Annotated in this window: 87 protein-coding genes and 9 tRNA genes (2 of these 96 running past the window's edge); 73 read left to right on the plus strand and 23 right to left on the minus strand. The window is 54.5% G+C overall.

Annotated features, from left to right (window positions below; all coding sequences use genetic code 11):
* The 8 genes from Mag101_RS06385 to queF all read left to right on the plus strand — a co-directional run.
* Nucleotides 1–378: the final stretch of a DUF1499 domain-containing protein gene (locus Mag101_RS06385; RefSeq protein ID WP_077402372.1), read on the plus strand. 501 nt of this gene lie to the left of the window's left edge; only the last 378 of its 879 coding nucleotides appear in the window; its start codon lies beyond the left edge, outside the window; the stop codon is at nucleotides 376–378.
* A 197-nt stretch (nucleotides 379–575) separates the two neighbouring features.
* Nucleotides 576–651: transfer RNA gene (locus Mag101_RS06390), tRNA-Glu, on the plus strand.
* Nucleotide 652: 1 nt separating this feature from the next.
* Nucleotides 653–728 (plus strand) — tRNA-Gly (locus Mag101_RS06395).
* Nucleotides 729–832: 104 nt separating this feature from the next.
* Nucleotides 833–908: transfer RNA gene (locus Mag101_RS06400), tRNA-Glu, on the plus strand.
* Nucleotides 909–946: 38 nt separating this feature from the next.
* Nucleotides 947–1,022, plus strand: a tRNA-Gly gene (locus Mag101_RS06405).
* A gap of 149 nt (nucleotides 1,023–1,171) precedes the next feature.
* Nucleotides 1,172–2,113 (plus strand): ABC transporter ATP-binding protein, encoded by a 942-nt coding sequence (locus Mag101_RS06410; RefSeq protein ID WP_077402375.1) that lies wholly within the window; start codon nucleotides 1,172–1,174, stop codon nucleotides 2,111–2,113.
* The gene (locus tag Mag101_RS06415; protein WP_198040115.1) at nucleotides 2,110–2,889 is read left to right on the plus strand and encodes an ABC transporter permease; all 780 of its coding nucleotides are present in this window, start codon (nucleotides 2,110–2,112) and stop codon (nucleotides 2,887–2,889) included. The genes Mag101_RS06410 and Mag101_RS06415 overlap by 4 nt, the downstream gene beginning before the upstream one ends.
* A gap of 32 nt (nucleotides 2,890–2,921) precedes the next feature.
* Entirely contained in the window at nucleotides 2,922–3,752 is an 831-nt protein-coding gene (queF, locus tag Mag101_RS06420; RefSeq protein ID WP_077402378.1) for an NADPH-dependent 7-cyano-7-deazaguanine reductase QueF, read from the plus strand.
* 67 nt (nucleotides 3,753–3,819) lie between these two features.
* Here queF and Mag101_RS06425 read toward each other — a convergent pair whose 3' ends face one another.
* Nucleotides 3,820–5,214: an adenylate/guanylate cyclase domain-containing protein gene (locus Mag101_RS06425; protein ID WP_077402381.1), complete on the minus strand. Its 1,395-nt coding sequence runs from the start codon at nucleotides 5,212–5,214 to the stop codon at nucleotides 3,820–3,822.
* Between the two features lie 436 nt (nucleotides 5,215–5,650).
* Between Mag101_RS06425 and Mag101_RS06430 the strand changes: the two genes are divergently transcribed.
* Nucleotides 5,651–6,211, plus strand: a complete 561-nt coding sequence (locus Mag101_RS06430; RefSeq protein WP_077402384.1) for a nitroreductase family protein — start codon at nucleotides 5,651–5,653, stop codon at nucleotides 6,209–6,211.
* Between the two features lie 186 nt (nucleotides 6,212–6,397).
* A tRNA-Ser gene (locus tag Mag101_RS06435) sits at nucleotides 6,398–6,485 on the plus strand.
* A 214-nt stretch (nucleotides 6,486–6,699) separates the two neighbouring features.
* Here the strand turns inward: Mag101_RS06435 and Mag101_RS06440 are convergent.
* Nucleotides 6,700–7,176, minus strand: coding sequence for a hypothetical protein (locus tag Mag101_RS06440; protein WP_077402386.1), 477 nt, complete (start codon nucleotides 7,174–7,176; stop codon nucleotides 6,700–6,702).
* Nucleotides 7,177–7,325: 149 nt separating this feature from the next.
* Between Mag101_RS06440 and Mag101_RS06445 the strand changes: the two genes are divergently transcribed.
* Complete coding sequence (locus tag Mag101_RS06445) at nucleotides 7,326–8,468, plus strand: PQQ-dependent sugar dehydrogenase (protein ID WP_232325165.1); 1,143 nt, start codon at nucleotides 7,326–7,328, stop codon at nucleotides 8,466–8,468.
* A gap of 51 nt (nucleotides 8,469–8,519) precedes the next feature.
* Nucleotides 8,520–9,797, plus strand: coding sequence for a metal-dependent hydrolase family protein (locus tag Mag101_RS06450; protein WP_077402392.1), 1,278 nt, complete (start codon nucleotides 8,520–8,522; stop codon nucleotides 9,795–9,797).
* Between the two features lie 103 nt (nucleotides 9,798–9,900).
* On the opposite strand, the gene Mag101_RS06455 is transcribed toward Mag101_RS06450, so the two are convergent.
* The 5 genes from Mag101_RS06455 to Mag101_RS06475 form a co-directional block, all read right to left on the minus strand.
* On the minus strand, nucleotides 9,901–11,583 hold the full coding sequence (locus Mag101_RS06455; RefSeq protein WP_232325166.1) for a sulfatase-like hydrolase/transferase: 1,683 nt from the start codon (nucleotides 11,581–11,583) through the stop codon (nucleotides 9,901–9,903).
* Between the two features lie 299 nt (nucleotides 11,584–11,882).
* The gene (locus tag Mag101_RS06460) at nucleotides 11,883–15,014 is read right to left on the minus strand and encodes an efflux RND transporter permease subunit (RefSeq protein ID WP_077402397.1); all 3,132 of its coding nucleotides are present in this window, start codon (nucleotides 15,012–15,014) and stop codon (nucleotides 11,883–11,885) included.
* Between the two features lie 12 nt (nucleotides 15,015–15,026).
* Nucleotides 15,027–16,202: an efflux RND transporter periplasmic adaptor subunit gene (locus Mag101_RS06465; protein ID WP_077402400.1), complete on the minus strand. Its 1,176-nt coding sequence runs from the start codon at nucleotides 16,200–16,202 to the stop codon at nucleotides 15,027–15,029.
* A 284-nt stretch (nucleotides 16,203–16,486) separates the two neighbouring features.
* The gene (gene rrtA / locus Mag101_RS06470; protein ID WP_077402403.1) at nucleotides 16,487–17,095 is read right to left on the minus strand and encodes a rhombosortase; all 609 of its coding nucleotides are present in this window, start codon (nucleotides 17,093–17,095) and stop codon (nucleotides 16,487–16,489) included.
* Nucleotides 17,096–17,141: 46 nt separating this feature from the next.
* Nucleotides 17,142–17,217: transfer RNA gene (locus tag Mag101_RS06475), tRNA-Arg, on the minus strand.
* Nucleotides 17,218–17,601: 384 nt separating this feature from the next.
* Here Mag101_RS06475 and Mag101_RS06480 point away from each other — a divergent pair.
* From Mag101_RS06480 to Mag101_RS06530, 11 genes are all read left to right on the plus strand, one after another.
* Nucleotides 17,602–17,883, plus strand: coding sequence for a PA3496 family putative envelope integrity protein (locus Mag101_RS06480; protein ID WP_077402406.1), 282 nt, complete (start codon nucleotides 17,602–17,604; stop codon nucleotides 17,881–17,883).
* Nucleotides 17,884–18,331: 448 nt separating this feature from the next.
* A complete protein-coding gene (locus tag Mag101_RS06485; RefSeq protein WP_198040116.1) occupies nucleotides 18,332–18,646 on the plus strand; it encodes an STAS domain-containing protein in 315 nt (104 codons plus the stop codon).
* A 16-nt stretch (nucleotides 18,647–18,662) separates the two neighbouring features.
* Complete coding sequence (locus Mag101_RS06490; protein ID WP_077402411.1) at nucleotides 18,663–20,462, plus strand: ATP-binding SpoIIE family protein phosphatase; 1,800 nt, start codon at nucleotides 18,663–18,665, stop codon at nucleotides 20,460–20,462.
* A 126-nt stretch (nucleotides 20,463–20,588) separates the two neighbouring features.
* Nucleotides 20,589–21,209, plus strand: coding sequence for a cytochrome c biogenesis heme-transporting ATPase CcmA (ccmA, locus tag Mag101_RS06495; protein WP_418287764.1), 621 nt, complete (start codon nucleotides 20,589–20,591; stop codon nucleotides 21,207–21,209).
* Between the two features lie 109 nt (nucleotides 21,210–21,318).
* Nucleotides 21,319–21,954 carry a heme exporter protein CcmB gene (gene ccmB / locus Mag101_RS06500; RefSeq protein WP_232325197.1) on the plus strand — a complete coding sequence of 212 codons (636 nt, stop codon included), beginning with the start codon at nucleotides 21,319–21,321 and terminating at the stop codon, nucleotides 21,952–21,954.
* Between the two features lie 63 nt (nucleotides 21,955–22,017).
* On the plus strand, nucleotides 22,018–22,773 hold the full coding sequence (locus Mag101_RS06505) for a heme ABC transporter permease (protein ID WP_077402416.1): 756 nt from the start codon (nucleotides 22,018–22,020) through the stop codon (nucleotides 22,771–22,773).
* A gap of 22 nt (nucleotides 22,774–22,795) precedes the next feature.
* Nucleotides 22,796–23,032 (plus strand): heme exporter protein CcmD, encoded by a 237-nt coding sequence (gene ccmD, locus Mag101_RS06510; protein WP_077402419.1) that lies wholly within the window; start codon nucleotides 22,796–22,798, stop codon nucleotides 23,030–23,032.
* A 68-nt stretch (nucleotides 23,033–23,100) separates the two neighbouring features.
* On the plus strand, nucleotides 23,101–23,550 hold the full coding sequence (locus tag Mag101_RS06515; protein ID WP_077402421.1) for a cytochrome c maturation protein CcmE: 450 nt from the start codon (nucleotides 23,101–23,103) through the stop codon (nucleotides 23,548–23,550).
* Complete coding sequence (locus tag Mag101_RS06520) at nucleotides 23,547–25,547, plus strand: heme lyase CcmF/NrfE family subunit (RefSeq protein ID WP_077402424.1); 2,001 nt, start codon at nucleotides 23,547–23,549, stop codon at nucleotides 25,545–25,547. The genes Mag101_RS06515 and Mag101_RS06520 overlap by 4 nt, the downstream gene beginning before the upstream one ends.
* A gap of 69 nt (nucleotides 25,548–25,616) precedes the next feature.
* On the plus strand, nucleotides 25,617–26,198 hold the full coding sequence (locus tag Mag101_RS06525; RefSeq protein ID WP_077402427.1) for a DsbE family thiol:disulfide interchange protein: 582 nt from the start codon (nucleotides 25,617–25,619) through the stop codon (nucleotides 26,196–26,198).
* Nucleotides 26,182–26,754: an IMPACT family protein gene (locus Mag101_RS06530; protein ID WP_077402430.1), complete on the plus strand. Its 573-nt coding sequence runs from the start codon at nucleotides 26,182–26,184 to the stop codon at nucleotides 26,752–26,754. Before Mag101_RS06525 ends, Mag101_RS06530 begins: the two co-directional genes overlap by 17 nt.
* Before the next feature lie 93 nt (nucleotides 26,755–26,847).
* On the opposite strand, the gene Mag101_RS06535 is transcribed toward Mag101_RS06530, so the two are convergent.
* The gene (locus tag Mag101_RS06535; RefSeq protein ID WP_077402433.1) at nucleotides 26,848–27,573 is read right to left on the minus strand and encodes a TetR/AcrR family transcriptional regulator; all 726 of its coding nucleotides are present in this window, start codon (nucleotides 27,571–27,573) and stop codon (nucleotides 26,848–26,850) included.
* A gap of 337 nt (nucleotides 27,574–27,910) precedes the next feature.
* On the opposite strand from Mag101_RS06535, the gene Mag101_RS06540 reads away from it, so the two are divergent.
* The 16 genes from Mag101_RS06540 (at nucleotide 27,911) to Mag101_RS17805 (ending at nucleotide 59,361) form a co-directional block, all read left to right on the plus strand.
* Nucleotides 27,911–29,065 (plus strand): efflux RND transporter periplasmic adaptor subunit, encoded by a 1,155-nt coding sequence (locus tag Mag101_RS06540; protein ID WP_077402436.1) that lies wholly within the window; start codon nucleotides 27,911–27,913, stop codon nucleotides 29,063–29,065.
* Between the two features lie 20 nt (nucleotides 29,066–29,085).
* Nucleotides 29,086–32,148, plus strand: a complete 3,063-nt coding sequence (locus Mag101_RS06545) for an efflux RND transporter permease subunit (protein WP_077408122.1) — start codon at nucleotides 29,086–29,088, stop codon at nucleotides 32,146–32,148.
* Nucleotides 32,145–33,524: a TolC family protein gene (locus Mag101_RS06550; protein WP_077402439.1), complete on the plus strand. Its 1,380-nt coding sequence runs from the start codon at nucleotides 32,145–32,147 to the stop codon at nucleotides 33,522–33,524. Before Mag101_RS06545 ends, Mag101_RS06550 begins: the two co-directional genes overlap by 4 nt.
* A gap of 420 nt (nucleotides 33,525–33,944) precedes the next feature.
* Nucleotides 33,945–36,485 carry a glycosyl hydrolase family 18 protein gene (locus Mag101_RS06555; protein ID WP_077402442.1) on the plus strand — a complete coding sequence of 847 codons (2,541 nt, stop codon included), beginning with the start codon at nucleotides 33,945–33,947 and terminating at the stop codon, nucleotides 36,483–36,485.
* Nucleotides 36,486–37,771: 1,286 nt separating this feature from the next.
* Nucleotides 37,772–38,947, plus strand: a complete 1,176-nt coding sequence (locus Mag101_RS17990; RefSeq protein ID WP_077402446.1) for an RHS repeat protein — start codon at nucleotides 37,772–37,774, stop codon at nucleotides 38,945–38,947.
* A gap of 481 nt (nucleotides 38,948–39,428) precedes the next feature.
* Nucleotides 39,429–40,904, plus strand: coding sequence for a DUF6531 domain-containing protein (locus tag Mag101_RS06565; RefSeq protein ID WP_077402449.1), 1,476 nt, complete (start codon nucleotides 39,429–39,431; stop codon nucleotides 40,902–40,904).
* A gap of 1,095 nt (nucleotides 40,905–41,999) precedes the next feature.
* A complete protein-coding gene (locus tag Mag101_RS17995; RefSeq protein WP_198040117.1) occupies nucleotides 42,000–43,268 on the plus strand; it encodes an RHS repeat protein in 1,269 nt (422 codons plus the stop codon).
* A 131-nt stretch (nucleotides 43,269–43,399) separates the two neighbouring features.
* Nucleotides 43,400–44,857, plus strand: a complete 1,458-nt coding sequence (locus Mag101_RS17795) for a hypothetical protein (RefSeq protein ID WP_157520221.1) — start codon at nucleotides 43,400–43,402, stop codon at nucleotides 44,855–44,857.
* 58 nt (nucleotides 44,858–44,915) lie between these two features.
* A complete protein-coding gene (locus tag Mag101_RS06580; protein WP_077402458.1) occupies nucleotides 44,916–47,630 on the plus strand; it encodes an RHS repeat-associated core domain-containing protein in 2,715 nt (904 codons plus the stop codon).
* A gap of 28 nt (nucleotides 47,631–47,658) precedes the next feature.
* A complete protein-coding gene (locus tag Mag101_RS06585) occupies nucleotides 47,659–48,042 on the plus strand; it encodes a hypothetical protein (RefSeq protein WP_077402461.1) in 384 nt (127 codons plus the stop codon).
* A gap of 957 nt (nucleotides 48,043–48,999) precedes the next feature.
* Complete coding sequence (locus Mag101_RS06590) at nucleotides 49,000–50,265, plus strand: RHS repeat protein (protein ID WP_198040118.1); 1,266 nt, start codon at nucleotides 49,000–49,002, stop codon at nucleotides 50,263–50,265.
* Between the two features lie 78 nt (nucleotides 50,266–50,343).
* Nucleotides 50,344–51,927, plus strand: coding sequence for a hypothetical protein (locus Mag101_RS06595; RefSeq protein WP_157520228.1), 1,584 nt, complete (start codon nucleotides 50,344–50,346; stop codon nucleotides 51,925–51,927).
* A gap of 1,090 nt (nucleotides 51,928–53,017) precedes the next feature.
* Complete coding sequence (locus tag Mag101_RS06605) at nucleotides 53,018–54,370, plus strand: DUF6531 domain-containing protein (protein WP_232325168.1); 1,353 nt, start codon at nucleotides 53,018–53,020, stop codon at nucleotides 54,368–54,370.
* Between the two features lie 76 nt (nucleotides 54,371–54,446).
* Nucleotides 54,447–56,186, plus strand: coding sequence for a hypothetical protein (locus tag Mag101_RS17800; protein ID WP_157520234.1), 1,740 nt, complete (start codon nucleotides 54,447–54,449; stop codon nucleotides 56,184–56,186).
* A gap of 78 nt (nucleotides 56,187–56,264) precedes the next feature.
* Complete coding sequence (locus tag Mag101_RS06620) at nucleotides 56,265–58,925, plus strand: RHS repeat-associated core domain-containing protein (RefSeq protein WP_077402482.1); 2,661 nt, start codon at nucleotides 56,265–56,267, stop codon at nucleotides 58,923–58,925.
* 31 nt (nucleotides 58,926–58,956) lie between these two features.
* Nucleotides 58,957–59,361: a hypothetical protein gene (locus Mag101_RS17805; protein ID WP_157520237.1), complete on the plus strand. Its 405-nt coding sequence runs from the start codon at nucleotides 58,957–58,959 to the stop codon at nucleotides 59,359–59,361.
* A 312-nt stretch (nucleotides 59,362–59,673) separates the two neighbouring features.
* On the opposite strand, the gene Mag101_RS06630 is transcribed toward Mag101_RS17805, so the two are convergent.
* Nucleotides 59,674–59,750, minus strand: a tRNA-Asp gene (locus Mag101_RS06630).
* A 50-nt stretch (nucleotides 59,751–59,800) separates the two neighbouring features.
* Nucleotides 59,801–59,876: transfer RNA gene (locus tag Mag101_RS06635), tRNA-Val, on the minus strand.
* 196 nt (nucleotides 59,877–60,072) lie between these two features.
* Here Mag101_RS06635 and Mag101_RS06640 point away from each other — a divergent pair.
* The 7 genes from Mag101_RS06640 to Mag101_RS06670 all read left to right on the plus strand — a co-directional run bounded on the left by Mag101_RS06640 (nucleotide 60,073) and on the right by Mag101_RS06670 (nucleotide 71,610).
* Nucleotides 60,073–60,615 (plus strand): cytochrome c-type biogenesis protein, encoded by a 543-nt coding sequence (locus Mag101_RS06640; protein ID WP_077402488.1) that lies wholly within the window; start codon nucleotides 60,073–60,075, stop codon nucleotides 60,613–60,615.
* The gene (gene ccmI, locus Mag101_RS06645; RefSeq protein WP_077402491.1) at nucleotides 60,608–61,900 is read left to right on the plus strand and encodes a c-type cytochrome biogenesis protein CcmI; all 1,293 of its coding nucleotides are present in this window, start codon (nucleotides 60,608–60,610) and stop codon (nucleotides 61,898–61,900) included. Before Mag101_RS06640 ends, ccmI begins: the two co-directional genes overlap by 8 nt.
* A 274-nt stretch (nucleotides 61,901–62,174) precedes the next feature.
* A complete protein-coding gene (gene smc / locus Mag101_RS06650; protein ID WP_077402494.1) occupies nucleotides 62,175–65,678 on the plus strand; it encodes a chromosome segregation protein SMC in 3,504 nt (1,167 codons plus the stop codon).
* Nucleotides 65,679–65,813: 135 nt separating this feature from the next.
* Complete coding sequence (gene zipA / locus Mag101_RS06655; RefSeq protein ID WP_077402497.1) at nucleotides 65,814–67,265, plus strand: cell division protein ZipA; 1,452 nt, start codon at nucleotides 65,814–65,816, stop codon at nucleotides 67,263–67,265.
* Between the two features lie 121 nt (nucleotides 67,266–67,386).
* Nucleotides 67,387–69,423, plus strand: a complete 2,037-nt coding sequence (gene ligA, locus Mag101_RS06660) for an NAD-dependent DNA ligase LigA (RefSeq protein ID WP_077402500.1) — start codon at nucleotides 67,387–67,389, stop codon at nucleotides 69,421–69,423.
* 153 nt (nucleotides 69,424–69,576) lie between these two features.
* Nucleotides 69,577–70,011: a hypothetical protein gene (locus Mag101_RS06665; protein WP_077402503.1), complete on the plus strand. Its 435-nt coding sequence runs from the start codon at nucleotides 69,577–69,579 to the stop codon at nucleotides 70,009–70,011.
* A gap of 171 nt (nucleotides 70,012–70,182) precedes the next feature.
* On the plus strand, nucleotides 70,183–71,610 hold the full coding sequence (locus Mag101_RS06670) for a class II fumarate hydratase (protein ID WP_077402506.1): 1,428 nt from the start codon (nucleotides 70,183–70,185) through the stop codon (nucleotides 71,608–71,610).
* Nucleotides 71,611–71,702: 92 nt separating this feature from the next.
* On the opposite strand, the gene Mag101_RS18225 is transcribed toward Mag101_RS06670, so the two are convergent.
* Entirely contained in the window at nucleotides 71,703–71,825 is a 123-nt protein-coding gene (locus tag Mag101_RS18225; RefSeq protein WP_257787925.1) for a hypothetical protein, read from the minus strand.
* A gap of 396 nt (nucleotides 71,826–72,221) precedes the next feature.
* On the opposite strand from Mag101_RS18225, the gene Mag101_RS06675 reads away from it, so the two are divergent.
* From Mag101_RS06675 to Mag101_RS06700, 5 genes are all read left to right on the plus strand, one after another.
* A complete protein-coding gene (locus Mag101_RS06675; RefSeq protein ID WP_077402508.1) occupies nucleotides 72,222–72,449 on the plus strand; it encodes a hypothetical protein in 228 nt (75 codons plus the stop codon).
* Between the two features lie 13 nt (nucleotides 72,450–72,462).
* Complete coding sequence (locus tag Mag101_RS06680) at nucleotides 72,463–73,563, plus strand: AraC family transcriptional regulator (RefSeq protein ID WP_077402511.1); 1,101 nt, start codon at nucleotides 72,463–72,465, stop codon at nucleotides 73,561–73,563.
* 350 nt (nucleotides 73,564–73,913) lie between these two features.
* Nucleotides 73,914–75,710, plus strand: a complete 1,797-nt coding sequence (locus tag Mag101_RS06690; protein WP_077402518.1) for an acyl-CoA dehydrogenase C-terminal domain-containing protein — start codon at nucleotides 73,914–73,916, stop codon at nucleotides 75,708–75,710.
* 105 nt (nucleotides 75,711–75,815) lie between these two features.
* Nucleotides 75,816–76,163, plus strand: a complete 348-nt coding sequence (locus tag Mag101_RS06695) for an SCP2 sterol-binding domain-containing protein (RefSeq protein WP_077402521.1) — start codon at nucleotides 75,816–75,818, stop codon at nucleotides 76,161–76,163.
* A 344-nt stretch (nucleotides 76,164–76,507) separates the two neighbouring features.
* Nucleotides 76,508–78,142, plus strand: coding sequence for an AMP-binding protein (locus Mag101_RS06700; protein ID WP_077402524.1), 1,635 nt, complete (start codon nucleotides 76,508–76,510; stop codon nucleotides 78,140–78,142).
* Nucleotides 78,143–78,245: 103 nt separating this feature from the next.
* Here the strand turns inward: Mag101_RS06700 and Mag101_RS06705 are convergent, their stop codons facing one another.
* The 3 genes from Mag101_RS06705 to Mag101_RS06715 form a co-directional block, all read right to left on the minus strand.
* Nucleotides 78,246–80,054 carry a M28 family metallopeptidase gene (locus tag Mag101_RS06705; RefSeq protein ID WP_077402527.1) on the minus strand — a complete coding sequence of 603 codons (1,809 nt, stop codon included), beginning with the start codon at nucleotides 80,052–80,054 and terminating at the stop codon, nucleotides 78,246–78,248.
* A gap of 74 nt (nucleotides 80,055–80,128) precedes the next feature.
* Nucleotides 80,129–81,262: a M14 family metallopeptidase gene (locus Mag101_RS06710; RefSeq protein ID WP_077402531.1), complete on the minus strand. Its 1,134-nt coding sequence runs from the start codon at nucleotides 81,260–81,262 to the stop codon at nucleotides 80,129–80,131.
* Nucleotides 81,263–81,834: 572 nt separating this feature from the next.
* Complete coding sequence (locus Mag101_RS06715; RefSeq protein WP_077402534.1) at nucleotides 81,835–82,416, minus strand: hypothetical protein; 582 nt, start codon at nucleotides 82,414–82,416, stop codon at nucleotides 81,835–81,837.
* A gap of 266 nt (nucleotides 82,417–82,682) precedes the next feature.
* Here Mag101_RS06715 and Mag101_RS06720 point away from each other — a divergent pair, with 266 nt between their 5' ends.
* Together Mag101_RS06720 and Mag101_RS06725 are read left to right on the plus strand one after the other, a co-directional pair.
* Nucleotides 82,683–83,201 (plus strand): hypothetical protein, encoded by a 519-nt coding sequence (locus Mag101_RS06720; RefSeq protein ID WP_077402537.1) that lies wholly within the window; start codon nucleotides 82,683–82,685, stop codon nucleotides 83,199–83,201.
* 54 nt (nucleotides 83,202–83,255) lie between these two features.
* Nucleotides 83,256–84,248: a heme-dependent oxidative N-demethylase family protein gene (locus Mag101_RS06725; protein WP_232325198.1), complete on the plus strand. Its 993-nt coding sequence runs from the start codon at nucleotides 83,256–83,258 to the stop codon at nucleotides 84,246–84,248.
* A 40-nt stretch (nucleotides 84,249–84,288) separates the two neighbouring features.
* Here Mag101_RS06725 and Mag101_RS06730 read toward each other — a convergent pair whose 3' ends face one another.
* Nucleotides 84,289–85,278, minus strand: a complete 990-nt coding sequence (locus Mag101_RS06730; RefSeq protein WP_077402543.1) for an AraC family transcriptional regulator — start codon at nucleotides 85,276–85,278, stop codon at nucleotides 84,289–84,291.
* A gap of 161 nt (nucleotides 85,279–85,439) precedes the next feature.
* On the opposite strand from Mag101_RS06730, the gene Mag101_RS06735 reads away from it, so the two are divergent.
* The 3 genes from Mag101_RS06735 to Mag101_RS06745 are packed head-to-tail and all read left to right on the plus strand — an operon-like array spanning nucleotide 85,440 to nucleotide 88,699.
* On the plus strand, nucleotides 85,440–86,786 hold the full coding sequence (locus Mag101_RS06735) for a flavin-containing monooxygenase (protein WP_077402546.1): 1,347 nt from the start codon (nucleotides 85,440–85,442) through the stop codon (nucleotides 86,784–86,786).
* Nucleotides 86,787–86,795: 9 nt separating this feature from the next.
* On the plus strand, nucleotides 86,796–87,821 hold the full coding sequence (locus tag Mag101_RS06740; RefSeq protein ID WP_077402549.1) for an SDR family oxidoreductase: 1,026 nt from the start codon (nucleotides 86,796–86,798) through the stop codon (nucleotides 87,819–87,821).
* Nucleotides 87,818–88,699, plus strand: a complete 882-nt coding sequence (locus Mag101_RS06745) for an SDR family NAD(P)-dependent oxidoreductase (RefSeq protein ID WP_077402552.1) — start codon at nucleotides 87,818–87,820, stop codon at nucleotides 88,697–88,699. The genes Mag101_RS06740 and Mag101_RS06745 overlap by 4 nt, the downstream gene beginning before the upstream one ends.
* 34 nt (nucleotides 88,700–88,733) lie before the next feature.
* On the opposite strand, the gene Mag101_RS06750 is transcribed toward Mag101_RS06745, so the two are convergent.
* Nucleotides 88,734–89,333: a LysE family translocator gene (locus Mag101_RS06750; RefSeq protein WP_077402555.1), complete on the minus strand. Its 600-nt coding sequence runs from the start codon at nucleotides 89,331–89,333 to the stop codon at nucleotides 88,734–88,736.
* Nucleotides 89,334–89,570: 237 nt separating this feature from the next.
* Here Mag101_RS06750 and Mag101_RS06755 point away from each other — a divergent pair, with 237 nt between their 5' ends.
* On the plus strand, nucleotides 89,571–90,365 hold the full coding sequence (locus tag Mag101_RS06755; protein ID WP_077402558.1) for a TatD family hydrolase: 795 nt from the start codon (nucleotides 89,571–89,573) through the stop codon (nucleotides 90,363–90,365).
* A 7-nt stretch (nucleotides 90,366–90,372) separates the two neighbouring features.
* The gene (locus Mag101_RS06760) at nucleotides 90,373–92,091 is read left to right on the plus strand and encodes an aminotransferase class V-fold PLP-dependent enzyme (protein WP_077408124.1); all 1,719 of its coding nucleotides are present in this window, start codon (nucleotides 90,373–90,375) and stop codon (nucleotides 92,089–92,091) included.
* A gap of 18 nt (nucleotides 92,092–92,109) precedes the next feature.
* Here the strand turns inward: Mag101_RS06760 and tcdA are convergent, their stop codons facing one another.
* From tcdA to Mag101_RS06775, 3 genes are all read right to left on the minus strand, one after another.
* Complete coding sequence (gene tcdA / locus Mag101_RS06765) at nucleotides 92,110–92,928, minus strand: tRNA cyclic N6-threonylcarbamoyladenosine(37) synthase TcdA (protein ID WP_077402561.1); 819 nt, start codon at nucleotides 92,926–92,928, stop codon at nucleotides 92,110–92,112.
* Nucleotides 92,929–93,040: 112 nt separating this feature from the next.
* Nucleotides 93,041–93,505: an FKBP-type peptidyl-prolyl cis-trans isomerase gene (locus tag Mag101_RS06770; protein ID WP_077402564.1), complete on the minus strand. Its 465-nt coding sequence runs from the start codon at nucleotides 93,503–93,505 to the stop codon at nucleotides 93,041–93,043.
* A gap of 294 nt (nucleotides 93,506–93,799) precedes the next feature.
* Complete coding sequence (locus Mag101_RS06775; RefSeq protein ID WP_077402569.1) at nucleotides 93,800–94,270, minus strand: hypothetical protein; 471 nt, start codon at nucleotides 94,268–94,270, stop codon at nucleotides 93,800–93,802.
* Between the two features lie 474 nt (nucleotides 94,271–94,744).
* Between Mag101_RS06775 and Mag101_RS06780 the strand changes: the two genes are divergently transcribed.
* The 4 genes from Mag101_RS06780 (at nucleotide 94,745) to Mag101_RS06795 (ending at nucleotide 98,762) form a co-directional block, all read left to right on the plus strand.
* On the plus strand, nucleotides 94,745–95,164 hold the full coding sequence (locus tag Mag101_RS06780) for an HIT family protein (RefSeq protein WP_077402572.1): 420 nt from the start codon (nucleotides 94,745–94,747) through the stop codon (nucleotides 95,162–95,164).
* Between the two features lie 133 nt (nucleotides 95,165–95,297).
* Complete coding sequence (locus tag Mag101_RS06785; protein WP_077402574.1) at nucleotides 95,298–96,101, plus strand: GIN domain-containing protein; 804 nt, start codon at nucleotides 95,298–95,300, stop codon at nucleotides 96,099–96,101.
* 31 nt (nucleotides 96,102–96,132) lie between these two features.
* Complete coding sequence (locus Mag101_RS06790; RefSeq protein ID WP_077402578.1) at nucleotides 96,133–97,569, plus strand: YcjX family protein; 1,437 nt, start codon at nucleotides 96,133–96,135, stop codon at nucleotides 97,567–97,569.
* Nucleotides 97,569–98,762 (plus strand): TIGR01620 family protein, encoded by a 1,194-nt coding sequence (locus Mag101_RS06795; protein ID WP_077402581.1) that lies wholly within the window; start codon nucleotides 97,569–97,571, stop codon nucleotides 98,760–98,762. The genes Mag101_RS06790 and Mag101_RS06795 overlap by 1 nt, the downstream gene beginning before the upstream one ends.
* A gap of 47 nt (nucleotides 98,763–98,809) precedes the next feature.
* On the opposite strand, the gene Mag101_RS06800 is transcribed toward Mag101_RS06795, so the two are convergent.
* On the minus strand, nucleotides 98,810–99,376 hold the full coding sequence (locus Mag101_RS06800) for a hypothetical protein (protein WP_077402584.1): 567 nt from the start codon (nucleotides 99,374–99,376) through the stop codon (nucleotides 98,810–98,812).
* A gap of 197 nt (nucleotides 99,377–99,573) precedes the next feature.
* Here Mag101_RS06800 and gorA point away from each other — a divergent pair, with 197 nt between their 5' ends.
* Entirely contained in the window at nucleotides 99,574–100,935 is a 1,362-nt protein-coding gene (gene gorA / locus Mag101_RS06805) for a glutathione-disulfide reductase (protein WP_077402587.1), read from the plus strand.
* A gap of 121 nt (nucleotides 100,936–101,056) precedes the next feature.
* Here gorA and Mag101_RS06810 read toward each other — a convergent pair whose 3' ends face one another.
* On the minus strand, nucleotides 101,057–101,410 hold the full coding sequence (locus tag Mag101_RS06810) for an HPF/RaiA family ribosome-associated protein (RefSeq protein WP_077402590.1): 354 nt from the start codon (nucleotides 101,408–101,410) through the stop codon (nucleotides 101,057–101,059).
* A 621-nt stretch (nucleotides 101,411–102,031) separates the two neighbouring features.
* On the opposite strand from Mag101_RS06810, the gene Mag101_RS06815 reads away from it, so the two are divergent.
* Complete coding sequence (locus Mag101_RS06815; RefSeq protein ID WP_077402593.1) at nucleotides 102,032–103,096, plus strand: hypothetical protein; 1,065 nt, start codon at nucleotides 102,032–102,034, stop codon at nucleotides 103,094–103,096.
* Between the two features lie 74 nt (nucleotides 103,097–103,170).
* Here Mag101_RS06815 and thpR read toward each other — a convergent pair whose 3' ends face one another.
* Nucleotides 103,171–103,788, minus strand: a complete 618-nt coding sequence (thpR, locus tag Mag101_RS06820; RefSeq protein ID WP_198040119.1) for an RNA 2',3'-cyclic phosphodiesterase — start codon at nucleotides 103,786–103,788, stop codon at nucleotides 103,171–103,173.
* Nucleotides 103,789–104,013: 225 nt separating this feature from the next.
* Here thpR and Mag101_RS06825 point away from each other — a divergent pair, with 225 nt between their 5' ends.
* Entirely contained in the window at nucleotides 104,014–104,526 is a 513-nt protein-coding gene (locus tag Mag101_RS06825) for an Hsp20 family protein (protein ID WP_077402599.1), read from the plus strand.
* Between the two features lie 58 nt (nucleotides 104,527–104,584).
* Nucleotides 104,585–105,268, plus strand: a complete 684-nt coding sequence (locus Mag101_RS06830) for a class I SAM-dependent methyltransferase (RefSeq protein WP_077402604.1) — start codon at nucleotides 104,585–104,587, stop codon at nucleotides 105,266–105,268.
* A gap of 1 nt (nucleotide 105,269) precedes the next feature.
* Here Mag101_RS06830 and Mag101_RS06835 read toward each other — a convergent pair whose 3' ends face one another.
* On the minus strand, nucleotides 105,270–106,256 hold the full coding sequence (locus tag Mag101_RS06835) for a GlxA family transcriptional regulator (RefSeq protein WP_077402607.1): 987 nt from the start codon (nucleotides 106,254–106,256) through the stop codon (nucleotides 105,270–105,272).
* A gap of 262 nt (nucleotides 106,257–106,518) precedes the next feature.
* On the opposite strand from Mag101_RS06835, the gene Mag101_RS06840 reads away from it, so the two are divergent.
* The 7 genes from Mag101_RS06840 to clpX all read left to right on the plus strand — a co-directional run.
* Nucleotides 106,519–108,378: a beta-ketoacyl synthase N-terminal-like domain-containing protein gene (locus Mag101_RS06840; protein WP_077402610.1), complete on the plus strand. Its 1,860-nt coding sequence runs from the start codon at nucleotides 106,519–106,521 to the stop codon at nucleotides 108,376–108,378.
* 453 nt (nucleotides 108,379–108,831) lie between these two features.
* Nucleotides 108,832–110,988, plus strand: a complete 2,157-nt coding sequence (fadB, locus tag Mag101_RS06845) for a fatty acid oxidation complex subunit alpha FadB (RefSeq protein ID WP_077402613.1) — start codon at nucleotides 108,832–108,834, stop codon at nucleotides 110,986–110,988.
* A gap of 11 nt (nucleotides 110,989–110,999) precedes the next feature.
* On the plus strand, nucleotides 111,000–112,175 hold the full coding sequence (gene fadA, locus Mag101_RS06850; RefSeq protein WP_010132868.1) for an acetyl-CoA C-acyltransferase FadA: 1,176 nt from the start codon (nucleotides 111,000–111,002) through the stop codon (nucleotides 112,173–112,175).
* Nucleotides 112,176–112,350: 175 nt separating this feature from the next.
* Nucleotides 112,351–112,435: transfer RNA gene (locus tag Mag101_RS06855), tRNA-Leu, on the plus strand.
* A 197-nt stretch (nucleotides 112,436–112,632) separates the two neighbouring features.
* Complete coding sequence (gene tig, locus Mag101_RS06860; RefSeq protein ID WP_077402616.1) at nucleotides 112,633–113,946, plus strand: trigger factor; 1,314 nt, start codon at nucleotides 112,633–112,635, stop codon at nucleotides 113,944–113,946.
* Nucleotides 113,947–114,140: 194 nt separating this feature from the next.
* Nucleotides 114,141–114,785, plus strand: a complete 645-nt coding sequence (clpP, locus tag Mag101_RS06865; protein WP_077402619.1) for an ATP-dependent Clp endopeptidase proteolytic subunit ClpP — start codon at nucleotides 114,141–114,143, stop codon at nucleotides 114,783–114,785.
* Between the two features lie 226 nt (nucleotides 114,786–115,011).
* Nucleotides 115,012–115,343: the start of an ATP-dependent Clp protease ATP-binding subunit ClpX gene (clpX, locus tag Mag101_RS06870; RefSeq protein ID WP_077402622.1), read on the plus strand. The gene runs 952 nt beyond the window's last position; only the first 332 of its 1,284 coding nucleotides appear in the window; it begins with the start codon at nucleotides 115,012–115,014; its stop codon lies beyond the right edge, outside the window.

A 115,343-nucleotide genomic window follows, 5' to 3' on the forward strand; every position in this document is an offset into this window, starting at 1 on the left:
GAACATGCAGAGAAGGTTGCGCGCGAGTTGGGCTGGCGGGTGATTGCGGTCCAGCCCGCCAAGGGGCGGCTGGAATTGGTCGGGCGTACCCCGTTGCTTGGTCTGACTCAGGACATCGTGGTTCGAGTCCGCCCTCACGAACCGGAAAAGGCCGACGAGTCAGCCGCGACTGAAAAGCCGTCTGCCGAACAGACGAAACAGGCAGGTGCTACGCCAGCCAGCGCTAAGCAGGGCCCTGTGAGGGTGGATGTACGCTCAGCTTCGCGCACCGGTGCTCGCGATTTGGGTAGCAATGCTGGGAGTATTCGTCTCTTTCTTGGGCACCTGCAGCAGCGATTGGAACGCTGGGCGGGAGAGCAGCCCCCGGTGGCGCAGTAATCGCTGGTCATCCGAGCTAAGGATTTCTGCGGGTTTTGGCCGCTGGTTGTGTAAGTGTCTGTATGGAAAGGAAAAATTTCTGGAAAAGTTTTAAATCGGGTGTTGACAGCCCCCCGGCCTCTCCATAGAATGCGCCCCACTTCGACGCAGTACTGACTTACGGAAACGACGGTCAGCAACGCCAAGAAGGATTCTGGGTCCCCATCGTCTAGAGGCCTAGGACACCGCCCTTTCACGGCGGTAACAGGGGTTCGACTCCCCTTGGGGATGCCACGCGGGAATAGCTCAGTTGGTAGAGCGCAACCTTGCCAAGGTTGAGGTCGCCGGTTCGAACCCGGTTTCCCGCTCCAAGTTTTTGTTCGCCGGCGCAAGCGGGTGAGCAGGTAAATCGAAAAGCTCGCGAGAGTGTTTGGATTTGCCAGACTCAACCTCTTTGAGGTTGGGAATGTTCTATGTCCCCATCGTCTAGAGGCCTAGGACACCGCCCTTTCACGGCGGTAACAGGGGTTCGACTCCCCTTGGGGATGCCAATGCTGTGAAGCTGCATTAGCGGCTTTGCCACAGGATTGCGGGAATAGCTCAGTTGGTAGAGCGCAACCTTGCCAAGGTTGAGGTCGCCGGTTCGAACCCGGTTTCCCGCTCCAAAACGAAAAGCCGCTCTATGAGCGGCTTTTTTTTGCCTGTTTTTCGGCTAGCTTGTTTTTCAATGGGCTCTTTCGTTTCCGGTTGCGGTTGAAATGTTGCCGCTACGGGCGTTGAATAGCGTCTCCCTGCACAGGAATAGCAACGACTTATGACTGCCGCACTCTCCATTCGCGATCTTCAGAAAACCTACGATAACGGTTTCCAGGCATTAAAAGGCATCAGCTTTGAGGTGCAGCCGGGCGACTTCTTTGCACTGCTAGGCCCCAACGGGGCGGGCAAGTCCACCACGATTGGCATTCTCTGCTCTCTGGTACGCAAGACCGGTGGCAGCGTGTCCATCTTTGGGATCGACATCGACAAGGATTTCCCGGGCGCCAAGCAGCAGCTGGGCGTGGTGCCGCAGGAATTCAACTTCAGCCAGTTTGAAAAGGTGTTCGACATTGTCTGCACCCAGGGCGGTTTTTACGGTATGCCGCGCAAGCTGGCCGAAGAGCGCACCGAGAAGTACCTGCGCAAACTGGGCCTGTGGGACAAGCGCTTTACCCAGGCGCGGATGCTGTCCGGCGGTATGAAACGCCGCTTGATGATCGCGCGTGCACTGATTCACGAGCCCAAGCTGCTGATTCTGGATGAGCCCACCGCGGGTGTGGACATCGAGCTGCGCCGCTCCATGTGGGAGTTTCTGCAGGAAATCAATGCCCAGGGTACGACTATCATCCTCACCACCCACTATCTGGAAGAGGCCGAGAGTCTCTGTCGCAACATCGCGATTATCGATAAGGGTGAAATTATTGAGAACACCTCAATCAAGTCCCTGATCAAGACCCTGAGTAAGGAAGTCTTTATTTTGGATTGCCTTGAAAGGCTGAGTGACGCGCCGGACTTCGGGTCTTTCAATGGTCGCTTGTTGGATGAGCACAGCCTCGAGGTAACGGTGGAGAAGGGGCAGTCCCTGTCGGAATTGTTCGCCCACCTGAGTGCGCAGAATGTTTCCGTAACCAGTATGCGAAACCGGGCCAACCGCCTTGAGGAGCTGTTTGTTTCCCTGCTGGCGGAAAATAAGAAGCAAGAAGCGGAGATGGGAGAATGAGTGTGAGCCCGCAACTGATCTGGACTTCGTTCTCTACGATTTTCCGCCGCGAGGTACGCCGGTTTATGCGAATCTGGCCGCAGACCCTGGTGCCGCCGGTAATCACCATGTCGCTGTACTTCGTGATTTTTGGCTCGCTGATCGGCAGTCGTATCGGCGAAATGGGTGGCTACTCCTACATGGAGTTCGTGGTCCCCGGCCTGATTATGATGGCGGTAATCACTAACTCGTATTCGAACGTGGTGTCTTCTTTCTATAGTGCGAAATTCCAACGCAGTGTGGAAGAATTGCTGGTGTCGCCCACACCCAATTGGGTGGTGATGTCGGGCTATGTACTGGGCGGTGTTGCGCGCGGATTGATTGTCGGGTTTATCGTGACTGTCATCGCGCTGATTTTTACCTCGCTCACTATTCAGCACATTGGGCTCACGATTTTGATCGTGTTTATGACCTCGGTGCTGTTCGCGTTGGCGGGCTTTATCAATGCGATCTTTGCCAACAGCTTTGACGATATTTCGATTATCCCAACCTTTGTGCTGACGCCGCTGACCTACCTCGGCGGGGTGTTTTACTCCATTGAGCTGCTGTCCCCGTTCTGGCAGGCGCTGTCCAAGCTGAACCCGGTCCTCTATATGGTGAATGCGTTCCGCTACGGTGTGTTGGGTGTCTCCGATATCAATGTGGCTTGGGCGTTTGCCGGTGTGTTGCTGTTTATTGCGCTGCTGTCTGGCTGGGCCCTGCACCTGATGCGTCACGGCAAGCGGCTGCGTCACTAATCGATCGAGTAAATTCGGATTTGAGCAAAGGTATGAACCGAGAAGACTGGCAAAACCTCCCGCTGGGCCAGGAAACCCGCTACGAAAGTAAGTACAACCCCGGGTTGTTGCACCCCATCCCACGTGCGGTTTCGCGCAAGCAGTTGGGGCTGGAAGGGCAGGCGCTGCCGTTCAGTGGTGCCGATGAATGGTGGGGGTTTGAGCTGTCGTGGTTGAACCCGAAGGGTGTGCCGCAGGTGGCAGTGGCACGCTTCCGCTTTGCCGCCTCCAGTCCGTCGATGATCGAATCCAAATCGTTCAAGTTGTATCTGAACTCCCTCAACCAGAGTGAGTTCGCGTCTTCCGGTGCAGTGCGTGAGGTTTTGGAGAAAGACCTGAGCGCGGCAGCTGGCAGCGACGTTGCGGTTACCCTGTTTGGCGTGGATGACCCTGCGCTGGCGGTGCATGCGCCACAGGGTGAGTGCCTGGATGGGCTCGATATTGAAACGCGTACCTACGAGCCGGATGCGGCGCTGCTCAAACTGAAGCAGAGCGGTGAGGTCGTCGAAGAAATATTGTTCAGCCACCTGTTACGCAGTAATTGCCCGGTCACCGGTCAGCCTGATTGGGCCACGGTATCGATTCAATACCGCGGGCCGGCACTGGACCGTGCCGGTTTGCTTGCCTACATCATTTCATTCCGTGAGCATCAGGACTTCCACGAACATTGTGTAGAGCGTATCTACTGCGACCTGCAGCGCCTCGCAGCGTTTGAAGAGTTAACCGTTTGCGCGCGCTATACCCGTCGCGGTGGGCTGGATATCAATCCGCTGCGCACATCCTCGGGCAACATCGAATTTCCTCTGCGCTACGGGCGCCAGTAAGCCGCTCGGCAAAAGAGAGGAAGGTTAGGCTGGTGTCTGTAAGGTGGGGCTATCTGAGGCGGTTGCCTCAGATAATGACTTTGCTTTTCAGGCGTGCTTGCGCGTCTTTGAGAGCGCGTAACACTTTCTCTTTGTCGTAGTTGCGCACCTTGTCCAAATCCAGGTGCATGGCAAAGCCTGGTGCGTGCTCTTCCAGATAGCTCTGCTGGCCGCCCAGGTTCTTGCGCAGGTCCGTTACTGAGTAGACCTTCACTGGGGTGCTGAAGCCTTTTACAGTCACGTGCCCCTTGTCGCGGCACATTACTGTTTGTTTGATCATTGCCCAGGTCTCGTGGCTCACCAGGATTTCGCCCGGATCCGCAGCGCTCTCTAATCGCGCGGCCAGGTTCACGTGAGTGCCCATCACCGTATAGGTTTGGTGGTCGGCGGTGCCGAACACACCTACAGTGCAATAGCCGGTATTAATGCCCATGCGAATTTGCAGTGGGTGTGAGATACCCTGGTTGTACCATTCCTGCATCATTTCACTGACGCGCTTGCGCATCGCCAGCGCCATCGCCACGCAGCGCAGCGCGTCGGACTTTGGTCCCTTGCTCTGGTCATCCCCGAATACCACCATCACCGCATCGCCGATAAATTTATCGATGGTGCCGCCGTAATGCGCAACGATGCGCGACATTTCGGTGAGGTAGTTATTGAGCAGGCGGGTGAGCGTTTCCGCTTCCATCTCTTCAGTGAGCTGACTGAAATCCTTGATATCGGAAAAGAACACCGTCAGCAGTTTGCGCTCGGTGACAATCTCTTTGTCCTTGCCTGTGGTTACCGCGCGCCAAAGGCGCTTGGGCAGATAGCGGGAGAGCTTGTAGCTGGCAATATTCGCAATGCGCTGTTCTTTGCTCAGCTTTTCATTGCTGCTGCGCAACTGAGAAATCTGCTTGTGCATGTAAAACGCATAGCAGCAGAAATAGGTAAATACGCCGATCAGGCTGGCCGCGCTGATATTCAGGTCCGCGTTCACAACCAGGGCAGGGCGGTGCACGAGGTAGCCAACGCCGACCCCGAGCAGTAGTGCCGTATTGTGCTCAAACCAGCTGCGACCGCCGCCCTGGGTGAGCGCATGGAACTGCACCATGGTCAGGAACAGCAAGCTGGGCAGCAGGTTGAAGTTGGCGAGCGCCATGGCCATACCGATTAGCAGGGCATCGGTAAACGACAGCCAGCGGCGAAACTCTTCGCGTTTCTCCGGGGTGGAGCGCTGGGAGATTCGGTAGGCCGCGGGAATATAGAGCAGCAGCAGCACCGCCATGCCGAGCGGCAGTAGGGCGGACTGTGATAACAGCGAAGACCAGTTGATACTGTTAAGTAGGGTGCCCGCCGCCGCGAAGCAGATCAGTGCACGGAAATACAGCGGATACCGGGAATCCGATTTTAGGCCGTTGTTTTCTTCGGACTGGTTCTGCATGACCACTGAATCTTTTTAATTCTGTACTGCAAAAACGGAACGGATGAAGGTGGCGTTTTGCAGAGGTTCTCTGGGAGCTTGTTGTTTTCTTTTTGTCCACATTGCCGTGCGCAGTCGGGATTCCGACCATTGCTGCAGGTATGGAATTGATAGCCCTACAACACTGTGACCTGAAAATGTCTTGGGGCAGGCTCCGTGAGGTGGAGGTGGGTTCCGCAAGAATTATTGGAATTACGTGGTTCAGATCACCGACAGACGCAAAGTTTACCCTCAACTGCGAGGGAAAGCGATGTCATTTGAGAATCTTGTCCTAAAAGTGGACGGTCGTCCATAAGAAAATTGGGTGATCAATAGGGTAAAATCTCGCTCTTTCGGAGTTGGCGCGAAATTCAGCCTGCACCATCTACACAAATTATGAAGCACTCAGGAGACACAAATGGACGCGCTGGACGCATTGCATAACCGGGTTTCGGTTGGCCTACTCACCGAGCCTGCGCCGGATGCGGGTCAACGGCAGAGCATTTTCCGGGCAGCCCTGCGCGCGGCTGACCACGGTAACTTGCGCCCGTGGCGCTTCCTGGTGGTTGAGGGCCCGGCAAGGTCACGTTTAGGCGAGATCTACCTGGAGGCGACCGATAATAAAGAAGCACTAAGCGAGGCCCAACAGGAGCGCATTCTGGCCATGCCACTCCGAGCCCCGCTGGTGATTGTCGCCATTACCCAGTTGCAGGAGCACCCCAAGGTGCCGTTTAACGAGCAGCGGATGTCGACCGCCGGTGCTGTGCAGGCCATGCTGACCGCCGCCTTTGCCGAAAATGTCGGCGCTTACTGGCGAACCGGAGTTCTCGCAGAGAACCGATTGGTCGCTCGCGCCCTCGATTTGGCAGACAACGAAGAGATCAGTGGCTTCATTTATATGGGTACTCCGGTAAAGCCACCGAGATCCGCGCCAGATCTCGCCGTAGAAGACTTCTTTGCCGAGTGGGCTGGCGAATAACTAGACAGGTGGGGTGTTTGGCGGATTTTTTTCGAATTTTGCTTGCACCCTCCGCCGCCTTTTTGTAAAGTGCGCGCTCGCTGATCGGGGCGCTATGTTACTGATTAGCAAGGCAAAACAGCCACGAGCCCGCAGGCGTGCGGACGGCAAGCTCGCTAAACAAGCCGTAATCCACGCATACAATTTGGTGAGGTGTCCGAGTGGTCGAAGGAGCACGCCTGGAAAGTGTGTATATCGAAAGGTATCGAGGGTTCGAATCCCTCCCTCACCGCCATTAAACGAAAAAGCCCGGCAAATGCCGGGCTTTTTCGTTTAACGACGCCGAGGTCGGGTGAGAACCCTCCGGTTCGATTAACTCGCGTAGCGAGTTAAGACCGAGGCGCAGCCGAGCCCGCAGGGTTGAAACACGCCCAAGCGTGTTTCAAGTCCATCCCGGCCGCCCCCCGATTCTTATCGCGTGCCCCCTAAACCCAATCTGTGCTTTTTGCTCAGCTCGATTGGCCCTCTTTAACCGCCCGCCGACACCCATAAGCAAACACAAACCCAGCAACCAAGCCCGCCAAACATTGCCCCAGAAGCCCCCATGTGTCTCGCGTACTAGCGATCAGACTCACATGAAAAATCGGATGCATCGCTGCAAAGAAAGCCAAATAAGCAAGCACTCCACCAACAGGGTAAACAACCGCAGCAGGCAAGCCGGTAAAACGGCGCAGCAAGCCCATCACCAAAAAGCCGATTGCCAGCCCGACGGCAATAACCGTTCCGTAACCGGGCAGCAGCCCGGCGATATCCCGCCCAGTAGCCACCAATCGATCTTGCCAGCCAATCTGCACGCCGAGTTCAGTCAGGCCAGACAAAACCACCTGAGTATGAATGATGCTGCTTAACAGGAAGGCAACGACTACCGCCATCAGGTAAGACAGGAAGACCACCGATTTGCGGATCGCAGTTTTTTCTTTTTTCATGCTTGCGACTATGTCACAACTTTCCCGCTGCGCGAAGTGCCTGCAGCCCAGCACAGCCTTCAGTGGGGGCGCATGAGTCGCAGTTTCATCCCCTGTAGTGGTTACGGGTTCTGCGTTATAGTTTTCGGAACAATAAATGGAGTGCGCAAGTGCTAAATAGAATCCGTGTATGGGCGGGCCTTATGTCCCTCGCTCTATGTTCCGCCCTCGCAGTGGCTGCCCCCCCGCACGATGTACCGGTGCGAGAGGCGATCAACAGTGATGCCTTTACGATTACCGAGTTGAATACAGACTTGCAGCTGCCCTGGGGGCTGTCTTTCCTGCCCGATGGCCGCATGCTGGTGGCCGAGCGTGGTGGGCGCCTGGTAATGCTGGATGCGGACGGCGGTAACCTGCGTGAGATTGCCGGGCTTCCGGAGGTCTACGTAAAAGGGCAGGGCGGCCTGTTTGAAGTGCTGCCGGCTCCCGACTTTGCGCAAACCGGTGAAGTGTTTGTCTCTTATGCGCACGGCACCGACAAGGCCAACGGCACACGTATTAGTCGGGCTACCCTGCGTGACGGTCGGCTGCAGGATCTGCAGCCGATATTCACTGTCGAACCATTCAAGAATACTCCGGTGCATTTTGGTGGGCGTATGGCCTTCCTGCCCGATGGCACCTTATTGCTGACAACCGGCGACGGTTTCGATATGCGCGAGGATGCGCAAAAGTTGGATGGCCTGCTGGGTAAGGTCGTGCGAATTAATCGCGATGGCAGTGTGCCGGCGGACAACCCCTACGCGAGTAGCCAGGGTGCTGGTGCAAAGGTTTGGACCTATGGCCATCGCAACCCGCAGGGGCTGGTGTACGACGCGGCCAGCGACAGCGTAATAATGCATGAGCATGGTCCTGCCGGAGGCGACGAGGTCAATATCCTGCAGGCGGGCAAAAATTACGGCTGGCCAGTTGCCACCTACGGCAAGGATTACTCGGGTGCAATTATTTCACCGTTTACCGAGTACGAGGGTATGGAGCCGCCTCTGATGCACTGGACTCCGTCCATCGCCCCGGCAGGCCTTGCCATTTACCGCGGCGAGCTGTTTCCGCAGTGGGATGGCGATCTGCTGGTGGCGGCACTGGCTGGTCGCCATTTGCGGCTGGTGGAGATGGAAGGTGGCAAGCCTATTGCACAGCAGGAACTGATTGCGGATCTCGAAGAGCGCATTCGTGATGTACGGGTGGGGCAGGATGGTGCCATTTACCTGTTGACCGATAGCGACCAGGGCAAGTTGCTAAAGCTCCAGCCTCGTTGATCACAACAAATACCCACTGACGATAATTAAACAACGCATCCAGGGGCTTAAATGTCACTAAAAACTTACCTTCAGCGCTCTGCCATCGTGCTCGGTTTATTCAGCACCCCAGCGCTGGCGATTACTCACATTAGCGCCGACCGCATGATCGATGTGGAAACCGGCAAGGTTATCGAAGCCCCGGTGGTTACCGTGGACGGCAACCGCATCACGGCGGTGACGGCCAATGGGGAAGTGCCAGAGGGCGCGATTCGCCTGCCAGGCACTACTTTGGTGCCTGGGTTGATGGATATGCACGTACATCTCACGGGAGATGCGCATACCCATGGCTACCGACGTTTGGCGGTATCTTCTGTGCGCTCGGCGCTTACCGGGGCCAAGAATGCGCGTATCTCGCTGGACAAAGGTTTTACCACCATGCGCAACCTGGGTGCGGGTGGCTATGCGGATGTGGCACTGCGGGATGCGATTAATGATGGCGATATTCCGGGGCCGCGTCTGTTCGTTTCCGGCCCATCGATCGGCATTACCGGTGGTCACTGCGATAACAACCTGCTTCCGGTGGAATACGATGCGGTTGGCGGCGGTGTTGCCGATGGTCCCTGGGCGGTTCGTGCCAAGGTGCGTGAAAACCTGAAGTACGGAGCGGACCTGATCAAGCTCTGCGCCACCGGTGGCGTCATGTCCAAGGGCACCGAGCCGGGCGCCCAGCAGCTGGCACTTGAAGAAATGCAGGCGGCGGTGACCGAGGCGCACAACCGCGGCACTACCGTGGCGGCACATGCGCACGGCACTGCCGGTATTAAGGCTGCTATTCGTGCGGGTGTGGATTCGGTAGAGCACGCCAGCTTTCTGGATAAAGAAGCGATCCGCTTGGCGAAAAAGCACGGCACCGTATTGTCCATGGATATATACGTAACCGAGTACATTCTGTCCGAGGGCGAGAAGGCGGGTATTCTGCCGGAGAGCCTGGAGAAGGAGCGTCGTGTTGGTGGCAAGCAACGCGAGAGCTTCCGCTACGCGGTGGAAGAGGGCGTGAAAATGGTATTCGGCTCCGATGCAGCGGTATATCCGCACGGCCAGAATGCGCGCCAGTTCTCCCGTATGGTGACCTTCGGTATGACGCCGCTGCAGGCCTTACAGGCTTCTACCATCAATGCGGCTGAACTGCTTGGTAAACAGGAAGACTTGGGCAGTATCCGCGTGGGTAAGCTTGCGGACTTGGTCGCGGTATCGGGTAACCCGCTGGAAGATATTTCCGTAATGGAAAACGTGCAGTTTGTGATGAAGGATGGCAAAGTATTTAAAAATACACTGAAGAACTTCTAAGCCTTCATTAGCCAAAAAAAGGCCGGTGGGCAACTCAATTTAGAGTTGTCTCCCGGCCTTTTTTGTATGCATGACTTTTTCTTGCAGAGAAGAATAGGGAAAGTCAGTGCCCCCAATCACCTACCTTGTCTGATCCGGGCAAATAGAATTCGAGATAACTTTCTACCGAAAAAGGTAGTTCTTCGGTCACTTGCTTGACCCGCTCGGCGATCGCTTTGGTTTCCGGGCGCGCATTGGCGAGTCCGGTGTAGGGGATGCCTTTGGCGTTCGGCACATCCGGGTATTTCTTCTTCATCAGTTCGTGTCGGGCAACCATCCGGTTAAACTGACCCTGGGTATGAATTAGTGGGGTCAGCTGCGGATTTTCTTCCCGGGGGTCCATGTACAGGTCGAAATAGGCCTCGGGCATACCGGATGCGGCCACATCACCGGCACCGATCCAGTGGCGCTTATAGCGGCCCTTTACTGTGGCACCGAGTTCGTGCCCCGCGTAGATAAATACATAGTCTCGCCGGCTATGTGTGTCGCCCTTGAGCAGTAGGGCGGTTTGGTCGAGACCATCCACCACGCGGTCGGTTGGGATATTGTCCTTGGCGCCGCCAAGGCGGGCAAAGGTGGTGTAGAGGTCGGTGACGTGAATGATGTCGCCGACCGTTTGCCCCTGCTCAATCATCCCGGGCCACCAGGCAAATGCCGGCACTCGCACGCCCCCTTCTGTGAAGTCACCCTTGCCGCCGCGATACAGCATCGGCAGCATGCCCCAGCCCGTAGGTGGGCTGTGCACCATCGGGCCGTTATCCGCCATGGCGATAAACAGGGTGTTTTCTGCAATGCCCAGTGTTTTGAGCTCTTCCATCAGCTGGCCAACGAAATCGTCTACTGCGGGAAAGGCGTCGGCGACCATCAGGCCAGCAACGGAATTTTTGGGATTGTAGACGGCGAGGAAGTTGAGAAAGTTGGGCCAGTAGGCCACGAAAAAGGGTTTTTTCGCTTCTGCATTGCGCCGAATAAAGTCGATGGTGCGACGCTCTGCCTCCGGGTCAAACTTGGCAAAACATTCGTTGGATGTACCGCACCACTCTTTACCTTGTTCTCCTTTTTTACCCTCAATATTCATTACCCAGCCCTCGGGAATTAGTCCGGGGGTGTCCAGGCGATAGGGGTCGGGCGGGTAGATCTCAGGGGCGAATCCCAGTACTGCATTTACCGCGTTGGCCTGCGGGTTATACAGGGAGGTGATTTGGTTCATGGGGGTAAACAGCGCTTCATCAAAACCCTGGTTGTGCAGATAGCTTTCTTCAATGTCCCCAAGGTGCGCTTTGCCGAAGAATGCGGTGGCGTAGCCGTTTTTGGACAGTACCTCGGCGATGGTGACTTCTTCCTCGCGCATGCCGGAAAACTCATGGGGCATACCGACAACTCCCATACCGTGGCGTACCGGGTGCCGTCCGGTGAGGAAGGCGGCGCGCGTGGGTGTACAGGAGGGCTCGCTGTACATGCGCGTGAAATTGATACCCTCGGCAGCCAATTTGTTGATGTTTGGCGTGGTGTAGCCGAAGTTCTTTTGCAGGGCAGGGAAGCCCACGGCGCCAAATGCGGTGTCGTCCCACAGTAGGTAAACGATATTGGGCGGTTGCCCATATTTTTGTCGTAACTGCTGCAGTTTTTGCTCCAGTTCCTGATCTTCCTGTTTCCACTTCTCGCCGTGTTGTAGCTTCAGCACGTAGTACTCGGCGTCGTGTACGACGTCGTCGGCGAGTGCGGGGAGCGGCAAGAGCATACTCATGAGGAGAAGGGTTGTGGCGCGCATCATAGTGTTATTTCCCGTACCTGCTGGTGAATGATTGGTAGCGACTTCGCAAACAATGAAAAGGCGCACATCATCAGGCGCTTACCGAAGGAGATAACGGGTGGAGTTAACCCAACGCTAGCAGGCTAACTTTAGGAAACTGTGGGGCAGGTGAGCGGAGTCGGGCGCCAGTTGGCCGTTTGTATGCTGTAAATGCGGAATTGGAGAGATGGCAGAAAAGCAAAAGGCCCGCGGATTACCATCCGCGGGCCTTTTTTACACTGCAGTTGAACCGGTCAGACTTCGGTGGCTGGCGTCTGGGGGCTGCCCGTCAGCTTCCGCTTAACCGCATTTTTGATGCGAGATGTGAGGTTGCTGATATCAACACCAATACCGTACATGGCCGGCACCAGCAGCAGGGTGACGAAGAACGCCACGAATACACCGAATGCCAGGGCTACCACGATGGGCTGCAGGAAGGCGGCCTGAATACTGCGCTCCAGCATCATCGGCAGCAGGCCGACAATGGTGGTGACGGTGGTCAGCAGGATCGGGCGGAAACGCGCCACGCCCGCTTCGACCACCGCTTTGATGGGCTCCATGCCTTTCTCCCGCAGGCGATTACAGTGGTCCATCAATACCAGGTTGTCGTTAACCACTACCCCGGCCGCCGCGGCGATACCGAAGTAACTGAAGATGGCCATTGTCATCCCCATCACACCGTGGCCCAGGATCGCGCCGACAAATGCGAAGGGGATCGCGATCAGGATCAGGATGGGCTGGAAGTAGCTGCGGAATGCCACCGCCAGCAGGCTGTACATGGCGAAGAATGCCATGGTGTACAGGCCGAGCACTTCCTGGATAAAGCGTTTTTCGCCTTCGGCCTGACCCACCGCACCGCGCACGATACCGGGATAGCGGGCTTCCCAGTCCGGGAAAAAGTTTTCATTCAGGTCCTTCATGATGTCGCCGCGCACATCGTCTTTCAGGTCCGCCATCACACGGGCGGCACGGTTGCCGTTCCAGCGCTGAATGCGCTTGATGCCCGGTGCGTATTCCAGATCGGCGACGGCCAGCAGTGGCACTTCACGGCCATCACTGGTGCGTACACGGAAGTCCTTCAGGCTTTCAATGGAGCGGCGAGACTCCAGCGGGTAGCGCACCATGACTTTTACGTCCTGGCCACCGCGCGGCAGGCGCTGCACTTCTTCACCAAAGTACGCCTGGCGCACCTGACGATTGACTTCTGCCAGGGTCAGGCCAAGTTTGGTGGCGCCGGGCTTCAGGTCGATACGGATTTCTTCCGAGGCACCTTCCAGATTGTTGCGCACGTCGTAGAGACTTTCGTAGGTACGCAGCTGGGCTTCCAGTTCGGCGGTGGCATCGCGCAGCACGTCGAGGTCCGGGTGGCGAATGGAGAGTTCAAAGCCCGGTCCGTTGTTGTTGAACGAGTACTGTACGGATACCTCTTTCGCGTCTGGGATCTCGCCGAGCAGTTCACGCAGGCGCAGTGCGGCGTCCTTGGCGGTCATGTCGCGGGTTTCTGGCGGTGCCAGCTGCACAATGGCCATAACACTGTCGCGGCGTGAGCGGGTGTACCAGTTCTCGATCAGTGCGCCTTCGCCATTGGTGCGCTGATTGACCTCTTCTTCCAGGCGCTTTTCCGCATCCTGAAGCTGGGCGAGAATTTCCAGGGCGCGGCTGTAGGGCGCGCCCTCTGGCATGACCACGTTCACGATAATCTGGTCGGATTCGATTTCCGGCATGAAACTTTTCTTCACCCAGCCGTTACCGAATGCGCCAAAGCCGATAAACATCGCTCCTACAAAAATGCTCAAGGTGAGGTAGCGGCGTCCCACAGCCCACTGGCCAATACGGCGATAGTGGTTCTGGGCAACGTACACAATACCGTTGGCAATTTTCTGCTGCAGGCGGCCGAAGCGGCCCGGGTTTTCCCGCGGCTTCAGGTTGTTAAGGTGCGCGGGCAAGATAAACAGCGACTCGATCAGGGAGAACAGCAGGGCAAGGATTACCACCCAGGTAATATGACGGGTGAACTCACTGGTAGATCCACTGATAAAAATCCATGGAAGGAAGGCGAGGATGGTGGTCAGTACCGCGAAGATAACCGGCTTCGCCACCAACTGGGTGCCTAGGGTTGCCGCACTCAGGCTATTACCGCGGTGTTCAGGGTTGTGGGATTCCGTATGGATGCTTTCGCCCACCACAATCGCGTCGTCCACCACGATGCCGAGTACCAGCAGGAACGCGAAGGTAGACAGCATATTCAGGGAAACACCAACGCTCGGCAGCAGTACAAAGGCGCCGGCGTAGGCGGTACCAATACCCACCGATACCCAGAATGCCACCTTGGGGCGCAGGCTGAACACCAGTACCAGCAATACCAGCAGCAGACCCATAAAGGCAGAGCTACTGATGGTTTCCATACGGCCTTTAAATTCTTCTGCGTTATCGGTCCACAGTGTCAGCTCGGCACCTGCGGGCAGGGTCTTCTTCCGCTCGGCGATCCATTTGCGAATGGAGTCGGAGGCGGTAACGATATCCATGGTCTCGGTGCTCATGACCTGCAGCAGCACCGCCGGCTCACCATTCAGGGTGGCCAGGATCTCGTTGTCTTCAAAGCCGTCTACAACCGTGGCCACATCGCCCACGCGGATGGTGCCGCCATCGGCGGTCTGGCGGACGATGATGTTGGCAAACTCCTGTTCGGTGTCTGCCTGCTTGCGTACCTTTAGCTGATAGGCGCCGACTTCGGTACGCACGGTACCAGCGGACTGATTAATGGAGTTGGCGCGGATGGCATCGGCAAGTTCCTGGAAGGTCATGCCGTAGCGGCGCAGGGCCTGCTCGCTGACCTCGATGGAGACTTCTTCCATGCGCGTGCCAAACAGCTGCACGATGGAAATTGCGGGTAGGGTGGCGACTTCGCGGCGCAGTTGTTCGGCCAGGCGCTTCAGCTCGCGCTCGCTCAGGTCACCGTGTACCGCGACGCGGATAAATTCCTGGCGGTTAACCCACTGGTGTACCTGCGGTGGCTCAATACCGCGGGGGAATGAAGAAATACCGTCCACGCGGATTTTTACATCGTTCATAAAACGGGAAAAATCAACGGTGGTTTCGGCGAGGATATACACGCCGCCATACCCCTCGGCGGAGGTGGAGCGAATCCATTCAATATTGTCGAGCTCGCTCACTGCTTCTTCGATACGCGAGACGATTTGTTCTTCCACTTCCTGTGGTGCAGCGCCGGGCCAGGACACATTAATCTCAAGCCCCGGGAAGCGAACCTGTGGGTCCATTTCCCGTTCCATGCTGAAAAAGCCAATAACACCGGCGACAAGGATGCCAATCATGGCGAGGTTGGCGGCAACCCGGTTACTGGCCCACCATGCGATCAAACTATTCATGTGTGCGAGTCCTTATCGGCGAGCCAGTTGGGTGATTGGCTGAACTTCCATGCCTTCCACCGGGTTAGCAATGGTGGAGGTCACAACGCGCTCGCCATCGGCAACACCAGCGGCAAGCACTACGCGGTTTTCGGAAGTGGAAAGTACCTCGACGGTACGAATATTCAGGCGGTTATCCGCGTCAACAACGTAGACCTTGTCAGCGCTGCGCAGTGCCTCACGGGGAACCACGATGGCATTGCGTTCCGCGGTGGATGCCGCTTCTGCATTCACAAATAAACCAACCGCCAGGGGTACACCATCACTGGCGCCTTTGCCATAAGGGTCGGCAACTTCCGCCACCGCATAAATCAGGCGGGTTTGCTGATCAATCGTTGCCTGGGTGCGCACTATGCGACCGCTCCACTGCCGCTCATGGCTGCCGACCAGTGCGGAGAGTTTCACTTCCGGACCAGGATTGTTGTCGCCAGCGACGAACCCCAGTGGCAGGCCGAGTTCCTGCAGCTGGTTGTCGGTCAGGGGAAGACGAATTTCCACACGATCGGTGGCGAATACGCGGCCCAGTGAGGTGCCGGCGGTAACGTATTGGCCAACACCCACTTCGCGACTCACCACACGGCCGCGATACGGCAGGTGAATCTTGGTGCGAGCGAGGTCCATTTTTGCATCGGTCAGCGCAGCCTTGGCGGCACGCAGATTTGCTTCCGCTTCCAGTACTTGCGGTTTGTTAACCTGCAGCGGGGTGGGTTCTTTATTCGGGTTCAGGTTCAACCACTGCTGGCGTTTGATTGCGGCAGCGGCCTGCGCTTGTAGTAACAGTACTTCTGCTTGTGCTACGCGGGCCTCGGCCTGAGCAGCCTCGAGCTGGTAGTCGGCATCGTCGATTTGAATCAGGGTTTCGCCGGCTTCAAAACCTGCGCCTTCCGCAAAGCGGTCCGCGATGGCAGTGATGCGTCCGGATACTTGTGGCGTAAGGTTTATTTCAGTGTGCGCACGAACTTCCCCTTGTGTCGTTACGCTTAATTGCACCGGTTCGGCACGCGCCTCAGAAGTAACCAGCGAAATCAAACGCTGCTCTTCTTCCTTCTTTTCAGGCTCCGGTTTTGCTGCGGACATCCATTGTACGGCGCCGAACGAGGCCGCAATTACGAGAACCGGGGCCATCACATTCAAGATTTTTTTCTTCATCGTTCTATTCGCGTAGTTTCAATTTTTGTGGAATTTGGCGAATGCGACCGAGTTACCGCTGGTGCAATAACCCGATATGAGCACGAAAACCACGGGCCTTGGAATCTCCAAGGCGCCGAGGTGAGCTGAATCAGCGACCAAAATCCATTTGGGTTGCCTGATTGACGATGTGATGTCTCGAGGTGGATGCAGTGCGAGTGAAAAAAATTTTGAGCGAGCGTGCTGCTCGTTGAAAAGGGCGCCCGGGAAAGCTTCGATGCGGAATGAGTAGCTGAGGTTTTCGCTCAATCCTGTGAGTGCAAATGGCTTTGCACTGCGCGGAAACGTATTGGGTGCAACATGAGTGGAGATAGAGCCACGATCAGGCCAGCGAGTGCACCCCACAGGTGGGCATCGATGGCTACTGGAGCGTTGATCAGTGCAGCGGTCGCACTGGTGTCACCACCGAGTTGTTCCCAGGCGATTTTTGTGCAGACGCCTGCCAGTATTAGCAGTCCAAATCGATCACCATGCATCAGGTCTTTCACGCAGCCCCAAATGATCAGCGCGTGGAGAGCACCGGACAAACCCACGTAGTGCGTCAGGTGTGGTGAAAAGAAAAGGATCCCGGTTCCGGTCAGAAGGCACATCAGAGAGAGCAGCCCCGCAGCGGGGAGCGGTCGCAAGTGCGGCTTGAATAGATACCAGAGGATTGCACAGGCCCCCGTATTGGTGAGCGCGTGTACCAAGTTTGTGTGTAAAAAGTGAGCGCTCAGCAGTCGCCAATACTGGCCGGCGATGATGGCCTCGCGGTCGAAGCGCAACAGGTTCTGCACGTGCTCGGAAATCAGCTGGGCAAGACCGACCAGGAAAACTACGGCAAGAAACGTTGGGTTGAGCGCTCGGAATGCCATAGTAGGTAAGGTTGTGCTCGAGGGCGTGTGGCCGGTCTTGTGTATATGGCACCCCCGGGTGGACTCGAACCACCAGTCCGGACTTAGGAGGTCCGTGGTTTATCCTGTTAACCGACGGGGGCGTACTCTTAATCCGTCTAACTACTTGGGGCTAACGTCCCGGTGCGCTGGCGGTGTAAGAGGCTGGCCATTCTAACCACTGGGGCAGGCTCTGTCATCGAATGCTGCGCCCAGTTCCAGCCCTGTGTAATTACCTGTAATCTCGGATTGCCTTCCTGGGAATCTCCTGCTGTCACCAAGCGTAACGTTTTGCGCCATGGGGGTTACCCATTTTCTCTTTGCATGAAAATTTTCTCCTTTCAACAAATCGGCGAAAAAATTTCGCAAATTGGTAACAAATTACCGCTATTTTGGCGCGAGCTGCAGATCAGTGAGGATCGGGCTTTTGGCTTTTGCCTGACTAATGGAAGCCCCCAGTGTAACCCCCGGAAAAACCTGATCGCACCGTGCAAAAGTTGCTTGACCAGAAAAGCGGGAGCTGGCTAATCTGGATTTGCACAACAAAAATAGACAAAGAGTTTCTGCCCTGGCAGATCGAGATTGTGGAGTTTTCTATGAGCGGCAACGTTATCGAAAATGACATGGATTTTGGTGGATCTGATTCCTCTTTTGAAGGGAGTCTGCTCTATACCCCGGAGAGTCCCCGTGACGCGCGGCGCATGGTGGAGGATCGACTGGAGGAACAACGCCTCCGGCGGGAACTGATGGATTATCAATACGACTTGTGACTTCGAGTCTTTCTTCGGGTCTTTTTTCGAATGCCTCTTGGAGTCGTTTTCTCCAAGAAGCATTTCTGAAGAAATATTCTGCATAGTCCTTTTTACCGGGTACAGTTCGGTCGATCATATATGCCCCGTATTCATGCTTTGTGCAGAAAATAGCCGGGTAAGCGAAGTGGAGTGAAAGGGTGCCTGAGGCACCCTTTTTACGTTCTGGGTTTGCGCTCTCGGTTTGCGTTATGGGGCAGCTGCTTTGGGGTAGGGGATTTCCTGCTGAAGCCGGTCCGTAAATGACGAATCCGCCCCGGGCAAATATGCGAACGTTCGCCATGTGGGTTTTGCCGGTTTTCACCCCCTGCGGGTGGGTGTATATTGGCGGAAATTGGATTCGCAATGATAAGGATGAGGCAGGATATAGGGCCCGCAAATGGTGGTTTCCGAAAGGTTTGAGAGCCGTGTGAGCTCGGAAGTTTCCGCTGGAGGTGAGGAGCTGGTGATTCGTGTCGCTGGCAACTTTGATTTTAATGTTCACCGCGATTTCCAGCGCGCGTACCGCAATGTCAGTCCTGCGCCGAAGGTGTTTCTGGTGGACCTGTCCGCAACCGAACATCTGGATAGTGCAGCACTGGGGATGCTTTTGTTATTACGTGACTACTGTGCGGAGCTTAGTCACGAGGGCGAGCAGCCGCGGGTGGAGTTAATGAACGCGAACGCGCACGTTTCCCACATACTCCACGTTTCCAATTTCGATCAAATTTTCAGCATCTGCTGAACCACACCGCGCCCCGATGCCAACCTTCCGCATCCTCATTATTGAAAGCGACCAGCAAGAGTCGTCGGAGCTGCAGCAGCTGATTCAGCAGTGGGAATATAAAAGTACCTCCGAGAGTGTCTCCCCGGCTTCGACCTTGTGCGTGCCTACTGCCGAGGCCGCACTGAAGTCCTTCGAGCAGTTCCCTCCCAACCTCATGATCTTCGGCCCCGTTGCGGCACGGAAAACGCCACCTGAGTCTGTGCGCCAGTTGCGTCAGTCGATGGGGGTAGAGCCGGTGCCGATTCTTGCGGTACAGGGGGTACAGGAAAGTCCTGCGGAGCCACTGTATCTGGCAGATTGCGACGATATTCTGACCAAACCCTATAGTCGCTCGTTCGTGGAACTGAAGTTAGTCGCCATCCGGCGCTTTGGCGAGTTCAGCCGATCGCTCATGGCGCAACGTGACCGTCTGCGCCGCCACCACGCAGACTTTCTCCAGGAGCAGGCAAACGCGCGGGAAATATTTGGCAATCTGGGCAATGAGAGCTGCCTGGATGACACGCCTGCGATTCGCTATCACCTTTCTCCGCGCGCGGTGCTAAACGGCGATTTGCTGGCGGCAACCTATTCACCGGATGGCAAGCTGGTATTGATGCTGGGGGATTTCGCGGGGCACGGACTGGCCGCGGCGGTAGGGGCTGTTCCGCTTACTTCTATCTTCTATTCAATGATCCCACGGGGCTTCTCTTTTGGTCGGGTAGCGCGGGAAATTAACCGCAAGCTGCACGATATCCTGCCGCGCCAGATGTTTTGCTGCCTGGCGATTATGGAGTTCGACCCGCGGCGCCAGCACCTGCGTATGTTGAACGCGGGTATGCCCAGCCCCTGCCTGAAGCGTGCCGATGGCTCTTTGCTGATGATTGAATCCCGGCATCTACCTCTGGGGGTGCTAGCGTCTGACCATGTGGATTCCGCGATAGTGAATGTACGGGTTTCACCCGGAGATCGCCTGTTTTTGTGGAGTGACGGTATTCACGAGGCGCGAAACAGTCGCGGTGAGCATTTTGGTGAGGCGCGCCTGTTGTCGCTATTGCAAAGTGAGCGGCCGGAAGGTACACGGCAGGAAGGTGCGCAGGTATTCGAGCAGATTCTACTGGCCGTCAACGCGCATGCGGCGGAGCAGCATGATGATTTATCGCTGGTGGAGTTGGACCTGACGGATCCCGGGTTGCGTTCCGGCGGGAGCCTACCCCAAGAGGTAGCTGGGGACCGGAAGGGCACGCCTGTTGGTGACTGGTCGATTAATTTCCGTCTTTCGCACGGGGAGTTGCGGCAAGCAGATCCGCTTCCGCAATTACTGAGTGTTGTGGTGCAGATGCCCGGTGCTGCCAGATTCCAGGAGGACCTTGCGATTGCGCTGGGCGAGCTGTTCCGAAATGCACTGGAGCATGGTGTATTGGAACTGGATTCCTCAATTAAGGGGACGGATGATGGGTTTGTTCGATATTACGACCTGATGGCAGAGCGGCGTAGCCATTTGGACTCGGGTTGGGTGAGTATTTCCCTGTCTTGCCTGGAAGGCGAGGGGGGTGGAAGCCTGACTTTGGTGGTGGAAGACAGCGGTAAGGGGTTCTCCGAGGTCCGCGATGCGGGCTCGATTTACTCGGGCCGCGGGCTGGAGCTACTGCACACGGTTTGCTCTGAGCTGCACTACTCGGCGGGCAGCAGTCGCGTTGAAGCGGTCATCAGCTGGCAGGCGGAACCCGAAGCAAAACCGGGGGATGCTACGCAAGCGCAACACAATGCCATACAAAACCCCTCAGTACCGGTATAATTACGCTCAGTTTTTCATCAACACCGGTGGGCAATGTCCTCGAGCCGCTTTACATCCTCTGCCGCCTCATCCGCATCTTCAGCGCAGAATTCACCTGTCGACAGCGACCGTCTGAGCGCACGGGACTTGTCCTGTGAGCGCGATGGCCGCGTGTTGTTCGCCGGGCTCGACTTCCAGTTGCCTGCTGGTACCGCATTGCAGGTCGAGGGTGCCAATGGCGCGGGCAAGAGCACGCTGATTCGTACGCTGATTGGCAGTGCCAGTGATTATCACGGCGATATCTCCTGGCGCGGCAAGGTCTTTCCCGGGGCTCTTGCAGCCATGCGCTCGGAATTGCTCTATATCGGTCACCACGCCGGAGTACGGCGCGGCCTTTCTCCATTGGAAAACCTTGCCTGGTACGGCGCTGCTGCGGAAGATGCGATGGCCGCGCTGGATGCCGTTGGTCTGTATGGCTTCGAGGATACCCTGTGCCAGCAGTTGTCTGCGGGACAGAACCGAAGAGTCGCGCTGGCCCGCCTGTACCTGCCGGCTGCCCCACAGCTGTGGATTCTGGATGAGCCGCTCGCCGCGCTGGATGTGGTCGGGGTTGAGAGCTTGGAGTCCTGTATGCACGGTCACCTGCAACGCGGGGGCAGCGTGCTGTTGACATCGCACCAGCCGGTCAGGATCCAACCGCTAGTGAAGGTGAATCTGGCGGACTTTCAGCCCCAAGAGAGTCACCTGGAGGCTGAATATGGGGTCTGAAGCGGTGGGGGTCTCCTTGTCGAAAAAAGCGCAGTCCGCCGAAGCTAGCAGTGCAGCGTTGGATACCTATGCGCGGGTACCGGGCTTTTACACCCTGTTCCGCACCGAAATGGTGCTGGCAGCCCGCCGCCGGTCGGATATCGTGAACCCGCTGCTGTTTTTCGTTACGGTGCTGGCGATGATGCCATTGGGTATTGGCCCGGAGCCGGAGATGTTGTCGCGCATGGCGCCAGGGCTTATCTGGGTAATGGCGTTGCTCGCTACCTTGTTGTCTCAGGAGTCATTGTTCCGCGGTGACTATGAAGACGGCTCACTGGAGCAGTTGGCCCTACAGCCACAGCCTCTGTATTTCCCTGTGTTGGCAAAAGTGCTGGTGCACTGGTTGGTCACCGGGGTGCCCCTGGCCCTGTTATCTCCGCTTTTGGGGATGATGTTAAACCTGGGCGCTGAGGGCTATTGGCCGCTATTTATCTCGCTTGTATTGGGCACTGCCAGTCTCAGTTTGATCGGTGCCGTGGGTGCCGCGCTGACCGTGGCTTTGCGACGCCCCGGCCTGCTCTTGGCGTTGATCATTATGCCGTTGTATGTGCCCGTGTTAATCTTCGGCACCGGAACGGTGCAGGCAGCACTGGATGGCTATAGTTTTGGCCCGCAATTGGCGGTTCTCGGCGCGATATTGGCCGTGGCCGCGGCGCTGGCGCCCTTAGCGGCTGCGGGAGCTATCCGAATCAGTCTCGAAAACTGACCCTTTCCCAATGGTATGCGCTCAGCCGCGACCGAATGAGAGAAGGGCGTAGGAGTAAGTATTTTGTCCTGGCAATGGTTTCACAGATTGGGCTCACCCCGCTGGTTTTACCAGAAATCGAGCGCCTGGCTTCCCTGGCTCGGCGGGGCGGCGCTGTTGTTGCTTACGGTGGGTATTGTCTGGGGGCTGGCCTTTGCGCCGGAAGACTTCAAGCAGGGCAATAGCTACCGGATCATCTATATCCATGTGCCTGCGGCATTCCTCGCGCTTGCGGGCTACTACATCATGGCTATCTCCGGGGCCATCGGCCTGATCTGGAAGATGAAGCTCTCCTTTGTGGTGATGCGTGCAGCAGCGCCGATTGGCGCCGCCTTCACCTTTATTGCCCTGTTTACGGGTGCCGTGTGGGGCAAGCCCACCTGGGGTACCTACTGGGTTTGGGATGCCCGTATCACCTCTATGCTGATCCTGTTCTTCCTCTATCTGGGCGTCATGGCATTGTCCGGTGCCTTCAGTCGTGAACAGTCGGGAGACAAGGCCAGTGCCTTGCTCGCGTTGGTCGGCACGGTAAATATCCCGATTATTTATAAGTCTGTTGACTGGTGGTTTACGCTGCATCAGCCGGCCACTCTGAAGCTGACCGAAGCCAGCACTATCGACCCAAGTATGTTCTACCCGCTGATCACTATGATCGCCGGCTTTTATCTGTTTTATGCCTGGGTACTTACCTTCCACACCCGCACCATGATTCTGCAGCGCGAAGGGCGCACGCAGTGGGTACGCGAACTGCTCGGGGCGCCGGCTCCGGCCAAAGCCTGACGCACCAGCGAGGATTCGATTGATGCAATTTCAGTTTGATAGTCTGGCCAGCTTTTTCGCGATGAATGGTCACGGGCCCTTTGTGTGGGCATCTTATGGGATGGCGGTACTGGTGTTGGTTGTGCTGGCGGTCACCCCTGTTTTCCGCCAGCGTAAATTGCGCCGGGAACTCCAGCAGCAGTTGCGCCAGGAAGAGGCCCGCAGGCGTGCTGCCGCGGCGCGCTCTGCATCGCAGCGTACGGCGGAAGCGGTCGAGTAATTGCGAACAGGCTTTCACCGATATAGCGATTCAAATTTATAGCGATTTCGATTTTTAGTAGGAAGACCATGCATCCAGCTCGTAAACAACGTCTGATCCTCGTCGTACTTCTGGTGGCGCTTTCCAGTGCTGCCATTGGGTTTGTGACCTATGCCATGCGCGCAAACATGGACTACTTTTATGCACCCCGCGCCTTTGCTGCGGGCGAGGTTCCGTTTGAAAAGCGCATTCGTGCCGGTGGCTGTGTGGTGCCAGGCAGTATTGTGCGCGACAGTGATTCACTGGATGTACGTTTCGCGATTACCGATGGCGAAGCGGAACTGGAAGTGGTGTTCAATAAAATTCTGCCGGACCTGTTTGCCGAAGGCGAGGCTGCGGTAGTCACCGGCAAGCTCCAGCAGGACGGTTACGTACGTGCGGATCAGGTGCTGGCCAAGCACGACGAAACTTACACGCCGCCAGAAGTGGCGGATTCCATGGTGGGTAATGCGAGCTGTCAGGGAGATGCAAAAATATGAGTCCTGAACTCGGGCACTTTTCGTTAATTGTCGGCCTGCTGCTGTCTATTGCGCTTGCCGTTGTTCCGCTCCTTGGTACCTATGCCGGCCGTGTATTGTGGATGGATACTGCACGCCCGCTTTCTTTTGGGGTACTCGCGTTTACCGCGCTGTCATATGTCTGCTTGACGGTCGCTTTTGTTAACAGCGATTTTACCGTTGCCTACGTTGCGCAGAACTCGAATAGCATTCTGCCGATGATGTACAAGGTAACCGCGGTGTGGGGTGGCCACGAAGGTTCCATCTTGCTGTGGCTGCTGATGATGTCGGGTTGGACCGCCGCCGTTGCCACGTTTAGCAAGCAGTTGCCGGATGTGCTGGTGGCACGGGTGTTGTCGGTACTCGGCATGCTGTTGATCGGGTTTTTCCTGTTTATTCTGATGACCTCGAATCCCTTCGACCGCATCTTGCCGTTCCCGCCCAGCGACGGAAATGACTTGAATCCGCTGCTGCAGGACCCGGGCATGATTATTCACCCACCACTCCTGTATATGGGGTATGTGGGTTTCTCCGTTGCCTTTGCATTTGCAATCGCTGCGTTGCTGGAAGGACGTTTGGATAGCGCCTGGGCGCGCTGGGCTCGCCCCTGGACCGCCGTGGCCTGGTCGTTTTTGACCCTGGGTATCGCACTTGGAAGCTGGTGGGCTTATTACGAGCTCGGCTGGGGCGGCTGGTGGTTCTGGGACCCGGTAGAGAATGCTTCCTTTATGCCCTGGTTGGTGGGTACCGCGTTGCTGCATAGTCTGGCGGTAACCGAGAAACGTGGATTGTTCCGCAGTTGGACCATCCTGTTATCCATCTTCGCGTTTAGTCTGAGCCTGCTCGGTACCTTCCTGGTGCGCTCAGGGGTGCTGACTTCTGTTCACGCGTTCGCAACCGATCCGTTGCGCGGTGGCTTTATTCTGGCGTTCCTAGCCATCGTGGTGGGCGCTTCGCTGTTGCTGTTTGCTCTGCGTGCGCCAACCGTGAGTGCCGGCAGCGTATTTTCATTCCGTTCGCGGGAAACGTTTTTGCTGGGCAACAACATTGTGCTGATGCTGGTCATGGCGATGGTGTTGACAGGAACCCTGTACCCGCTGCTGGCCGATGCGCTCAACTGGGGCAAGATCAGTGTCGGGCCTCCATTTTTCAACCTGTTCTTTGTGCCGCTGATGATTGTGCTGAGTATTCTGTTGGGCATGGGTATTCATGCAAACTGGAAAGACACTCAGGGTAAGAAATTAGTCAAAGCCTGGGTGATGCCTGCGCTGATCGCTGCAGTTGCTGCACCGCTGATTGCGCTGCTGGCAGGCGACTTCCACTGGGGCGTTGTGATTGGGTTGTTTGCGGGGCTTTGGGTGGTCACCTCGAGCGGTGCCGATATTCTGGCGAAGTCGCGCAATGCGGATAGCCTCCTTGCGGGGCTGAAGCGTCAGCGAGCAAGTTATTACGGCATGCATCTGGGGCACATAGGTCTGGCTGTTTCTGTATTGGGGGTGGCGCTCACCACGGTATACAGCGTGGAGAAAGACTTGCGAATGTCTCCGGGCCAGAGTGCAGAAATGTCTGGCTACGAGTTTACCTTTGAAGGGGTGCGCCAGGTCCGTGGACCAAATTATCGCGCCTCAGAAGGTGTGATTGTCGTTCGTCAGGATGGCCGCCAGGTGGCCGAGTTGCTCCCGCAGAAGCGCAGTTATCTTTCCGGCGGCAATATCATGACCGAGGCCGCCATTGATACCGGCCTGTTCCGAGATCTGTACGTGGCACTCGGTGACCCAATGGATAAAAACCATTTGGGTGGCGATTGGGCTGTGCGTCTCCATTACAAGGCTTTTGTTGTATGGATTTGGCTGGGCTCGGTGCTGATGGCGCTCGGTGGTGCAATAGCCGTGGCCGACAAGCGCTATCGTAAAGTGCGTGCGGCGCGAGCGGCGAACGTCAAAACAGAAAGTAATACCGGCACTCTGGCTGGCGCCTGAGGTCGGGAGTCGGCGCGCCCTTTGCCGCATCGAGGGCGCGCGAATGGATAATTACGGATTGGGAAATTGATGGCGAGACTTAAGCTTTTTCTTCCGCTCATCGTATTCGCCGCACTGGCGGTACTGTTTTGGCGTGGATTGTCCCTGAACCCGCAGGATATGCCTTCAGCGCTGGTCAATAAGCCGGTGCCCGAGTTTGCCCTGTTGGATGTTGAGTCCAATCGGGAATTGAAAAAGTCCGACCTTCCCAGTCGCCCGTTGCTGTTGAATGTCTGGGCTACGTGGTGCGTTTCCTGTCGGGTTGAGCACCCATACCTGAATCAGTTGGCAGAGCAGGGTGTACCGATCGTTGGTATTAATTTGAAAGACGATAACGAAGCTGCGCAGAAGTGGTTGGAGAAATTCCAGAACCCTTATGTGTTCTCCGTTTCGGATATTGAAGGCCGTCTGTCACTGGATCTGGGCGTGTTCGGTGCGCCGGAAACCTTCCTGGTGGACGCAGGTGGCACCATCCGCTGTAAGCACGTTGGCGTGGTCGATGACAAAGTTTGGCAGACCAAGCTGCAGCCCTTGTACCAGCGATTACAGAATCAAGAGTGGGACGATTTTTCTGGTGAGCTATCAGACTCCTTGCTTGCCCGTTGTCGCTGAGACCGAAGAAAAGAAAAGCCGCTTTATCTGCTGGCTCGGGCCAGTAACCGATAAAGCGGCTTTTTTGTGTCAGCTCGAAACGGTGCGCGCCCGTTATCCGGATGCTTCTCATCACTGTACTGCGTTGGTCATAGGTAACCCCGACAATCCAGAGGTGATGCAGTTCGACGACGATGGCGAACCCGGTGGCAGTGCCGGACGGCCTATGATGGAGCTGCTTCTGAAGCAGGGTATCGGCAACGTTGGGGCTATCGTTACCCGGTATTTTGGTGGCACCAAGTTGGGTGTCGGCGGCTTGATGCGTGCATACCGCGGCTCAGTGGGTGCGGCGGTGCAGCAGGCGGAACTGAAAACCTTTGTTCCGCTGATATCAAAAGTCATTGCCTGTGATTTTGCACAGGAATCTCGCCTGCGTTTTTTGGTCGGGCAGGCCGGTGGCCAATGCTTGAATGCGGTCTATGCGGCGCGGGTTGAAGTCGAGATTGAGGTCGCTGTGGATTGCTGGGCCGGTCTGGCGGAGCAGCTCCTTTCCGAGATGTACCAGGTGATCGACTGATTACTCGCGAGCTCTTGATTGGCTTCACGAGGCTGGCTGCGAGGTTGGCTGCGAGGTTGGCTGCGAGGGTCGGCTTTGTTCCCGTTAAGGCGACTATCGGTACCCTAAGCCCTCTAGCACCTTGCAAATCTCTGTGGTTCTCTCTTCTCGATAGGGTTCACGCCACTCGTAGGTAGAGACCAACCGCACCAGCCCTTTTACGATGGGGGAATCCGGCTGCAAGGGGTACTGCGGGGGAATATCGATACCCGAAAGACGACGCGAGCAAAGCTCATAAGAAACCTGGGTAAAACCGCAATTCATTGCCCAGAGGCTGATGCCGATTTCGTCTATCAGTGCCTCGCGGGATTCGCCGCTCAATGCCAATTCCCCAGAATCGATTGCCTCTCCCAGTAGGGTGTGAAACAGCCCTTCCAGTTGGTCCTGATACTTGAATAAACGTGCAAGCCATTTTTCCGAAGCGCGAGACAGTGTGGCTTCATTACTGGCAAGCATTAGAAGGTTGGGCCCAAAGTCACACTGGTGTACGGCCTCAGGAGACATCAGGTGAATGGCCATCAGTCGCTCGGGGGTGGAGTAGGGGAGCGAAAGTACCTCGCTAAATACCTCCACCGCCTTGGCTTCTACCCGAGTGGCCAGTGCCACCAATACGTCTTCCTTGGTTTGTATGTGCTTGTACACGGACCCCATGGATATCCCCGCGCCCTTGGCAATCGCGGACATCTTAAAGTCGAGAATTGACGATTCCATAATGCAGGCCGTGGCCGCGTCCAGAATGCGCTGTTCCTGTTCTTCGATGGAGTACCTTGGTGCCGGCATAGGGGGTTCCCGTGGTTCGAATCTCGCTCGAATAGTATTTAGCGTAGAGTTTTGCGTCAACGAGCGTCAGCACTCGCACTCGCTATTTGTGACCGATAATCCCAGTTTTACCTTCAATCTTCGTTAGAACAAGTCCCTCTTTTTCTGCCGGCTGATAGGCCCTCTGTACTGGCTTCACGATGATTTGACTGCCCAAGTCACTGTTAAATTTGACCTGACACTGATCTGATAATAGTATTCGAATCATATTCGAACAAGGTTCATTTTTCTGAAGGTGTTCGTATCTTGGGTTTCGCCTTCAAACAGTGAATAGCAGAGTCAAGTTAAGGAGTGGTCTGTGAGTGATTCCCCATCAAAATTTAAGCCCTGGGCGGTTACCGTTTCGGGGCTTCTGGTGCTGATTCTTGGTCTTGCGGGTGCCAAGGCACTGGAGATTTCGCAGGCAATTGCCATGGCCGAGGCCATGCCCGAGCACTCTGAGGTGGTCGAGTTGGCCTCGGTAGAGGAGACCAACTATGTTCCACGCATCCAACTGCTGGGTACCGTGAGTGCACCGCGGCAAGTGACATTGCGCAGTGAATACCCCGGTACACTTCGCGTTGTGAATACGGCATTCGGTGCACGTTTGCAGGCGGGGGATGTGATCTTTCAGCAGGATGTCAGCGAAGAGCAGGCAAGGCTACAGGCGGCGCGGGCCCGCGAAAAACTTGCGCACGCAGCATTTAAACGAGCCGAGCAATTGCGCGCTGCCAACGCGGTGAGTGAGGAGCATCTCGATAATGCACAAGCCGAGCTCGCAGTGATTCGCGCCGACATTGGTGTGCTGGAAAGCAGCATAGCCAAGAAAACGGTGCGCGCCCCCTTTGCTGGCACCCTGGGGCTACACCCGTTTCGACCGGGTGACTTTGTCAATTCAAATGCGGCACTCGCGGACTTTGTCGGCGAGACCGACAATCTTTGGGTGGACTTTAGTGTGCCGCAAACCTACCCCGAGTTACCTGTTGGGACCACAGTGTTGATTCGTCCTGTGACTGGCGATGCGGCGGCTGAGGCAAAAGTGATCGCCATGAGTTCGGTTGTATCTTCCTCCACACGTAGTCGCCAATACCGCGCGACTCTCGCAAAGGATCAATCTTCCTTAGCTTCGCTAGCTCCAAATGGTTCGCTTGCTCCAAATGGTTCCGTTGCGGTTGACGTTCCTGTCACCAGCGATAGCACAACCATGCGCATTCCATTGTCGTCTCTCCGCCACGATGTGAACGGTAGTTATGTTTATGTGCTGGCCGAAGACGAGAGCGGCAACGGCTACCGCGCAGTTAGGCGGCCGATTGTGGTAGCGGGCGAAAAACAGAGCAGTGTGTTTGTGCGAGAAGGTCTACAAGCCGGCGAGGTGATTGCCGGAGCCGGGGCGTTCAAGTTGTATGACAACGTGCTGGTGTATGCCGGCACGCGGCACCGAGGTGTCGAACTTGCAACCAGCAGCCAGCGCTAAAGAGGTACGTGAACGTGGATATGTTTGTCAGGAAGCCAGTGCTGGCGATTGTTGTGTCTCTGGTGATATCGGTGGCGGGCCTGCTGGCTGCGGGAAAAATCCCGGTGATGCAGTTTCCCCAGGTAGAAAGCTCCTCTTTACAAATCACCACCGATTACCCGGGCGTGTCGGCAGAAGTGGTGCAGGGCTTTATTACCGAGCCCATTGAGCGCGTGGCCATGACGGTGCCGGGTGTGGACTATGTCGATTCAATGACCACACCGGGCAGAAGTACCGTAACTGCCTGGTTAAACATGAATGAAGATAGTACCGATGCGTTGGCGGAGCTCAGTTCCCGCTTGAGCCAGATCGCCTACGAGTTGCCCTCTGGCGCGCAGGATCCGGCAGTCAATGTGAAACGGGCGGACCGGGAAGGAGGCTTGTTTTACCTTACCGTCAGCAGCGATGTGTTTTCCCGCGCGGCACTGTCCGATTATCTGGAGCGTCGGGTGACCCCACTGTTGTCCTCAGTTGAGGGGGTGCAAAAGGTAGAGTTATCGGGAGGGCGTACACCCGCAATGCGTGTGTGGCTCGACCCACTAAAAATGGCCAGCCTGAATGTTGGTGCGGCGGATGTGCAGGCTGCCCTGCGCGACAACAACGTTGTTGCCTCATTAGGTCGCGCCGATAACGCGTCCCAGGATATCAGTATTCTCAGTAATGCGACTTTATCCTCTCCGGAAGACTTTCGCCGTCTGGTTGTGATGGAGAGAGACAACAGCACAATCCGTCTTGGCGATATTGCGCGCGTTGCACTGGGTGAAGATCGCGGTACGGAAAATGCCCGTATCGATCAGCAACAAACGGTATTTATCGCCATCTTCCCCGCGCCCGGCGCCAATGAGATTTCGATTGGTGACGAGGTTTACAGCCGGTTAGATAAAATCGAGCAAATCCTGCCGGACCATATGGATATCCAGATTGGTTATGACGGCACCATTTACATGCGCGATGCGTTGAAAGAGATTTTTACCACTCTGGCCGAGACGATAGTGCTGGTCGGAATTGTGGTGTTGTTGTTGATGGGTTCCTTCCGGACCGCCGTCGTACCGCTGGTGACTATTCCAATTTCGATTCTTGGCAGCATTGCGGCGATGTCCTTGCTGGGCTTTAGCGTTAATCTGTTAACGGTGCTGGCAATTGTGCTCTCGGTGGGGCTTGTGGTCGATGACGCAATTGTGGTGGTAGAAAATGTCGCGCGCCACATGCGTGAAGGTAAGACGCGGCTAGAGGCTGCCCTGCAAAGCTCCCGCGAGTTGTTGCGACCGATTGCGGCCATGACGCTGACACTTGCAGTTGTCTATGCGCCCATTGCCATGGTTTCCGGTTTAAGCGGTGCGCTGTTTCGTGAGTTCGCTTTTACCTTGGCGATTGCCGTACTGTTTTCCGGCGTTGTTGCAGTCACGCTGTCACCTGTAATGAGTGCCTTTGTGTCGCCTGAAAAGGGTAAAGAAGGGCGCTTTACCCAGAAAGTGAATGGCGTGTTCGAGCAGCTGGCGACCACCTACGGCAAGGTACTGCACTGGAGTTTTCACTACCGCGGGCAGATTCTGGCGAGTGCCGTGGTCCTGTCCTTGTTGGCGGCCCCTTTCTATCTGTTTTCCTCCAAAGAATTGGCTCCGGTGGAAGACCAGAGTTCCATGTATCTGATCTCCGAGGCGCCGGCGAGCGCATCGCTGGTGTACAGCAACGACTATATGCGCGATGCCGTGAATCATATTTATGATGGTGAGGGCGTCGACATGGTCTGGCAGGTTGTATCGGCCGGGAACGGTTTTAGTGGTATTGAGTTTGTGCCGACGAGTGAACGAGACAAATCGGTACACGAGTTATTGCCGGAAGTGTATGCAAGCCTGCAACAGATTACCGGGTTGCGTGTGCTGCCAATTCTGCCACCGGCGCTGCCTACCGCTGGTCAGTTTGATGTGGAGCTGGTGATCCAGTCTCAGGACAGCTACGAGAATATGGCGGCCTATGCCGGCCAGTTAATGGGCGCGGCCTATGGCACCGGCAAATTTATGTTTGTGGATACGGACCTCAAACTGGATGCACCGGTTGCGCGCTTGCAGCTGGATCACGCGGCCATTGCCGACCTGGGTATGACGACGGCCACGGTTTCAGACCAGATATCGGCCATGGTTGCGGAGCAGGAAATCAATCGCTTTGATGGAAATGGCAAGGCATATCGGGTGATCCCCCGTATCGAGGCCAGTGCACGGCAGACCACGGAAGACCTGCTGGACTTGTATATCCAAACGCCCTCTGGCGAACAGGTACAGCTCTCGACCATTGCCACCGTTTCCCGTGAGGTTGGCCCACGGATCATGGGCAAGTTCGACCGGCAGCGGTCTTTCAGAATCCTCGGCGGCGTTATTCCCGGCTTCACAAATGAGGATGCCTTGTCTGCATTGGAAGCGGTAGCGAAAGATATTTTGCCGGCGGACTACCAGATCAATCATGCGGGCATCAGCCGTCAGCTGCGTAAGGAAGGCAATAGCCTGGTCGGCGTACTAGGTGTCGCACTCTTCGTGGTGTACCTGGTGTTGACGGTTCAATTCAACAGCTTCCGCACGCCATTGGTGGTGTTGTTGGGTTCGGTGCCACTGGCCCTGTCCGGGTCTATGGTGTTTACCTTCCTCGGTCTATCGAGCATGAACATCTATGCGCAGATCGGCTTTATCACCCTGGTTGGCTTGATTGCCAAGAACGGTATTCTGATAACCGAATTCGCGTCTGAGCTTCAACGTCGCGGCAAGGAAAAAGTGGATGCCATTGTGCAGGCCGCGCAGACCCGTTTGCGCCCGATCCTGATGACAACCGCCGCGACGGTATTGGGGCACTTCCCATTGGTGCTGGTAACCGGTCCGGGGGCCGAAGCGCGCAACAGTATCGGCATCATTCTGGTGGCGGGCATGATGATCGGCACGTTGTTTACGCTGCTGGTACTGCCAACCGTTTATATGTTGATTGCGCGGGATACTGATCAGAAGGAATCTTCTGAAACTACTGGTGTTGCGATAAATGCAGGGGAGGTGATGGCATGAAGGAGCAAGCAATTTTAACGCGCACCAAAATGCATGGAATGCGTTTTGGCTTGGTGTTTTCTCTCGCGATCGCGCTGGGTGCCTGCGCGCAGCAGCCCGTTGAAACTCCGCCTGCGGAGCAGGCAGTAATAGCATTGGAGCCCGGGCATAACGATTGGTGGCAGCAGTTTGAAAGTCCGCAATTGCTGACTTTGCTTGCGGAAGCAACGGATTCAAATCGCGATCTGGGTATCGCGCGTGAGCGTCTTGCGCAGGCCAATGCACAATTACGTGTAAATGTCGCAGACAAGTATCCGGGCATCGGTGCGGGTATCCGCTCGTCACGCAATTCTGTAAGCACCGACGGTTCCTCGGTTGATACCAATATGAATACACTGGGGATTGATGCCTCCTACAGTGTTGACTTGTGGGGCGCACGCGCCGCCCGCGAGAAGGTCGAGGCATTTCGTCTTGCCCAGCAGCGCGAGAACCTGCGTGAAGTTTCCTTGCAATTGCAGGCAGATCTCGCCGAACGATACTTTGAAACACTTGCGCTAAGAGACCAGATTGCTCTGGCTGAAACGGCGCTGTCGGCATCTAGGGAATTGCACGAGTTACTTGTCCTGAAGGAAGAAATTGGTGTTGCTACAGAAGTCGAAGTGGCCCAGCAATGGAATCTCGTGCTCGCGCAGTCGGCCAGTCTCGAACGCTTGCAGCGCGATTTCACCGCGCGCAAGCGGGCGGTTGCATTGCTAGCGGGGCGGAGCGAACTGGATAGCCTCGAAACTGCGCAAGGGTTCTCGGCGATAGAGTTTCCCTCGGTGTCTCCCGAGCAATCTCTGGCAATGCTTGAAGGGCGTCCAGATGTACGGCTGGCGGCACATGCGGTTGAGATTGGTGAGGCGAATCTGGATCACGCCAAGGCCTTGCGCTGGCCGCAGTTGAATCTCAGTGCGGACATTACCCTGGACGACTTGAGCGGTGGGGACCTGGTTTCCAATTTGCTTGCCGGGTTAACGGCACCTGTATTCCAAGGGGGGCGTATTCAGGGGCAAATTGACGTTGCGAAAGCGGAAACCCGGATTCGCGGTATCCAGTATGAGCAGATATTTACGTTTGCCACGGAAGAGGTACTGAATGCGTTGACGGCTCAAGGTTCGCTGCAGCGGTCGTTGGAAATCAGTCGCAAGTCGCTGGCTACCAGTGATTCGCTCTTCCAAAATGCGAAAGTGCAATATGACCTGGGTGCTGCAGATTTCCTTGTTTTGCTCGACGCCCAGCGCAGTTTGGTTGATGCACGTATGCAAGAGAGCGAGGCTAGGTTGAAGTACGCACGGGCACTGTTGAATTTGTTTCGGGTGCTGGCCGCTGCGCCAGAATTTCCGCAAGTTGATTAATATGACCGGTTAACTGGCACGGACTGTTCTTCTTTCGCTTCTTTTTTACCTTTCCTTGTCTCTGGTTTGGTGCCACACCGCTTGCTGTTTGCCGCGCGAGTTTGGTGTGGTTCCGCCTCTTTGTATTACACGGTATTACGCCGCTGCTTCAGTTCGCATGTCTCTATTCTGCAAAACAGAAATATTCTGGCGTTGAAGCCCACCACTTGATTGACAGCGTTGTCAGATCGTCATTAGCTTGTTCGAGCTAGTATGACAGCGTTGTCGGCCACGAGCCTGGCAGTTTTCTCTTTGTCCCGTCTTCACGAGAGGCGGGTGTATTCCTCTAGCGTTTTCTTTCCCTGCGGTACTGATCTTTCCAAACCGGGCCGGCCTGTCCGGCCGTAACTACCGACTCTTCGACTAGGAGAAGAAGACAGAATGCAAACAACAACAATAAAAAAGATTGTAAGTACAGGTGCTGTGCTCTTTGGCTTTTGGGCCAGTGGAAGTGCGTCCGCTTACGATTGCAGTAATTCCACAGAGTTTACCGATGGCGCCACTTATACAACTGGTGCGATCGTACAAAATGAAGGTAATGCCTACCGTTGTGATGTAGGTGGTTGGTGCAGTCAGGGTGGCCCCTATGCTCCGGGCAGTGGCTGGGCCTGGGGTCATGCCTGGACCGATCTGGGTGCCTGTGAGTCGGGTGGCTCAAGCTCTGGTAGCTCGAGTTCCAGTTCTAGCTCAAGTTCGAGCAGCTCTAGCTCGAGTTCAAGCTCAAGTTCTAGTTCAAGTAGTTCAAGTTCGAGTAGCTCAAGCAGTTCGGGTAGCGGGAGTTCGAGCTCCGGCAGTTCTTCTGGTGCAGGGACTTGTCCCGCCTATGCCGCCGGTTCGACCTATGCCGCGGGCGATATCATTGCCAACAACAGCGGATACTTTGCCTGCTCGGTAGCCGGCTGGTGTTCGTCGGGTAACGAAGCCTATGAGCCTGGAGTGGGTTGGGCCTGGGAGCACGCATGGTCTGCCAGCACCGCCGAGGCCTGTGCCGGTGGTAGTAGTGGAGGCAGTAGCGGTGGCGGAAGCAGTGGCGGTGGTGTCACGATTCCAGATGAATATTTCTGCGCACCGGTGTGGAAGACCGGTACCTTGTATACCCAAGGTACTATCGTCGATTACCAAGGGATTGCATACCGCGCATTGGTCGATACCCACTCGATTACTCCGGACAATACTGCTTATCCAGACCAGTGGGAGCCCGCGGGTTATCCGGATGAGGCGCTCTGCCCAGTGCCGATTCCCAACACCATTGACTATGGTGAGCCACAGCCGGTCGGTGGCAGTGTGTCTGCAGGTGTCGTAAACGCTACCGGTAGCATTGCCTCTGCCCGCATCGCCGATGCTCAGTCCAGTATTAGTGGCAGCAAGGGCGGCGCTAATCCGGCGACGGATAACGGCGGAGACCACGGTGGTTTGGATGTCGACAATGGTGCCCGTGGTACCAAGCTGGTGCCGGGTAGCTTGCCGTTGCAGCACAACACCTACGATCTAAGCGCCGGTACGGAAATCGTGACTTACATTGGCGACTGGGCAATTTACGGTCGCCAATACGATTTCACCAAGTTGCCCGCATCCAACCTGAATCGCATTGTGTATGGCTTTGCCGGTATCTGTTACCCCGATGCGAAAAACGAGCAGGACGGCGGCTTCCCGACTTCGGCACCTGCCGCCGTAATGCGTACCTGTAACCAAAGTAATTTGCCCGATGGTGCAATGGCGGTTGCGGATTTTGAAGCGGCGTTCCTGCGTGATGTCGGTGTTGCCCCCAATGGGGTTGTTGGTACCGAGAGTATGTATGAACTGGATCGCACCAAGGTTGGCGGCGTATTCGGGGTGTTGTATCAGTTGCGCGAGCAGAATCCGCAGTTGAAACTCGATCTTTCCATTGGTGGTTGGACCCTGTCCGAAGGATTCCCATGGATGGCGCACGATCCGGTGCGGCGTAAAGTCTTCATTGATTCGGTGGTGCATTTCCTCGAGCGCTATGACTTCGACGGTGTCGATATCGACTGGGAATACCCGGGCAGTGACGGCGCGGTAGTTGGTATGGCGCGTGAGGACGATGGAGAAAACTACGCAATCCTGATTCGTGAAATGCGTGCGGCGATGGACTGGCTGACGGTCAAAACCGGCAAGCCCTATCGTTTGTCTTCTGCGATTCCGGCCGGTCTTGGTCGCTTGCAAAAAGTCGATTGGGCACAGGTGCATCCTTACATGGATCGCCTGTACGCAATGACCTATGACTTGACCGGTGCCTGGGAGCGTGAAATTTCCCATCACACGCCGTTGTACATCAACCCAATGGCGACTGGCTCTTCAGCTGGTACCTCTGCTAACTGGACGCTCACTTACCTGCAAAGTTTGGGTGTGCCAGCTAACAAGTTGATGATAGGTGCCGCCAATTACCATCGCTCGAAAGCGACCAACACTGGTGATATATCCGAGTTCACTTACGGCCTGACCGGCAGCAGTAGCTATGGTGATAGCAACTGGAGTGGGGCGGATCTGATCCTCGGTGTGGCAGGTCTTGGTTCCTGGGAGGCGGGCGTGATTGAAGGCTATGACCTGTACCAGAATTATCTGGACAGCAACATGGCCCCGCGCAATGGTTTCTGGTTGTATACCGATAAAGAGGCGAATGCAGACTATCTGTATAACGACGATATCGGTGCGTTTATCTCCGTCGAAACCCCGCGCACCGTTGCGCTAAAAACCCAGTATGCGAAAGACAATGGCCTCGCCGGTGTCTTTTTCTGGATGGCCGAGCAAGACAATGGCTACAACCTGAATGCGGTCAACCACGTATTGGGCAATGCTCAGGTTGCCAATGGTTCCGATGCGAGCCCGCAAGACCAGATTCCGGTTTGTGGCCGCAACGTGACATCTGCTGAGTGTGAAGCGTTGATTGCGCCTTTACGGTAACCCTCTGCATTATTTTTGCTCGTTTATCCAAGCGCAGTTCACAGATGTGGGCTGCGTTTGTACAAGTTTAATTGATGTACAAAAAGCTACTATACTGCGTGTTTTTCTTGTGGCGCAAAATTCATTCTTCGGGAGCTGTCTAGTTCTCAATATTATTCGATGTAATGCTCTGTAATTGCAGTAATTTGAATTGTCGTGTAAAACCACGCTGCAGTTTATATCGATATCTGGTTTTAGTGTTTTACGGGGCTATCTGCTTTACCCAACTTTTTCTAAGTCGTCTTGATTCTCTTATCAAAAATTTTGAACACCTCGGTGAAGTTGGTAGACCACTCAAGTAATCAATCTCGCTTAATACTGTTTCAGACGATTTGCCCGGTGGTCGGATATGATTGAAAAATCCTCACTGACATTGTCAATGTATATATGATGAATACGTCGCGTTTTCCGGCGAGAAAATGTACTGCTGAATTAGGTCGGATTTTGATATGTGAGACCTCGCTATTTGTTCGCTGCAATAATTTCTATCGAGAGTGATTTCCTGGGAATCATGAATTTTTCGAGGCTAACTTTAGGTTATGGGCATTTTTATGGTTATCCGTACGCTATTTGTACGTCTATTTTCTGTTCTTCTGTTTCTATGCTCGTTAAATACATATGCAGGCGATTGTTCTGTTCAAATCTTTGGTCCCTACAATAACCAGAATTATGCTGGCTATGCATGTCGCGCAGATGGTCCGGAGGGATGTTTGCATGTTACGAGGGAAGATCGCTATGTTTACTATCGCCGCGTAACAGATGTTAATGGATATGTGAGATACGCGCCGGCCGGGAATTTGTCATGTGAAGGTGTGAATACTGAGAGCTATTCATATGAGTTCTTTAATTACCTTTATACCGATGGGTGTCCCGCAGGCTCACAAGTAGATATTTATCAAGGTAACCTTTGTGTCTGTGAAGAAGGGGAGATGAACCTAGAGTCAATGTCTTGCGAGGCACCTGTCGTGCCGAACTGTGAATCTCCAACCTCTTATAATAGCGATACCGGTCTTTGTGAAAAGGAATGTCCAGCTGACAAACCTTGGTCCGAACCCGCTAGGGGCTGTACAGCTCCTCCCGAGCCATGCAATAGCTGTGAACACCTTACGTTCAACCCAATAAACTTTCTTTCCGGCCATAAGCTTCAAGAAGAGCTAGTCTTTGCTGCGAAAGGCGATTTCCCGTTAACTTTTTTCTGGCGCTACAACAGCTTTGGAAATCACCTGAAGACGGGTGCAGGCTACAGTGTGGGTTCACGGACTGCGGCCGATGGCACCTCCGAGACGTTCGGGGAAACCGTTGTGCATACCGAGCAACCATTGGCTGAAAGTGCTACTCCAATCAGTTTGCCGTTAAATACCGACTCAGCTCAAACCTATATTGGTGGTGCCACTAATAACTGGCGACACAATCACAGCTACTTTTTGGGACATTACGTACTAGCGGACGGGGTGACGGAGCGGCTGATCAGCTATCGACCTGACGGAAGTGACCTGCATTTTGTAGCTGATGACGGAAATTTTGTCGGCCAGGGCAATAGGCAGTGGCAAGTGACCAAAGATCTCAATGGGAGCCAAGAATACACCGGTTGGACATTGAAAGTCGGTGGTCGCATCGAGCGATATGATACGGCCGGTCGTATCCAGCGTATCGAAAATGAGCAGGGACAGGGCATCACCTATACCTATGATGCGAATGGTGTGCAGCAGGAATCGATTGCAGATGACAATGGCAACAGTATCACACTCGGGTATATCGAAGGTCGGTTAAGCCAGATTACCCGTAACGATGGTTCTGTTTACCAGTTTAGTTACAACGCTAGCGGCTTGCTGCAAGGCATTACCTTCCCAGGTACCACTACACCACAGCGTCAGTTCCGTTATGAAGACACCCGCTTCCCACGCTCACTGACTGGTGTTACTGATGAAGCCAGCAATGTATACAGCACTTTTGCCTATGACGACGAGGGGCGGGCGGTCAGCTCCACGCATAGTGATGGTGCAAACTCTGGCCAAGTGGAATACCTCAGTGATAACACCCGTCGCCTGACAAATGCGCTGGGCAAGCAAACTACCTATACCTTTGCTGAAGTCGACGGCAGCAAGCGCATTGTCTCAGTCCAAGGTGAAGCATCTGCGAACTGTGTAGCTGCCAACATGGCCTACACCTACGATGCCAATGGTTTTGTCGCCAGTGAAACCGGCTGGGAAGGTAATGTTACTACTTATACTCGCGATGTGATTGGCAGGGAATTGAGCCGTACCGAAGCGTCCGGTACCCCGGAAGCACGTACCATCACTACCGAATGGCATGCCACTCTAAGTCAGCCGGTGAAGGTTACTTCTCCTGAGCAAATCATAGAAAACACTTATGACGCTGGTGGGCGCCTGCTCGATCGCAAGGTAACGTCAGTCTCACCTTAGTGGTTAATAAAATATTTTTGGCTAGTACCTTGGGCGGTGTTGGGTGAAAAAAATTGAGGAATAATCAAAAATGTTTATCTACTCTTTAGCGAAAATTTCTCACGCCTTTGGTAAATGGAAATTACTTTCTATAGTCGCTTTGTTCTTTCTCTCTGGAAATGTGAATTCTTTCTCTTGTCAAGTTGTTGAACATGGTCTGTATAGGGGGACAAATACAGCTTTTAACGCGACTAAATCACATGAGTGTTATCGAGCTGGTTACATTTTTGATAACGCAAATATTCCCGCCCGTGGATGCAGCAGATTTAAATTAGAGTCTTCTGGAAGCTGGCGCTATCACCCCTATGTAGAACTCTGCTCGCATTTCTCTGGTGAAGGTAGAGAATATGAAGTACATCTCTGGCGGTATACTAATGTTTGCCCGGATGGATCAAGTCCAAACTGGGAGAAAGGCGGGATTTGTGAATGTCAGCAAGGAGAGATGAATATCGATACTTTGCAGTGCGAGCAACCCAACTGTGAGTCGCCCACAAGTTATAACAGTGATACCGGTCTCTGTGAGAAAGAATGCCCAGCTGACAAACCTTGGTCTGATTCTGCGCGTGACTGTGTAGGTGATCCGGAGCCGGAGAGCTGTGAACATAAAGCATTTAATCCTATCAATTTCCTTTCTGGCCACAAGCTTCAGAATGAGTTGGTGTTCGAGGCCAATGGGGATTTCCCGCTGACATTCTCCTGGCACTACAACAGCTTCGGAAATCATCTGAAGTCGGGCGCGGGTTACAGCGTGGGTTCACGGACTGTGGCTGATGGCACCTCCGATAAGCTTGGAGAAGCCGTTGTGCATACCGAGCAACCATTGGCTGCTGGTGCTACTCCGATCAGCCTGCCGTTAAATAGCGATCCTGCGCAAATCTATATTGGCGGCGCTACAAATAACTGGCGACACAACCACAGTTACTTTCTGGGACATTACGTACTGGCTGATGATGTGACGGAGCGAGTGATCAGCTATCGCCCGGATGGAAGTGATGTGCACTTTGTTGCGGTTGACGGAAATTTCGTTGGTCAGGGCAATAGGCAGTGGCAAGTGACCAAAGATCTCGATGGGAGCCAACAGCACACCGGTTGGACGCTGAAAGTCGATAGCCGTATCGAGCGATATGATACGGCTGGTCGTATCCTGCGTATCGAAAATGAACGGGGGCAGGGCATCACTTATACCTATGATGCTAATGGTGTTCAGCAGGAATCGATTGCAGATGACAACGGAAACAGTATCACGCTCGGGTATACCGAAGGTCGGTTGAGCCAGATTACCCGTAACGATAATTCTGTTTATCAATTTGGTTACAACGCCAACGGCTTGCTACAAGGTATTACCTTCCCGGGTGCCACTACTCCACAGCGTCAGTTCCGTTATGAAGACACCCGCTTCCCACGCGCACTGACTGGTGTTACTGATGAAGCGAGCAATGTATACAGCACTTTTGCCTATGACGACGAGGGGCGGGCGGTCAGCTCCACGCATAGTGACGGTGCAAACTCTGGCCAAGTGGAATACCTCAGTGACAACACCCGTCGCCTGACCAATGCATTGGGCAAGCAAACTACCTATACCTTTGCTGAAGTCGATGGCAGCAAGCGCATTGTCTCAGTCCAAGGTGAAGTATCTGTGAACTGTGCAGCTGCTAATATGGCCTACACCTACGATGCCAGCGGCTTTATCGCCAGTGAAACTGACTGGGAAGGTAGTGTCACCACTTATGCTCGCGACAGCTTGGGGCGTGAGTTAAGTCGTACCGAAGCTTACGGCACGCCAGAGGCTCGCACTATTACCACTGAATGGCACGTGACGTCGAACCTCCCGATGAAAGTCATTACACCTGAGCAGATTATCGAATTTTCCTATGATTCAGCAGGTAACTTGCTTGATCGAAAAATTAGCCCTCTCTAAGGGCGGGTTAATGTAATGGAAGAGTTTACGAATTGAATTGCCGAGAATTTGAGTATAAACACAGCTTAAAGTTACTGGATTTGATATTCAGTTTTGGTGTGACTCACGCGCTCGCTAGATGATCTAATGGACGATTGACCAGAAAGACGGGTTGGAACGACTACGTTGCGACAATTGTTAGGTGTGGATAGTTATGGTCGGGAAGTATCGCGAGTAGGAGCTGTGGACACGCTCGATGAAGGAGTGATTACTACAGAGTGGCACGCGATATTGAATTTGTTCGTGAGAGTTGCTATTTCCGAGCAAGTTATTGAAGCTGAGTATGACTCGAAAGGGCGCGCTATAGGTCGTAAGGCGGCATCCTTTCTAGGTCATTGATCACTGTAATCTTTCAGCCGAATCTTCGAAAAAATGTATATGCTTTATGCGTTCTGCATATGGCGAATTATTTTTAGGTATGTGGATTGTATGAAAAAATTTGTAATGGACCAAAGGTATGGTCTGCTTCAATTCATATTGGTTGTGATTGTATCGACATTCAATTTTGCACATGCAGCAACGCCTCCATTCAGTTCATGCTATGCGGTTAAATTCCTCGGTATTTATCCTGATCGGGATAGCGCGAAGGCGGCTTGCCGCAGTGCTGGAGAACCAACCTGTCTCTTTGACCATTACATCGAAAATGGGCATGGCTATGGAGGTTTGGTCAAATATGGTGATGGAACTTGGAATTCTCGTCATTGTGGTGTAAGGGGTATTCCCAGTGGTACGCCTAATTTATATGGCTATCGTGTCAATGGCGGGTGCCCTAGCGGCTCGACTCCGGCGCCGGAGCTGGATGCGAAATGTGTCTGTGAAGGAAATTATGAGATGGATTTGTCGACTAACACGTGTGTCGAGTTAGAGGCCCCTACTTGTCAGAGCCCAACAAGTTACAATGCTGATAGCGGTCTTTGTGAAAAAGAGTGTCCAGCTGATAAATCATGGTCTGAGACTGCTCGCGATTGTGTGGAGGAGCCTGAGCCTCAAAGCTGTGCGCATAAAGCATTCAATCCGATCAACTTTCTCTCCGGTCATAAGCTTCAAACAGAAGTAGTGTTTTCTGCGAATGGCGATTTCCCGCTGACTTTTTCCTGGCGCTATAACAGCTTCGGAAATCACCAGAAGACGGGTGCAGGCTACAGTGTGGGTTCACGGACTGCGGCTGATGGCACCTCCGAGACGCTCGGAGAAACCGTTGTGCATGCCGAGCAACCATTGGCTGCTGGTGCTACTCCGATCAGCCTGCCGTTAGATAGCGATCCTGCGCAAATCTATATTGGCGGCGCTACAAATAACTGGCGACACAACCACAGTTACTTTCTGGGACATTACGTACTGGCTGATGATGTGACGGAGCGAGTGATCAGCTATCGCCCGGATGGAAGTGATGTGCACTTTGTTGCGGTTGACGGAAACTTCGTCGGACAGGGCAATAGGCAGTGGCAAGTGACCAAAGATCTCGATGGGAGCCAACAGCATACCGGTTGGACGCTGAAAGTAGATGGTCGCATTGAGCGATATGATACGGCTGGTCGTATCCTGCGTATCGAAAATGAGCAGGGGCAGGGCATCACCTATACCTATGATGTGAATGGTGTCCAGCAGGAATCGATTACAGATGACAACGGCAACAGTATCACACTCGGGTATACCGAAGGTCGCTTGAGCCAGATTACCCGTAACGATGGTTCTGTTTATCAATTTAGTTACAACGCCAACGGATTGCTAGGAGGCATTACCTTCCCGGGTGCCAATACACCACAGCGCCAGTTCCGTTATGAAGACACCCGCTTCCCACGCGCACTGACTGGTGTTACTGATGAAGCGAGCAATGTATACAGCACTTTTGCCTATGACGACGAGGGGCGGGCGGTCAGCTCCACGCATAGTGACGGTGCAAACTCTGGCCAAGTGGAATACCTCAGTGACAACACCCGTCGCCTGACCAATGCATTGGGCAAGCAAACTACCTATACCTTTGCTGAAGTCGATGGCAGCAAGCGCATTGTCTCAGTCCAAGGTGAAGTATCTGTGAACTGTGCAGCTGCTAATATGGCCTACACCTACGATGCCAGCGGCTTTATCGCCAGTGAAACTGACTGGGAAGGTAGTGTCACCACTTATGCTCGCGACAGCTTGGGGCGTGAGTTAAGTCGTACCGAAGCTTACGGCACACCGGAAGCCCGCACTGTTACCACCGAGTGGCATGAAAATTTCAATGTACCGTCAAAGGTAACAACCCAGGAAACTGTGGTGGAGTTTAGTTACGACACGTCAGGTCGGCTGCTGAGCCAAAAGACCTTGCGTGAGTCGAATGATTAACCTCGGTTTGTGATTCACTGGATGTGCTTAATCTAGGTTGTAGATCGGGCAAGTATCTATTCAAGAGTTATCAAGTTTTCCCACTGGTGGTTGAATAATAAGAATTTATTTCGTGATTTTTGGAGGTGTGTGTGATTCGATTGGGAATGATTTCGATCGCGGTCTCTTTATATTTCGTGACTGTATCTAAAGTTGTTTTTGCCAACGATTGGGATTACTGGGAAATAGGAAGCCATGGGGTCTACTTCAAGGAGCCTAGTGATGCCTGTGAATATCAGTATAAAGTAATGTATTACACTATTACTGATCGATATTGTCCTGAAAGAAGTCGATTTGTAGATGTATATAACCAATCTTTTCAATGCGGTTATTGTAAGGAGGGGGATAGCAGGGAAACTTTTGGCAGCACTATCGGACGGCGGTCGTCATGTTCTGATGCTGAAAACTTTGTCTATGGTAGTGGTGGCTGCGCACCTAGAAGTGTTCGAAAAAATCTAGGTGATTCTTGCCCTAGTGCGGGTAATCCAATAACCATCGCATCTGGAAATAAGTTTCAAAAGCTCAACCTGTTCTCTGTTCAGAATTTTCGCTTTGATATTTTCTATAACTCCAAAGGCGACGGTTGGACACACTCATTAAATTGGTCCATTAGTGAGGTGGCGGGTGAGTACTATCTGTCGCGCGGTGATGGAAAGCTGATAATTTTCGCTGCTGAAGGCGGCGCATATGTCGCCGATACACCAAGTTATGGTGAGTTACTTGTCGGAGTTGACGGGTTTAGCTACCAGGATGCAATGTATATATACAATTTCGATGCTAGTGGTGCTTTGGTGTCGGTTGAGGATATTTATAATCTGGCTTTTCTCATAAACGTTGATTCTGAAAAGGCGGTAATTAATCAAGGTGGTGAGATAATTGCCCAGGTCAATTTTGGGGGCGAATCTAGAGTCGAATCTGTTAGTTACGATTCCAGAGATTTTTCTTTCTCTTATCAAGAAAATGGCATGTTAAGTCAGGTCGTTGCCGATGAGTTGCAGGTGGCTAGGTTTGTGTATGAGCTTTCTAATCTTACTGAGTACTATGCTGCAGATGATCAGTTGATTACTAAGTGGACTTACGATAGCGAATGGAGAGCTGTCTCTAGTGAGCATGCAAACGGTCAGGGTAAGGTGGTCCTCGTGTACAACGAAGATGGAACGGTTACAGAAACGAACAGCCTCGGGCGGGTAACGAAATATACGTTCCAGGATTTTGATGGCCTGAAACGACTTGTCGCGGTTGAGGGTGAACAGTCGGCAAACTGTCAGGCCTCTCATAAGTCTTACAGCTATTTTTCGAATGGAATGCTGCAATCTAAAACTGATTGGGAAGGAAATCTGACCAATTATGAATACGACGACCGTGGTTTAGAGATTAAGCGGATTGAAGCCGCTGGTACGGCTTTCGCTCGAGAGGTTACCTCAGAGTGGCATTCATCTTTTAGGGTTCCAGTAAAGATTTCCACTTCAAAAGAAATCACCGAATTTGAGTACGATGCCAATGGCCGATTACTTGCACGCAAGGTAACGCCTCTTGGTGGGTCTGAATAATAAATTTGTAGAAGTAAGTAGAACAATTAAACGAATAATTCATTTCGAAGGAATTGATATGTATTTCAGTAAGTCTCTTCTTGCGGGGGCATTGAGCTTTCTGGTTGCACATGGCACGAGTGCTGCAATTACGGAACAGAATTGGTCTTATACCTACACCGAAGGGGGCAAGTTAGAAACAGCGGACGGTCCGCGTACCGACGTGTCCGATGTCACCTCCTATACCTACGATTCCTTTAACCGGATGACAACGAGCACCAATGCACTGGGGCATGTTGACTCTATCCTGGAATACGATGCTGCGGGTCGCCCTACGAAGTCACAGGATGCAAACGGTCTGCAGACGCACTACACCTACACCGCGCGCGGTTGGCTGGAGACGGTCACCATCAAGGCGGCAGCAGGTGATTTGGTGACCACTTACACCTATGACCCGGTCGGACAGGTAATCAATGTTGCCTTTCCCGATAGTTCTACGGTTGCGTTTGAGTACGACGCTGCGCGTCGCTTGACCGCCGTTGAGAATGCCGTGGGAGAGCGTATTGAGTACAAGCTGGATGCGGCGGGTAACGTCACCGAAGAAAAGGTCTTTGCCGCGGACGGTACAACGCTGGTGCGTTCGATTAACCGCAGTTATGACGAGCTGAGCCGCTTGATCGATGTCGATGGCAATAATGGCCAGAATACGTCGATTGCCTACGATAAAAACGGTAACCGTGTTTCTGCCACCGACGGCAACCAAAACACCACTGGTGAAGCGCGCGATGCTCTGGGGCGTGTAGAGGCGGTCACCGATGCCGCCAACAACACAGTCCAGTTTACCTACGACAGTGCCGACCGTGTCACCTCGGTGACCGATCAACGTGGTAATACCACGAATTATGAATACGACTTTGCGGGCCACCTGATCAAATTGACCAGTCCCGACACGGGTATTGCCGACTACGACTATGATGAAGCTGGTAACCTCATTACCCGTACCGATGCGCGCGGTATCGTTGCGAACTACAGTTACGATGCACTTAATCGGCTAACCGGTATTGTGTACCCCGGCAATACTAGTGAAAACGCTAGCTTTACCTATGACAGCACCGAAAATGGCAATCATGGGGTAGGGCGCCTGACGGGTTACAGTAATGATTCCGGTTCTACGGCCCTCGCTTATGACGAGCTGGGGCGCGTCACCACGCAGGCCGATACCATTGCCGGTCTGAGTTTTAATACTGGTTACAGCTACGATGCCCTTGGCCGAGTAACAGAAGTTACCTACCCGTCAGGCCGCATCGTCACATACGTCCGCGACAGCCTTGGGCGCGCCACCGCCATTACCAGTAAAGATGATGCCCAAGCGACTGCCCAGACCATCGTCAGCAATATTCAATACCAGCCCTATGGCGGCATTGCTTCCATGGAGTATGGCAATGGCATTACCCAGACCTATACCTACGACTTAGACGGCCGCTTGCAGGAAGTCACAGCAGCTGGCCTGGGTAGTGTGCGTTCAGAGTTTTATACCTATGATCTGGCGAACAATATTACCGGCATTGCCGATGTCTTGGATGCAAACAAAGACCGTGTGTTCGCGTACGATACCCTGGATCGGTTGGACGACGAGGTGTATTCCGCAGGCTCTCGAGACTACCAGTACGACAGCGTAGGCAACCGTACGCAACGTATTTGGGATAAAACGGATAGCACCACCTCCACGGCGACCTATGCCTATGAAGCAGAGTCGAATCGCATGGTTCTGCGTGGTTCAAAGGCTTGGGTAAAAGATGCGGCTGGTAATACCGTTAGTCATAACGATGATGATTACCTCTATACCTACAATCATGCCAACCGTATGAGTAGCTACACCAAGTCAGGTGTTCTAAAAGGCACATACTCCTACAATGCCTTGGGGCAGCGTGTACGTACCGACAAAAGCTCTGATGTTCTGCTGCACTACAATCTGAGTGGACAGTATCTCTCCGAGACAACCTTGCGCAGCGATGGCGTGAGCCTGTCCAACCAGGTGGATTACATCTATCTGGACGGCGAACCGGTTGCGCACATCAAGACGACATACAAGTCGAGTGGTGCGGTGAACAAGAAGTTCCTGACTTACCTGCATACCGACCATCTATATACCCCGCGTGTAGGCACCAATGATGCGCAAGCGATCGTGTGGCGCTGGGACAGTGATGCGTTTGGCAATACCAATCCTTTAGCAGATGTGGATGGTGATGGTGTAAACGTTACGGTGAACCTGCGTTTCCCTGGGCAGATCAAGGGTGGTGAAGCGCCGTTCTATTACAACTATTTCCGGGATTATGACCCGAGCACTGGGCGGTATTTGCAGAGTGATCCTACTGGGTTGGACGGTGGTATAAACACATATTTATATGTACTAGCAAACCCAATGAATTTATATGATCCTGATGGGCTTAAGCCTCAGCGCAATCCTGGTAACCCGAATTCTCGAATTGCGCGTAATAATGCGCGATTGAAGGCTCAGCAGCAGTCTTTAAGAGATCGGCTAAGAAATCTTCAGAATAAAGCGAAAAAGAATAAAGTAGTTGTAGAAGGAATCGCTGAGATTCTTGAGCAGCTGAAGGAGTTGGAAAAAAACCTGCATAAAAATTATCCAATGACTTGTGAAAAGCGTGTGTGTCCGTGGGATTCAAGCGGTGTAGAGCAGTATTGCGGTGCGCCGGGCCAAAATCAAAGTATGTCACCAATGGCAACAGTCGAGAATGGCTGCGTGTGTGTGTCATATAAGCCTGCGTGGTAAACACCGTTGCGGAGAGGTGGAGGAAATTATGAAGTTGTTAGCTGATTTCGATTCGATTGAAGAGGCGATGAATTTGTGTAACTACCTTCTCGATCATGGTGTCGCTGCTACGGTTTCGGGGGTGAATGCGTTTCAGCATCGAGTCTTATCCGGATCGACTCGGGTTGGTGTTTGGGTTGTATATGAAGAGCAGTTCAATGATGCCTGTCAATTAAAAAAAGATTCTAATCATGTTGTTTCGAAGAAAATTTCTGAGCAATTGCTAAATGAATTTAAAGAGCAGTTGGATAGTGGTGGAATAGACTCTGAACTTGGCAATAAGATCTTCTTTGCCTTGTTCGTCATATTTTCTGTTCTCACTATTTTTGTTGTCGGCGCAATTCTATTGTTCAGGATTATACTAATAGAGTGAATGTTTTTTCTTATGTAAATATTCTCGGACTATTTTTGTGTTGGATTAAAGATAGAGTCGATATCGTTAAATGGAGATGTTTGTTTGTAGGATTTCATGTTTTTTATTTTAGGGTGTTCTGACTGAACTATGTGTCGGAGCCTCTCTATTTTTCTAGTGATGGATACGCTGATGCTCGCATGTAAATTTCTACAGGCAAATTTCTCATAAATAAACTGATTTTCAATATTTTGGAGCGGTTTGTGCTGGAATATTTAGGTGTGCGGTCTTGTGATGATCTCTATAGTTTGATTGATAGCTTCGACTAGTCGGTGGGCAGTCTTTGGTAAATACAGTTTTTTTAGAAATCTTGAGTATAATTTATATTCGAGTTGAGGTTGTCCGGTGAGCTCCGCAAATAAATTGCCAATCTGCAAGCTAAGTGCCCCTATCTTACTTGTTATGATATCAATAGTAGAAGGTGCGTATGCCCAGACTATTGTCGAAAAAGGGTTGTATGTATTAGATGGGGCTTATGAGGCTTGTAAGTCCGAGGCCGGGCATTGGGCATACTGCAGCAACAATTCGTGTGAGAGCAAAATTCGCGGATCTGGATCACGCTGTTATTACTCTGGCTGTGTAGATTCAGCCGGAAATTCAATGAATAGCGGCGGGCCGATTATCAATCCGAACGAGCCTTCATTGTGCTCGACGATAGAGGCATTTATTCGACTACCGAGTTGTCCTGATGGGTATGTGCTAGATCTTGAAAAAAACATGTGTGTGATAAGTCCGGCATGTCAGCCTCCAACTAAATATGATGCGAATTCTGGTGCTTGCATAAAAGAATGTCCTGTCGAAAAGCCCTGGTCTGAAGATGCTCGCGATTGTGTAGAGGGGCCTGAGCCTCAAAGCTGTGCGCACAAAGCATTCAATCCAATCAATTTCCTCTCTGGCCACAAGCTTCAGAATGAGTTGATGTTCGAGGCCAATGGGGATTTCCCGCTGACATTCTCCTGGCACTACAACAGCTTCGGAAATCATCTGAAGTCGGGAGCGGGTTACAGCGTGGGTTCACGGACTGTGGCTGATGGCACCTCCGAGAAGCTTGGAGAAACCGTTGTGCATACCGAGCAACCATTGGCTGAAAGTGCTACTCCGATCAGTCTGCCGCTAAGTAGTGACCCTACGCAAACCTATATTGGTGGTGCCACTAATAACTGGCGACACAACCACAGTTACTTTCTGGGGCATTACGTACTAGTGGACGAGGTGACGGAGCGGCTGATCAGCTATCGCCCTGACGGAAGTGATCTGCATTTTGTTGCTGATGACGGAAATTTTGTCGGCCAGGGCAATAGGCAGTGGCAAGTGACCAAAGATCTCGATGGGAGCCAAGAACACACCGGTTGGACATTGAAAGTCGGTGGTCGCATCGAGCGATATGATACGGCCGGTCGTATCCTGCGTATCGAAAATGAGCAGGGGCAGGGCATCACTTATACCTATGATGCTAATGGTGTTCAGCAGGAATCGATTGCAGATGACAACGGCAACAGTATCACACTTGGCTATGCCGAAGGTCAGTTGAGCCAGATTACCCGTAACGATGGTTCTGTTTATCAATTTAGTTACAACGCCAACGGATTGCTAGGAGGCATTACCTTCCCGGGTGCCAATACACCACAGCGCCAGTTCCGTTATGAAGACACCCGCTTCCCACGCGCACTGACAGGTGTTACTGATGAGGCGAGCAATGTATACAGTACTTTTGCCTATGACGACGAGGGGCGGGCGGTCAGCTCCACGCATAGTGATGGTGCCAACTCTGGCCAAGTGGAATACCTCAGTGATACCACCCGTCGCCTGACCAATGCACTGGGCAAGCAAACTACCTATACCTTTGCTGAAGTCGATGGCAGTAAGCGCATTGTCTCAGTTCAAGGCGAAGCATCCGCGAACTGTGCCGCGGCCAACATGGCCTACACCTACGATGACAATGGCTTTATCGCCAGTGAAGCCGACTGGGAAGGTAATGTTACTGCTTATAGTCGCGATAGCCTTGGTCGTGAACTAAGCCGCACAGAAGCCTACGGGACACCAGATGCTCGCACTATCACCACGGAATGGCATGTGACGTTGAGTGTCCCGGTGAAAATTATTGCTCCTGAGAAAGTTATTGAAAACGTTTATGACGCTAGTGGGCGCCTAATGGAACGGAAAATTATCCCTGTATCGAATTGATCGAGTTTTGGTTGTAGTTGGTCTTTAATGATTTTGTGTCTTTTTTGTTCTAATAAATATGCTCGGGAATGATAATAAGTGCTTAAAGTGATTACGTGTGTGCTGATATTGCTATCAGTGTCAGAATCAGTCTATTCGCAAGAGCTTGTGAAGGCTAAACCAAAGGCGTGGTGTACCGGTCATTCAGCCCACGGGACTTATAGGTGGGAGTGTAATGATAGCCCAGAGTATTTTGGGGATTTGATTTGCGAGTCTCTTTCGACACCGAATAGATCTTCATCATTTTTGGAATTTAGCAATAAGTATTTTGATTACCCTGAAGAGAAGTGGACCATTCGATGTTTGAGGGATGATGGAAGCTATAATCACCCAACTTCAGTGAGGCGAAAGTTTTATTGTTCATCAGGTGGTGCGAAGGTTAGGGTTGGCGATCATGTAATGTGTGCTCAAGGTGTTCGAGAAAACCCCGGTTGTAGTTGCGAAACTGCATGCACTGAAAATCCCATTATTCTGTTAACGGGTGGTAAATATAAGAATGTTAAGGATTATCGAGCAGGTAGGTTAGGTGTTGAGAGAACTTACTACTTTGATTCAAAGGGGGCTGGAGGTTGGGTCTTTGGTGTTAATAGTGAGCGGCTAGAAATTGTCTCAGATGATATCGCGTCCGACCCGAAAGGGTTTATCTACTATGATCAAAGAGGAGTCGGAATTTCTTTTCATAGGAATGGTGAAGGGTCTGAATTTTTGTCATATGAAAGGCCTTTCGACAAGATAGTTCAAATTGTTGGTGGGTATGCTTTGCTCTCAAGTGGAGATAAGTTCTCAAAGTTTGATTATCATGGAAATATTGAGCAGAGAAGCTATGGGTATGGGGATGTTGTCGAAATAGAAGTTAAATATAACTCGGATGATGATAATCTTGAATTTCTTGAGAGATTTTCAAAAGATGGTCATCGTGAAAAATATTTCTTTGACGATCGTGGTAGGGTGAATCAGATTGAAGTGCTCGGTGGTCCGACGCTGACATATGAATACACGACGTCCAGTTCAAATTTGGTGAGCTATGTATTTTCAGATGACGAGCCAATTTTTGAATATAGATATGAGAATTCTAAGTACCCCACAGCACTTACTGAGATAAGAGATGGAGGCGGTATTTTGCTGGAAAGCTATACGTACAACTCAGCCGGATTAGTGGTGTCAAGCGAGCTTGCAGGCGGCGCGGAGCGTGTTGAAGTGGATTATTCTATTGTAGGAGGTTATGTTGATTCAGCAACAATTAGAAATGCACTTGGTAGAACTTCTACATATAAGTTTGATGCGGTTGGTGTGAATAATTCGTCGGTGATAGTGAAAGTTAGTGGTCATGAATCGGCGAACTGTGCAGCCGCCAATATGGCCTACAGCTACGATGCCAATGGCTTTATCGCCAGTGAAACCGACTGGGAAGGTAATGTTACTGCTTATAGTCGCGATAGCTTGGGGCGCGAATTAAGCCGCACTGAAGCTTACGGCACACCAGAAGCTCGGACTATCACCACGGAATGGCATGTGACGTTGAACGTGCCGGTGAAGGTTACTTCTCCTGAGCAAATCATAGAAAACACTTATGACGCTGGTGGGCGCCTGCTCGATCGCAAGGTGACGCCTGTCTCTCTGTAATGACTCATTAACTTATATTGGCCAGAATTTTTGGGGCTGGCCTAAAGAATTAAAAAATAATCAACAAGGACTTTAAGCATGCGGTTAACTAAATCGGCTCTTGCGGGGGCGTTGAGTTTACTGGTTGCACATGGCACGAGTGCTGCAACTTCGGAACAGAATTGATTTTATACCTACAGGCAAAGTGGTTTGTAGGAGGTGGCGAATGATTGAGGTGACAGGCAGGCCATCTAAAGTTATTTTTAGTGTTGGTGAGGTTAAGTTTAGTGTGAGTGATTTTAATTCTTGTTCTTCGGTTTTTAGCTGGTGGGCAAAGTAGTATTCAGGGTGTTCCATGTTCTCTTTGTAAAATTGAAGCCTGGTAGGCTGTAATGTAAAAATACATTTCTGTATATATTTTATAGGTTATTTATTTTCTCTAATTGTATCCATGTTTTTCGTGTGATTATTGATTATATTTCCCTGAAAAGATTTATACGTTTTTGATGTTTCAGGTGTGTGAACCTAAAGCATGTATATTTGATGAGTAATTATGTTTCGGATATTTTTGGCTTTGACCTACTTTCTTTCCCATTCAGCCGTATCTGATGGGGTTTGCGAAGAGTTTTATATTGGGATTTTCGAGGATAAAGCTGGGGCGTGCGCAGCTGTTAATGCTGCCTCTGATCATCCTGTTTACAATGGCGATCCTGACAGTTGCCTACAGTATGGGGCAGAGATTAATTCAGAGACTGGCTTGCGCTCGGTTGATCTATATAGATCGTATTACTCTTCAAATGGTATTCCTAGAGCGAGTGAATTTGCTACCTGTTCGACTAAATTGAATGCTACCCCTGATGATGCGTATGGTTATTCATGGACAGCTCACTTTTATGATAGTGGTCTATGTCCCGAGGGTACTACTGCGTCATCAGATTTTGGTGGAGCCTGTGAGTGTGTCGGAAGTGCTTCGTACGTACCTGAAACAATGTCGTGCGAAGAGTCAGTAGTTCCCAAATGTGAAGCCCCAACTTCGTACAATGTTGATACTGGTCTCTGTGAGAATGAATGTCCAGCTGACAAACCTTGGTCCGAGTCTGCTCGCGACTGTGTGAGTGATCCTGAGCCTCAAAGTTGTGCACACAAAGCATTCAATCCGATCAATTTTCTCTCCGGACATAAGCTCCAAACAGAAGTGGTGTTTTCTGCGAATGGCGATTTCCCGCTGACTTTTTCCTGGCACTACAACAGCTTCGGAAACCACCAGAAGACGGGTGCAGGCTACAGTGTGGGTTCACGAGCTGGGGCCGATGGCACCTCCGAGACACTCGGGGAAACCGTTGTGCATACCGAGCAACCATTGGCTGCTGGTGCTACTCCGATCAGCCTGCCGTTAGATAGCGATCCTGCGCAAATCTATATTGGCGGCGCTACAAATAACTGGCGACACAACCACAGTTACTTTCTGGGACATTGCGTACTGGCTGATGATGTGACGGAGCGATTGATCAGCTATCGCCCCGATGGAAGTGATGTGCACTTTGTTGCGGTTGACGGAAATTTCGTTGGTCAGGGCAATAGGCAGTGGCAAGTGACCAAAGATCTCGATGGGAGCCAACAGCACACCGGTTGGACGCTGAAAGTCGATAGCCGTATCGAGCGATATGATACGGCTGGTCGTATCCTGCGTATCGAAAATGAACGGGGGCAGGGCATCACTTATACCTATGATGCTAATGGTGTTCAGCAGGAATCGATTGCAGATGACACCGGCAACAGTATCACGCTCGGGTATACCGAAGGTCGCTTGAGCCAGATTACCCGTAACGATGGTTCTGTTTATCAATTTAGTTACAGCGCCAGCGGCTTGCTGCAAGGTATTACCTTCCCAGGTACCACTACACCACAGCGTCAGTTCCGTTATGAAGACACCCGCTTCCCACGCGCACTGACTGGTGTTACTGATGAAGCGAGCAATGTATACAGCACTTTTGCCTATGACGACGAGGGGCGGGCGGTCAGCTCCACGCATAGTGATGGTGCAAACTCTGGCCAAGTGGAATACCTCAGTGATAACACCCGTCGCCTGACAAATGCGCTGGGCAAGCAAACTACCTATACCTTTGCTGAAGTCGACGGCAGCAAGCGTATTGTCTCAGTCCAAGGTGAAGCATCTGCGAATTGTGCCGCTGCCAACATGGCCTACACCTACGATGCCAATGGTTTTATCGCCAGTGAAACCGACTGGGAAGGTAATGTTACTGCGTATAGTCGCGATAGCTTGGGGCGCGAACTAAGCCGCACAGAAGCCTATGGCACACCAGAAGCTCGCACTATTACCACGGAATGGCATGCCACGTTGAGCGTGCCGATGAAGGTTACTTCTCCTGAGCAAATTCTAGAAAACTCCTATGACGCTGGTGGGCGCCTGCTCGATCGCAAGGTGACGCCTGTTTCTCAGTAATAAAGCATTAACTTGTATTGGCCAGAATTTTTTGGGATGCCCTAAATATAAATAATTTTAACGAAAAGAGATATGTATGTTTTTTCGGTTTTTTAGAAAAGTTGTTTGTGTATCTATCTATGCGTTTTCAGTTGCTGCATTTGCCGATGGTGCGAATGGTCTTCCTCCGGGTAATGGTTGGATTTATTTGTGGCATACATGGGGGAACTTAGAGGCGGCACAGGGTGCATGCGATGGTGCTAGAGCGAATGGAAAGCTTTGTTACATTCGGATTACTGATGTGTATGAGGTATGGGAGCATCACGGCAATCCATGTGGTGAGGGAGAGTACTGGAACACGGATACTGAATGGTGGATGCATCAATGCACTCCTTATCCGCCGGAGGAGCCTCAATGTCAAAGCCCTATGGCTTACAATGCTGACTCAGAAAGTTGTGAAATACAGTGTGCGGTGGGAAAGGATTGGAACTCTGTGGTGCGTGCTTGTACTGAATTGCCGGAGCCGCAAAGCTGTAAGAACTTTGTTGGTAACCCGATTAATTTCTTCAGTGGTCATAAGTATCAAAAGGAGAAAGTTTTTGAGGCTATTGGTGAATTTCCTCTGGCGTTTTTCTGGCTTTATAACAGTTTTGGTAATCAAAAGAAAAGTGGAGCAGGGTATAGTGTTGATGAGAATTCAACGATTGAAGTTGTAACTTTCTCCGAGTCTCCACTTTCAAGTGGTGACCAACCTATCTCCTTGCCATTAGATGCGGATCCCTCGTTAACCTACCTTGGTGGTGCGTCTAATCACTGGCGACACAATCATAGCTATTTTCTTGCTAGTTACTCTGTTCCTGGCGGAATGACAGAGCGTCTAATTGCGTATCGCCCTAATGGAAGTGATGTACATTTTAATAATGAAAGTGGAGCTTTTATCGCAGAGGCTAACCGTGATTGGAGGGTGGAGAAGGATCTGGGTGCGGGAGAGCAACATGTTGGGTGGTCGTTAAAGGTTGATGGTCGAACTGAAAAGTATGATATTGAAGGGCGCATTTTGCGCTTGGAGAATGATCTGGGTCAGGGTATTACTTATTCTTATGATGAAGCGGGAGTCTATCAAGAGTCTATTTCAGACGATAATGGCAACAGCATTTTGCTCGAATATGTTGGTGATAAATTATCAAAAATTACCCGTAATGACGGATTGATGTATCAATTTTCTTATGCGGACAGTGGGTTATTGCAGTCGATAGAATACCCTGGTGAGGGTGGCTCTATTCGCCTTTATCGTTATGAGGATAGCCGCTTTCCCAATGCATTAACGGGTATTACCGATGAGGCGGGAAATATATATAGTACGTATGATTACGATGCTCAGGGCCGGGCTATTCGTACGGAGTACAGTGATGGTGCAGAATCGATTGATGTTGAATATGTCGATGACAATACCCGTCGCCTGACTAATGCACTGGGCAAGCAAACTACCTATACCTTTGCTGAAGTTGATGGCAGCAAGCGCATTGTCTCAGTCCAAGGTGAAGCATCCGCGAACTGTGCAGCTGCCAACATGGCCTACACCTACGATGCCAATGGCTTTGTCGCCAGTGAAACCGACTGGGAAGGTAATGTTACTGCTTATAGTCGCGATAGCTTGGGGCGCGAATTAAGCCGCACAGAAGCCTACGGCACACCAGAAGCTCGCACTATTACCACAGAATGGCATGCCACGTTGAGCGTGCCGTTGAAGGTTACTTCTCCCGAGCAAATTATAGAAAACACTTATGACACTGGCGGACGGTTGCTCGATCGCAAGGTGACGCCTGTCTCTCTGTAATGACTCATTAACTTATATTGGCCAGAACTTTTGGGGCTGGCCTAAAGAATTAAAAAATAATCAATAAGGACTTTAAGCATGCGGTTAACTAAATCGGCTCTTGCCGGGGTGTTGAGTTTACTGGTTGCACATGGCACGAGTGCTGCAATTACGGAACAGAATTGGTCTTATACCTACACAGAAGGGGGTAAATTAGAAACAGCGGACGGTCCGCGTACCGACGTGTCCGATGTCACCTCCTATACCTACGATTCCTTTAACCGGATGACAACGAGCACCAATGCACTGGGGCATGTTGACTCTATCCTGGAATACGATGCTGCGGGTCGCCCTACGAAGTCACAGGATGCAAACGGTCTGCAGACGCACTACACCTACACCGCGCGCGGTTGGCTGGAGACGGTCACCATCAAGGCGGCAGCAGGTGATTTGGTGACCACTTACACCTATGACCCGGTCGGACAGGTAATCAATGTTGCCTTTCCCGATAGTTCTACGGTTGCGTTTGAGTACGACGCTGCGCGTCGCTTGACCGCCGTTGAGAATGCCGTGGGAGAGCGTATTGAGTACACGCTGGATGCGGCGGGTAACGTCACCGAAGAAAAGGTCTTTGCCGCGGACGGTACAACGCTGGTGCGTTCGATTAACCGCAGTTATGACGAGCTGAGCCGCTTGATCGATGTCGATGGCAATAATGGCCAGAATACGTCGATTGCCTACGATAAAAACGGTAACCGTGTTTCTGCCACCGACGGCAACCAAAACACCACTGGTGAAGCGCGCGATGCTCTGGGGCGTGTAGAGGCGGTCACCGATGCCGCCAACAACACAGTCCAGTTTACCTACGACAGTGCCGACCGTGTCACCTCGGTGACCGATCAACGTGGTAATACCACGAATTATGAATACGACTTTGCGGGCCACCTGATCAAATTGACCAGTCCCGACACGGGTATTGCCGACTACGACTATGATGAAGCTGGTAACCTCATTACCCGTACCGATGCGCGCGGTATCGTTGCGAACTACAGTTACGATGCACTTAATCGGCTAACCGGTATTGTGTACCCCGGCAATACTAGCGAAAACGCCAGCTTTACCTATGACAGCACCGAAAATGGCAATCATGGGGTAGGGCGCCTGACGGGTTACAGTAATGATTCCGGTTCTACGGCCCTCGCTTATGACGAGCTGGGGCGCGTCACCACGCAGGCCGATACCATTGCCGGTCTGAGTTTTAATACTGGTTACAGCTACGATGCCCTTGGCCGAGTAACAGAAGTTACCTACCCGTCAGGCCGCATCGTCACATACGTCCGCGACAGCCTTGGGCGCACCACCGCCATTACCAGTAAAGATGATGCCCAAGCGACTGCCCAGACCATCGTCAGCAATATTCAATACCAGCCCTATGGCGGCATTGCTTCCATGGAGTATGGCAATGGCATTACCCAGACCTATACCTACGACTTAGACGGCCGCTTGCAGGAAGTCACAGCAGCTGGCCTGGGTAGTGTGCGTTCAGAGTTTTATACCTATGATCTGGCGAACAATATTACCGGCATTGCCGATGTCTTGGATGCAAACAAAGACCGTGTGTTCGCGTACGATACCCTGGATCGGTTGGACGACGAGGTGTATTCCGCAGGCTCTCGAGACTACCAGTACGACAGCGTAGGCAACCGTACGCAACGTATTTGGGATAAAACGGATAGCACCACCTCCACGGCGACCTATGCCTATGAAGCAGAGTCGAATCGCATGGTTCTGCGTGGTTCAAAGGCTTGGGTAAAAGATGCGGCTGGTAATACCGTTAGTCATAACGATGATGATTACCTCTATACCTACAATCATGCCAACCGTATGAGTAGCTACACCAAGTCAGGTGTTCTAAAAGGCACATACTCCTACAATGCCTTGGGGCAGCGTGTACGTACCGACAAAAGCTCTGATGTTCTGCTGCACTACAATCTGAGTGGACAGTATCTCTCCGAGACAACCTTGCGCAGCGATGGCGTGAGCCTGTCCAACCAGGTGGATTACATCTATCTGGACGGCGAACCGGTTGCGCACATCAAGACGACATACAAGTCGAGTGGTGCGGTGAACAAGAAGTTCCTGACTTACCTGCATACCGACCATCTATATACCCCGCGTGTAGGCACCAATGATGCGCAAGCGATCGTGTGGCGCTGGGACAGTGATGCGTTTGGCAATACCAATCCTTTAGCAGATGTGGATGGTGATGGTGTAAACGTTACGGTGAACCTGCGTTTCCCTGGGCAGATCAAGGGTGGCGAGGCACCGTTCTATTACAACTATTTCCGGGATTACGATCCGGGTACCGGGCGCTATTTGCAAAGTGATCGTCTGGGTTTGATAGATGGGCCCAATACGTTTTCATATGTGAAGGCGAATCCAGTAAATATGATTGACCCCTCGGGAGAGCAGGCAGTATCCGCAAGTTTTGGTTTTTTGGAGGGGCAAATGGCGAAAGATTTAAATCTATCGAAGTCAGCATTTAGGAGGCCGGCAGCGAGTCCATTATCTTGTGCGCAAGCGTGTAACCTTAACGCAGCTAAAGAGTGGGGTTATGGATTGGGTTTGGGTGCGTTATATACCTATGTGGGGGGGCCGCCTGGGTATGCATATGCTGCTGGATCGTTGGGTTTGGTGGGGACAACAGCGGGATATGCTGCTTGTATGGAGGAGTGTAATAAAGAAGTGTGCGAAAAGTAGGTAATACTAGGCTGTCGAAAAGGTGGACTCTGTGGGTCTTAAGAATGTTTTCACTGCTGTTGCAGTTGTCTCTTTTTCTGTTTTTTTTAGCATGGGTGCTTGGGGGGGGAATGTATTTTCATTCTTATCTGAAGAGGCGCAGCGATATCTTCAGTTGTTTTGTATTTTGGTGGGTGGGGGAGCGCTCGTCCTTCGGTCTAGTGTCTGCGCCAAAAAAAATGATGTTGTAGTAATAAACGGACGAAATTATTTGCGCAGCGTTATTCGCAATCTTAAGCAGAACTCTGTTGCATTTGAAATTATTGAAACGGTAATTTCAGAGGGTGAATTTACGCCAAAGGCGGGTAAGGTTTTTTATACTTTGGTCGATGATGGTGGGCTTAAATGGGTGGTGGTTCTTGATGCGGAAGGTTGTGTGATTGATGTGGTTGTTTAGATGCAAGCTTGTTGTTGTGCGTCGATCAGGTCTTTCTGTGTGATTCTGAGGTTTTTGTGAGTCGGCTCGGGCTGTGTCCTTTTACTAGTCTTGGGTAGCGCGCTTCGAGTCTGCTCATTAGTTCCCTTTCTAAGTTACTGCTTTTGTTCCGTTTTAGGTTTGTCGTCAAAAGGGGCGCCCTATGCTTGTTTCGGTCTGTTAGTTTGAGTTGCCAGTCGCCTCTTTTCGGCTTTGCTGTTCTCTAGGGTTGGGGGGCAAATTTTTAGCACATACAAAAAAGGCCCACACTTTCGTGTGAGCCTTTTTTGTATATGGCGGACCGGACGGGACTCGAACCCGCGACCTCCGGCGTGACAGGCCGGCATTCTAACCAACTGAACTACCGGTCCGCATTCCTGACATTCCTTTGTCAAATCTGCCTGGCAGACCTAAAGGAAAGTGGTGGGTGGTACAGGGGTCGAACCTGTGACCTACGCCTTGTAAGGGCGCCGCTCTACCAACTGAGCTAACCACCCCGCGTCAGGAGCTGCGTATAGTAATGATATTTTTTGGGGCGTCAACGCTTTTTGAAAAATTTTTTCAATTCAATGAGTTATGCCCTTTTAGTGGTTTGGCGGCTGCCGATATGACTATGTTGCGGGGCCTGTTGCCATGGGTGTCTGACGGCGAAGGCGCTGCTATAATCGGGCGAATTTCCGCCGGAGAAAATCAGTGCAGAAAAAACGAATCGACGCGTCTCTTACCAAAAAGATCGCCGCTACATTGACTCTACTAGTCACAATGGTCGCGTTCTTGCCTTCCAGCTATGCCGCCGTCGAGGTGGAGAGGCTGTCGAATGCTGAGTTGCAGGTGCGCTATGAGGTTTTGATTGAGGAGCTGCGCTGTCCCAAGTGTCAGAACCAGAACCTAGCCGGCTCGGATTCCATGGTCGCGACCGATTTGCGCCGCGAGGTTCGTCGCCTGCTTGAGGAAGGTTACACCGACGAAGAGATTAATCAGTACATGGTGGCCCGTTACGGCGACTTCGTCCTGTATCGACCACCGATGCAACGCAACACCATGGTGCTGTGGGTCGCGCCGGGTGTATTTGCCGCACTGGGGCTTTTGTCGCTCATCCTGATTGTCGTTCGATCCCGCAATGGCCGCGGAAGCCGGCAAGAGGAGGAGGGCGCGGAACTGAGTGCGGAAGAATCTCAGCGGCTCGCGCAGCTGCTGAATGGTGAGCAACAGGGTGGTGGTAAGCGTAATGATTGATTTGTGGATGATGCTGGCGCTGTTACTGCTGCCTCTGGCATTGCTTATTGCCTGGCCTGTGGTTGCTAAGGTCAGGGAGCGCAAAACGCGCCGCGCAGAATTAAATGCGGACGGCCCTGAGGGTACCTCTCAGGCAGCTCTGTACCGCGAGCACCTGGCAGAAATTGAGCAGTCGTGTGCAGATGGTGCAATCGACGAGGCGCAGTATGTATCGCTAAAGACAGAGCTGGCGCGCAAGTTGCTGGCGGAAGAGCAGGGTGGCAGCTATCAGTTGGCGCAGCGCCGAGATGGTGGCCGCGGGCTGTTGTTTGCTCTGGCCTTCGCGGTGCCCCTGGTGGCGCTCGGCCTGTATTTCTATTGGGGGGCGCACGATGATGTCGCGCTGTACCGGGATATTGTGGCCAGTCAGTCCGGTGCGTCGGATATGGTGGTCGAGGCGCGTATCACTCAACAGCTGCGTAAGCGTGTTGAAAGCCATCCGGACGACCTGAATAGCCGCTACATGTTGGCTCAGCGTCTGCTGGTCAGCAATGATATCCAGGGCGCTTTGGCTCAATACCGTTACATCGTTGCCAAGGAGCCAGAAGCGGTCAATATTCGCGCGGAACTGGCTCAGGCGCTGTTTTTTGCTAATGGCTCGAAAATCACGGCCGAAGTAATCCGTGAAGTGGATCTGGTGTTGGCCACACAGCCAAGTAACACCACGGCGCTGGGGTTGGCGGGTATCGCGGCCTTTGAGCGAGAGGATTATGCGGCGGCGAAGTCTCACTGGCAGCGCGCGCTCAATCAATTGACGCCGGGTTCTAACGCAGCTCAGGCACTGGCTGCTGGGGTGCAGCGCGCGGAAGCGGCACTGGCCAAGGTTGGTGGTGAGGCGGTAGCGGAGTCCACCTCGGTAGCATCCCAGTCTGCGGACGAGGGTGCTTCCAAGGCGCAGACAGCGGATGAAAACAGTATTGCGGTCACCGTGTCACTGGGTGATGCGGTCAAATACAGCCCCTCCACACCGGTATTTGTCTACGCGCGTACCGCGGAGAGCCCAATGCCGCTGGCGATCGTGCGGCTCACTGCGGCGGACCTGCCGGCACGTGTGGTACTGGATGAATCGCGAGCAATGATGCCCGGTCGCAGCCTCAAGACGGTCGATCAGGTTCAGGTGGTTGCCCGCCTAGCGGTCGGCGGCAATGCCCGTCCGGCGCCTGGTGACTGGCAGGGCGAGGTCAAGACCCTGGCCAAGGAAGACTGGTCGAAGCCCTTGTCCATTGTGATTGACCAGCAGATCTGATTCATTATTGATCGATTTCACACCCTCGGTTGCACCTTTCGGTGCGACCGGTCCTTCCGCATTTTCGGCCGAAAATAGCGCTGAAACCCGGCTCATAGCCATGTACAATCGTCTGTTTGCAAAGACAAACTGGCGATTCGTGCGGACTGCTCAGTCAGGCCTCTGCAAACTCCCTGTTTGAACCTGCTGTTTGAACCTTTTGAAAGTACAACGAAGAGCGTCCGGCAGAGCAAAGTTGCTGCACGGTTGCCGAGTATTACCGAGTTAAAAGACCATGCGTTTGAAGTGCATTAAGTTGGCCGGATTCAAGTCGTTCGTCGACCCGACCACCGTCTACTTCCCTTCCAACCTGAGCGCCGTGGTCGGCCCAAATGGTTGTGGCAAGTCCAATACCATTGATGCGGTGCGCTGGGTAATGGGTGAGTCGTCTGCGAAGAACCTTCGCGGTGACTCCATGACTGACGTAATCTTTAACGGCTCCAGTGGCCGTAAGCCTGTAGGCCAGGCTTCCATCGAACTGGTATTTGATAACTCCGCCGGCAAGCTCACCGGGGAATATGCCGCGTTTAGCGAAATTTCCGTTAAGCGTAAGGTTACCCGCGATGGCCAGAACAACTACTACCTGAACGGGGAGAAATGTCGTCGTCGCGACGTGACGGACCTGTTCCTGGGCACCGGCCTGGGCCCGCGCAGCTATGCGATTATCGAGCAGGGCATGATCTCCAAATTGATCGAGGCCAAGCCGGAAGAGCTGCGGGTATTTATTGAGGAAGCGGCGGGTATCTCCAAGTACAAGGAGCGCCGCCGTGATACCGAAAATCGCATGCGCCGCACCAAAGAAAACCTCGAGCGCCTGACCGATATTCGCGATGAACTGGATCGTCAGCTGGCGCGTCTGGAGCGCCAGTCTGCAGCGGCCGAAAAATACAGCCGCTTCAAAGAAGAAGAGCGCACCCACAAAGCTCATTTGCAGGGCCTGAAATACAAAGACCTGGACGATCAGGCAAAAGGCAAGCAGCAGCAGATCGGCGAACTTGAGCTGACCGTGGAAGAGCTGGTCACCCGCCAGGTGGGCTTCGATACCGGTATCGAAGAACAGCGCGTGGCCTACCACGAGTTCTCCGATGCGTTTAACGAAGTGCAGGGGCGTTTCTATTCGATCGGCGCCGACATCGCGCGCCTCGAGCAAAGTATTTCCCACGCCCGCGAGCGCAATGCATCGCTACAGTCTGACTTTGCCCGTACCGAGCAGGAACACAGCGAGTCTGTGGCACTCCTCGCCGCGGATCAGGAAAAAGCTGAAGAGTTCGATGTCGAACTGGAAGTGATTACTCCGGACCTGGAAATGGTGCAGGCCGCAGAGGAAGAATCTGCGCAAACCCTGCTGACCGCCGAAGACGAAATGCGCGAATGGCAGAACGCCTGGGACCAATTTAACCAGGGCGCGTCCGGCTCCCGCCAGCGCGCGGAAGTTCAGCAGTCTCGTATTCAGCACCTGGAAACCTCGGCGCAGCGCCTGCAGGACCGTATTACCAAGCTGCAGTTAGAGCGCGAGAGCCTGTCGGTCTCCGAAGACGAGATCGAGCTCGAAGAGCAGAACGAAGAGCTGGCCGAACTGGAAATGCAGCTGGAAGAGCTGCGAGAGTCCACCGCCCAGCAGGTAGAAGAGCTGTCTGACCTGCGCCGCAAGGAAACTGAACTGGCCGCAGATCTGGATAAAGAGCGTTTGCAGTTGCAAACCAGCCGCGGTCGCCAGGCTTCCCTCGAAGCGCTGCAACAGGCCGCTATGGGGCAGGGTAAAAATGTCGCCAGCTGGCTGGAGCAGAACAACTTGCAAGGCCGCCCACGACTGGCGGAGCAAATCAGCGCAAGTGCCGGCTGGGAAACCGCAGTAGAAACCGTACTCGGCGCCCAGCTGCAGGCAGTATGCGTAGACCAGATTGAATCCCTGCAACAAACCCTGTCCAGCTTTGATGGCGGTCAGGCGGTATTTGTTGACGGCCGCAGCGCACCTGCTGCGGTGAGTGGTGCACTGCCGAAACTGGCGGACGTGATTGACGGCCCCGCTTCCCTGGCCGGCCTCATTGATGGCATCTACACCGCAGAAGACCTGAACAGTGCGCTATCGCAGCGCGACCAGCTGAAGGCGAGTGAATCCATTGTCACCCGCGATGGCCTGTGGGTTGGCCCAAACTGGCTGAAAGTCAGCCGGGGTGGTGATGCGGAATCCGGTGTGCTGGCGCGCAAGCAGGAACTGGAAAACCTGGAAGCGGAACTGGAAGCCTGTGAAGCCCGCATTGAAGAGCTTTCCGCGCAGCGCGAGCAGCAGCTGTCGAGCACCTCGCAGCTGGAATCCTCGATTGAACAGGGTCGCAACAATACCGAGCAGCTAAACCGCCGTGTTGGCGATCTGCGCAGCCAGTTGTCTGCCCAGCGCGCACGTCAGGAGCAGATGGACGAGCGTCGCCGTCGCATCGAAGCGGAAATCTCTGAAGTAAAAGAACAGAAAGAGCTGGAAGCCGAGTCCATTTCTGAAGCCCGTATGGTGCTGCAGGAAGCGGTAGAGGCCATGAGTGACGATACCGATCGTCGTGAAACCTTGTTGGCCAAGCGTGAAGAATTGCGCGAGGCATTGGATGCAGCGCGTCAGCGCGCCCGCGAAGATAAAGACCGCGCCCACGAATTGGCGATGCGTGAGCAGTCCGTACGCACCCAGAAAGTGTCTCTGGAGCGTACCCTGCAAGTACTGCGTGAGCAGGTTGAGCGCTTGCAGGAGCGTCGCGAGCAGCTGCTGCGTCAGATGGAAGATGCTCAGGATCCATCTCAGGACTTCCAGGCAGAGCTCGAAGACAAGCTCGGCCAGCGCATTGAGGTGGAAACCGAACTCGGTGAAGCGCGCAAGAAAATGGAAGAGGTGGAATCCACTCTGCGCAATCACGAGCAGGAGCGTCACAAGGTGGAATCGGCGTTGCAGGGCGTGCGTGCGCAGCTCGAGCAGCAGCGTCTGGCCGCTCAAACCCTGGAAACTCAGCGGAATGGTTTGGTCGAGCAGCTTGAGGAAGCCGGGCATGAACTCGACGCGCTGCTGGAAGAACTGCCCGAAGAGCTGACCATGGACGCGGTGCAGCAGGATATCGAGCTGGTGGCAGCGCGCATCTCGCGCCTGGGCCCGATTAACCTGGCGGCTATTGATGAGTACAAACAGGAATCTGAGCGCAAATTCTACCTGGACAGTCAGTTCAACGATTTGAACGACGCGCTGGAAACTCTGGAAAACGCCATTCGTCGTATCGACAAGGAAACTCGAACCCGCTTTAAGGAGACCTTCGATCAGGTGAACGGTGGCCTGCAGGAGCTGTTCCCGAAGGTGTTTGGCGGTGGCCACGCGTACCTCGAACTGACCGGCGACGACTTGCTCGACACCGGTATCGCCATCATGGCGCGCCCACCGGGCAAGCGAAACAGCACCATTCACCTGCTGTCCGGTGGTGAAAAGGCGCTGACGGCAATCGCGCTGGTATTTTCCATCTTCCGTCTGAACCCGGCACCGTTCTGTATGCTGGATGAGGTAGATGCGCCGCTGGATGACGCCAACGTGGGGCGTTACGCGCGGATGGTAAAAGAAATGTCCGAACACGTGCAGTTCATCTACATTACCCATAACAAGATTGCCATGGAGATGGCCAACCAGCTGTTGGGTGTAACCATGCACGAGCCGGGTGTATCCCGTCTGGTATCTGTGGATGTGGAAGAGGCAGCGGAGCTGGCGTCTGCGTGATGAAGGAAACATGTTGTTTGAGTCGGAAGATCCCGATGGACTACAACGTTTGGAATCTGAATTGCCAGATTCAGTGTCGGTCGATTCAGGGACAAGAAAGTCCTCGCACAGCGGCACAGGGAGAGGGGCAAGAAAATGGATAATTGGCTGATTAATCTACTCGCGCTGATCATTCTCTGCGTGGTGCTTGATGGTGCTCGTCGCGCTTTTCTGAAGCATAGAGACTCGGTGAAAGTGTCGCGCAACCTGTCGCGCTCTATGCGCCAGGAAATGGCGAACGACGATGTTTTGTCGCCGCCACGCAAAGTAAAAGAAGAGTCTGATTGGCAGCCGCCTGTTCAGGAAGCACCTGCAGTGCCCGATGAATCGGAGCTTGAATACATTGACCCGGAAGAGGCGGAAAAGCGCCGTCAGATCGCTGCCGAACTCCCCGGTAGTGTGCGCGTGGTGCAGCGACGCAAGCCGGAGGATGCCAGTCAGGTAAATCGGCAGGTGCAAAAGAACTTCCACTCTTCGCGCAAACCGCTCGCCGGTAGCAATCCGGATCGAGGCGAAGATACCGAAATGGTGGCTTCGGAGCCGACGTCGGGCTCTGTTTCTGCGGCCGTACCTGTATCGGAACCTGTATCGGACGTACCGCAACAGGCATCGCTAAACCTGGAAGAGCAGGTGCCAACCCTGATGGACTCGATAGAGCCGGTTGTCGCGCCGCGCACCGAGCAGAGCATACCGTTTGACGAAACTGCAGATGCAGAGGGTGAGCCAGCGTCTCCCCAATCGCACTTTGCTCCTTCAATGGAAGCAGCGGTTACTGCACCAGACCCGCTTGCAGCCCTGTCTGCTGATGGTGAGGAACCACAACTTCCCGATCGCCGCGAACCTTCGCTGGACGAGTCAGTGAGCCTGGAGTCTTTGCAGGCGGTGCCGGAAGCGGCTGAAGCCGAAAAAGAGGAGAGCCCGGCGAAGAAATCCTGGGCTGCGCCCGATCTCAAACTGCCGGAGTTGAAGTTCCCGGACCTCAAGAAACCTGCTTCAGCCAGCCGCGACTCTTCGCAGCCCACCTCCAGTGAGTCTGGTCGCCGCCGGGCGGAGAGCGACCGCTCGAAGCGCCCGGGCAAGCGCAGCGAAAGCGCACGCACCGAACGCGCGGTAGAGGAAGTGTTGATCTTAAATATCATGGCGCCTTCCGGGGATTGCTTTGAAGGCAATGACCTGCTGCGCGTGCTGCTTTCCAGCGGCCTGCGCTTTGGCGATATGAATATTTTCCACTACCACTGCGGCGAGGCGGGAGAGGGGCCAGCCCTGTTCAGCCTTGCCAATATCGTGGTGCCCGGCACCTTCGATATGTCGGATATGGAAGAATTCACCACACCGGGCGTCAGCCTGTTCCTGGCATTGCCAGCGGAAGTGGAAGCGCTCAAGGCATTCGATACGCTGCTGACCACTGCGCGAACTATCGCCGAGCAGTTGGGCGGCGAACTCAAAGATGAGAATCGCAGCGTGTTTACCGCACAGACTGCGGAGCACTACCGACAACGCGTGATGGAATTTCAGCGTCGCAAGGCACTGGCGCGCGCGCAGGCCTGACGGCCACTCCAAACGGCGACGGCGGGAGTGTGAAAAGTTCTTTCTCCCGCCTGTTGCGCGCGCTTCTCTCTTCATTTCAATTTGTAACCGGCAAGAATTTCCCGTTTTTTGCGGATAAAAAATGACTAAAACGATTCCCCCGGAAGCCCAGCAGCGCGCTCAGCAGCTGCACGATATCCTTAATCGAGCAAACTACGAATACTACGTGCTGGACGCACCGGATTTGCCGGATGCGGAGTATGACCGCTGTCTGCGCGAGCTACAGCAGCTGGAAGATTCCTACCCGCAACTGGTCTCCAGTGATTCGCCAACTCAGCGTGTCGGCGCGGAACCACTGGCGGCGTTTACCCAGATTCGTCATGAAATGCCCATGCTCTCGCTAGACAACGCGTTTAGTGATGAAGATATGGAAGATTTTGATCGCCGTATTCGCGAGCGCCTGAACAGCGCGGAACCCGTAGAGTACGCCTGTGAGCCCAAGCTCGACGGTATTGCAGTCAGTTTGCTTTACCGCAAGGGATTACTGGAGCGCGCGGCTACGCGGGGTGACGGTACTGTCGGTGAAGATATTACCCAGAATGTGCGCACCATCCTCTCGATCCCGCTGAAATTGCTTGCCGATGATGTACCGGAAGTACTTGAAGTGCGCGGCGAAATTTATATGCCCAAGGCTGGCTTTGATGCGCTTAATGAAAAGGCAAGGGCTGCGGGTGAAAAGCTTTTTGTGAACCCGCGTAACGCTGCCGCCGGTAGCCTGCGTCAGTTGGATTCCCGTATTACCGCGCAACGCCCCCTGGAGATGTGCGCCTACAGCGTGGGGCTGGTGGAGGGGGGTGAATTACCCGAGCGCCACTCGGACATTCTCGCGCAGCTCAATCTCTGGGGCTTTCGGATTAACGCGGAAATGGCCGTGGCTGAAAATATTCAGCAGTGTATTGATTACCACCGCAAGCTTGGCGAAAAGCGCGCTGAGCTGCCGTACGATATCGACGGTATCGTGTTCAAGGTAAACAGTATTCCCCTGCAAAAACGCCTGGGTTTTGTTGCGCGCGCGCCGCGCTGGGCCACCGCGTACAAATTTCCCGCACAAGAAGAAATGACCCAGCTGTTGGACGTGGAGTTCCAGGTAGGGCGTACCGGCGCGGTTACCCCGGTGGCGCGCTTACAGCCGGTATTTGTTGGTGGTGTTACGGTTTCCAACGCCACACTGCACAATCGCGATGAAATCGAACGTCTTGGCGTGAAAATAGGCGATACGGTAATTATCCGTCGCGCGGGTGACGTGATCCCACAGGTGGTTTCTGTGGTTGAGAGTCGTCGTCCTGAGGACGCCCGCGATATCGAATTTCCCACCCACTGTCCTGTGTGTGATTCCCCGGTGGAGGCAACGCCGGGCGAGGCCGTTGCCCGTTGCAGCGGTGGCCTGATCTGTAGTGCGCAGCGCAAGCAGGCAATCAAGCATTTTGCCTCGCGCAAGGCGATGGATATCGATGGTCTGGGGGACAAGCTGGTGGAACAGCTTGTCGATGAAGGGCTTTTGCACTCCGTTTCCGGGCTCTATCACCTGTCTCTGGAGCCGTTGATGGGACTGGAGCGCATGGGGGAGAAGTCCGCACAGAATTTGCTGGATGCGCTGGAACGCAGTAAAGACACCACACTGCCCAAGTTCCTGTATGCCCTCGGCGTACGCGAAGTGGGTGAGGCCACCGCGCGGAATTTGGCCCGTCACTTTGGTGATCTGGATCACCTGATGCAGGCGGATAGCGAAGCCCTGCAGCAGGTGGAAGATGTGGGGCCGGTGGTTGCGCACTATGTGGCCGAGTTTTTTGAGCAGGCACACAATCTCGAAGAGGTCGCTGCATTGCAGCAGGCGGGCGTGCACTGGGAAGCAGAAGTCCAGGAAACCGGCAGTCAACCGCTTGCGGGGCAAACCTGGGTGCTCACGGGCAAACTCGAGACCCTGTCGCGCAGTGAAGCTAAAGACTATCTGCAGCGTTTGGGGGCCAAGGTGGCCGGCAGTGTTTCTGCGAACACGCACATGGTGGTTGCGGGGCCCGGAGCTGGTTCAAAATTGAACAAAGCACAAGAATTGAACTTGCCAGTGCTCGATGAAGAAGGGCTAATGGCGAAGCTGCGGGAGTGGGGCGTCGAAATTTAATCGATCTGCTGGAAATGCGATCGGGTCGAAAATTTCACGGCATCTGACGGTAGAATTCTCCCGATTGCCCCGTTACAGTTGGCGCTGTATTTGTTGAATTGACCTGCCAGACGGACCATCGTCTGGCGGGGAAAGCGTAGGGGTTAGCGCAGCGTGATTCAGGGCGATCAAGAATCTATCGTTTACGGCTGTATCAAAGACAGCAACAGTCTCACTGGAGGCAGCGACCGTCGTCGCGTCAACCGCGAAGCTGTACTCGCGTTGCCCAGCGCCGACGAATGGCCCTTCCTGTGCCGCGATATGTTTTCGGTGCCCACCATCAAGGTCAAACAATCCCAGTACCAGACCGATGTGATCCATTTCGGTGCGTCTTATCGGGCAGTTGAGTACGAGTGGAATCACTGGATTCAAAAATTCGAAGAATTGCTGCGCAGCATGTACTGGGTGTCAGCTACCGTACATCTAGAGACCGAATTATCCGGTACCCATTCTTTCACCTGGGAAGCAGCAGGTCTGTATCACGAACCAGGCAGTGGCGAGATGCAGGTGCGTTGCGAGTGGACTCAGGAGGGTAAGGTCAGCGTCTAGTGCGCTCGTCTTCCATTCTTTTTCATCCGCTGACTTTCCTCGCTTTCAAACTTCTCTTCTAAATCCGTCGTCTCTGCCAAATTCCCTTTGATGACGCTAAGCTGTACAGGTTTCCCGGTCCGCACGCGGAACCGGGCTGTAACCTATGGGAAATTCAGGAGGTAGCCTCCGGTGCACAACAACAGTAGGCAGGCAATTCCGTCGGCCGCGGATTCTGAATTTCGGATCGAAGAAGACAGTCTCGGCGAGATCAAAGTGCCGCGGCAGGCTTTATATGGGGCGCAGACGCAACGCGCCGTAGAAAACTTTCCGGTCAGTGACTACGTGATGTCTGCCTCATTCGTTCGCGCGGTGGTTGCGATCAAACGCGCTGCGGCGCAAACCAATGCGCATTTGGGGCTGCTTGAAAGCGCGATTGCGGATGCAATTATCCAGGCCTGTGACAACCTCACTGAAGAAGACTACGCACAACAGTTTCCTGTCGATGTATTTCAGACGGGTTCCGGCACCAGCACAAATATGAATGTGAACGAGGTGCTCGCACACCTTGCTTCCGCGACGAGCGGCCTTGCCATTAGTGCCAATGATCACGTGAATATGTGTCAGAGTAGTAATGACGTGATTCCAACCGCCATTCATCTCTCAGCGTTACTCGCGATTCAGAATGAACTGCTGCCGGCGCTGGTGCACCTAAGTGATGCACTGGATCAAAAAGCAGAAGAGGTGGGCGATGTGGTGAAAACGGCGCGCACCCATTTAATGGACGCCGTACCAATAACATTTTCTCAGGAGATTTCCGCGTGGAGTGCGCAGATAAAGCTGTGCCGTGCGCGTCTCGAATGCACCTTGCCGCGCCTGGAGTTTCTGGCCCAGGGGGGGACGGCAGTGGGAACGGGCCTGAATGCGCACGATGAATTTGCGCAAGAGTTCGCGTTCAGGTTAGGCGCCGACTGCGGTATTGCACCGCGGCCTGCGGAAAATCCATTTGCGGCGATTGCCAGTCAGGATACCGCGGTCGAAGTGTCGGGCCAGGTAAAAACTCTGGCGGTTGCCCTGATGAAAATTTCCAATGACTTACGCTGGATGAATAGCGGGCCGCTAGCGGGGTTTGGCGAAATTGCCCTGCCAACCTTGCAGCCTGGCAGCAGTATTATGCCGGGCAAAGTAAACCCGGTTATTGCCGAGTCTACCGCGATGGTTGCGGCGAAAATTATCGGTAATGACACCACGGTGACGGTCGCCGGCCAAAGTGGCAACTTTCAGCTGAATGTCATGTTGCCGGTCATTGCGTTTTGCTTGCTGGAGAGTATTCAGCTTGCGGGTAACGCCTCGCGCTTACTCGCCGATAAGGCGATATCTGGTTTTTCCGTGAATCGAACGCGCATGCAGGAAGCGCTGGCGCGCAATCCGATTCTTGTCACTGCGCTTAACCCCGTCATCGGGTACGCCAAGGCTGCAGAAATTGCGAAGCAGGCGTATCAAGCGAACCGCCCGATACTGGACGTGGCGGAGGAGATGACGGAGCTCTCGCGCGCGGAGCTGGAAAAGCTGCTGGACCCGTCCCGTCTGAGTGATGGTGGGATCGTAAGCGGGGATTAGATCGATAGCCTGGGTAGGGAAGGGAAGAGACTATAAGGTGCCAAAGCGAGATCTAACCGGAAACCATGCGGAGGCGAAACATGCGGTGTATCTCAGGCAAAAATCAGCACACCGAGCAGAATGGAACCTGCGATCAGCATCATCCACTCGACCCAGATACCCAGCCGGCGCAGTGCCGCTCGGTCCTCAGCGCGGAATAAAAGTCGTTTGTGCATAGCCTTCGACGAGCCTTTCGAGTGGGCGAATTATCTGCCCAGTGCCCAATGTTTGACTTCAAACTTACACGTGGCCCGCGTTGACACGGGTAGACCAATGTTGCAGGATTCGGCGCCGTTGAGAGATCTGGGCTGGCGCACTATGTGTACCAGAGGAAGCATTTGGCGCAATGGCCCACTGGAGCGTTGCTCAGTGCAATACCGGTGGAGCAGGGCTTGGGACACTCGTGTCTCTCGCGTAACTCCCGCCCGTCTCTCTCGATAGTGTGCACACCCTATCGCTATAGTATAAAGGTCGGCGCTGTCGATTGTGTCGTGCAGGACGCCTGTAGCCGCTAGGTTAGTGTGGAGTCCTTCGTTGACCAATCATTCATATCCGGATGAAAGTAGTTAGTTATGGCTAGAAAACGCCGCCGTTCGTTTGTTACCAGCGTGCTTGCCTGTCTCGCCTTTATTGCGGCGGCGGTTTGGAGCTGGGATCTACCGGTAGAAGACCTGCTCAGCTACCTGGTACTTATGTTGATTTTTCTCGCCGTGATTATTGCGGTAGCGCTAGGCTTCGGTGCGCTGCTTAACTGGCTGCGAAATCGTAATTCCAACGATCGTCACAAAGATGATCGCTGATCGCGGGTAGGGCATGGGTAGCGATTCACAATCACCAGTTGCCGGCGCGAGTCATTCACAGGGCGATGACATTCGCATTCCGATTGCCTATGTTCAGCGCCTGCTGGAAGAGGCTTCGAACCGCGGGTGCGATCGTGCAGAGCTGCTGGCTGCGGTCGGGATTTCCGAGCACGATCTGGAAGATACCGCGGCTTTTTCTGCGGTAACTTACGGCCGTTTGTATCAGCGGGTGATGTGGCTGGCGCAGGACGAATGGTTTGGCATGCTCAGTGGCGGCCGGGTGCGTTCGGGCTCTTTTCGCTTACTGTGTTTGACCGTGGTGAATTGCGCGACGGTGCGGCAAGCCATTACTCTCAGCGCAGAGTTTATGGAGATCTGCCGCGGATTTCGGGTAAAACCGGTACTCTCACAGGAAGGGGACCGGGACAAAGTGGTGATCCAGGGGATCAGCTCTCTAAAGCCCGGTGAATTCGACTCGCTTATCGCCGATACGTCCCCAAGCGTTATCCGTACAACGCTGGCTGTGTGGCACAGGTTTTATTGCTGGCTAGTTGGGCGCGAAATTCCACTGGCTAAATTGCATTTCTCTTTTCCCTGTCCCGAAGAATTTCAGACGCTTGCCCAGAGCGAGGCGGGCGAGCTGCTGTTTGATCAGCTGGGTAATGCGCTGGAATATGAAAGTCGTTATCTGGATTATCCGGTGGTGCAAAGTCCACAGACGGTGGAGGATTTTATCCGCACCGCGCCCTATCACCTGGTGATCAGTGACGGCAACGCAAACAGTATCAAGACCAAGGTAAAGACCATTCTGAATCGCGACGTGAGCGAATCCATGCCTCCGGCGGAAGCGGTGGCCGAGCGGCTGAACATGTCGGTCACTACCTTGCGCAGGAAATTGCAGCAGGAAAACACCTCCTATCAGAAATTGAAGGACGAGTGTCGGATGGAGGCGGCTTTCCACTATCTGAGCTGTCCGGATCTCTCCAATACGCAGATTGCAGAGATGCTCGGGTTCGATGAGGCCAGTGCATTTTTCCGCGCGTTCAAAAAGTGGACCGGTGTCACCCCCGGGGAGTATCGCAAGAGCCCACGGAGCTCGGCCGTCGACGGCTAAGCGCCACAGCCCACGACTTCCCGATAACTGTCTTTTTCCTCATTGTTTCTGGCCTTTGTGGCCCACTGGTCAGTGCGCTGGTTTGCGGCCTGAACATCATTTCTCTTCACCCTCTGCAGCGGGTTTGACTCACCCGTCAGTCTGTTTGCGTCAATTTTGTCGCCGTAATTTGTTAGTGCTTTGGACACTTTTCGCCATAGTGGCTATTGGTTATTTGCTACTAATATGAATAAAACCAATAGTTGAGTCACGGCTTAGTGCCGAGCTTCCCGACGCGTCATTCGCTTGTTACAACTTGCTATATGGGCGCAATAATTCGAGTGTAAAAATCGTTAACGAGGGTATTCAGGATGAGCGAGATCAAAATTCCGCTGCGTGACATGCGTTTCTCTATGCGTGAACTGCTGAACTGGGATCAGCACTATGCGGCACTGGGCTATGAAGATGCGAGCCCGGACGTAGTGGATGCGATCCTGGAAGAAGGTGCCAAGTTCTGTGAGAACGTTCTGGCGCCAATCAACCAGAGCGGTGACCAACAGGGCTGTACCTGGAAAGACGGCGAAGTCACCACCCCCGACGGCTTTAAAGAGGCTTATCAGCAGTTCGTTGAAGCGGGCTGGCCGTCCATGCCGCACGACGTCGAAGTTGGTGGCCAGGGCCTGCCGCACTCCCTTGGCACCATCCTGAGCGAAATGGTTGGCACCGCCAACTGGTCCTGGGGTATGTACCCGGGCCTGTCTCACGGCGCCATGAACACGCTGGATGCGCATGGTACCGACGAGCAGAAAGAGACCTACCTGACCAAGCTGGTAGAGGGTACCTGGACCGGCACCATGTGTCTGACCGAGCCGCACTGTGGTACCGACTTGGGTATTCTGCGCTCCAAAGCCGAGCCGAATGACGATGGCTCCTACGCCATCAGCGGCACCAAAATCTTTATCTCTGCCGGTGAGCACGATATGGCCGAGAACATCGTGCATATCGTCCTGGCGCGCCTGCCAGACGCACCTGCGGGCACCAAGGGTATTTCCCTGTTCATCGTTCCCAAGTTCCTGCCAAACGCAGACGGCTCCGTTGGTGAGCGCAACGGCGTGACCTGTGGTTCCCTGGAACACAAGATGGGTATCCACGGGAATGCGACTGCGGTACTGAACTTCGACGGCGCGAAAGGCTTCCTGATTGGCCCGCCGAACAAAGGTCTGAACTGCATGTTCACCTTTATGAACACTGCGCGTCTGGGTACTGCCCTGCAGGGCGTTGCCCACGCTGAAGCCGGCTTCCAGAAGTCTCTGGCTTACGCCAAAGACCGCCTGCAGATGCGCTCCCTGAGTGGCCCGAAAAACCCGGAAGGTGCAGCTGACCCGATCATCGTGCACCCGGACGTGCGCCGCATGCTGCTGACTCAGAAAGCCTTCGCCGAAGGTGGTCGTATGCTGGTACTGCTGTGTGCCAAACAGGTGGACCGTAGCAATGCCGCTGAGACCGAAGAAGAGCGCAAAGCGGCCGACGATCTGCTGGCGTTCCTGACGCCGATTGCCAAGGCTTTCCTGACCGAGACTGGTTACGAGTCTGCCAACCTGGGCCTGCAGTGTTTCGGTGGCCACGGCTACATCGCCGAGTGGGGCATGGAGCAGAACGTGCGAGACAGCCGTATCTCCACCATCTACGAAGGTACCACCGGTATTCAGGCACTGGACCTGCTGGGCCGTAAGGTTCTGATGACCCAGGGCGAGTTGCTGCGCAACTTCACCAAGGTCGTGCACAAGTTCTGCCAGGCAGAGCTGGACAACGAAGCGCTGGCGCCTTACGTCACCAAGCTCCAGGAACTCAACAAAGAGTGGGGCGAGTTGACCATGAACGTTGGCGTTAAAGCCATGGAGAATCCGGACGAAGTCGGTGCTGCCTCCGTGGATTACCTGATGTACTCCGGTTACGCGGTTCAGGCCTACCTGTGGGCTCTGGCGGCGAAAGTTGCCAATGAGAAACTGGCCGAAGGTACCAGCGAAGAGGACTTCTACCGTTCCAAGCTGGCAACTGCGCGTTTCTACTTCGACCGCATCTTGCCGCGCACCGCGACCCATGCCGCCGCTATGCAGAGTGGCGCCGACAACCTCATGAGCCTGGATGCGGAACACTTCGTATTCTGAGCCACATGACTCACGAACACCGCCGCTGGTAACAGCGGCGGTGTTTTTGGATCTGGGTCTCGCCAACGGCGGTGGGGCGCAGGTCTCCGAGAAACCGGAGTAACGATGCTATTACCGGCGCACATTCTTGAGCGTTTGCGGCAGCTTACTTGTCTGCCACAAATCACTCGAGTACAGTTTCGATTGCCGGACGGCAGCGATTTTTATCTGCAGGTACAACGGAAGTCCGCGAGCGAAAGCCTTGCCGAAGGTGACCGTGCAGCCATTGAGGCGAAGCAGGTTGAAGGTTTGGCGGCTTCCTCTGATCTGGACCTGGAAATGTCCTACGATACGCTGCAAGACATTATTGGCGGCAGGTTGAGTGCGCGGCACGCATTTTTGCTTGGCGATATTCGCTACACTGGGAATCGAGAATTGGCCGCAGCCCTCGCGGACCTGTTTGCGGTACATTGAGTTTCTTTTAATAAGAAATGCGCTGAGACTGATTGGTCAAGGCGTGTTGGCGCGAAAATAATTTTATGGCGGATCACCTCTGAATGAGCGATGAAATTCAGGCGGTTGTTTTGCCTCACACAGTTACATTCACCAGATAACTAACAAAACTTACAATAATTATTTGCCCGGTTAGACCAGAACCGCGGAATTCGTCTATAAACGGACATGGAATATCCTTGAGGTACCATCGTTCCGTGAACTCGCCGATAATCCGTTAGTCCTGTTGCTTCCGATCTCGCACAGAGGTCCGGGTCGCGTCCAGCGGGCGAAATCACAAAAACAACAGAATTGGGAGATACAAGTTGGACATTGAACGCAGCATTCTTGAAGTGTTTACCGATGCTACGGCCAAATTTGCAGACCGGCCCGCATTTACCTGCCTAGGGCAGACGTTGACCGTAGGTGATATCGATCGGCTCAGCGCCCAATTTACCTCCTACCTTCAGAATCATACCAACCTGAAACCGGGCGATCGCATTGCGGTTCAGCTGCCGAATGTACTGCAGTACCCGGTAGCGGTTTTTGGTGCATTGCGCGCCGGCCTGGTGGTCGTTAACACCAACCCGCTGTACACCCAGCGTGAAATTAAGCATCAGCTGAATGACTCCGGTGCCAAGGCGCTGGTGGTTCTGGCAAACATTGCCGATACCGCCGCTGCAGTGGTTGCGGAAACCTCTGTTGAGCAGGTGATCGTGTCGGAAATTGCGGACCTGCACCCACCGCTGAAGCGCGTGCTGATCAATACCGTTGCCAAGCACGTGAAGAAGATGGTTCCGAACTTCCATTTCGCGAATCAGGTGAACTTCCGCGACGCCATGGCCAAAGGTGCCAAGGCTCCGCATCAAGATGTGGCGCGTACCGCGGATGACCTGGCTGTACTGCAGTACACCGGTGGTACCACTGGTGTTGCCAAGGGCGCGATGCTGACCAACCGCAACCTGGTTGCCAACATGGAGCAGGTGCGCGAAGCACTGGGCGAATCCATGAAAGAGGGCGAAGAGTACTATGTTGCGCCTCTGCCTCTGTACCACATTTACGCCTTCACTATTCACTGCATGTGTCTGTTTACCACTGGTAACCACTCCCTGCTGATTCCTAACCCGCGGGATATCCCGGGCTTTGTGAAGACCCTGAAGGGAATTCGTTTTACCGGCTTCTGCGGCCTGAACACTTTGTTCAACGGCCTGATGCGCGACCCGGGTTTTGCCGATCTGGATTTCAGTAAGCTGCACACTACCTGTTCCGGTGGTATGGCGCTGACGCGTGCAACTGCTGAGAAGTGGGAGCAGGTGACTGGTTGTGTGGTAACCGAAGGCTACGGCATGACGGAAACTTCTCCGGTTGTTTGCTTCAACCCGGCGGAAGCGGTGCAGCTTGGTACCGTTGGTGTTGCGGTTCCGGCTACCGAAGTGAAGGTCATTGATGAGAATGGCAACGACTTGCCGAACAACACACCGGGCGAACTGTGTGTACGTGGCCCTCAGGTAATGAAAGGTTACTGGGAGCGCCCGGAAGCCACTGCGGAGACCATCGACTCCGAGGGATGGCTGAAGACTGGTGATATGGCGGTGATTCAGGACGACGGTTACATCAAGATCGTGGACCGTAAGAAAGACATGATCATTGTGTCTGGCTTCAACGTGTACCCGAATGAGATTGAAGACATCGTCAGCGCACACCCGAAAGTGACCGAGGCTGCTGCCGTAGGTATCCCGGATGAGCGCAGTGGCGAAGCGGTGAAGCTGTTTGTGGTGAAGGCGGATGCCTCTCTGACTGCGGACGAAGTCATCGCTTACTGTCGCGAAAACATGACCGCCTACAAGGTGCCCAGAAACATCGAGTTCCGCGAAGACCTGCCGAAAACCAATGTCGGCAAGATTCTGCGTCGTGAACTGCGTGATGAGGAGCTGAAAAAGACCGAGGCGGTAACCGCTTAAGTTTTTTCAGATCGATCCATGGCTGCTGTCACAGACAGTAGCCATAAAAAAAGCCCGCGAATTTCGCGGGCTTTTTTGTTTTCGGAATGGTTATCCGACTTGTTTATTTGCGGGTCTCGCTACTGGCATCGCGGGCCGCGCGAAACTCGTTCCCTTCATACCAGTTTGGCCAGTCGCGGCTGTTGGCGAGTTCGAGGCCGAGGTCCAGGCCGAGCGCCAGGTCCAGCGCCGCACCTTCAAGGTTCCACTCCGCATCGTACTCATCACCCGGTTTGTGGTAGGCATTTGCCAGGTAATCTTTACCTTTCTGTTGTGCCCACTCGCGGCCATGTTCGAAGCTGTCGGTACCGGAGGTAAAATACAGCATCGGTACGCCTTTCTTCGCCAGGCTGAAGTGATCTGAGCGGTAGAAGTAACCGCGCTCAGGGTGCTCTTCCGGTGCCAGATAGCGCGCTTGCTTCGCCGCGGCTTTCTCCAGCATCTTCTCCAGCTCGCTGCTCCCGTAGCCCATCACAACGACGTCGCGCATCGGACCGAGTACACCCATGGCATCGAAGTTAATACCGGCAACGGTTTTTTCCAGAGGAACAACCGGATTCGCTGCGTAGAATTTGGAACCCAGCAGGCCAGACTCTTCTGCAGTCACCGCGACAAATACCATGGAGCGTTCTGGTGCTTGCGGTTGCTTGGTTACCTGGTGGGCCATTGCCAGCAGGCCGGCGGTACCGGTGGCATTGTCTACCGCGCCATTAAAGATGTGGTCGTGGCCCTCTGTGTTTTCATTTACACCGAGATGATCCCAGTGGGCGGTGTAAATAATCGCTTCATCCGGGTATTTGCTGCCCTCGACTTTGGCAACGACGTTGCGCGAGTCGGAAGTACGCAATTCCTTCTTCAGGTCTACGCTGGCAGTTAAATTCATCGGCTTGGCCTGGAAGCCGCGCTGTTTGGCCGCTGCCATCTCTGCGTCAAAATCGAGGCCTGCGGCGGTAAACAGTGCCTTGGCTGCGTCATCGGTAATCCACGACTCTACTGCAACCCGGTCCGCGTTTTTGTCATCTGCAGCCAGGCTGATCTGAGCGCCGGACCAGCTGCCGCTGACGACTTCCCATGGGTAACCAGCAGCGCCCGTCTCGTGGATCACGATAGCGCCGTCTGCACCCTGGCGAGCCGCTTCTTCAAACTTGTAGCTCCAGCGACCGTAATAGGTCATGGCATTACCGTTGAACAGGTTTTTGTCCTGGGTTGCGTAGCCCGGGTCGTTAACCAGGATCACTGCGGTTTTGCCTTTCATATCCAGGCCGGCGTAATCATTCCAGTCGTTTTCCGGGGCGACAATTCCGTAGCCGACAAATACCAGTGGGCTGTCTTTCAGTTGGCTCTCTGGGGTCTGGCGTTGGGTAAAGGTCACCATATCGGTGAGTGGGGCGAGTGATTTCTCAAAGCCTTCGCCCTTGATCGTCAGCGGTGTACTTTCGATGTTCATTTCCACCACCGGCACCTTCTGGAACCAGCTGGGGTTGCCGTCGCTGTCGATCGCGCCAGGTTTGAGGCCCAGTTTTTCGAACTCAGTTGCCAGGTAGTTGATGGTCAGCTCTTCGCCTTTGCTCGCCGGGGCGCGGCCTTCAAATTCGTCGGAGGCAAGGACCGCTACATGGGTGTGCAGGTCTTTTGCCAACTCAGAGATTTCGGTTTGTTCTTGCGCACTGAGTGTCGGGGCGCTAGCGGCTTCGGGTGCCAGCTTTTCGCTGGCTTCGGTTGGCGCTACGGATTCAGCGGTAGTGTTCTGCGCGGTTTGTGGTGCACTCTCGGTGGCGCTCGTCGCCTCCTGCTTGCTGCAGGCGCCCAGTGCAATCAAGCTGGACAGGGCGAGGGGCAGAGCGAGTCGCTGCAATGGTAACGGGTTCTGCATCGTGATTCCTTTTCAGGTCTTCTTTGTTATCGGTGTCGTTATCGGTGTTGTTATGGATCTTATTAAGGGTGTTTTTATTTGGCGCCTTTCATAAATGCGAGCGTTTCGCGAATCGGCGTAAAAATGTCGCGCGCGAGCTGTCGGCTGCGGGCAGGGGACCAACCCTCTACCGGGTCGGGCAGGTCGTCATTGTCCTTAAACGGCATCTCCAGGGTCAGCGCCAGGGTGCGGAACTGGTGGCCGCACCAGTTGGTGCCGACGGTCATGTTGGCTTCACCGGGTTTATCCAGCGGGTAGCCCTGTGCGGTTTGGAAGTCCGGGCTAGCCTTAACAAAGGACTCTTTGAAGAGTGACTCCAGTGCCGCGTGTTTTTCGTCGTAGCTGGGAATCCCTTCACAGCCTGCGACAAAATTGAATGGCAGTGCTTCGTCGCCATGAATGTCGAGGAAAATGTCGCCACCGATAGCGAGCATCCGCTCGCGCACCAGGAACACCTCAGGGCTCTTCTCCATGCTGGGCGATTGCCATTCACGGTTGAGGTTGGCTCCAGCCGCATTTGTGCGCAGGTGGCCGCGTACGCTGCCGTCCGGGTTCATATTCGGCACAACGTAAAACACCGTGTCCTGCAGCAGCTGCAGGGCGGCGGGGTTGGCCTCATCCAGCAGGGTTTCCAGGAAGCCCTCTACAAACCATTCGGCCATGGTTTCGCCGGGGTGCTGACGGGCAATCATCCATACCTTGTTACTTGCTTTTTCCGCATCACCAATGGTCAGCAAGGTCATGTCGCGGCCATCGAGGGTGAGACCGAGGGTTTCTACCTGTACACGATCGTCGGCCTGCACCCACGCTAACAAGTCGAGGTGGCGCTCCCAGGAGTAGGGTGCGAAATAGGCCAGGTAGATCGCGGGTTGATCCAGCTCCACGGTAAAGTCGAGAACCTTGCCATCGTACTGTGCATCGAGTCGAAACCAGTGATGGCGGTCGTAAGAGGCGCAGACGCGGTAGTTTTCCCATCCTTCCGGGTATGCGGCTTTGCCGGCGTTATTGATGCGCAGCGCGTATTTTTTGCCAATATCCCCTTCAAGACGAAAGTGGAACCATTGGTAGAAGTCGGACTCGTTGTCGATACGGATAGCGAGCTCTATGGGATCGCTATTTTTATCGATGACTTTGATGTTGCCGCTGTCAAAAGCGCTGCTGATATGCATGGATAAGCTCCATAGTGATTTTGTTCTGGCCTGCCCCCAAGTGCAGGCGTGTGCAGTTGGGGTAGGGCTGTGGGTCCAGTGAACTGAAGGATACAGCTTTGGAACCGAGGATCAGGATAGTTCAATACAACTTGGGAAAAACCTCTGCCGAGGCTTGGTTATCGAGCATAAAATATCGAAATGGCGCGGTAAACCTGATGGGGCTGATGGGAATGTACCTGGGTATGACTTGCAGGAGCGCAAAAATTAAAAAGGCGCGACGCTCTTGCGAACGCCGCGCCTCTGCCATTCCCTGGCGGCACCTGCTGAGACTACTGCTCCCTGAAATTTCTGGCGTCGGACCAATGACGACTTCTCACTGCCTCGGTCAATGCTCGGCGCGAACCACAAGCGCGCCATCAGAAATGTTGTACTGCTCCCTGACATCCCTCAGCAGGTGCTGTTTAAAGTTTAGGCAGCTATCGATGCTCGGCGCTGCCTAAGTGATCAACTTGGCGCGGATTCAGTTATCTCTTTGATGGTCGGACAACCTATACAGGTTGCCCAACAGTGAATCCGCGTAATTGAACGTATTAATTGAGTGCGCGATCTTTCCAGTACTTGGTGCCTTTGAGGGTGGCCTGCAACGCGATACCGCTCTCGGTCAGTTGGTACACACGCATGCCGTCCACTACCACTTCGCCACCGACCGCAGCACCTTTGTCCTGTGCCTTGGCTGCGGCGTCTGCATGTCCGCCGAAGGACCAGCCGCTCTCGACAAAGCGGCCCATGACTTCCGGCGAATCAAACACAAATAGTGCCCGGAAATCCTTTACCCCGAAGCCGAGGCCAACACCGACTTCGCCCATCTTCATGTAGGTGCGCTTGCCGCTGTTATTTACCGCGACGCCGTAGCCGGTTGAGGCGCTGGCAAGCAGCAGGTTCACATTCACGTTGCTAAACACCGCGTAGCCCGGTGCCTGTGCCAGTTCATTGCGCAATTCGGGCTGTAAGCTGTAGAGCTCATCCAAAACCTGGCGCTCGGTTTGCTGAATGTGGCGGCGCTGGTCGTCGCCGGTCTGACCGGGGGCTGCACAGGCGGTAATCAGTACAATCTGGGCCGCTACGACCAGTTGGGCCAAAGGGCGAAGAAAAGTGCGCGCAATGTGCGTCATGTGAGCTCTCCAATGTACCGGAACACTGCCGGAAAAATGTGCCGAAATAGGCGGTCAACAAATGCCGCGGCGTATGATGTTGCAAAACTTCATGCTCAGAATACCGATGATGCCTCGTTATGCCTGCGACTTGGCGCACAAAGAGTGAATTGGCGCCACTTTCAGCTGGTTCCTGAAATCGGGTATTCTTGCGCCCACTGTTATGCGCTGGTTATGCGCAATTCCGCCGGATAGTGATTTGCCGGTATTTCTCAGAGGATAAAACCATGAACCGATCCCTTAAGCGCGGCCTGGCCGCATCCTGCCTGCTGACCATGGTGATGAACCTGACCGCGTGCGGATACTTCCTGTACCCAGAGCGTAAAGGCCAGACTGGCGGCCGCGTGGATCCGGTGGTGGTGATTCTGGATGGTGCGGCGCTGCTATTCGGCATTCTGCCGGGTATCGTTGCGTTTGCGGTGGATTTCACTAACGGCACTATCTACCTGCCCGCCGGCGGTTCTTCGGCGATCGATCGTCACATCAGCTCTGCCGATGACAACCAGCTGAACGGCGCAAATGGCGAGGTGCTGGGTAAGCAGGTTATTGACCAGAACGGTCAGGCCTGGGTTGAGCTGCCGCTGGAAGCGGTGGGTACAGCAGTCAACGGCGATGAGCTGACCCAGGTGAGTGCGGCTATTCGCCAGTACACCGGCCATGAGGTGAGCGTTACCGATGTGGTTTGGGTGCGTGACCTGGCGGCACTGCAGCAGGCCCGTAGCGAGCAGTTTGCCGCAGCCCACTAAGACGCCCTTGCTGGCTATTATGTTCTCCCGAACCGGTATTTGCCTGTGGCAATCATGACAGGCGCCGAGTCCGCCTCTGCAGAGGCTTCGGCCGGTTCGGCTTTGCGCGAAGTCCTGCCGCGTCGCTACGCTCAGGACTTTGCAGCCCCCTCTGTCTGCCTACCGTTTCTCAAAGTCCCCGATATTGTTCATATGGGGCTGAACAAGCTGGCGCCTCAGTCTTGGATCACTCCCTGTTCGCAGTTGCCGCATTACCTGAACAACAAGACCGCCGCCTACCAGCGGCTGGGTGAGAAGGTGTATGCACAGTTGCCGGAGTCCTTACCCGCCCAGCGTGAACTCGTGGAGTTGCTGCACCGGCATCTTTTACAGGATCACTCGGGCTATGTTCGTACCGCCGCGGGTACGCTCCGCTGGCGAGGTGCTTCTGGAGATTTGCACTGGCCCGGTGTCGAGTCTGTGTTGCGCAGTGCCTCTCCATTGCGCGATGCCGGCCGCTGGATTGCCGACGATGTCTGCCTGTTACTGCCGGGCGATACGGGTTACCAATTGGTGGCGGCTTATCTGGCGGCGCCCAGTTACTGGCGATTGGAAGAGAAGATCGGCAGGCCGCTGAATCAGATCCACGCACCAGTACCGGGCTTTCAGAATAAACTGGCGGGTCAAATGGCGCGCTTTTTTGATCACCTGAAGCCCGAGTATCCCGTGTGGCGCAGCAATTGGTCGGTGGTGGATTCTCCGGCACTGTTACAGCGCGGGGAAATGGCGTCCGGTCTGGACGAGGGGGCTGAGTCTGGAAAGTCGCTATACCTGCGTATAGAGCGGCAGTCGCTGCGCCGGTTACCCAATACCGGGGCGGTAGTCTTTACCATTCGCGTCATGATCAACCCACTGGAAGATCTGCTGCCGATTGAGGGTGGCCTGAGCGCGTTGGCGGCGGCGGTCGCTCAGATGTCTCCGGAGGAGGGGCGCTACAAATCGCTCGCGCCCCTGTTGCCGTCACTGCAACAATTTTTCTCCCGTCACCTCGAGGACCCATCGGCCTGAGGCCACTGCCGCAATTCGCGTGTTGTATCTCTTTTTGATCTTATTCCTGGGCTTTAAAATTCTTCGGTGAGAGTCCCGTCCAGCGCCGGAAAGCCTTGCCGAATGCACTCTCGTCGCAGTAGCCAAGCGCCGCTGCGATATCCACGTTGGTCTTCTGTCCTTCACGTAACCACTGGCAAGCGTAGTGGCTGCGCACTTCGTCCTGGATTGCGCGGAAGCTGGCATCTTCTTCGAGCAGTTTTCTTCCCAGGTGCCGGGGGCTGATGCACAGCCGTGCGGCCACCTGTTCCCGGCTGAGCTGGGGTTCCTGTTGTAGCAGGTGCGCTACGCGCAGTTGCAGACTTTTGCTGGTCAGTGCTTTCAGTAGGGCGTCCGCTTCCGGCTTGAGGCGTGCCATTACCTGACGGTCCGCGGCGACCAGGGGGATCTCAAGGTCCTGTGAGCGCAGTCGGATACCCGACACTTCGGCATTAAATTGCACGGGCGCCTGCAGGACTTGCTGGTACTGCTGTTGTACCGCGAGCGACGGGGTAGGGTAGGCAAATTGAACGCTCTGCGGCTGGAATTCCTTGCCGGTCATTGCCCGTGACTGTGAGAGCAGGGTGGAGAGCACGGTTTCCACGCGCAGGCGGGCACAGCGCAGATAGTTGGGGTGATAGCAGACATCCACATAGTAGCTGCTGCGACGCAATTCAAACTGACCGCCTTCGCCCAGCAGAGGATGATAAACCAGCAGCTGGTCGATGGCTGCGCCAAGGTTTTTTTGGGTCATCAGCAGGTAGCCCACCAGTCCCATTTGGCTACCCTGCATCGCCTGGCCCAGGCGGACCCCAAGTAGTGGGTCGGGGTGAGCCTCCTGTACCGCGAGCCAGATTTCTTCCTGAACCTGCATGGGCACCCGTTCTTCCTCGTTAATGGCGGCCAGCAGGTCCTGTGCGGCATCCGGTAGCGTCAGGTTCAATTGCCCCAGTGCGCTCAGAATCGCGCGTGTGTAGCTTAATGTGACGGTTCTAGTATCTGCGGTGTTCAAAGTGACTGTCCGAAATTAACCAGAGAGTGCCCGATTATGACGACGGCCAATCCGGATGTCACGTTATATTCACTTTGAATGAAAAACGGAATGTCCATCCTCCTGGCGCGGGACGCCAGAGTGGCTTCCAGCGGTGAATCCAGCTAAGCGAGAAAAGAATAATGAAACCCTATGCAGTGATTGGCGCGGGCCCTATGGGGCTTTGCACAGTACGCAACCTGATCAAGCACAGCATTCCCTGTGTGGGGTTCGAGATCCACAGCGATGTGGGCGGCTTGTGGGACATCGACAGTCCCACTAGCACCATGTACGAATCGGCCCACCTGATCTCTTCCAAGCGCATGACCGAGTTCGCGGAGTTTCCGATGGGCGATGACGTTGCGCTGTTCCCGCACCATCGCGAAATGAAAGAGTACTTTCAGGCCTTCGCGCGGGAGTTCGACCTGTATCGCCACTACGAGTTTGAAACCGAGGTGGTGCGCTGTGAACGCGAAGGCGATGACTGGCACATTACTACCCGCAGCCAGGGCCAGGAACAGACCCGGGTATTTGGCGGACTGTTGATTGCCAACGGTACCCTGCATCACCCGAATATGCCGAAACTACCCGGCGAATTCAGCGGCGAATTGCTCCACTCAGCGGACTATCGCGACCCCGCCGTTTTCGAAGGTAAGCGCGTGTTGTTGGTCGGATGCGGTAACAGTGGTGCGGATATTGCGGTGGATGCGGCCCACCGCGCTAAAGACGTGGACATCAGCCTGCGTCGCGGTTACTACTTCCTGCCTAAATTTATCGGCGGTAAGGCGACCGACGCGCTGGGTGGCAAGATCAAGTTGCCGCGCTTTATCCAGCAGAAGGTGAGTGCGGCCATCTCCAAGCTGATGTTGGGAACACCTGAGCAGTACGGTCTGCCCAAACCCGATTACAAAATGTTCGAATCCCATCCGGTGATCAACTCTTTGATTCTGCATCATATCGGTCACGGTGATATCCACGTGCGCAAGGATATCGCGGCAGTGGAGGGGCATAGCGTTACCTTCGTCGATGGTAGTAGCGCTGACTACGACATGATCGTGATGGCCACCGGTTACAAGTTGCACTACCCATTTATCGACCGCGCGCACCTGAACTGGGAATCTTTCGCACCCCGTTTGTATCTCAACGTGTTCCACCCGGAATACGACAACCTGTTCCTGATGGGGATGGTGGAAGCTGCGGGCCTTGGTTGGGAAGGTCGCAACCGTCAGGCAGAAATGGTGGCCCTGTATATTCGCCAGCTGTCCGAAGGTGCCGAGTCCGCGAGTAAACTGAAAGCGGTAAAACAGGCACAGGCTGGAAAACGTGCGGACGGTGGGATGCAGTATCTCAATCTCGAACGCATGGCCTACTACGTGCACAAGGATACTTACCTGAACGCGATGGCCGAGCATACAGAGGGTCTGCGTAAGGATTACAAAAGTTTTGATGCGGCAGTGAACCTCGACGCTGCCCCGATTCCTGCAAAATAAGAGCACAACATGACAGAGAAGCGGGTTTTAATTACCGGTGCAGCCGGTTACGTCGGGCATCTGCTGGGGGAATCCCTGAGTAAGAATATGTCCGTGGTAGGTGTTGATGTCGCGCATCGGGAAGCCTGTTTCCCAATCTTTAATATGGATATCTGCGACGAGGCACTGGTTGAATTGATCCGGGCGGAGCGCGTTACCCATGTGGTGCACCTGGCTTCGGTGATGTCTGCCGGCCGCGACCGTGCGCGGGAATATAAGATTGATGTTGAGGGCACGCGCAATGTGTTGAACGCGTGTGTACGCGCGGGCGTTGTGCACTTTACCCTCACCAGCAGTGGCGCGGCTTACGGTTATCATGCGGATAATCCAGCCTGGTTGCAGGAAAGTGATGCTCTGCGTGGAAACCCGGAATTCGCCTATTCCGATCACAAGCGCCTGATTGAAGAAATGCTGGCGGAGTATCGCCAGAACCATCCTGAACTTAAACAGCTGGTATTTCGCCCCTGCGCCATTGTTGGTGCCACCACCAACAGCAAAATCAGTGCACTGTTTTCCGGGCGCAGCATTCTCGACCCCGGCGCGCACAATTCTCCCTTCGTGTTCATCTGGGATCAGGATGTGGTCGGCGCGATCGAATACGGTGTTACTCGCGATGCAGCGGGTATCTACAACCTCGCGGGTGATGGCGCCCTGACGCCGGCAGAAATTGCGCGGCTGCTGAATAAACCCCTGCGCCGTCCACCGGTCTGGTTGTTGAAGGCCCTGCTGGCAATAAGCTTTGGGCTGCGCCTGGGTGACGCGCACCCTGCGCAGGTGCGCTTTCTGCAATATCGACCGGTGCTGCTCAATACACGCCTGAAATCAGAGCTTGGCTATCAGCCCCAGAAAACTTCCGCGGAGACTTTTGCCTTTTTCGCCGAGCATGCTCTGGGCCGGAAAGTGGATCTCAGCGATGCCCAAATTACCTACTGCTCCGATTCATCGGGCAGTGATGGAGCACAGCGCGTGGCAACAAATGAGGGGGCGGCAGTATGAAAGAGTTATTCGTCAGGCGCGTAAATCGGGAGCGCGTTGCGGTCGTTACCGGTGCAGCGGGTGGTCTCGGTTGGGCAATGGTGCAGGAGCTGGCGCAGCGCGCGCAATCTGCCTCGGTCGCATTGCGACTGGTTTTGGTAGATGTGAACGAGGATGCCCTACGTCAGCGCGCCGCAGAACTGGTTGAGCCGCTGGTGAGTATCGATATCCATGTGGCGGACCTGTCGGCGGAAGAGTCGGTTGCCCAGCTTTGTGAGAAGTTGCGCGATGCGTATCCTCAGGTGGACCTGCTGATTAATAATGCGGGTATTACCCATCGCAGCCTTTCAGCGCAAACCAGTAATGCGGTTATTCGGCGGGTGATGGCCGTGGATTATCACGCGCCGGTTGAGCTGGCCCAGGGGTTGCTTGCGCCGCTCACCGCGGCAGGCGGCTGTGTGGTGAATATCAGTTCTATGGCGGGTTGGATGCCCGTTCTCGGTCGCGCGGGCTACTGTGCGGCAAAGAGCGCTTTGCACCAGTACTTCGAGACCTTTCGTGAAGAAGTGCGCGAGGACGGTGTGTCTGTGCTGATGGTATATCCCAGTTTTGTGGCGACCAACATTGATGCCAACGCGCTCTCCGGTGATGGCGGGCGTGCCCAGCACGCCCAGAGCACGGTTGGCCAGGTGCGCAGTGCCGACTGGATGGCTGTGCGTATTCTGGATGCGCTGGCAGCGGGCAAGGAGCGCTTGTTCCCCCGCGATAAGTCGTTGTTCGGAGCCTACCTGTATAAATTGGCTCCGCGCCTGTTCCTGCGGCAAATGGTGAAGAACTTTCGTGTGGAGCTGGAAGAGGGGCGCAAGCTGGCCCGCCAGTCTGAATTGTCGCAGGGCTGATTCTGCAAAGATCCTGGACTGGCTTTCGATCTACTCAGGAGAACTCGGTAGTTAGCATGGGTATCACGCTGGCTGCCAACAGCAGTCCCATCGTCATATTAAAGGCCCGCAAATGTTTCGGCTCGGTGAGAATCCGTTTTAAACCGACGCCGAACATTAGCCAGATACCGATGCACGGGCCTCCAATCAAAATGAATGCCAGTGCAATGCGGCCTGCCTCGAGCAGTATCTCGCCATTGGGGGTGGTAAAGGCCGCGAGCGCGCCCACGGCCATAATCCATCCCTTCGGGTTCACCCACTGAAACGCGACCGCCTGCAGGAATGAAAAGGGCTTTTGCTGCGGCGTTGCGCCCACATCCCGGGTGCTCGCGATTTTCCAGGCCAAATACAGCAGGTAGGTAATGCCCGCCCAGCGCACCACTTCGTGCAGGAATGGAAACTGCTGAAATAAGGTCCCCATACCAAATCCGATCGCCATAATCATGGCCGGGAAGCCAATACATATGCCGAGCATATGCGGCAGGGATCTCTCGACACCGTAGTTCAGGCCCGAGGACATGATCATAAGGTTATTCGGCCCCGGCGTAATACTGGTGGAGAATACAAACAGCGCGATGGACAGCAAAATTTCCAACGTAAACCTCGGCAGTGGAATGGGGCGGTAGAAAGCAGTAGGGGGAAATCAGCGTGATTATCGCGTTGTGATGCCTATCCGGCAATCCTGAAGGTGTATGTCTGGCGAGTCTGCTCTCTGCTGCGGCGTCAGTCTCGGGGAATGCCAGCGTCGCTTTTGTGCCGCGCCCGACCTACAATTCACTTTTTCTAGCTGCGCACGCCCGACGCCAAAGGCTGCGCTCAGGTGGGGTTATGCATGGCGTTTATCGACAGCCACTGCCATTTTGATTTTGATGCGTTTAGCGAGGACCGCGCGCAAGTCTGGTCGCGTTGCCGGCAGGCGGGGGTGCAATCCCTGGTGATCCCCGGTGTCAGTATTCCCCAGTGGCGACAATTGTTTGCCCTGGTGCACTCTGAACCCGGTTGGTATGGCGCGGTCGGGGTGCATCCGTGGTGGGTAAAGGAGCTGGCGATTGCGCCTGCCGACGTGCGTCGGGCAGTCGTTGAGCGTGTCGAGCATGAACGCCAGCGAAGCGGAGATGTGTCGCGCTGCGTCGCTGTAGGTGAGTGCGGTCTGGACGCCACTATCGAAACACCCCTTGAGCAACAGTTGCCGGTATTTGAAGCGCAGTTGGATGCTGCGCGCGCATTGTCCCTGCCGGTGATTGTCCATAGCGTTCGTGCGCATGCGGATGTATTGCGCACGTTAAAGAAATTTTCCCTGGAGCAGGGTGGGGTGATCCATGCGTTTTCCGGCAGCCGGGAAATTGCTGAGGAATATGTGCGACTGGGTTTCTACCTGGGAGTTGGCGGCACCATTACCTACGACCGCGCGATGAAAACCCGCAAGACGGTGCGCGAAATTCCATTGGAAAAGTTGCTGCTGGAGTCCGACGCGCCGGACATGCCACTGGCAGGCCGCCAGGGAGAGCGCAACAGCCCGGAATACTTGCCGCAAATCGCGCATACTCTGGCAGAGCTGCGCGGTATTTCTCCGGAGCTGGTCATTGCGCAGACCGGAAAAAATGCACGCGCGCTTTTTGGATTTTGAACCGACGATGAATTTTTCCTCGCAAGAATTTAAGCAGCAGTTCCCACTGTTTTCCCAAGCAGAAAACCGCGAACTGGTTTATCTGGATAATGCGGCGACCACGCAGAAGCCGGCCTGCGTCATTGATGCGATCCGCGATTTCTATCTGCACAGCAATGCCAATACCCATCGCTCAAGTCACCGCCTGGCCCGGCGGGCCACAGAGATGGTGGAGCGGGTCAGAGCGGCAAGTGCACGTTTTCTGGGCGCGGAGTCACCACGCGAGATCATATTTACCCGCGGCGCCACCGAAGGTCTGAATCTGTTGGCCAATAGCTTGTGCCGGGGTCTGGTCGCCGGCGATGAGATTATTTTGTCGACCGCCGAGCATCACGCCAATCTTGTGCCGTGGCAAATGCTGGCGGCGCAGTATGGTCTGGTATTACGCTTTGTGCCGGACGCCAACGGTGTGCCGCAAATTGACCGTATAGCAGAGGTGTTGTCGCCGCGCACCCGGGTTGTATCCATCACAGGCGGATCCAATGCACTGGGCTTTCGCACCGATCTTGCAGCCTTGCGCGCAACCCTAGCTGCGAAATCGTCAGCTGCAACATCGTCAGGTGCAGTATCGTCACAAGGCGATCTGCGGTGGATCGTGGACGGCTCGCAATTGGTTGCGCACGATGTGGTGGATGTTGCGGCCATTGGTTGTGATTTCTTTGTGTGCTCTGCGCACAAATTTTATGGCCCTACGGGTTTAGGTCTGGTTTATGGTCGCGAAGCGCTGTTGCGCGAACTGCCGCCATGGCAGGGCGGTGGGGAGATGATTACCAGCGTCGATCTTCTTGCCAGTGATTACGCCGATCTGCCTCATCGGTTTGAGGCGGGCACATCGTCACTCGCGGCAATTGCCGGGCTTGGTGCCTGTTTGGAATTCCTCGGCAAGCAGGACCGGCTGGCGATGGCGCAGTACGAGCAATCCCTGCTTGCCTACCTGCACGACAGGTTGTCACAGATACCTGAGCTGGAGCTGCTGAGCGATGCCCGCAACAATCTCGGTATTGCCAGTTTTGTGCACGCCCGTTGTGCGGCGATTGATATCGCGCAGTGGTTGGATGGGCGGGATATTGCGGTGCGCGTAGGGCATCACTGTGCCCAGCCGCTGTTGCATGCTGCTGGCCACACGGCGACGGTGCGCGCATCTCTGGTGGCATATAACTCGAAGGAAGATATTGACCGCTTGATTGCTGGGGTTGAGGAATTATTGCGGCAGCTGGATGATACGGCGGAACCTCAGCCGGCTGCCGCCGATTCCGCCATAGATTCTGCAGAGACGTATTCCTGGCAGCCCGATAATTTGGCGAAACTGGATCTGGGAGCGCTGCGCAATCAACAGAACTGGCAAGATCGCTATCGTACGCTCATGAGCTGGGCGAAGGTGATTTCTCGCAAAGATCACATTCGTACCACCGAGCATTTGGTGCAGGGCTGTGAATCCAGTGCTTGGCTGGTGCATCGCCAGGAGGCGGGCGTGCATCGCTTCGCCATCGATAGCGATAGTCGGATCGTAAAAGGGTTGGGGGCGCTATTGCTGTCGCAGATTGATGGTGCGACGGACGATGCCGTTGCGCCATCCCAGTTACATCAAATTTTTGATGAGTTGGGTTTGTCGCAGCAACTGAGTGAATCCCGCGGCAACGGCTTTCGCGCTTTGGTACAGCGCGCATTCGACTTAATGCACGCCTGATAGATTGGCTTGCTCGCGCTACTTCTGGGGCTTTGCGCGCTGCACAATGCGTTCAATCGCTTTGCTTGCGGCAACAAATCCAAATGTGCCTGTGACCATTGTGGCTGCGCCGAACCCGCCACTGCAATCCAGTTTTACCCCATTTTGCATGGTGCTTTTTTGCTGGCAAACCTGTCCATCGGGCTGCGGGTACACCATGGGCTCGCTGGAATAAATGGCGTCCACGCCAAACTGGCGTTTGCTGGACTTCTGGAAATTGTGAAAGCGGTACAGGTGCTGGCGGACCTTTGCCAGCATCGGGTCGCTGACGGTACGGCCGAGATCAGCGCTAGTGATCACGGCTGGGTTTTTCTTACCGCCGGCCGAGCCTACGGTAATCAGGCGCAGCTTGCGGGCTTTGCAGTAGGCGATGAGCGCGGCTTTGACGCGCGCGTTGTCAAACGCATCGATCACCATATCGATGGCTTCTTTCTCCGGTGCCAGAAATTCGGCAAAGTTGTCGCTGGCGATAAAATCTTCGTGGGTGACTACATCAACTTCCGGGTTGATCATACGCAGTCGCTCCGCCATGACTTCCACCTTGATCTCGCCGATGCTGCCCACCTGGGCATGGATCTGGCGATTGGTATTGGTGATGCAGATGTCATCCAGGTCGATCAGGGTGATTTTGCCCACGCCGCTGCGTACCAGCGCTTCTGCGGTCCAACTGCCTACGCCGCCAATACCGATGATGATGACATGGGATCTGTGCAGAGCATGCAGGGCGTCGTTGCCATAGAGTCTCGCAATTCCGCCAAAACGTTGCAGGTAGGCGTCACTCAAGTTCTTTCCAGGCATAGGGCTTCCTGTGTTACATCTCTTGCGGGGGTCCCAGATCAGAGGAGTAGATCAGGGGAGGGGAGGAGCATGGCAGGGCGAAGAGGCCGCCCTGCCGAGGTGCGGAAGCGAATCAGTGCACGTGGCCGTGGTCGATTTCTTCCGGAGTAGCTTCGCGTACGGAAACTACTTCAACGTCAAAGTGCAGCTCAACACCGGCCAGCGGGTGGTTGCCATTGATGGTGACTTGATCGCCGTCGATATCGACGATTTCCACTTCGATCGGGTGGCCATCGGTGCTCTGTGCGCGGAAAGCCATACCAACTTTCAGTTCATCAACACCACCAAAAGCACTCTTTGGCATGGTCTGGATCAGCTCGGGGTTTTGTGGGCCGTAGCCTTCTTCCGGGGCGACTACCACCTTGAACTTGTCGCCGGCACTTTTGTCCAGCATTTCCTGCTCCAGTCCGGGGATGATATTGCCCACACCTTGCAGGTATTTGAGCGGCTGGCCACCTTCGGAAGTGTCGATCACAGTGCCTTCGGCATCTTTCAGGGTGTAGTTGATCTCCACAACGCTGTGGTTAGCAATTTTCATTGGCAGTCTCTTGTGTGTTGAGCGTGAGTGATAGCTTGCCGCGCGTACCGATTGACAAGCAATCGGAGCGATAGGCTTTATGAGCGTGCATTGTATGGGCGGGCTGCTGTGCTCGCAACCGAGTCGCATGTTAGTGGACGGTTGGTCGGTTACGCGGTGGTAGGTTCGTGAGGTGAATAGAGGTATATGGTGGGTGAGGGCGGTCGGGGGCTTTATTTGATCCCGCCGCCGCTGTTTTAGCACCGCTCCCTGATAATACGGAATCGGTGCTGTCTGGGGCAGAAGAGGTTTCTGTTAGCTGGCGATAGCGCGCTTTGCATGGCTGCGAGCATAGAGGTCGCCGGCCATGCGGGTTAGCTGGTCGCTGAATGTTGCGGGATAGCCAAGTTCAACCAGGTGGGCTTCAAAGTACTCGAGCAGTGCCGTAAACAGTGTTGGACTCAGGCCCTGGGCGAGAAACTGCGCGCGACTGCTGTACACCGGTTCCGCCTGCTCAGCCAGCGCATGGCACAAAAATTGAGCTTGGCGAGTCTGTTGCTTCTGATGATCTGCAACGTCCTCGGTGGCCATGAACTTTCCGATTGCCTGATAGAAGTCGGTAACTAACTGGGAGACAAATACGCGCCCACCAATCGTACCGAGCAGGCCGCTCTCGGCGGCCTCTGGTGCGCACTCGCACACCTGGCCGTGATTGCATCGAGCCGGGTTGCCGAGCGGATATAAACCGGCAGGACTGAGTGCGTGCGCAGACGATACCTGTGACATGGATGAGCTCCCCCTGTGAGACGAATTTTCTGAATTTTTGTGGGCGTCCCGTTAATCTTGTCGATGTCGTTATGTTGACCTGCCGGAGGCGAAATCCATACCTGAAAAACGGTGTGGGGAAATTCGCGTGTGGCGGGTCTGGGACTGCCTGTTTCGATATGGGCGGCAAGGTTACGGGATGAAAATACCTCTGCCAACAAAGCGGAAACAAATTGTCACACTCTTCCACGGGTGTTGTATGGCTGGTTTAATCAAGCGCTATTTTGGGGCGTCGTATGCGACAAGTGCCTGTTTTTAAGGCAATTGTGACGGAAGAATTTCTCTGGGTTAGCTCTTGCGGGTTAAGCGGGGCGTGGCGTCGAACTTGTCTGCTGCCGGGTAAAAGAGTGACAGGAGAAACTGCACTGGTAAAATCATCGACACACGCGCACATTTAAAGTAATCACGGCCAACGTAATCGAGAAGGAGATCCTGATGGCGAGCATCTTTACCCAAATTATCAATGGTGACCTTCCCGGACATTTCGTTTGGCGCGACGATTCGGTGGTGGCATTTATGACCATTGCCCCCATCAAACCGGGTCACTGTCTGGTGGTTCCGGTAGCGGAGATTGATCACTGGGATGATGTACCCGCAGAGACCAGCGCGCACCTGATGGATGTGGCAAGTAAGGTCGCCAAGGCGCAGAAGCAGGTTTACCGTCCGCGCCGGGTGGGAGTGATGGTGGCTGGTATCGAGGTGCCGCATACCCACTACCACCTGGTGCCGATCAACGAAATTGCTGATCTGGACTTTGCTCTGCAGCAGCAGGCCGAGCCGGAGGCGCTGGCCGAGGAAGCGGCCAAGATTCGCCAGGCGCTTGCGGATCTCGGTTTCGAGAATGGCATGGAATAGCTCCGTTTCGGTGAATTTGGCATTACTGCATCCAAACCCGGAGGTAGTGACGTCATACCGGTAATGAACCAAGGTGGCGGCCGATATCGGCTGCCCCAAATGCAAATGAGCTATGACTACAGGTATACGGACCATGCGTAATAGATCGCCACTTCTGTCCCGCTTTATTTCGGTCGCCATTCTGGTGCCGCTGTTGACCCTTTGCGCGGCGTTTAGCCAGGCGGAAGAAGCTAAGGTCTTCTCGGTGGATGGATTTTCCGCCATTGCCCTGAAGGGAGGTTCTAACCTTAAAGTGACACAGGGCCCAGAGTTCTCTGTAACAGCCTATGGCGAGCAAAAAGACCTCGAATATGCCAAGGCTGAGGTCAAGGGTGATACCCTGTCGCTTTCCGTTGAACCGGACCGCAAAAGCCTGTTTGGAGTGGTCACCGTCAGCAGTGAGCCGAATGTCGAGTTCCGTGTGACCTTGCCCGAACTGTCTGCAATACGCGTGACCGGGTCCGGTGAGGCGCTGGCAGACACCCTGGAGAGCGCTGATCTGGATTTGCGCGTCACCGGTTCTGGATTGATTCGCGTGGAAAAGGTCGCTGCGGAATCACTGAACGCAGGCGTTACCGGCTCAGGCGATGTGATCCTCGGCACTATTCTCGCGGTAGCGGGGCAGGCAGGGGTGACGGGTTCTGGCGACGTGCGTATGGACAATTTCATCGGCGAAAGCCTGAACGCCCAGATCAAAGGGTCTGGCGATGTGGTAATCGGCGGCAAAGTAGCCAGCGTGAATATTACGGTAATGGGGTCTGGTGACTTCATGGGGCGCCAGTTACAGGCCACCAGAGCTGGTGGCGCGGTAATGGGGTCCGGTGACATCGTATTGAAGCGCCCTGCCAGCGAGTCCTTCTCGGTAATGGGCTCCGGGGATATCGCCCTGGTAGATTGACCCTAGCTATCCGCTAAAAAACGGAGTTTTAGTGAGTTCAGATCAGGATGGCCGCGCAGGACGAAGTCGCCTGCGCGGTTTGAAGAAGCAACTGCGCCAGCTGGGTAAAGAGGCGCTTGATAAATCCCACTGGGCCGCCGAGCGTCTGCTCGACAAGCGCCTCTGCATCGGTATCACTGGTCTCAGTGGCGCCGGCAAGTCCACCCTAATCACCAGCCTTATCTATCAATTGAGCAACCCCGATCGGGCGCAGCTGCCTGGCTTTGCGCCGGCGCTGAACGGCCGCTTATTGGGGGCTGAGCTGCACCCCGCGGTTGACGCTGGGTTACCCCTGTTTGAATACGAGCGCTGCCTCGGCGCGCTGACGGCAACACCGCCGCGCTGGCCGGATTCCACACGCGATCTTTCTGCGCTGGAGTTGCATCTGCACCTGCAGGGGCGTCGGTTTGGGCGAAACTACCGGCAGCGGCTGATTCTCGAGTTCCGTGACTACCCCGGGGAGTGGCTCATGGATCTCCCGCTGTTGCGCATGGATTTTGCCACTTGGTGCCGTCACCAGCGCGATTTGCTGGTTGGACAGGCGCGCCGCAATCTTGCGCCGGAGCTGATGGCGCGCCTAGAGCAGCTGGACCCCGCAGACCGTATGGATCCAGCTGAGCTGGATAGCCTGTGGCAGAACTATCGTCAGTTTCTGCGCGACTGCCGCGGTAGCGCCCGCTTGAGTTATCTGCAGCCGGGGCGGGCACTGCTCGACAATGAGGAGTATGGCTTTTTCCCGCTGCCGACCCTCGGTCACCAAAGTGCCGCTGAACTGGACGAGTTGCCCGAGGACAGTGTGTATCGGGTGCTGGAAGCGCGCTATCGCGCTTACGTCGAGCAGAGTGTCGCGCCCTTCCTAGAGAGCCATTTCCGGCATCTGGACCGCCAGTTGGTGCTCGTAGACCTGATTGGCACCCTGTTTGCTGGCGAGGAAGCGCTCGAGGATATGCGCCTGGCGTTTGGGCACATTGCCGATACCTTCCGGTACGGAAACAGCGGGCTGTTGCGCAAGCTGTGGCGTCCGCGTATCGATCGACTGGTGTTTGCCGCGACCAAGGTAGACCAGGTACTCGCGGCTGACCACGACGCGCTTCGCCAATTGTTGGGCCAGCAATTGCAGCAGGTGTTCTCCGGGGCGCGTCACCGCGGCTTACCGCTTTATTGTGAGGCGATTGCCGCCGTCCGCTGTTCCACGGAACAGGTGAGGAGCGGTCGCCGCTTGTTGGTAGGGCACGGAATGGATGGCGACTATCTCGGGTTTGAAAATGCCGAGATACTCGCCCACCTGCCGCAGGAAAACGGGTGGAAACATTACAAGGGTGGGCTCCCGCCCCAGTTGCGTCCGCCGGTGGGAATTGCGCGGGAAGGCTATCTGCCACATATCCGCCTTGATGCACTGTTGAATTTATTGTTGGGAGACAAGGTGTAATGGACTCTGCGGATAACAAAGCGGAGCGTGGGGCTGCTTCCGCGCGTCCAGGTCAGGAGCCGCGCCGGCAAACTCGTATTGAGAACCTGGAAGCGGAAGAGAGTACGGTGCATGACCGCGCGAGTACGCGTGTCGAATCTCTTTCGGAAGAGGCCGATCAGCTACCGCGTTCGATCACCACGGGCGAGTCCCTGCCCAATACCATCTCATTTTCAGAACTGCGTCTTCCGGTGTTTCGTCTGCGCTTGTGGAAGCCGGCGCTGGCTGCGGCGTTGGCGCTGACTTTTGGTGCGATTTTTTGGGAGCTGCGTCAGTTCTTTTACTGGGCGGCAGACATGCACTGGGGCTTCGGCCTGCTGGCCGGGGTGATCATTGGCGCCCTGGTGCTTACCATGGTCAGTGCCGTGTGGGAGTACTTTCGCGCTGGACGGCCCTTGCGCAAGCTGCAGAAAACGCAGGAATTGGCGGCAGAGGTGCGCGACAGCCGTGCCACTGATGCGGTCGAGCCTCTCAACCACCAGTTGCGCGAGCTATTCGAAGGGAAGCCGCAGGGAGCGCTACTGGCCCGTGTGCAGGAAGAGGCACCGGATTATTACGACAACAGTGAGTTGCTGCGTCATCTGGAGCTCAATTTTTTTGAAGCGCTGGATCAGGAAGCCCTGCGGCGGATTGTTCGGCACGCGACCACCACCGGGGCCCTGGTAGGACTGAGCCCGTTTACCACCTTGGATGTGTTGGTGGCATTGCGGCAATCCATGCGCATGATCGACGATGTGGCGCAGATATACGGTGTGCGCCCGTCGGTCGTGGTCCGCTGGCGTTTGTTCAAGAAAATCCTCGCCCTGGTTGCTTACAGTGGTGCCAGCGAATACGCAGTGAGCGAGCTGTGGCCCGAACTGGTAGGCGATAGCATGTTGAGTACGGTTTCTGCGCGTCTTGGGCAGGGCATGGGTGCCAGCCTGTTTATGGCCCGTATCGGTCTCGCTGCTGTGCATAGCTGCCGCCCGATTCCTTTCTCGGAGAAGCAGCGCCCCCGCTTGGGTGCACTGACGCGGCGCATTGCTGCGAGCCTCAAAGAGCGTTTATTGGGGCGTGAACAGGTCAACTGGCCAGAGGCGCAGATGAAGGCTGAGGAAGTGGAAGAGCGTGTTGCTCGAGAGGGGAATAGAGGGGGTCGAAAGCGGGGGAGCTGAAACGTCACGCTCCCCCGATGGCTCGCTTTGCGGGCTTTCTGTGCAGATTACTGAAACTGTTTTTTCATCAGTATTCTGGTGTGGTGCTGATCCATCAACGTTGCGAGGGTCTCGTAACGATCCTTGATGAATGGCAGCGGGTTGTTTACGCCGGTTTCATCCGGGAATTCCACGCCTTCGCGCACCAATTGCAGCTCTTTCGCCAGCGCATCGATCGCAGTAAAGATTTCCCTGGTGTTTTTCTCATCGTGAAATACAGAGGTGCTCGCCGTATCGTTCAGGTAGGAGTCGCATTCCGATAGCCACTCCGAGCGCTGCTTCAGGAAATTGATGGTATTGCGAATACCGCCTTTGTATTCCAGATTGAAGTTTTCGTTTACATACTTCCCAAGGCTGCGCATACCGTAGTCGACAAATTGATCCACCAATCCGTCGCAATAACTTTGCGTCAAATAAGACGGGTGGGTTTTGGCGGTTGCGTTGCCGGAGGCCAGCAATATACTCACGGCCATCGCGCCGCACAGAGCCATGTACTTGCGCAGTTTGGAAACAGCGAAAGTGGCTTTCTGGGAGGTTTCACTCGGGTGTGTTGTTGCGAAATCTGACGTTTTCATTTTTAAGTGCCTTGCTGTTGTTTTCGCTATCAGGCTTGTTATTGTGATAAACATCACATAAGTATCTAAACGACAGTGCTATGTCAACGGCTTTTAAGTTCCGATAGTCAGTTATGTGCAGATTGCGGAACCAGTCGGCATTTTCAACGGAAAATTTGTTGTGGTAGAGGCTGTTTTTTCGGCAAAAGGAGCAGATTTTGTCTGAGTTTGATTTCGACCTTTTCGTGATTGGAGCGGGTTCCGGCGGCGTGCGCGCGGCAAGAATGGCCGCGGCAACCGGAATGCGCGTGGCGGTTGTGGAAGACCGCTACATGGGCGGTACCTGCGTCAATGTGGGCTGTGTACCCAAGAAGCTCTTTGTCTACGCAAGCAGCTACAGCGAGACGTTTGAGGACGCTACAGCCTTTGGTTGGCAGGGACAGGGTGGGGCGCAGTTCGCCTGGCCTACGCTCCGCGATAACAATGCCAAGGAAATCACCCGTCTTAATGGCATCTACCGCAAGTTACTCGGTAACGCCGGCGTCACCGTTATTGATGGTCGCGGCAAGCTCACTGGTCGTCAGCAGGTAACGGTCGGTGATACTCAATACTCCGCCGAGCGCATACTGGTTGCTACCGGTGGCTGGCCCTACGTACCGGAATTCCCCGGCAGTGAACATGTAATCACTTCCAACGAAGTGTTCTCGCTGGAGGTGTTTCCGAAGCGGGTACTGGTGGTCGGTGGGGGTTATATCGCGGTGGAATTTGCCGGGATTTTCGCCGGGCTCGGGGCGGAAACCCATTTGTCCTATCGCCGCGATCTGTTTTTGCGTGGGTTTGATAATGACATACGCCATTTTGTCCGCGATGAAATCGAGAAGAAATCGGTGCAGTTGCACTTCCATCATCAGGTCAGCTCAATAGAGAAGGCGCCCGATGGCAGTTTGCGTGTCCAGGATAGTGACGGAAACGTGCTTGAGGTGGATGCGGTGCTGTATGCCACCGGGCGCAAGCCGAATACCCGGGGTCTTGGGCTGGAAGAGCTGGGTGTGGTGCTGCAAAAAGATGGCACTATCGGGATTGATGATAATTTCCGCAGCAGTGTGACCTCGATCTATGCATTGGGTGATGTCACCGGCGGCCCCGAGCTAACCCCGGTAGCGCTGGCTGAAGCTATGGCGTTAGTGAAGCATTGGCAAACGGGAAAGACCGCGGAGATCGATTACAACAACATCCCCACGGCCGTTTTTTGCCAGCCGAACATCGGCACTGTGGGGCTTAGTGAAGAAGAGGCACGTCAGGCTGGGATCTCGGTTGCGATATATCGCTCGGACTTTCGTGCTATGCGGCACTCGGTGAGTGGTCGAGACGAGCGCACCTTGATGAAGCTGGTTGTTGATACCAGCAATGACCGCGTGATTGGCGCCCATATGGTGGGCCCGGATGCCGGTGAAATCATTCAGGGTATTGCGGTTGCAATGAAGGCCGGTGCGACTAAGTCTGTATTTGATCAGACCATCGGTATCCACCCGACTGCGGCGGAAGAGTTTGTTACCATGCGCACGCCGGTTGCAGAATAGTCGGCGCTTTTGCTCGCGGATTCGCGCGTAAATAAAAAGAGCGGGGAAGCATTGCTTCCCCGCTCTTTTTAATTTGGCCTCTTTGATTTATCCAGATTATTCGTGCAAATCAAAAAAAAGTTTATTCGCTTTCGCTGTCAAGGACTGCGGTCTGGTAGCGACGGGATTTGCGACGGCCGCCGCGCTCTTTCAGGCAGCGCTCGGCAGAATCGAACGCTCCGTTAACGGCGCGATGAATAGAGTCGCTTTCGTTGGAGATTGTGACCGGATTTCCGCTCACGGCTAGCTCAACGGAAGCTTTGTATTGCTTGCCTTTGTGCTTGTGTTGATGGGGAGCTTCGAGGACCACACGGCTTCGTATGATGTCGCCACAATAACGTTCCAGCTTGTTTAGCTTTTTGGAAACGGTATCCGCAAGAGATGCAGATTTATCGATGTCGCGGAATACAATGTTATCGTAAGGCGCTGATTTCATGGGCACATACCTCCGGTTATAAAGGGTCCATGCAGGCCGCGAAGTGCGGTTTGCTGAAAGAAGGTAGGGCGCCCAGTAGGGAGAGTGTGACAGGCTTGAAAATCGAATCACCAGAGGTCGCGAGTTAACGGCTGCCATCGCAGCCAAATAAGGTTTTGCGCTCGGGCCGGTTTTCAATCCGGTCGGGATCAACTCCCTGTAGTCATAATGCGATTCTGAGAAAAAAAATCAAGCACTCCAATCAAGAAAGTGTCATAAAAAATTGTTAGTACTTTTGGAACTTTTTGGCAAAGGCTCGACAGGTCAGATAAACCGTGAATTGCAGCACACGTCACTCAAAGCCCAGTAATCTTGTTGGCATGGTCATTGCTGAGAAAAATCGAGTGGGGTAAATTGGCGTTCGCGCAGGAGGATTGGTGCGCACAGGTATTCTCAAGGTGCTGGGGTACGTCTCAATGTGGAGGTTCCTGCCGGTGTAGAATACCGAATCTCAGTTTGCCCTGGTCTCCATAGGCTCTTTGGCGAGTTTTAGAGGCTTTCGGCGCATCCGAGGCATCTGGGCGAGGGGGTACCTGCTCGGGTGGATTCAAGAAGTACAAAATCAAACAATGGATTCTGACAATGGTGGTAAACCGTGGCCGCTCGCTGCTTTTCGCGGGCTTGTTGGGGGTAGTCGGCTGGAGTGTTGAGCTGCAGGCAGCGTCGTCGCTGACCGTGGAGCAGAACAGGCTTGCTCGAATGGAGCAGGTGCAGGAAAACCGACTGGTTGAGCTGGAAGATATTGAGAACGAAATTGTTTCCTATGAGTACAAGCTAGAACGTGCTCAGAATTCGCTCAGCGAGGCGCGGAAAAACTATCAGCAGTCGCTGGTAGCGGTAAAGACCGCCGAGCGGGAACATAAGGGTGCAGCGAGCACCGATACCGCACGCGCACTGAAAAAAGCCAAGCACACACTCAATATGGCGGAGCGTGGCGTTGATAGCCGCAATCGTCGTGTTGAATTTATCCAGTCCAATTACGGTGAGTTGGCGACCCGTCTGGCCGACGCGCGTGAATCCGTCGCCGGCGGCAAGTCACGTCTGGAAGCGCAGCAGACTCTGGTGGACTCTCTGGTCAAAGAGATGCTGAACGAGGCCAAGACTGCGAAAGCCAAGGTGGCAGCCAAGAAGTCGGCCCCCAAGCCAGAGGTGGCACCGGCGGTGGTGATCTCTGCGCCAAAGGTTCCTGAGCCGACGCTGGCAGCTGCCGGCGATATGACGAATGCAGCGGCCGATTCGGCCGCCTCCGGCGAGGCAGCCCCGTCTGGTGAGGTCACCGCGGCAGCTGGCGCCCGCGAGGTTGACCCGGAGATGGTGGAATATGTGCGCGGTGAGCGCGCTCGCCTGGAAAAGCTGCTGAGCCAGCTCGGAGAGGGCGAAAGCGGAAAGCATACGTTCCGCAATTTGACCCTGAAGCCCAAGGGAGAGGATTCCGTGGAATTTGAATTCCTGGGGCAGGATCAGTATCGGGTGATTGTGCCGGTAACCGCAGGTCGCCAGACCTACAAGGTCAACTCCTGGAAATTCCGTCGTACCATCCCCGCGGATGACAATGGCGAGCGTTATGTGTTTGTCTTCGACGCACGTCGCCTGTCGCGCCCGCGACTGGTGATGTACCCAGAGTACCTGCTGCCAAAGCTTGACTAGCTAGTCTCCAGCAGATTTCGCTGCTAAAAGCCCGCCTTGTGTTGTGCAAGGCGGGCTTTTTTGTGCCCGGGGAATCAGTACCTATCCCCGGGTGCGGACTCGCCAGCGAGGGGTAGCGTTAGCAGGGGCTGGTATTGACTGCCACCAGGCGCAAGCAGGCTGTGATACAGCGTGATGTTGTTCAGGTGGCAGATAAAGTCTGTGGGCACCGGGGAGAGGCTGGAAAAGCCCCCGGGGCTGCGAGCCAAAGTAAAGTGTGGACGGAAGGTCTTTTTTTCCGGCGTTTTGCCAATCGCGCGCATTAGTGCCTGGCAAGCCTGGTGTAGGTCAAGCAGGCGCTGCGAGGGCAACAATTCAGCGGCAAACAATCGTGCGCGAGGCTTGGGGAAGGGGTGTGTACTGACAATTCGGCCATCGAGTGGCGCTGTGTATTGGGCGATGTCTTTCAGCCGAACCTCAATGGTGTCCAAGTGGGCCGGCTCTGTCTCCCCAAGAAACGCTAGTGTTAGGTGGCGATTGGTGTGGTTGATCCAGCGCAGCTTTCGCGGCATTCCCTGTTGCTCTCTGGCGGTGCAAATACTATCTAAAAAGCGCTGGGTATTTTTATCCGGTGCAATACCAATAAACAGGCGCAATGGTTCTTCGCTCTGCCTTCCGTCCCGCATCTTGTCTTGGGGTGCGCTATTTTTCATAAATTTTTTTATTTTTATCCTTGAAGCTCTTTGCTTCGGCCCAATATCTATTCTCAGGAGGCAGGCTCGACAGAGGTGTCTCCCTAAGCTGCCGCAGCCAAGTATGAAGCTTTGTTTCATTCGTTGGTAGCAGTGGTGCTAAACAAACGCTTGGTACAGCTCTCACGCGTAGAGCAATGGTACGGGCACATTCTATAAATATTGCTCTGAATTGAGGATATGACAATGCGTAATTTAGATCTTTCCCCTCTTTATCGTTCCGCTATCGGTTTTGATCGTATGGCCAGCCTGCTGGACTCCATGACGGCAACCGAGCAGAACCAACCCGCATACCCCCCATACAATATTGAGTTGACCGGGGAGGATGCTTACCGAATTTCCATGGCCGTTGCTGGTTTCGATCAGTCTGAACTTGATATACAAGTTGAGCAAAATCGCCTGACCGTTAGCGGTAAAAAGCCAGCAGATGAAAGTCAGCGCAACTTCCTGCACCGCGGTATAGCGGCGCGCAATTTTGAACGACGCTTCCAGTTGGCGGATCATGTGCGTGTGGTTGATGCGCAGCTTGCCAATGGCTTGCTTCACATCGAGCTGGTGCGAGAAATCCCTGAAGCCATGAAGCCGCGCAAGGTAGAAATTTCTACCGGCACTTTACTGCAGTCTAAAACCGCGGAGCAAAAGGCCGGGGTAGAAAGTACGGCAATTGATGTCGACGGCAAGCGCGAGCAGGCAGCCTGACGCGGTCCCGCTTTGGCTTTGCTTTATAAACTGATCTGCGTAAATCGGCTTGTATAAAGTGACCGAGTCCGAAGTTAATCAATCCCAGCAAGAATCTATTGAGTCTTGCCCCCTGTGCCGCCATCGGGCGGCACAGCCATTTCTGTACCACCAGGATAAGCAGCGTGCATACTACCAGTGTGGCGAGTGTGCGCTGGTGTACGTCCCTCGTCGTTACCACTTATCGGCTGCGGAAGAAAAAACCTATTACGACCTGCATGAAAATCATTTGCAGGATCCCGGCTATGAAAAATTCTTGAGTCGTTGTGCGGATCCGTTGCTGGCCAGGTTGCCGGCAGGAGCGCATGGATTGGATTTTGGGTGTGGCCCCGCACCGTTACTGGCCAATATGCTGCAGCGGAGCGGGCACCCGACCGCAACGTACGACCTTTACTACCGCCCGGATATTTCTGTGCTGGAGCAATCTTACGATTTTGTTGTTAGCACCGAAGTGGTTGAACACTTGAGCGAGCCGGGGAATGTTATTGCTTCCTTGTGGCAGCGTCTGAATCGCGGCGGTGTGCTGGCGCTGATGACCAAGCTGGTGGCTTCACCAGAGCGGTTTGCCAGCTGGCACTATATTCGCGATCCAACACATATCGTCTTTTTTAGTGCGCCCACCTTTTCGTGGCTGGCGCGCAAGCTCAATGCGGAGCTTGAGATTGTCGGCGCCGATGTTATTTTTTTGCAGCGACGCGACTGACTCAGGTGTTTACCCGAAATAGTTTTGCACGCACGGTAGTGCGATATTCACTGGGTGTCGTAGAGAGAAACTTCTTGAACAGGGCAGTGAAGTGCCCCATATCCTGATAGCCCACCTTTTCTGCAATTTCGTTCACCGATAAATTGCTCGATTGCAGCAGCTCACGCGCCATATCAATTCGAACGTTCTGCAGGTATTGCAGTGGCGTTTGCCCAGTGGCCAGTTTGAAGCGGCGATTGAAAGAGCGCACGCTCATGTCGAAATGTTTGGCCACTTCGCTGAGCTTTACATCGTCGCTGCAGTGCTGTTTTAGCCAGGTCTGGGCCTGCACAATCTCTTCGTCTGGATGCAGATGTACCGCGCCTTCCGAGTAGGCAATCTCTTCAAATGGTCTGCGAATCTCGTGCGAAAAATTGCGCTCGACATGGCTGGCAATGGATGGGCCGAACAGCTGGCGAATCAGGTGCACGGTGACGTCAGCGAGTGCGTTCACGCTGGCGGCGCAGAACAGTCGGTCCGCCTGAGTAATAAAATACTGTCGCTTTAGCTTCACTCTCGGGTAGTCCGAAGCAAAGCGATCAAAATAGTGCCAGTGAGTGGTCGCGGGTTTGTCATCCAGTAATCCGGCTTCGGCAAGAAAGCACACGCCGGTGCCCACCGCGCTGATAACCGCACCTTTCGCTGCCTGATCGCGCAGCCACGCCAGTAGCGCGGTATTGCGTTTTAGTGCCGGGCGAGGGTTACGCCAGAGAGCTGGCAGGTAGATGATGTCGCTGTCGGGTACCTGATCAAGGGCCATATCTGGTGCCAGATTGAACCCCGAGCGGGACTTCACCGGCGCGCCATCGGCACTGGTGGTGACCAGTTTCAGTGGCACCGACTCTTTTTCCGCTCTGGCACGGCTCTCGGCACCTCGCAACATCTCCAGCGGCAAAATGGTGCCGGTGGAAAGCATTTGATCAATCAAAACAAAAGTGACGGTGGGCATGGGTAACTCTCAAGTATGACCTTATGCGTGCATTTTCTAGCCCGTTCGCGACAGATGGCGGCAGTCGGGCAAGTTTGCCGTATAGATACCGGTTTGCTGGCCGTTGCTTGGCAGAAAATGCCGCCGTCACACATGGCCAGATGGTCAAAATTGCTGGCCAGTATGCCCATAACGAGGCCGAATCACCAGCCCCTAAACTGGCGCCCATCCGAATTTGCCGGGTAATTTCGTTTCGCATTTCCATACTAGGCTGGAGGTCAGGATGCAGCGCCTACCTGTTATCACTGCGTTTGGGGGATTCAATCCTGCGGGTCGCAGCTCGTTTCACCGCGGCTACAAGCGCATGGTGCTGGACAGCCTCGCCTCTGAAGAGCGAACCGATGTCCTGTCTGATCTCGCTGCCCTGATGGGGCTGCGCACCGGTGACGATGCTCAGGGGCCGTTGAGTGCCGAGTTGGAGCAGCAGGTGTTGCAGGGCACGTTGGTGCGGGAGCTGGAGTCGCGCTTCTACGACTATCGCCAGTGCCATTTCCACCAGCCGGCCGCACTTTCAAATGCAGGCGGTTTTACCTTTGAAATGTCCGCGCGCCAGCTGCCGAACCCGCTGCCGGCCGATTGGCAGGTAGAACCGCTGGATAGCGGTCGTGTGCGGGTACACGCCGGCGCACTGTCGGTCATGCTTGATAGCCACCGCGAAATTTCTGTTGCTTCTGCAGGCCAGTTGCCAACGGGCTTTGAGCCCGGCCAGGAGTACAACTCCCGATTCCACCCGCGCGGCCTGCAGTTGGCGATTCTCGGCGCATCTGACGCGGTGCAGTCCCTGGGTATTGATTGGGACACAGTCGCGGCGAAGGCGGGCCCGGACAAGATCTCTGTGTATGCCAGTTCTGCCATGAGCCAGTTGGACCCCAATGGCAATGGCGGCCTGTTGCAGTCGCGACTGCGCGGTGGCCGGGTGAGCTCGAAACAGTTGGCGCTGGGTCTCACCAGCATGCCCGCAGACTTTGTAAACGCCTATGTCCTCGGCAGTGTGGGTACGACTGGGGCCGTTGCCGGCGCCTGCGCCACATACCTCTACAATCTGCGCGCTGCAGTGGAAGATATTCGCTGTGGCCGTGCGCGTGTCGCTGTGGTCGGTGCCGCAGAGGCGCCGCTGGTGCCGGAGGTGGTAGATGGTTATACCACCATGGGTGCGCTCGCGAATCTGGATGGACTGCGCAAAATCTTCGATGGCGACATCGACTTCCGGCGTGCCAGTCGCCCGTTTGGCAATAACTGCGGCTTTACCCTGGGAGAGGGGAGTCAGTGGGCAGTACTGATGGACGACGAGCTCGCGCTCGAGCTAGGTGCGCCGATTCATGGCGCAGTGGCCAATGTGTTCGTGAATGCGGATGGGGCCAAAAAGTCCATCTCTGCACCGGGCCCCGGCAATTACCTCACCGTTGCCCGGGCAATGGCCGAAGCGCGCGCCATTCTCGGTGAAGACAGCCTGCGCAACCGCAGCTTTGTTCAGGCTCACGGTTCCAGTACGCCGCAGAACCGAGTGACGGAGTCTGCCATCTTTGATCGTCTCGCCGGCGCCTTTGGTATTGAGGCGTGGCCGGTATGCGCGGTGAAAGCCTTTGTGGGGCACACCGTCGCGGCGGCCAGTGGTGATCAGTTGAGTACCAGCCTGGGCATGTTCCGCCGCGGTATTTTGCCGGGTATTACCACCATCGACCGTGTGGCCGATGATGTGCATCACGAAAATCTCTCATTGTCGCTGGAGCATGTGGAGCGCGATCCACAATCCCTGGATGTGGCCTTCCTCAACTCGAAAGGGTTTGGTGGTAACAATGCGACGGCCAGTGTGCTGGCGCCCCATATTACCGAGAGCATGCTGGCCAAGCGCCACGGTAACGCCGCGTTTACCGCATACCAGAAGCGCAATGAGGCTGTGACCGAGCAGGCCGCGTCATACGATGCGCGCGCCAGTCGCGGCGATCTGGACGCGATCTACCGATTCGGTGAGGGGCTGATTGATGAGTCGGCCATCGAGCTGGATGCTTTCAGTCTCAAATTGCCGGATGGTGCTGGCGCTATTTCACTGGAGTCAGAAAACCCCTTCGCCGATATGGTATGACTTATGTCCGTCGCTCATCCGCCTGTGCGATGAGCCGGTCGCCGGCGGCTCCATGTGTCGCCGGTATCCTTCCCTTGCTGCGCGGTGATCCTGTTTCCGCGCGCTTTACCCGCTATGCTTCGGGGCGCAGATATCGGTTGTCTGCGTGTTGCCTGTTCTTGAAACAAATTCCTGACTTTATGAACGAATGGGTCAGATTTTGATCGGAATCCCTGTCTGACCACAATGTTTGCACCAAACCGGACAGTAGATATGGCAGAAATGGTATTCAAACACACGTTTGAATCTGGCTATACTTGGCGCGTCGACTGATTTCGGACAATGCGTCATTAAGTGGCAACACTGGTACCGCACGCTGTCTGCGGCGAGTCCAATCTCAGTCTTGCACAACCCGACCCCCGGACCGGTACATTGTCGGCAATGACACCGGGTCACCAATCAATGAGGTCAATAATGTTATTTAGTGGCAAAGCGCTATCCGTTCAGATGTTGGACAACGGCATCGCGGAACTGAAATTCGATCTGGAAGGCGAGTCCGTCAATAAGTTCAATCGTCTCACCGTATCGGAATTTTCCGACGCTCTGGACGCGATTGAGAAAGCGGGCGATATCAAAGGCCTGCTGCTGACCAGTGGCAAAAACGTATTTATCGTCGGTGCAGACATTACCGAGTTTGGCGGAGCTTTCTCCGCTGGCGCGGAAGGCATCGCCGAGCTGATGAACAAGAACAACGACAACATCAACCGACTGGAAGACCTCCCGTTCCCGACTGTGGTTGCCATTAATGGCTTCGCGCTCGGCGGTGGCTTCGAAGTCTGCCTGGGTTGTGACTACCGCGTGATGGGTGATAAGGCCAAAGTTGGCCTGCCCGAAGTGAAGCTGGGTCTGATCCCTGGCTGGGGCGGCACCGTGCGCTTGCCGCGCGTGGTTGGTGTTGACGTTGCGGCCGAGTGGATTGCTGCAGGTAAAGAGCAGCGTCCAGACGCGGCACTGACTGCACACGCCGTCGACGCTGTAGTTCCTTCTGACAAACTGCGCGGCGCTGCACTGAAACTGCTGGAGCGCGTTGCTGCGGGCGAGCTGGACTACCAGAAACGTCGTGAAATCAAGAAGTCCCCGATTCCGCTGAACGATACCGAAGCGCTGATGGCGTTCTTCACCACCAAGGCATTTGTTGGTCAGCAAGCGGGTCGCAACTACCCGTCTCCGGTTAACGCGGTTACCTCTATTGAGCAGGGCTACAAGCTCGACCGCGATGCGGCACTGAAAATCGAGCAGGAACAGTTTATTGCCAGCGCGCAGACCGAAACTGCGAAGTCTCTGGTAGGCCTGTTCCTGAAAGACCAGCTGGTTGGCAAGGTTGCCAAAGGCTGGGAAAAGAAAGCGGACAAGAAAATCGAGCGCGCTGCCGTACTGGGCGCGGGCATTATGGGTGGCGGTATCGCCTACCAATCTGCCTACAAAGGCACGCCGATTAAGATGAAGGATATCAATCAGGACGGCATCGACCTGGGTCTGAATGAGGCCAGCAAGCTGCTGTCGAAACTGGTTGATCGCGGTCGCATGACTGCGAGCAAAATGGGCGAGGTGCTGAACCGCATCGAGCCGACCCTGAGCTACGACGGTTTCGACGATATCGACGTGGTAGTTGAAGCGGTCGTGGAAAACCCCAAGGTCAAGCACGCTGTTCTGACTGAAGTGGAAGGCAAGGTTTCAAATGACACCGTCATTGCTTCCAACACTTCTACCATTTCTATCGACAGCCTGGCAGCGCCGCTGTCGCGCCCGGAAAACTTCCTGGGTATGCACTTCTTCAACCCGGTGCACAAAATGCCGCTGGTGGAAGTGATTCGCGGTGAGAAAACTTCCGAAAACGCTGTTGCCCGCGTTGTGGCCTACGCCAACAAGATGGGTAAAAAGGCGATTGTGGTGCGCGACTGCCCAGGATTCCTGGTAAACCGCGTGCTGTTCCCATACTTCGCCGGTTTCGCCATGCTGGTGCGCGATGGCGCTGACTTCCAGCAGGTTGACAAGGTGATGGAACGTTGGGGCTGGCCGATGGGCCCGGCTTACCTGATGGACGTGGTTGGCATCGATACCGGTGTACACGCCGAGCAGGTAATGGCGGAAGGTTTCCCTGAGCGTATGGGCAAGACCTTTACCGCAGCTTCCGATGTAATGTACGAAGCAGGGCGCTACGGCCAGAAGAATGGCAAAGGCTTCTATGTCTACGAGCAAGACAAGAAAGGCCGTCCGAAGAAAGTGGCTACCGAAGAGTCTTATGAGCTTCTGAAGCCACACGTGGCTGATCGTCGCGAGTTTGAAAACGACGAAATCATCGAGCGTATGATGGTGCCAATGGCGACCGAGCTGGCGCGCTGCCTGGAAGAGGGCATCGTGGATTCTCCGGCAGAAGCCGATATGGCGCTCATCTACGGTATCGGCTTCCCGCCATTCCGCGGTGGCGTGTTCGCTTGGCTGGACAGCATTGGCCTGGACAACTTCGTGAAAATGGCCGAGAAGTACAGCGACCTGGGTGCGCTGTATGAGCCGACCGAAGGCATGCGTGAAATGGCTGCCAGCGGCAAAACCTACTACGGCAACAAGTAAGGAGAGTATCCATGAGTCTGAATCCTAGAGATGCCGTAATCGTCGACTATGCGCGTACTGCCATGGGTCGATCCAAAAATGGCGTTTACCGCAATGTGCGTGCGGATGACATGTCTGCTGAACTGCTGAAGAAATTTCTGCAACGCAATGAAAAGCTGGATCCGAAAGAAATCGATGACCTGATCTGGGGCTGTGTCATGCAGCGTGACGAGCAGGGCTTCAACGTGGCGCGCTTTATTGCTCTGGCTGCTGGTCTGCCCCACACCGTTCCGGCGCAAACCGTGAACCGCCTGTGTGGGTCTTCCATGTCCTCTCTGCACACCGCCGCTGCCAATATTCAGGCGGGTGTAGGTGATGTCTATGTGGTCGGCGGTGTCGAGCACATGGGTCACCTGAATATGATGGAGCACGTGAGCCCGAACCCGATGCTGGGTCGCCATATGGCGAAGGCTGCAGGCTCCATGGGCATGACCGCTGAATACCTGGCCATGATGCACGGTATCCAGCGTCAGCAGATGGACGAGTTTGGTGCGCGCTCTCACCAGCACGCTGCCAAGGCCACTGAAGAGGGCAAGTTCAATCGCGAGATTATCGCAATTGAGGGCCACGACGCCGACGGTGTGCCGATTCTGGTAGAAACCGATCAGACCATCCGCCCGGAAACCACCGTTGAAGGTCTGGCGCAGCTGAAGCCGGCGTTCGATCCGAAGCACGGTCAGGTAACTGCGGGTACTTCCTCCCAGATTACCGACGGTGCTTCCGTGATGCTGGTGATGTCCGCCGAGCGTGCGCAGGCACTGGGTATGACCCCGGTCGCCAAGGTGCGCGAAATGGCGCTGGCTGGTGTGGATCCGTCCATCATGGGTTACGGCCCGGTACCTTCCACGCAGAACGCGCTGAAGCGCGCAGGTCTGACCATCGACGATATCGATAAGGTAGAGTTGAACGAAGCGTTTGCGGCGCAGGCGTTGCCGGTGCTGAAGGACCTCAACCTGCTGGATAAAATGGATGAGAAGGTCAACCTGTACGGTGGTGCTATCGCACTGGGTCACCCGTTCGGTTGTTCTGGTGTGCGTATCACCGGTACCCTGTTGTCCGTGATGCAAAATGAAGGCGGCGACCTTGGCGTTTCGACCATGTGTATTGGTCTGGGTCAGGGCATCACCACCATCGTAGAGCGCGTATAAGCCGCTCCGGCTTCCGTGCAAAAGATGGGGCGCCCATGGGCGCCCCATTTGTTTTTAACGCACTTATTGAAGCCCTGTGTCCTCTGTGGCACAATCTGCTCCCCTCGCTGGACGGCTAACCTGTTTTTTCTCAAAAAGGCAGGGAAATCAAAGAGTTATCCGCGAGTTTGGATTTGGGGACGTGGTGGAATTGGTAGACACGCCAGATTTAGGTTCTGGTGCCGCAAGGTGTGGGAGTTCAAGTCTCCCCGTCCCCACCAATTAAATATTTCGCAGTCCGTGTTTATTCGTTGCCCGCAGCGCGCATTTATGTCGTGTTTTGCAGGGTAGGGATGGTGGCACGGGCTGTTTGTATTTGGCGGCCGGATAAGATTCGGCGCAACGCTAAGCGCTGGTGCTGGTTGGACTTTTCCGTAGCCCGGCATTATGTGAAGAGAAGAGTCTCACGAGGATTAACATGCAGGTTTCCATCGAAACAACTTCCGGATTGGAGCGTCGCTTAACGGTAAATTTGCCGGCAGAAGTGGTGGATAAGGAAGTTGATAAGCGCCTTCAGCAAGCGGCAAAGACCGTGCGCATCAACGGCTTCCGTAAAGGCAAGGTGCCGATGAAGGTTGTGCGTCAGCGTTTTGGTGCCGGTGTTCGTCAAGAGGTGCTGGGTGAGGTAATGAGCCGTTCTTTCTACGACGCGGTTCAGAAGGAGCAGGTAAAGCCTGCCGGCCAGCCGAGCATTGAAGCCAAGAATGTCACCCCGGGTGAAAACCTGGAGTACGTAGCGACCTTCGAAGTTTACCCGGAGGTTGCTCTGACCGACCTGGCAGAAGTTGCTATTGAGCGTCCGACTGCTGAAGTGACTGACAAAGACGTCGACAACATGATCGACGTACTGCGCAAGCAGCAGTCCGGTTGGAAAGACACCAAGCGCAAGGCTCAGAAAGGTGATCGCGTTACCATCGACTTCGTTGGTCGCAAAGATGGCGAAGAGTTCGAAGGTGGCAAGGCTGAAGGCCAGCAGCTGGTTTTGGGTTCCGGCAGCATGATCCCGGGCTTCGAAGACGGCATTCTGGGCATGAAGCCGGGCGAAGAGAAAGAAGTGGAAGTGACCTTCCCGGAAGACTACCAGGCGGAAAACCTGAAAGGTGCCGACGCGGTGTTCACCATCAAGGTAACGGCTTCTGAAAAGCCTGAGCTGCCTGAGCTGAACGACGAATTTTTTGCTGGCTACGGCGTTGCCGAAGGTGGCGAAGAGAAGTTCCGCGAAGAAGTGCGCGGTAACATGGAGCGCGAGCTGAAGAACGCTGCACTGAACAAGGTCAAGACTCAGGTCATGGACCAGCTGTTTGAAAAGCATCAGGTAGAAATTCCTGCTGCACTGGTTGCCGGCGAAGTTCAGACTCTGCGCGGCCAGATGGTCCAGCAGTTTGGTGGTCAGATCAAGCCGGAAGACGCTGCGAATATGCTGCCGGACACTATGTTCGAAGATCAGGCGAAGCGTCGCGTTGTCCTCGGCCTGGTGGTTGGTGAGATCGTTAAGGAAAACAAGCTGTCTGTTGACGCGGACCGCGTAAAGGCAAAAGTTGAAGAACTGGCGTCTACTTACCAGCAGCCGGAAGAAGTGGTTGAGTACTACTTCAACAACCGCGAGCTGTTGGCTGGTGTTGAGTCTGTAGTCCTGGAAGATCAGGTTGTTGACTTCGTTCTGGATAAGGCGAAAGTTAGCGAAGTTGAAAGCAGCTACGACGACGTGATCAAGCCGCAAAAGCAAGCTTGATTCAGGCACGTATGCAGCTGAAAGCGGCCACCTTAGGGTGGCCGTTTTTGTTTGTGCGAGATGCCAAGAGTCAATCTGGCATTATCGACGCCGAGCAGTTAAGCTCAGGTTGAACAAATTTTTCAGAAGTGTGCTTTTTTTGAGCACATGCGTTCTGACCCGCCTAATACGCCGAAAAAGGAAGCATCGTATCCATGGCATATATTGACCGTCCTAGTAGTTCCCCTGACATTCTTGCCACCGGCGGCCTGGTGCCCATGGTGGTAGAGCAGACCGCCAGAGGTGAGCGTTCGTTTGATATTTATTCCCGTCTGCTGAAAGAGCGCGTGATCTTTCTGGTGGGGCCGGTAGAAGACCATATGGCAAACCTGGTCGTGGCCCAGCTGCTGTTCCTGGAAGCCGAAAACCCGGATAAAGATATCCATCTGTACATTAATTCACCAGGTGGGTCGGTGACTGCAGGCATGTCGATCTACGACACTATGCAATTCATCAAGCCTGATGTGAGCACCATGTGTATCGGACAGGCGTGCAGCATGGGTGCTTTCCTGCTGACCGCCGGTGCAGAAGGGAAGCGTTATGCCACACCAAACTCTCGTGTGATGATCCATCAGCCGAGTGGTGGCGCACAGGGGCAGGCTTCAGATATTCATATTCACGCCCAGGAAATCCTCAAGATCCGTGCGCGCCTGAACGAGCTTATGGCTCATCACACCGGCCGTACCGTGGCGGAGATTGAGCGTGACACAGATCGCGATCGCTTCCTCAGTGCGGACGAAGCCAAGGAGTACGGTCTGGTGGATGAAGTGTTGGCGCATCGCCAGGGCTTAGCCAAGTAATACCGATAAGCTATCTAGCACGCACTTATTCCCCAAATACACCCCGGGCAGGGGAGTGATGTTCCGCGACGACTGTGCGCTTTGTGCAGTTGTTGCGGCGTGTTGCGGAGCCTCGGCCCCGGGGGAGAACAAAAAAGCTTGAAAAACCTGCCAAAAGACCGCATCTTGATTACGAACCCCATTTGCCACCGCATTTTGGCTGGCTGTCAGAGCACGGAGTACTTAGATGACTGATAAGAACAGCGGAGAAGATAACGGCAAACTCCTTTACTGTTCCTTTTGTGGCAAGAGCCAGCAAGAAGTACGCAAACTGATTGCAGGGCCTTCTGTATACATCTGTGACGAGTGCGTTGAGCTCTGCACCGATATCATTCGAGAGGAAGTGCAGGAATCTGTCGAAGGTGACGATTCCCGTCTGCCTACACCTCAGGAAATTACCGAGATTCTTGACCAGTACGTGATTGGTCAGGCGCGCGCCAAAAAAGTACTGGCGGTCGCGGTATACAACCATTACAAGCGTTTGCGCACCAGCAAGGGCGTTAAAGGCAAAGATGATGT

The organism is Microbulbifer agarilyticus, from assembly GCF_001999945.1.
Lineage (GTDB): Bacteria > Pseudomonadota > Gammaproteobacteria > Pseudomonadales > Cellvibrionaceae > Microbulbifer > Microbulbifer agarilyticus_A.

Bases quoted from the DNA above. Each gene is read 5' to 3' on its own strand.
- Mag101_RS06410 (WP_077402375.1), top strand. From the start codon at position 1,172: ATGACTGCCGCACTCTCCATTCGCGATCTTCAGAAAACCTACGATAAC.
- Mag101_RS06415 (WP_198040115.1), top strand. From the start codon at position 2,110: ATGAGTGTGAGCCCGCAACTGATCTGGACTTCGTTCTCTACGATTTTC.
- queF (WP_077402378.1), top strand. From the start codon at position 2,922: ATGAACCGAGAAGACTGGCAAAACCTCCCGCTGGGCCAGGAAACCCGC.
- Mag101_RS06425 (WP_077402381.1), bottom strand. From the start codon at position 5,214: ATGCAGAACCAGTCCGAAGAAAACAACGGCCTAAAATCGGATTCCCGG.
- Mag101_RS06430 (WP_077402384.1), top strand. From the start codon at position 5,651: ATGGACGCGCTGGACGCATTGCATAACCGGGTTTCGGTTGGCCTACTC.
- Mag101_RS06440 (WP_077402386.1), bottom strand. From the start codon at position 7,176: ATGAAAAAAGAAAAAACTGCGATCCGCAAATCGGTGGTCTTCCTGTCT.
- Mag101_RS06450 (WP_077402392.1), top strand. From the start codon at position 8,520: ATGTCACTAAAAACTTACCTTCAGCGCTCTGCCATCGTGCTCGGTTTA.
- Mag101_RS06455 (WP_232325166.1), bottom strand. From the start codon at position 11,583: ATGAGTATGCTCTTGCCGCTCCCCGCACTCGCCGACGACGTCGTACAC.
- Mag101_RS06460 (WP_077402397.1), bottom strand. From the start codon at position 15,014: ATGAATAGTTTGATCGCATGGTGGGCCAGTAACCGGGTTGCCGCCAAC.
- Mag101_RS06465 (WP_077402400.1), bottom strand. From the start codon at position 16,202: ATGAAGAAAAAAATCTTGAATGTGATGGCCCCGGTTCTCGTAATTGCG.
- rrtA (WP_077402403.1), bottom strand. From the start codon at position 17,095: ATGGCATTCCGAGCGCTCAACCCAACGTTTCTTGCCGTAGTTTTCCTG.
- Mag101_RS06490 (WP_077402411.1), top strand. From the start codon at position 18,663: ATGCCAACCTTCCGCATCCTCATTATTGAAAGCGACCAGCAAGAGTCG.
- ccmB (WP_232325197.1), top strand. From the start codon at position 21,319: ATGGTGCTGGCAGCCCGCCGCCGGTCGGATATCGTGAACCCGCTGCTG.
- ccmD (WP_077402419.1), top strand. From the start codon at position 22,796: ATGCAATTTCAGTTTGATAGTCTGGCCAGCTTTTTCGCGATGAATGGT.
- Mag101_RS06515 (WP_077402421.1), top strand. From the start codon at position 23,101: ATGCATCCAGCTCGTAAACAACGTCTGATCCTCGTCGTACTTCTGGTG.
- Mag101_RS06520 (WP_077402424.1), top strand. From the start codon at position 23,547: ATGAGTCCTGAACTCGGGCACTTTTCGTTAATTGTCGGCCTGCTGCTG.
- Mag101_RS06525 (WP_077402427.1), top strand. From the start codon at position 25,617: ATGGCGAGACTTAAGCTTTTTCTTCCGCTCATCGTATTCGCCGCACTG.
- Mag101_RS06535 (WP_077402433.1), bottom strand. From the start codon at position 27,573: ATGCCGGCACCAAGGTACTCCATCGAAGAACAGGAACAGCGCATTCTG.
- Mag101_RS06545 (WP_077408122.1), top strand. From the start codon at position 29,086: ATGTTTGTCAGGAAGCCAGTGCTGGCGATTGTTGTGTCTCTGGTGATA.
- Mag101_RS06550 (WP_077402439.1), top strand. From the start codon at position 32,145: ATGAAGGAGCAAGCAATTTTAACGCGCACCAAAATGCATGGAATGCGT.
- Mag101_RS06555 (WP_077402442.1), top strand. From the start codon at position 33,945: ATGCAAACAACAACAATAAAAAAGATTGTAAGTACAGGTGCTGTGCTC.
- Mag101_RS06565 (WP_077402449.1), top strand. From the start codon at position 39,429: ATGAATATCGATACTTTGCAGTGCGAGCAACCCAACTGTGAGTCGCCC.
- Mag101_RS06580 (WP_077402458.1), top strand. From the start codon at position 44,916: ATGTATTTCAGTAAGTCTCTTCTTGCGGGGGCATTGAGCTTTCTGGTT.
- Mag101_RS06585 (WP_077402461.1), top strand. From the start codon at position 47,659: ATGAAGTTGTTAGCTGATTTCGATTCGATTGAAGAGGCGATGAATTTG.
- Mag101_RS06590 (WP_198040118.1), top strand. From the start codon at position 49,000: ATGTTCGAGGCCAATGGGGATTTCCCGCTGACATTCTCCTGGCACTAC.
- Mag101_RS17800 (WP_157520234.1), top strand. From the start codon at position 54,447: ATGTTTTTTCGGTTTTTTAGAAAAGTTGTTTGTGTATCTATCTATGCG.
- Mag101_RS06620 (WP_077402482.1), top strand. From the start codon at position 56,265: ATGCGGTTAACTAAATCGGCTCTTGCCGGGGTGTTGAGTTTACTGGTT.
- ccmI (WP_077402491.1), top strand. From the start codon at position 60,608: ATGATTGATTTGTGGATGATGCTGGCGCTGTTACTGCTGCCTCTGGCA.
- smc (WP_077402494.1), top strand. From the start codon at position 62,175: ATGCGTTTGAAGTGCATTAAGTTGGCCGGATTCAAGTCGTTCGTCGAC.
- zipA (WP_077402497.1), top strand. From the start codon at position 65,814: ATGGATAATTGGCTGATTAATCTACTCGCGCTGATCATTCTCTGCGTG.
- ligA (WP_077402500.1), top strand. From the start codon at position 67,387: ATGACTAAAACGATTCCCCCGGAAGCCCAGCAGCGCGCTCAGCAGCTG.
- Mag101_RS18225 (WP_257787925.1), bottom strand. From the start codon at position 71,825: ATGCACAAACGACTTTTATTCCGCGCTGAGGACCGAGCGGCACTGCGC.
- Mag101_RS06675 (WP_077402508.1), top strand. From the start codon at position 72,222: ATGGCTAGAAAACGCCGCCGTTCGTTTGTTACCAGCGTGCTTGCCTGT.
- Mag101_RS06680 (WP_077402511.1), top strand. From the start codon at position 72,463: ATGGGTAGCGATTCACAATCACCAGTTGCCGGCGCGAGTCATTCACAG.
- Mag101_RS06690 (WP_077402518.1), top strand. From the start codon at position 73,914: ATGAGCGAGATCAAAATTCCGCTGCGTGACATGCGTTTCTCTATGCGT.
- Mag101_RS06695 (WP_077402521.1), top strand. From the start codon at position 75,816: ATGCTATTACCGGCGCACATTCTTGAGCGTTTGCGGCAGCTTACTTGT.
- Mag101_RS06705 (WP_077402527.1), bottom strand. From the start codon at position 80,054: ATGCAGAACCCGTTACCATTGCAGCGACTCGCTCTGCCCCTCGCCCTG.
- Mag101_RS06710 (WP_077402531.1), bottom strand. From the start codon at position 81,262: ATGCATATCAGCAGCGCTTTTGACAGCGGCAACATCAAAGTCATCGAT.
- Mag101_RS06715 (WP_077402534.1), bottom strand. From the start codon at position 82,416: ATGACGCACATTGCGCGCACTTTTCTTCGCCCTTTGGCCCAACTGGTC.
- Mag101_RS06720 (WP_077402537.1), top strand. From the start codon at position 82,683: ATGAACCGATCCCTTAAGCGCGGCCTGGCCGCATCCTGCCTGCTGACC.
- Mag101_RS06725 (WP_232325198.1), top strand. From the start codon at position 83,256: ATGACAGGCGCCGAGTCCGCCTCTGCAGAGGCTTCGGCCGGTTCGGCT.
- Mag101_RS06735 (WP_077402546.1), top strand. From the start codon at position 85,440: ATGAAACCCTATGCAGTGATTGGCGCGGGCCCTATGGGGCTTTGCACA.
- Mag101_RS06740 (WP_077402549.1), top strand. From the start codon at position 86,796: ATGACAGAGAAGCGGGTTTTAATTACCGGTGCAGCCGGTTACGTCGGG.
- Mag101_RS06745 (WP_077402552.1), top strand. From the start codon at position 87,818: ATGAAAGAGTTATTCGTCAGGCGCGTAAATCGGGAGCGCGTTGCGGTC.
- Mag101_RS06755 (WP_077402558.1), top strand. From the start codon at position 89,571: ATGGCGTTTATCGACAGCCACTGCCATTTTGATTTTGATGCGTTTAGC.
- Mag101_RS06760 (WP_077408124.1), top strand. From the start codon at position 90,373: ATGAATTTTTCCTCGCAAGAATTTAAGCAGCAGTTCCCACTGTTTTCC.
- tcdA (WP_077402561.1), bottom strand. From the start codon at position 92,928: ATGCCTGGAAAGAACTTGAGTGACGCCTACCTGCAACGTTTTGGCGGA.
- Mag101_RS06770 (WP_077402564.1), bottom strand. From the start codon at position 93,505: ATGAAAATTGCTAACCACAGCGTTGTGGAGATCAACTACACCCTGAAA.
- Mag101_RS06775 (WP_077402569.1), bottom strand. From the start codon at position 94,270: ATGTCACAGGTATCGTCTGCGCACGCACTCAGTCCTGCCGGTTTATAT.
- Mag101_RS06780 (WP_077402572.1), top strand. From the start codon at position 94,745: ATGGCGAGCATCTTTACCCAAATTATCAATGGTGACCTTCCCGGACAT.
- Mag101_RS06785 (WP_077402574.1), top strand. From the start codon at position 95,298: ATGCGTAATAGATCGCCACTTCTGTCCCGCTTTATTTCGGTCGCCATT.
- Mag101_RS06795 (WP_077402581.1), top strand. From the start codon at position 97,569: ATGGACTCTGCGGATAACAAAGCGGAGCGTGGGGCTGCTTCCGCGCGT.
- Mag101_RS06800 (WP_077402584.1), bottom strand. From the start codon at position 99,376: ATGAAAACGTCAGATTTCGCAACAACACACCCGAGTGAAACCTCCCAG.
- Mag101_RS06810 (WP_077402590.1), bottom strand. From the start codon at position 101,410: ATGAAATCAGCGCCTTACGATAACATTGTATTCCGCGACATCGATAAA.
- Mag101_RS06815 (WP_077402593.1), top strand. From the start codon at position 102,032: ATGGTGGTAAACCGTGGCCGCTCGCTGCTTTTCGCGGGCTTGTTGGGG.
- thpR (WP_198040119.1), bottom strand. From the start codon at position 103,788: ATGAAAAATAGCGCACCCCAAGACAAGATGCGGGACGGAAGGCAGAGC.
- Mag101_RS06825 (WP_077402599.1), top strand. From the start codon at position 104,014: ATGCGTAATTTAGATCTTTCCCCTCTTTATCGTTCCGCTATCGGTTTT.
- Mag101_RS06835 (WP_077402607.1), bottom strand. From the start codon at position 106,256: ATGCCCACCGTCACTTTTGTTTTGATTGATCAAATGCTTTCCACCGGC.
- Mag101_RS06840 (WP_077402610.1), top strand. From the start codon at position 106,519: ATGCAGCGCCTACCTGTTATCACTGCGTTTGGGGGATTCAATCCTGCG.
- fadB (WP_077402613.1), top strand. From the start codon at position 108,832: ATGTTATTTAGTGGCAAAGCGCTATCCGTTCAGATGTTGGACAACGGC.
- fadA (WP_010132868.1), top strand. From the start codon at position 111,000: ATGAGTCTGAATCCTAGAGATGCCGTAATCGTCGACTATGCGCGTACT.
- tig (WP_077402616.1), top strand. From the start codon at position 112,633: ATGCAGGTTTCCATCGAAACAACTTCCGGATTGGAGCGTCGCTTAACG.
- clpP (WP_077402619.1), top strand. From the start codon at position 114,141: ATGGCATATATTGACCGTCCTAGTAGTTCCCCTGACATTCTTGCCACC.